This is a genomic window from Meridianimaribacter flavus, assembly GCF_004366715.1.
In the GTDB taxonomy this organism is placed as follows: Bacteria; Bacteroidota; Bacteroidia; order Flavobacteriales; family Flavobacteriaceae; genus Gaetbulibacter_B; species Gaetbulibacter_B jejuensis.
The window spans coordinates 178015-293357 of sequence record NZ_SOQZ01000003.1 but is presented as its reverse complement, the minus strand read 5'-3'; the positions used below and the strand labels follow the sequence as shown (position 1 = coordinate 293357).

93 protein-coding genes (2 of these 93 only partly in view) are annotated in these 115343 nt (G+C 34.2%); 44 read left to right on the top strand and 49 right to left on the bottom strand.

Annotation, left to right across the window (positions count from 1 at the left end):
• The 6 genes from A8975_RS08375 to A8975_RS08350 all read right to left on the bottom strand — a co-directional run.
• Positions 1 to 658: the 5' portion of a YHYH protein gene (locus A8975_RS08375; protein ID WP_134199757.1), read on the bottom strand. The gene continues 86 nt to the left of window position 1, outside the view; the window shows 658 of its 744 coding nt (coding positions 1-658); it begins with the start codon at positions 656 to 658; the stop codon falls past the left edge of the window.
• A gap of 22 nt (positions 659 to 680) precedes the next feature.
• Positions 681 to 1004: an EF-hand domain-containing protein gene (locus A8975_RS08370; protein ID WP_131508406.1), complete on the bottom strand. Its 324-nt coding sequence runs from the start codon at positions 1002 to 1004 to the stop codon at positions 681 to 683.
• Between the two features lie 145 nt (positions 1005 to 1149).
• Positions 1150 to 1647 (bottom strand): EF-hand domain-containing protein, encoded by a 498-nt coding sequence (locus A8975_RS08365; protein ID WP_134199755.1) that lies wholly within the window; start codon positions 1645 to 1647, stop codon positions 1150 to 1152.
• Positions 1648 to 1764: 117 nt separating this feature from the next.
• The gene (locus A8975_RS08360; protein ID WP_134199753.1) at positions 1765 to 2271 is read right to left on the bottom strand and encodes a hypothetical protein; all 507 of its coding nucleotides are present in this window, start codon (positions 2269 to 2271) and stop codon (positions 1765 to 1767) included.
• 2 nt (positions 2272 to 2273) lie between these two features.
• A complete protein-coding gene (locus A8975_RS08355; RefSeq protein ID WP_131508400.1) occupies positions 2274 to 2570 on the bottom strand; it encodes a hypothetical protein in 297 nt (98 codons plus the stop codon).
• Positions 2571 to 2624: 54 nt separating this feature from the next.
• The gene (locus tag A8975_RS08350; protein ID WP_131508398.1) at positions 2625 to 3203 is read right to left on the bottom strand and encodes an RNA polymerase sigma factor; all 579 of its coding nucleotides are present in this window, start codon (positions 3201 to 3203) and stop codon (positions 2625 to 2627) included.
• 75 nt (positions 3204 to 3278) lie between these two features.
• Between A8975_RS08350 and A8975_RS08345 the strand changes: the two genes are divergently transcribed.
• The 16 genes from A8975_RS08345 (at position 3279) to A8975_RS08270 (ending at position 30525) form a co-directional block, all read left to right on the top strand.
• The gene (locus A8975_RS08345; protein WP_129761291.1) at positions 3279 to 4493 is read left to right on the top strand and encodes an RsmB/NOP family class I SAM-dependent RNA methyltransferase; all 1215 of its coding nucleotides are present in this window, start codon (positions 3279 to 3281) and stop codon (positions 4491 to 4493) included.
• 10 nt (positions 4494 to 4503) lie between these two features.
• The gene (locus A8975_RS08340; protein ID WP_134199751.1) at positions 4504 to 6333 is read left to right on the top strand and encodes an endonuclease; all 1830 of its coding nucleotides are present in this window, start codon (positions 4504 to 4506) and stop codon (positions 6331 to 6333) included.
• Between the two features lie 144 nt (positions 6334 to 6477).
• Positions 6478 to 10140 carry a phosphoribosylformylglycinamidine synthase gene (purL, locus tag A8975_RS08335; protein WP_134199749.1) on the top strand — a complete coding sequence of 1221 codons (3663 nt, stop codon included), beginning with the start codon at positions 6478 to 6480 and terminating at the stop codon, positions 10138 to 10140.
• A 39-nt stretch (positions 10141 to 10179) separates the two neighbouring features.
• The gene (locus A8975_RS08330) at positions 10180 to 12204 is read left to right on the top strand and encodes an ATP-binding protein (RefSeq protein ID WP_134199746.1); all 2025 of its coding nucleotides are present in this window, start codon (positions 10180 to 10182) and stop codon (positions 12202 to 12204) included.
• Positions 12205 to 12207: 3 nt separating this feature from the next.
• Positions 12208 to 12840: a response regulator transcription factor gene (locus tag A8975_RS08325; protein ID WP_134199744.1), complete on the top strand. Its 633-nt coding sequence runs from the start codon at positions 12208 to 12210 to the stop codon at positions 12838 to 12840.
• 124 nt (positions 12841 to 12964) lie between these two features.
• On the top strand, positions 12965 to 13402 hold the full coding sequence (locus A8975_RS08320; RefSeq protein WP_134199741.1) for a hypothetical protein: 438 nt from the start codon (positions 12965 to 12967) through the stop codon (positions 13400 to 13402).
• 54 nt (positions 13403 to 13456) lie between these two features.
• Positions 13457 to 13927 (top strand): T9SS type A sorting domain-containing protein, encoded by a 471-nt coding sequence (locus A8975_RS08315; RefSeq protein ID WP_134199739.1) that lies wholly within the window; start codon positions 13457 to 13459, stop codon positions 13925 to 13927.
• Positions 13928 to 13931: 4 nt separating this feature from the next.
• Complete coding sequence (locus A8975_RS08310; protein WP_134199736.1) at positions 13932 to 14813, top strand: hypothetical protein; 882 nt, start codon at positions 13932 to 13934, stop codon at positions 14811 to 14813.
• A gap of 152 nt (positions 14814 to 14965) precedes the next feature.
• Entirely contained in the window at positions 14966 to 20146 is a 5181-nt protein-coding gene (locus A8975_RS08305) for a T9SS type A sorting domain-containing protein (protein WP_134199734.1), read from the top strand.
• Positions 20147 to 20290: 144 nt separating this feature from the next.
• Entirely contained in the window at positions 20291 to 21088 is a 798-nt protein-coding gene (locus A8975_RS08300; RefSeq protein ID WP_131508378.1) for a helix-turn-helix domain-containing protein, read from the top strand.
• 283 nt (positions 21089 to 21371) lie between these two features.
• Complete coding sequence (locus A8975_RS08295) at positions 21372 to 23141, top strand: AMP-dependent synthetase/ligase (protein ID WP_134199732.1); 1770 nt, start codon at positions 21372 to 21374, stop codon at positions 23139 to 23141.
• Positions 23142 to 23256: 115 nt separating this feature from the next.
• Complete coding sequence (locus A8975_RS08290) at positions 23257 to 23700, top strand: MarR family winged helix-turn-helix transcriptional regulator (RefSeq protein WP_129761284.1); 444 nt, start codon at positions 23257 to 23259, stop codon at positions 23698 to 23700.
• Between the two features lie 12 nt (positions 23701 to 23712).
• On the top strand, positions 23713 to 26121 hold the full coding sequence (locus A8975_RS08285; RefSeq protein WP_134199729.1) for a 3-hydroxyacyl-CoA dehydrogenase/enoyl-CoA hydratase family protein: 2409 nt from the start codon (positions 23713 to 23715) through the stop codon (positions 26119 to 26121).
• Between the two features lie 6 nt (positions 26122 to 26127).
• Positions 26128 to 27318, top strand: coding sequence for an acetyl-CoA C-acyltransferase (locus tag A8975_RS08280; protein ID WP_129761281.1), 1191 nt, complete (start codon positions 26128 to 26130; stop codon positions 27316 to 27318).
• A 22-nt stretch (positions 27319 to 27340) separates the two neighbouring features.
• A complete protein-coding gene (locus A8975_RS08275) occupies positions 27341 to 29143 on the top strand; it encodes an acyl-CoA dehydrogenase family protein (RefSeq protein WP_131508370.1) in 1803 nt (600 codons plus the stop codon).
• An 83-nt stretch (positions 29144 to 29226) separates the two neighbouring features.
• Complete coding sequence (locus tag A8975_RS08270; RefSeq protein ID WP_134199726.1) at positions 29227 to 30525, top strand: DUF6265 family protein; 1299 nt, start codon at positions 29227 to 29229, stop codon at positions 30523 to 30525.
• A 2-nt stretch (positions 30526 to 30527) separates the two neighbouring features.
• Here A8975_RS08270 and A8975_RS08265 read toward each other — a convergent pair whose 3' ends face one another.
• Positions 30528 to 32330, bottom strand: a complete 1803-nt coding sequence (locus tag A8975_RS08265; RefSeq protein ID WP_134199723.1) for a glycoside hydrolase family 15 protein — start codon at positions 32328 to 32330, stop codon at positions 30528 to 30530.
• An 86-nt stretch (positions 32331 to 32416) separates the two neighbouring features.
• Between A8975_RS08265 and A8975_RS08260 the strand changes: the two genes are divergently transcribed.
• The 6 genes from A8975_RS08260 (at position 32417) to A8975_RS08235 (ending at position 41715) form a co-directional block, all read left to right on the top strand.
• A complete protein-coding gene (locus A8975_RS08260) occupies positions 32417 to 34630 on the top strand; it encodes a bifunctional alpha,alpha-trehalose-phosphate synthase (UDP-forming)/trehalose-phosphatase (protein ID WP_134199720.1) in 2214 nt (737 codons plus the stop codon).
• A 21-nt stretch (positions 34631 to 34651) separates the two neighbouring features.
• Positions 34652 to 35227, top strand: a complete 576-nt coding sequence (locus A8975_RS08255) for a YdeI/OmpD-associated family protein (RefSeq protein ID WP_134199716.1) — start codon at positions 34652 to 34654, stop codon at positions 35225 to 35227.
• Positions 35228 to 35267: 40 nt separating this feature from the next.
• Entirely contained in the window at positions 35268 to 35867 is a 600-nt protein-coding gene (locus tag A8975_RS08250; RefSeq protein ID WP_134199714.1) for a hypothetical protein, read from the top strand.
• An 83-nt stretch (positions 35868 to 35950) separates the two neighbouring features.
• A complete protein-coding gene (locus A8975_RS08245; protein ID WP_131508361.1) occupies positions 35951 to 36499 on the top strand; it encodes a PepSY domain-containing protein in 549 nt (182 codons plus the stop codon).
• 57 nt (positions 36500 to 36556) lie between these two features.
• The gene (locus A8975_RS08240) at positions 36557 to 39763 is read left to right on the top strand and encodes a VPS10 domain-containing protein (RefSeq protein WP_134199711.1); all 3207 of its coding nucleotides are present in this window, start codon (positions 36557 to 36559) and stop codon (positions 39761 to 39763) included.
• Between the two features lie 2 nt (positions 39764 to 39765).
• Positions 39766 to 41715: a S9 family peptidase gene (locus A8975_RS08235; protein ID WP_131508357.1), complete on the top strand. Its 1950-nt coding sequence runs from the start codon at positions 39766 to 39768 to the stop codon at positions 41713 to 41715.
• Positions 41716 to 41752: 37 nt separating this feature from the next.
• Here the strand turns inward: A8975_RS08235 and A8975_RS08230 are convergent, their stop codons facing one another.
• Entirely contained in the window at positions 41753 to 42430 is a 678-nt protein-coding gene (locus tag A8975_RS08230) for a Crp/Fnr family transcriptional regulator (RefSeq protein WP_134199708.1), read from the bottom strand.
• A gap of 106 nt (positions 42431 to 42536) precedes the next feature.
• On the opposite strand from A8975_RS08230, the gene A8975_RS08225 reads away from it, so the two are divergent.
• The 9 genes from A8975_RS08225 (at position 42537) to A8975_RS08185 (ending at position 52001) form a co-directional block, all read left to right on the top strand.
• Positions 42537 to 44909: a heavy metal translocating P-type ATPase gene (locus A8975_RS08225; RefSeq protein ID WP_134199705.1), complete on the top strand. Its 2373-nt coding sequence runs from the start codon at positions 42537 to 42539 to the stop codon at positions 44907 to 44909.
• 79 nt (positions 44910 to 44988) lie between these two features.
• Positions 44989 to 45177, top strand: a complete 189-nt coding sequence (ccoS, locus tag A8975_RS08220) for a cbb3-type cytochrome oxidase assembly protein CcoS (RefSeq protein ID WP_129761269.1) — start codon at positions 44989 to 44991, stop codon at positions 45175 to 45177.
• Positions 45178 to 45182: 5 nt separating this feature from the next.
• Complete coding sequence (gene ccoN / locus A8975_RS08215; protein WP_134199701.1) at positions 45183 to 47378, top strand: cytochrome-c oxidase, cbb3-type subunit I; 2196 nt, start codon at positions 45183 to 45185, stop codon at positions 47376 to 47378.
• A 3-nt stretch (positions 47379 to 47381) separates the two neighbouring features.
• Complete coding sequence (locus A8975_RS08210) at positions 47382 to 47558, top strand: CcoQ/FixQ family Cbb3-type cytochrome c oxidase assembly chaperone (protein WP_129761267.1); 177 nt, start codon at positions 47382 to 47384, stop codon at positions 47556 to 47558.
• A 4-nt stretch (positions 47559 to 47562) separates the two neighbouring features.
• Positions 47563 to 48516, top strand: coding sequence for a cbb3-type cytochrome c oxidase N-terminal domain-containing protein (locus A8975_RS08205; RefSeq protein WP_134199699.1), 954 nt, complete (start codon positions 47563 to 47565; stop codon positions 48514 to 48516).
• A gap of 10 nt (positions 48517 to 48526) precedes the next feature.
• Entirely contained in the window at positions 48527 to 49957 is a 1431-nt protein-coding gene (gene ccoG / locus A8975_RS08200; protein ID WP_134199696.1) for a cytochrome c oxidase accessory protein CcoG, read from the top strand.
• An 11-nt stretch (positions 49958 to 49968) separates the two neighbouring features.
• The gene (locus A8975_RS08195) at positions 49969 to 50415 is read left to right on the top strand and encodes a FixH family protein (RefSeq protein ID WP_134199694.1); all 447 of its coding nucleotides are present in this window, start codon (positions 49969 to 49971) and stop codon (positions 50413 to 50415) included.
• Complete coding sequence (locus A8975_RS08190; RefSeq protein WP_134199692.1) at positions 50416 to 51117, top strand: sulfite exporter TauE/SafE family protein; 702 nt, start codon at positions 50416 to 50418, stop codon at positions 51115 to 51117.
• Between the two features lie 71 nt (positions 51118 to 51188).
• Positions 51189 to 52001 (top strand): universal stress protein, encoded by an 813-nt coding sequence (locus A8975_RS08185; RefSeq protein ID WP_134199690.1) that lies wholly within the window; start codon positions 51189 to 51191, stop codon positions 51999 to 52001.
• A gap of 23 nt (positions 52002 to 52024) precedes the next feature.
• Here the strand turns inward: A8975_RS08185 and A8975_RS08180 are convergent, their stop codons facing one another.
• Positions 52025 to 52855: a universal stress protein gene (locus tag A8975_RS08180; RefSeq protein ID WP_134199688.1), complete on the bottom strand. Its 831-nt coding sequence runs from the start codon at positions 52853 to 52855 to the stop codon at positions 52025 to 52027.
• Between the two features lie 89 nt (positions 52856 to 52944).
• On the bottom strand, positions 52945 to 54312 hold the full coding sequence (hemN, locus tag A8975_RS08175) for an oxygen-independent coproporphyrinogen III oxidase (protein WP_134199686.1): 1368 nt from the start codon (positions 54310 to 54312) through the stop codon (positions 52945 to 52947).
• A 138-nt stretch (positions 54313 to 54450) separates the two neighbouring features.
• Here hemN and A8975_RS08170 point away from each other — a divergent pair, with 138 nt between their 5' ends.
• From A8975_RS08170 to A8975_RS08160, 3 genes are all read left to right on the top strand, one after another.
• Positions 54451 to 55071: a superoxide dismutase family protein gene (locus tag A8975_RS08170; RefSeq protein WP_131508342.1), complete on the top strand. Its 621-nt coding sequence runs from the start codon at positions 54451 to 54453 to the stop codon at positions 55069 to 55071.
• Between the two features lie 95 nt (positions 55072 to 55166).
• Positions 55167 to 55697 carry an RNA polymerase sigma factor gene (locus A8975_RS08165; protein ID WP_129761258.1) on the top strand — a complete coding sequence of 177 codons (531 nt, stop codon included), beginning with the start codon at positions 55167 to 55169 and terminating at the stop codon, positions 55695 to 55697.
• On the top strand, positions 55698 to 56507 hold the full coding sequence (locus tag A8975_RS08160; RefSeq protein ID WP_134199684.1) for an anti-sigma factor domain-containing protein: 810 nt from the start codon (positions 55698 to 55700) through the stop codon (positions 56505 to 56507).
• 236 nt (positions 56508 to 56743) lie between these two features.
• Here A8975_RS08160 and A8975_RS08155 read toward each other — a convergent pair whose 3' ends face one another.
• The 4 genes from A8975_RS08155 to A8975_RS14745 all read right to left on the bottom strand — a co-directional run bounded on the left by A8975_RS08155 (position 56744) and on the right by A8975_RS14745 (position 61593).
• Positions 56744 to 58978, bottom strand: a complete 2235-nt coding sequence (locus tag A8975_RS08155) for a TonB-dependent receptor (RefSeq protein WP_134199682.1) — start codon at positions 58976 to 58978, stop codon at positions 56744 to 56746.
• A 12-nt stretch (positions 58979 to 58990) separates the two neighbouring features.
• Positions 58991 to 60280 (bottom strand): tetratricopeptide repeat protein, encoded by a 1290-nt coding sequence (locus A8975_RS08150; protein ID WP_134199680.1) that lies wholly within the window; start codon positions 60278 to 60280, stop codon positions 58991 to 58993.
• 81 nt (positions 60281 to 60361) lie between these two features.
• Positions 60362 to 60922: a DUF4331 family protein gene (locus A8975_RS14750; RefSeq protein WP_131508334.1), complete on the bottom strand. Its 561-nt coding sequence runs from the start codon at positions 60920 to 60922 to the stop codon at positions 60362 to 60364.
• Positions 60923 to 60942: 20 nt separating this feature from the next.
• Positions 60943 to 61593 (bottom strand): DUF4331 family protein, encoded by a 651-nt coding sequence (locus tag A8975_RS14745; RefSeq protein ID WP_134199677.1) that lies wholly within the window; start codon positions 61591 to 61593, stop codon positions 60943 to 60945.
• 146 nt (positions 61594 to 61739) lie between these two features.
• On the opposite strand from A8975_RS14745, the gene A8975_RS08135 reads away from it, so the two are divergent.
• A complete protein-coding gene (locus A8975_RS08135) occupies positions 61740 to 62912 on the top strand; it encodes an LETM1-related biofilm-associated protein (RefSeq protein WP_134199675.1) in 1173 nt (390 codons plus the stop codon).
• Between the two features lie 282 nt (positions 62913 to 63194).
• Entirely contained in the window at positions 63195 to 67040 is a 3846-nt protein-coding gene (locus A8975_RS08130; protein WP_134199673.1) for a beta strand repeat-containing protein, read from the top strand.
• Positions 67041 to 67230: 190 nt separating this feature from the next.
• Here A8975_RS08130 and A8975_RS08125 read toward each other — a convergent pair whose 3' ends face one another.
• The 5 genes from A8975_RS08125 to A8975_RS08105 all read right to left on the bottom strand — a co-directional run bounded on the left by A8975_RS08125 (position 67231) and on the right by A8975_RS08105 (position 72744).
• Positions 67231 to 67986 carry a LytR/AlgR family response regulator transcription factor gene (locus A8975_RS08125; RefSeq protein WP_134199671.1) on the bottom strand — a complete coding sequence of 252 codons (756 nt, stop codon included), beginning with the start codon at positions 67984 to 67986 and terminating at the stop codon, positions 67231 to 67233.
• Positions 67983 to 68336, bottom strand: a complete 354-nt coding sequence (locus A8975_RS08120) for a 2TM domain-containing protein (protein ID WP_238155816.1) — start codon at positions 68334 to 68336, stop codon at positions 67983 to 67985. Before A8975_RS08120 ends, A8975_RS08125 begins: the two co-directional genes overlap by 4 nt.
• A complete protein-coding gene (locus tag A8975_RS08115) occupies positions 68327 to 69673 on the bottom strand; it encodes a 2TM domain-containing protein (RefSeq protein ID WP_134199668.1) in 1347 nt (448 codons plus the stop codon). Before A8975_RS08115 ends, A8975_RS08120 begins: the two co-directional genes overlap by 10 nt.
• 27 nt (positions 69674 to 69700) lie before the next feature.
• Complete coding sequence (locus A8975_RS08110; RefSeq protein WP_129761249.1) at positions 69701 to 70324, bottom strand: tetratricopeptide repeat protein; 624 nt, start codon at positions 70322 to 70324, stop codon at positions 69701 to 69703.
• A gap of 269 nt (positions 70325 to 70593) precedes the next feature.
• The gene (locus tag A8975_RS08105; protein ID WP_134199666.1) at positions 70594 to 72744 is read right to left on the bottom strand and encodes a TonB-dependent receptor; all 2151 of its coding nucleotides are present in this window, start codon (positions 72742 to 72744) and stop codon (positions 70594 to 70596) included.
• A gap of 193 nt (positions 72745 to 72937) precedes the next feature.
• Here A8975_RS08105 and A8975_RS08100 point away from each other — a divergent pair, with 193 nt between their 5' ends.
• Positions 72938 to 74734 (top strand): serine hydrolase, encoded by a 1797-nt coding sequence (locus A8975_RS08100; protein ID WP_134199664.1) that lies wholly within the window; start codon positions 72938 to 72940, stop codon positions 74732 to 74734.
• Positions 74735 to 74782: 48 nt separating this feature from the next.
• Here A8975_RS08100 and A8975_RS08095 read toward each other — a convergent pair whose 3' ends face one another.
• The 4 genes from A8975_RS08095 to A8975_RS08080 form a co-directional block, all read right to left on the bottom strand.
• On the bottom strand, positions 74783 to 75211 hold the full coding sequence (locus A8975_RS08095) for a hypothetical protein (protein WP_131508316.1): 429 nt from the start codon (positions 75209 to 75211) through the stop codon (positions 74783 to 74785).
• Between the two features lie 154 nt (positions 75212 to 75365).
• Complete coding sequence (locus A8975_RS08090) at positions 75366 to 76070, bottom strand: tetratricopeptide repeat protein (protein WP_134199662.1); 705 nt, start codon at positions 76068 to 76070, stop codon at positions 75366 to 75368.
• A gap of 112 nt (positions 76071 to 76182) precedes the next feature.
• Positions 76183 to 77115 (bottom strand): peptidylprolyl isomerase, encoded by a 933-nt coding sequence (locus A8975_RS08085; RefSeq protein WP_129761244.1) that lies wholly within the window; start codon positions 77113 to 77115, stop codon positions 76183 to 76185.
• A gap of 140 nt (positions 77116 to 77255) precedes the next feature.
• Positions 77256 to 79457: an ATP-dependent DNA helicase RecQ gene (locus A8975_RS08080; RefSeq protein WP_134199659.1), complete on the bottom strand. Its 2202-nt coding sequence runs from the start codon at positions 79455 to 79457 to the stop codon at positions 77256 to 77258.
• A gap of 87 nt (positions 79458 to 79544) precedes the next feature.
• On the opposite strand from A8975_RS08080, the gene A8975_RS08075 reads away from it, so the two are divergent.
• From A8975_RS08075 to lptB, 5 genes are read left to right on the top strand one after another with little or no spacing between them, the layout of a single operon-like run.
• Entirely contained in the window at positions 79545 to 80510 is a 966-nt protein-coding gene (locus A8975_RS08075; protein ID WP_134199657.1) for an SIS domain-containing protein, read from the top strand.
• Positions 80510 to 81331 (top strand): twin-arginine translocase subunit TatC, encoded by an 822-nt coding sequence (gene tatC / locus A8975_RS08070; protein WP_129761241.1) that lies wholly within the window; start codon positions 80510 to 80512, stop codon positions 81329 to 81331. Before A8975_RS08075 ends, tatC begins: the two co-directional genes overlap by 1 nt.
• Complete coding sequence (locus A8975_RS08065; protein WP_129761240.1) at positions 81324 to 81671, top strand: carboxymuconolactone decarboxylase family protein; 348 nt, start codon at positions 81324 to 81326, stop codon at positions 81669 to 81671. Before tatC ends, A8975_RS08065 begins: the two co-directional genes overlap by 8 nt.
• 10 nt (positions 81672 to 81681) lie before the next feature.
• Complete coding sequence (locus tag A8975_RS08060) at positions 81682 to 82500, top strand: glycosyltransferase (protein ID WP_134199654.1); 819 nt, start codon at positions 81682 to 81684, stop codon at positions 82498 to 82500.
• A gap of 26 nt (positions 82501 to 82526) precedes the next feature.
• On the top strand, positions 82527 to 83267 hold the full coding sequence (gene lptB / locus A8975_RS08055; RefSeq protein ID WP_129761238.1) for an LPS export ABC transporter ATP-binding protein: 741 nt from the start codon (positions 82527 to 82529) through the stop codon (positions 83265 to 83267).
• A gap of 292 nt (positions 83268 to 83559) precedes the next feature.
• Here the strand turns inward: lptB and A8975_RS08050 are convergent, their stop codons facing one another.
• Together A8975_RS08050 and A8975_RS08045 are read right to left on the bottom strand one after the other, a co-directional pair.
• Positions 83560 to 84390, bottom strand: coding sequence for a TerC family protein (locus A8975_RS08050; protein WP_134199653.1), 831 nt, complete (start codon positions 84388 to 84390; stop codon positions 83560 to 83562).
• An 11-nt stretch (positions 84391 to 84401) separates the two neighbouring features.
• Positions 84402 to 85142, bottom strand: a complete 741-nt coding sequence (locus tag A8975_RS08045; protein WP_134199651.1) for a CDP-alcohol phosphatidyltransferase family protein — start codon at positions 85140 to 85142, stop codon at positions 84402 to 84404.
• 140 nt (positions 85143 to 85282) lie between these two features.
• Here A8975_RS08045 and A8975_RS08040 point away from each other — a divergent pair, with 140 nt between their 5' ends.
• Both A8975_RS08040 and A8975_RS08035 read left to right on the top strand, forming a co-directional pair.
• Complete coding sequence (locus A8975_RS08040; protein WP_165353710.1) at positions 85283 to 86353, top strand: PorV/PorQ family protein; 1071 nt, start codon at positions 85283 to 85285, stop codon at positions 86351 to 86353.
• A gap of 13 nt (positions 86354 to 86366) precedes the next feature.
• Entirely contained in the window at positions 86367 to 87542 is a 1176-nt protein-coding gene (locus A8975_RS08035; protein ID WP_134199649.1) for a DUF4105 domain-containing protein, read from the top strand.
• Between the two features lie 72 nt (positions 87543 to 87614).
• Here the strand turns inward: A8975_RS08035 and A8975_RS08030 are convergent, their stop codons facing one another.
• The 24 genes from A8975_RS08030 to A8975_RS07910 form a co-directional block, all read right to left on the bottom strand.
• On the bottom strand, positions 87615 to 89012 hold the full coding sequence (locus tag A8975_RS08030) for a sugar transferase (RefSeq protein WP_134199647.1): 1398 nt from the start codon (positions 89010 to 89012) through the stop codon (positions 87615 to 87617).
• Positions 89013 to 89108: 96 nt separating this feature from the next.
• Positions 89109 to 89858: a hypothetical protein gene (locus tag A8975_RS08025; RefSeq protein WP_134199645.1), complete on the bottom strand. Its 750-nt coding sequence runs from the start codon at positions 89856 to 89858 to the stop codon at positions 89109 to 89111.
• A 1166-nt stretch (positions 89859 to 91024) separates the two neighbouring features.
• Positions 91025 to 92035, bottom strand: a complete 1011-nt coding sequence (locus tag A8975_RS08015; RefSeq protein ID WP_134199642.1) for a glycosyltransferase family 4 protein — start codon at positions 92033 to 92035, stop codon at positions 91025 to 91027.
• The gene (locus A8975_RS08010) at positions 91986 to 93371 is read right to left on the bottom strand and encodes an O-antigen ligase family protein (protein WP_134199640.1); all 1386 of its coding nucleotides are present in this window, start codon (positions 93369 to 93371) and stop codon (positions 91986 to 91988) included. The genes A8975_RS08015 and A8975_RS08010 overlap by 50 nt, the downstream gene beginning before the upstream one ends.
• A gap of 7 nt (positions 93372 to 93378) precedes the next feature.
• Positions 93379 to 94467: a glycosyltransferase gene (locus tag A8975_RS08005; protein WP_134199638.1), complete on the bottom strand. Its 1089-nt coding sequence runs from the start codon at positions 94465 to 94467 to the stop codon at positions 93379 to 93381.
• Between the two features lie 104 nt (positions 94468 to 94571).
• Entirely contained in the window at positions 94572 to 95615 is a 1044-nt protein-coding gene (locus A8975_RS08000) for a glycosyltransferase family 4 protein (protein WP_243832962.1), read from the bottom strand.
• 152 nt (positions 95616 to 95767) lie between these two features.
• Positions 95768 to 96763 (bottom strand): glycosyltransferase family 2 protein, encoded by a 996-nt coding sequence (locus tag A8975_RS07995; protein WP_134199634.1) that lies wholly within the window; start codon positions 96761 to 96763, stop codon positions 95768 to 95770.
• Positions 96764 to 96768: 5 nt separating this feature from the next.
• Positions 96769 to 98316, bottom strand: coding sequence for a glycosyltransferase family 2 protein (locus A8975_RS07990; RefSeq protein ID WP_134199631.1), 1548 nt, complete (start codon positions 98314 to 98316; stop codon positions 96769 to 96771).
• Positions 98313 to 99464, bottom strand: coding sequence for a glycosyltransferase family 4 protein (locus A8975_RS07985; protein ID WP_134199629.1), 1152 nt, complete (start codon positions 99462 to 99464; stop codon positions 98313 to 98315). Before A8975_RS07985 ends, A8975_RS07990 begins: the two co-directional genes overlap by 4 nt.
• Positions 99455 to 100540, bottom strand: a complete 1086-nt coding sequence (locus A8975_RS07980) for a glycosyltransferase family 4 protein (protein ID WP_134199627.1) — start codon at positions 100538 to 100540, stop codon at positions 99455 to 99457. Before A8975_RS07980 ends, A8975_RS07985 begins: the two co-directional genes overlap by 10 nt.
• The gene (locus tag A8975_RS07975; protein WP_134199625.1) at positions 100528 to 101922 is read right to left on the bottom strand and encodes a hypothetical protein; all 1395 of its coding nucleotides are present in this window, start codon (positions 101920 to 101922) and stop codon (positions 100528 to 100530) included. The genes A8975_RS07980 and A8975_RS07975 overlap by 13 nt, the downstream gene beginning before the upstream one ends.
• 58 nt (positions 101923 to 101980) lie before the next feature.
• Positions 101981 to 103687, bottom strand: a complete 1707-nt coding sequence (gene asnB / locus A8975_RS07970) for an asparagine synthase (glutamine-hydrolyzing) (RefSeq protein ID WP_134199623.1) — start codon at positions 103685 to 103687, stop codon at positions 101981 to 101983.
• 1 nt (position 103688) lies between these two features.
• The gene (locus A8975_RS07965; protein WP_134199620.1) at positions 103689 to 104387 is read right to left on the bottom strand and encodes a cytidylyltransferase domain-containing protein; all 699 of its coding nucleotides are present in this window, start codon (positions 104385 to 104387) and stop codon (positions 103689 to 103691) included.
• The gene (gene neuC, locus A8975_RS07960) at positions 104387 to 105550 is read right to left on the bottom strand and encodes a UDP-N-acetylglucosamine 2-epimerase (RefSeq protein WP_134199618.1); all 1164 of its coding nucleotides are present in this window, start codon (positions 105548 to 105550) and stop codon (positions 104387 to 104389) included. The genes A8975_RS07965 and neuC overlap by 1 nt, the downstream gene beginning before the upstream one ends.
• Positions 105547 to 106548 carry an N-acetylneuraminate synthase family protein gene (locus tag A8975_RS07955; protein WP_134199616.1) on the bottom strand — a complete coding sequence of 334 codons (1002 nt, stop codon included), beginning with the start codon at positions 106546 to 106548 and terminating at the stop codon, positions 105547 to 105549. Before A8975_RS07955 ends, neuC begins: the two co-directional genes overlap by 4 nt.
• Positions 106549 to 106550: 2 nt before the next feature.
• On the bottom strand, positions 106551 to 107198 hold the full coding sequence (locus A8975_RS07950; RefSeq protein WP_134199614.1) for a class I SAM-dependent methyltransferase: 648 nt from the start codon (positions 107196 to 107198) through the stop codon (positions 106551 to 106553).
• On the bottom strand, positions 107191 to 108096 hold the full coding sequence (locus tag A8975_RS07945; RefSeq protein ID WP_166667460.1) for a glycosyltransferase family 2 protein: 906 nt from the start codon (positions 108094 to 108096) through the stop codon (positions 107191 to 107193). The genes A8975_RS07950 and A8975_RS07945 overlap by 8 nt, the downstream gene beginning before the upstream one ends.
• Positions 108086 to 109342, bottom strand: coding sequence for a UDP-glycosyltransferase (locus A8975_RS07940; RefSeq protein ID WP_134199609.1), 1257 nt, complete (start codon positions 109340 to 109342; stop codon positions 108086 to 108088). The genes A8975_RS07945 and A8975_RS07940 overlap by 11 nt, the downstream gene beginning before the upstream one ends.
• A 1-nt stretch (position 109343) precedes the next feature.
• The gene (locus tag A8975_RS07935; RefSeq protein ID WP_134199607.1) at positions 109344 to 110264 is read right to left on the bottom strand and encodes a glycosyltransferase family 2 protein; all 921 of its coding nucleotides are present in this window, start codon (positions 110262 to 110264) and stop codon (positions 109344 to 109346) included.
• Complete coding sequence (locus A8975_RS07930) at positions 110265 to 111263, bottom strand: glycosyltransferase family 2 protein (RefSeq protein ID WP_134199605.1); 999 nt, start codon at positions 111261 to 111263, stop codon at positions 110265 to 110267.
• An 84-nt stretch (positions 111264 to 111347) separates the two neighbouring features.
• On the bottom strand, positions 111348 to 112460 hold the full coding sequence (locus A8975_RS07925) for a glycosyltransferase (RefSeq protein ID WP_134199603.1): 1113 nt from the start codon (positions 112458 to 112460) through the stop codon (positions 111348 to 111350).
• Between the two features lies 1 nt (position 112461).
• Complete coding sequence (locus A8975_RS07920) at positions 112462 to 113454, bottom strand: hypothetical protein (RefSeq protein ID WP_134199601.1); 993 nt, start codon at positions 113452 to 113454, stop codon at positions 112462 to 112464.
• Positions 113451 to 114368: a glycosyltransferase family 2 protein gene (locus tag A8975_RS07915; RefSeq protein ID WP_134199599.1), complete on the bottom strand. Its 918-nt coding sequence runs from the start codon at positions 114366 to 114368 to the stop codon at positions 113451 to 113453. The genes A8975_RS07920 and A8975_RS07915 overlap by 4 nt, the downstream gene beginning before the upstream one ends.
• 7 nt (positions 114369 to 114375) lie before the next feature.
• Positions 114376 to 115343: the 3' portion of a glycoside hydrolase family 99-like domain-containing protein gene (locus A8975_RS07910; RefSeq protein ID WP_134199597.1), read on the bottom strand. 112 nt of this gene lie beyond the right edge of the window; 968 of the gene's 1080 nt are visible here — the last part of the coding sequence; its start codon lies beyond the right edge, outside the window; its stop codon occupies positions 114376 to 114378.

Below are 115343 nucleotides of genomic sequence, written 5' to 3'. Positions count from 1 at the left end.
CATCTGGATTATGTGGTGTAGGCCCAAAATGACCTCCTGATTCATCTAAATCTGTTGGGTATTCATTTGAAGGGTAATCTCTACGTCCATAAAGAAAAACGCCATCTAATAAAATACCTACTAAATTATCATCATCATTACTAAAAGCCTTTGGTTCTAAATGATAGTGGTATACTCCTGGACCAATATGAGCTCCTGTCCAGTCTAAACTAGCTGCTGCAGCATCAAGAGGTCCTCCTCCTTCTTGATCATTAAATATTGATGCTCCACTAACCGCTATACCTATAGTATCAAAAGTTGTGGCGACAGTATTTCCTGTTAAATTAGGTGTTGCATCTACTACAATTGTTGTTGCATTATTATTACTATTCATAATGCTTGGTGTTAACGCAACATCTGGTTCTTCCATATAAAGCTCGTGACCAACTCCCCAATATACTGTTTCATGGTTTGGCAAACCTGTAGTTTCAATAACCACATTAGAACCCTCTAAAAAAATTGTTACTGCATCACTATTAAATTCTGAAAAAGCTGGGTGAAGTTCAGAAATAACTTCTTCTTCATTTGATGCTGTTGAATCGTCTCCACTAGAACAAGCAATAAAAGATACAACGACTAATCCTAAAATAATTAATATGTTATAATATCTTATTTTCATAATTTAAATCTTGATTTATTATTTAGTTTCTTCCTCTTTGAGGTCTACCTCCTCGTTCATCTCTACTAGGTTTAGGAGCATTCTTTAACTCTTCTAGACTTAAAAATCCATCTTCATTAGTATCTATTTTAGAAAAATCTTCAGCTAATGGTCCTTTTACTTCTTCTTTAGATAACTTACCATCTCCATTAGCATCCATTTCTTTAATCAACTCGGTTACATTTGGTGCTCCACCTGATTCTCTTTGCTCATTACTCTTTGTTTCTGCTGTGTTTTCAGAAGATTTGCAACTCATAAAACATAAAACTCCTATTACAGCTACTACATGATAAAATTGTCTTTTCATTTATAATTTGTTTTTTGGTTATATTTATTTAGATGCTACTTTCAATTAAAACTTGTGTTTTTTTATACCTTTATTAGCTTAGGCTATAACCAAAACAACAATTTAAAACCAAATTCTTTTAGCATCATCATACTTAATTTACTTTCTATCGCTTCTCCTTTTTCATGCTTGAGTAAAATGTTTTTAATTCTTCAAGATTAAGTTGACCATCCTCATCGGTATCAATAATTTTAAAATTATTGATGAGCTCTCTTCTATCTTTTGCGGCTACTTCTAGCTCATTTAACAATCCATCTTCATTATCGTCTACCTCTTTTAAAACCTTTTCTGCAGAAATTTCTCTAGGTTTATCCATAGATTCTAATGATGCTTCTAGCTCATCTAAATCTATCACTCCATCTTCATTGGTATCTATTTCAGCAAAATCTTCAGATATCTTGCCTCGTCTATCATTAGAGGCTTCGTCTTTATCTATAACTTTATCATTATTAACATCTAACATTTCTAAAATTTTAGATGCACTAGGTTTCTCACCTCTTTGTTGATTTCCATTACCTCTTCCTCCTCTACCTCCTGGTCCTTGAGCAAAAAGATTTATACTTGTTAAGATAAAAATGGCAGTAATTAATGTTTTTGTTTTCATATTTTTTATTGTTGTTAGATATTTTTAGATGTGGTTTTCATTTTATACTTGTGCTTAATGGTGTTAAAAAAATCACAAAAAAAAGACTCCTTTATTGGAGTCTTTTTTTTGTGATTTTTAATTTCTTGGTGGCCTAATACGATTATTCTCTTCCCTTAGAGGAGGCGGAATTCTATTAGCACCTCTATCGTTTCGTCTTAAAGCATCCATAATTATCATTTTAAATTTTTCTTTCTGCTTATCGTTGGATAATTCTTGAATCATTTTAAAATGACGAAAAACCTCTTGTTCCTTAGATTTTTCTTTTTCACCTATCAATGAAGTAATAGAGTCAATAACACTATCATTAACTATATCGTCAGATAATTTATCAAACAATTCATCCTTAAGGATTTTTATTTCATCATTTAGACGTCTCATAGCTTCGTGATGACTGATACTTTTTTTTCTAAATTCGGCTTTTTGTTCTTCGCTAAACCCTAGCTCACTAACTATAAAATCTTTATTATTCTGCTGACGTCGCTCATTTATATTAGTAGGTTTAAACATATAATTATACAAGAAAAACATGTTCATGATTACTAAAAAAACAAGTAACGAATATATAATTGTGTTTTTTTTCATGCTTAATTTAATATTGAAGATTCATTATTTTCTAACAAACCATATGATTCTGCAAAGCTATTTACATTTTCATTGTAAGTAATCTCTTTAAGTTTAGTATATGCTACAATATTCAAAACAATAACACAAGTCAAGGTTACTAGTTGCAATTTAGGCGTAAACCAAGACCACAACACCAATTCTTTTTCATTTGATACATTGTGAATTTGACGCATGACACCTTCTTTAAAAAAAGGAGATGCTTTTACGCTTCCTATTGATTCAGCAGAATCTAATACCTCTTGCACTTTTTTATTCATATTAATATTTTTAGTCTCTTTATATTTAGATGCAAATACTCAAAAAAACTTGTACTAGTATTCATTCTTATAGTAATTTTCTAGTATACTCTTTAAATTCTTCTTCGCTCTAAACATTGTTGATTCAACTGAAGATAAACTCTTATTAGTTATTTCAGCTATTTCATCATAACTCTTTCCGTCAATTTTGTGTAATGTAAACACAACACTTTGACTTTCCGGAAGTGAATTTATAGCTTTAAACAAAGTTTCATTTAATTCTTTATTTTCTAGTTGTATTCCTGGATGGTTTATTTCAGTAAAATAAGTTGTTTTGTCCAGAGGTAAAACATTTCCAGTTATTGACTGCAAAAAAGCAAATCGTTTTTTAGTATTTCTTTTTCTAATAAATTCTAAACATTTATTAGTGGTTATTCTATAAATCCATGTAGTAAGTTTTGATTTACCTTTAAACTTATCTATTGAATTGAACACCTCTAAAAACACCTCTTGAGCAATATCTTCAGCATCTTCTTTATTTGGCACAAATGACATACAGGTCCCAAAAACCTTGTCTTGAAAATCATCAATTAACTTACTATAAGCTAAAGAATCTCTACTCTTTAATGCTTGTATAAACTCCTTTTCTTCCAAATATTATATTTTCGGTAGTAAATTAAGGAAAAATCTTAGGAATTAACCGTAAATTTGCATGCTGAATTTTTTACAATGCGATTACATAGAAATTTATGTTTTGCCGTTATTGACGGCTTACACAAGATATTTAACGAAGGAGAATATGCCGACAAGGTAATTCAATCTCTTTTAAAGCGTGATAAACGTTGGGGAAGTAGAGACAGATCGTTTGTTGCCGAAACCACTTACGATATTGTACGTTGGAAACGTTTATATGCTGAAATAGCTGAAGTTAAAGCGCCTTACGACAGAGACAACCTTTGGAGAATGTTTGCTGTTTGGGCAACCTTAAAAGGTATTCGTTTACCTGATTGGAAGTATTTTGTAAATACGCCAACACGTAAAATTAAAGGTCGTTTTGATGAATTATCAAAAATTAGAAAATTTCGCGAATCTATTCCTGATTGGATTGATGAAGTTGGAATTGCAGAATTAGGTGAAGATACATGGACTAAGGAAATTGCTATGCAAAATGAGCAAGCCGAAGTTATCTTACGTGTAAACACTTTAAAAACCAACAAAAAAGACTTACAGTTAAAACTTCAGTCTGAAGATATTGAAACCGAGTTTTTAAACAACTATCCTTACGCTCTAAAATTAAAAGAACGCGCTAATGTATTTAAAACCGAAGCTTTTAAAGATGGTTGGTTCGAAGTACAAGATGCATCGTCTCAATTAGTAGCCGACTTTTTAGATGTGCAACCAGGAATGAAAGTTGTAGACACTTGTGCTGGAGCTGGTGGTAAAACATTACACATCGCTGCTTTGATGCAAAACAAAGGTCAGGTGATTGCAATGGATATTTATGAAAGTAAGTTAAAAAAGCTGAAAACCAGAGCCAAGCGTAATGGTGTTCATAATTTTGACATGCGTGTTATTGACTCTACAAAACCTATCAAAAAACTTTATGACAAAGCCGATAGAGTTTTAATTGACGCTCCTTGTTCTGGATTAGGTGTTTTACGTAGAAATCCTGATGCAAAATGGAAATTAGAACCTGAATTTCTAGACAGCATAAGAGTAACACAACAAGAGGTATTACAACAATACTCTAAAATGGTAAAACCTGGTGGCAAACTAGTGTATGCTACATGTTCGGTTTTACCTTCTGAAAACCAAAAACAAGTTGACAAATTTTTAACATCGGAATCTGGAAAAGACTTTACCTTTGTAAAAGACAAAAAGATTTTAGCCCATAAATCAGGTTTTGATGGGTTTTACATGGCATTACTTGAAAAGAAAAAATAAACCTAAATAGATGAAACAATTCTACACATTAATAGCTACTTTAATTTTTTCAACTGCAGCTTTTGCACAAATACCTGCAGGTTATTATGATAGCGCAACAGGAACTGGCTACACTTTAAAAACGCAACTACACAACATTATAGACAACCATAACGATCAAGGTTATAATGCTATGGATGGTTTTATTGCTTCTTATGATTTAGATAATTATTATGAAACAGGAAGTAACACCATTTTAGATCCTTATTCAGAAAATCCAACAGGATCAGACCCTTACACCTTCTCTCCTGTTAGTGACGAGTGTGGAAATTACAGTGGAGAAGGCGATTGCTATAACAAAGAACACGTTATTCCACAATCTGTTTTCAGCCAAAATACTCCAATGAGAAGCGATGCGCACCATCTCCTACCTACAGATGGTAGAGTTAACGGTTTTAGAAACAATTATCCATTTGGAGTAGTTGATAACAGTCAATTAGTAAGTCAAGAAGGTATTTCTAATCCAACGCAAAATGGCTCTAAACTTGGAGGCAACCTCAATAGTGGTTACTCTGCTGGTTATACCAATACAGTTTTTGAACCTATTGATGAATTTAAAGGAGACATTGCTCGTATCTACTTCTATTTTGTAACACGATACGAAGATCAAATCAGTAGTTGGGGAAGCTATGCTATGTTTGACGGAAGTTCAGACAAAGTATTAGACGATCCTTTTTTAAGTATACTTCTAACATGGCACCAAATGGACCCTGTTTCTCAAAAAGAAATAGATCGAAATAACAATATCTATTACAACCATCAGAGTAACAGAAACCCTTTTGTTGACCATCCTGAGTACGTTGAAATGATTTGGAACATAACTCCTGACACCGAAGCTCCTTCTACTCCAACCAATCTTATGGTTACTAACGAAGGTTCAACTACAATTTCTTTAGATTGGACTGCTTCAACTGACAACATAGGTGTTACTGCTTATGATGTTTATGTAGATGGTGTATATAATATGACGGTTACTACAAATTCAGCAACTGTAGTTAATTTAACTCCAGAAACCACATATTCGTTTTATGTAATTGCAAAAGATGCTGCAGGAAACGAATCTTCTCAAAGTAACTCAGTAAATGGCACCACAACTGAAGCTGGAGCTAATGGTGATGAGTGTGCCTCAGAAGATTTTGAAGACATGCCAGCAAACAGTTCGCAATATACTGATAGAACCTGGACAGGAGATAGTGGTACTTGGAACGCCACCGAAGCTAGAACAGACCAAACCATAGAAGGCAGTAGAGCTATATTAATCGATTATAGAGGCACTACTGATGGCGCATCTTTAACCTCACCTACTCTTAGTGGTGGTATTGGAAGTTTTACGATTACTACTCAACGTATCTTTTCTGGTTCTGATGGAACCTTAAATGTAATGGTAAATGGAAATCTTGCAGGCACAATCCCTTATAGCGATACTGTACAAACTACAACTATTACTGATATTAATGTTGATGGAAATGTAACTGTGGTAATTGAGGACAATAACTCAGGTGATGCCAGAGTAGGAATGGATAATTTATCTTGGACATGCTATTCAAGTTTAAGTTTACCTGAAAATAGTATAGAAGCTATTTCAATTTATCCAAACCCAGTAAAAAACAGCTTAAACATTAAACTTAACAGTCAAATCGAAACTCAAATCGACATGTTTAATGTTTTAGGTAAGCATGTTTTATCAAAAGTAATTACCAATTCTAGTACAATAAATACAGAACAACTTTCAACAGGAGTTTATATTTTAAGAATTAAACAAGGTAATTCTACCTTAAGCAAAAAGCTCATAAAAAACTAAACTTAAAAAAGCGACTCTTACAAGTCGCTTTTTTTTGTTCAAAACCTCGTGAATAAATCCTACAATCAATAATTGAAATAATCATCATTACACGAAAAAAAGTGTATTTTTGCACTTTCAAAACACAACTATAACATACGCATAATGATTCATTTCTTCGGAAACCAAAACAGCAAAGTATTTGCTGTTCAAGCCACAAAAGAATTATCAACAGAAACCATTTCTAAATTAGTATGGTTATTTGGCGACCAGCCAAAAATAGAACAAGCATCTCTCGATGCTTTTTTTGTTGGTCCAAGAGCTGCTATGATAACGCCTTGGAGTACAAATGCTGTAGAAATTACTCAAAACATGGGAATTTCTGGCATCATTAGAATTGAAGAATTCATTTCTACATCTGAAGATTTTAAAGGGTACGACCCAATGATTTCTGAAAAGTTTTCAAGCTTAAATCAAGACATCTTCACCATAAACATTCAACCTGAAGCGATTCAGAATATTGAAGATATTTCGGCATATAACCAACAAGAAGGTTTAGCGCTTAGCGACGATGAAATTGAATATCTTGAAGGTGTTTCAAAAAAGATTGGTCGTCCATTAACAGACTCTGAAGTATTCGGGTTCTCACAAGTGAACTCAGAACACTGTCGTCATAAAATTTTCAATGGAACATTCGTTATTGATGGTGAAGAAAAACCGACATCGTTATTCAAAATGATTAAAGAAACATCAAAACAAAATCCAAATGATATTGTTTCTGCATACAAGGATAACGTAGCGTTTATAAAAGGGCCTGTTGTAGAACAGTTTGCTCCAAAACGTGCAGATGTTCCTGAATATTATCAAACTAAAGATTATGAATCTGTAATTTCATTAAAAGCTGAAACACACAATTTCCCAACAACTGTAGAGCCTTTTAATGGAGCTGCTACAGGTTCTGGTGGAGAGATTAGAGATAGACTTGCTGGTGGTAAAGGTTCTATTCCGTTAGCTGGAACAGCTGTTTACATGACATCGTATTCGCGTTTAGAAGAAGAGCGTCCTTGGGAAAAGGCGTTTCCTGAGCGTAAATGGTTATACCAAACTCCAATGGATATTCTAATTAAAGCATCTAACGGAGCTTCAGATTTTGGAAACAAATTCGGGCAACCTCTTATTTGTGGTTCTGTATTAACCTTTGAACATCAAGAAGGTACTGATAAAATCGGTTACGACAAAGTGATAATGCAAGCTGGTGGTATTGGTTACGGAAAAGCAGATCAAGCCATAAAAGACACACCTAAAGAAGGTGACAAAATCGTAATTTTAGGTGGTGATAATTACCGTATTGGTATGGGAGGTGCTGCTGTATCGTCTGCTGACACAGGTGAATTTGACAGTGGTATTGAATTAAATGCCGTACAACGTTCTAACCCAGAAATGCAAAAACGTGCTGCCAATGCGGTTCGTGGTATGGTAGAAAGTGATGAAAATTCAATTGTTTCTATTCACGATCATGGTGCTGGTGGACATCTTAACTGTTTATCAGAATTGGTTGAAGACACAGGTGGGCACATTGATTTAGATAAATTACCAGTGGGTGATCCTACCCTTTCTGCCAAAGAAATTATTGGTAACGAGTCTCAAGAACGTATGGGATTAGTCATTTCAGAAAAACACTTAGACACTTTACATAAAATTGCAGACAGAGAACGTTCACCAATCTACGATGTTGGTGAGGTTACTGGCAAGCATCGTTTTACTTTTGAATCTAAAACCAATGGTGATAAACCAATGGATTTGGCTTTAGAAGACATGTTTGGTAGCTCTCCAAAAACTATAATGACTGATCATACGGTTGACAAAAACTACAGTGATCTATCCTATAATTCAGATAACTTTTACGATTACTTAGACCAACTATTACAACTCGAAGCTGTAGCTTGTAAAGATTGGTTAACTAACAAAGTAGACCGTTGCGTTGGTGGTAAAGTAGCTAAACAGCAGTGTGCTGGTCCATTACAACTTCCATTAAATAATGTAGGTGTAATGGCTTTAGATTATAAAGGAAAAGAAGGTATTGCAACAAGTATTGGCCACTCACCTATTTCAGGATTAATAAACCCTGTAGCTGGTAGTCGCAATTCTATTACCGAAGCCTTAACAAATATTATTTGGGCTCCATTAAAAGATGGTTTGCAAAGTGTTTCGCTTTCTGCAAACTGGATGTGGCCTTGTAAAAATGAAGGTGAAGATGCACGACTATATGAAGCTGTAAAAGCGGTTTCTGAATTTGCAATAGATTTAGGTATCAATGTTCCAACAGGAAAGGATTCATTGTCTATGAAACAAAAATATCCTGATGGTGATGTAATTTCTCCTGGTACAGTTATCATTTCTGCTGCTGCCAATTGTAATGATATTTCCAAGGTGGTAGAGCCTGTTTTCAAGAAGGATAAAGGCGATATTTATTATATCAATATATCTCAAGACGACTTTAAACTTGGTGGTAGCTCGTTTGCACAAATCAATAATAAAGTAGGAAACAGCACACCAAATGTAAAAAGTGCAGCTTATACCAAAACTGTGTTTAACACGATTCAGCAATTAATAAAAGATAATAAAATTGTTGCTGGTCATGATGTGGCTTCAGGTGGATTAATTACAACTTTACTAGAATTGTGTTTTGCAGATAACAATCTTGGTGCAGAATTAGATATTACTGAATTGGCTGAAAAAGATTCATTCAAAGTTTTATTTGCTGAAAACGCTGGTATCGTTATTCAATCTACAGATAACAGTATTGAAAACACATTGTCTGAAGCTGGGATTACCTTCCATAACATTGGAAAAGTAACTGATGCTGATGTATTAAGCATCATCAATGGAAGCGACGTATTTACCATGACGGTTTCAAGATTACGAGATATGTGGTACAAAACCTCTTTCCTACTCGACCAGAAACAAACTGCTAATGGTTTAGCGGAAGCACGTTACAACAACTACAAGCAACAACCACTTCAATATACATTCCCAAGTCATTTTACAGGTAAATTACCTAGTATTGACAGTAGCAAACCGAGACCGAAAGCTGCTATCTTACGTGAAAAAGGAAGTAACTCTGAACGTGAAATGGCAAATGCTATGTACTTAGCAGGTTTTGATGTTAAAGATGTACACATGACCGATTTAATTTCTGGGCGTGAGACATTAGAAGACATTCAGTTCCTTGGTGCGGTTGGTGGTTTCTCTAACTCTGATGTTTTAGGCTCTGCTAAAGGTTGGGCTGGTGCTATTAAATACAATGACAAAGCTAACGAAGTCATTAAAAATTTCTTTGAAAGAGAAGACACGCTTTCTGTTGGTATTTGTAACGGTTGCCAGTTAATGATGGAACTAGATCTTATTAATCCAGAGCATGAGCAGCATGGTAAAATGGTGCATAATGATTCTCATAAACACGAGAGCTCATTTACCTCTGTAAAAATTCAAGAGAACAACTCTATTATGCTTTCAACCTTAGCAGGTAGCACATTAGGTGTTTGGATTTCGCATGGAGAAGGTAAATTTAGCCTTCCATACTCTGAAGACAAATACCATATTGTAGCAAAATATGGTTATGCTGAATATCCTCATAACCCAAATGGTTCAGATTTTAATACAGCTATGATGACTGATAAAACTGGAAGACATTTGGTGACTATGCCTCACATTGAGCGTTCTACATTTCAATGGAACTGGGCTAACTATCCTGATGGACGACAAGATGAAGTGTCGCCTTGGTTAGAAGCCTTTGTAAATGCCAGAAAGTGGATTGAGAACAACTAATTATTTTTTTTAATTAATTTAGTAGAGAAATTACCCCAAATGAAACAACTTTCACTCGTATTTTCTCTACTATTTTTTTTATCTGTAAATGCTCAAGATTCAGATTTAAAACCACTCGTAGATCAACTAAAAACTGAAATACAATCTGAAAAGGACGATGCCAAAAAGTTATTTCTTTTAGATAGCCTAACATCGGTTGTTAGAGATAAATCTAATTTTCCTTACGACTCTATTGCACGTTCTACTATAGATCTCGCTATAAAGCTAGACTCTTTTAATATTGCGGCTTACAATACTACAAACCTTATTAATTATCACAATAATTTTTTAGGCAAACCTAAAACTGGTATTGCTATTTTCAATACCTATTTTAAAACCTTAAAAAATAATATTAGTGCTAGAAATTTAGCTAGTTTGTATATAGACTCTGGCGATAGTTATTACTTTACCAAGCAAGTAGACTCTGCAATGTCTCACTACGACAAAGCTATTACTTATGCCGAAAAAGCTAATGATAATCGGGTTAAAGGATTTGCTATTCTGTATAAAGGTTATGCCTATTCTGATGAAGGAAAATTTGCGTTGGCTTCGCAAACTCTAAAACAAGCTTCAGAAATTTTTATTCAAGAAAAAGACACTTTCAATATCATAGCTGCTAAAAACACCTTAGCCATATTGTATAGTGTTAATGGTTTTATAGAAGAAGCCCAAAATGAGCGCATAGAAGCTATAAAATTAGCCACCAAAATTAAAGGTTACGGACAGCTTATTTCACTGTATGTTAACGAAGCAAACGATTTAAAAAAACTAGGTTTAGAAACCCAACGTATTGAGAATCTTCACAAAGCTATGGTGGTTTGTAAAAAATCGAATCATTTCAATTACTTCAACCCTATTTTATTGAATGCGCTCACTATTGCTTATGCCGAAAATGATAGTTTAGAAAAGGCAAAATTCTATTTAAAAGAAGTTGAAAAAGACCAACAAAATACAGAAGGCATCCATAAAGCCAGATATTATAAAGCCATAAAAAAACTAGCTTTTGCTGAAAAAGACTACGAAAAGGCAAAGACACTTGGTATAGAGCACTTAAACATTGTCTCTACAAGTAACGACATTAAAGGAAAAAGAAAGGCTCAGAAATTCTTATCTGAAGTCTACGAAAAATTAAACAGACCTGATGAAGCACTTTCGTTTTATAAAGCTTCAAAAAAAATTGAAGACTCGATACAGTCTGTACAAAAAACCAAAGCACTAGCCTATTACCAAACGCTTTATGAAACTGCAAAACGAGACAAAAAGATAGAAGAACAAAATAGTGAAATTGCACTTCTAGATGAACAAAACAAACGCAAAAAACAAACCTTATGGTTTAGCATTTTAGCATTAATAGCACTGTTTAGTATTATCGTTTTATGGCGTTCTCGAAGATTTTCACAAAAAAAAGCACAACTACAAAAAACCTTTGCACAAGATTTAATTAGAAATGTAGAAACCGAACGCAAACGCATTTCTAGCGAACTTCACGATAGTGTGGGCCAAAGTCTGTTGCTTATAAAAAATAAAGTTTTGCTCAACGATAAGCAAAACCAAGACACCAAAATTATAGACGACACTATTGATGAAGTGAGACATATATCTCAAAGTCTTCATCCTTTTCAGTTTGAAAAATTAGGTTTATTAGCTTCAATTAAAAATACGGTTGAGAATTTTCAGAAAAACTCTGACATCTTCTATTCTGAAGTTATTGAAATCGAAAAGTTAGAAATTTCTAAAGACAAAGAAATTTTTGTTTTTAGAATGCTGCAAGAATGCTTAAACAATGTTGAAAAACACTCTAAAGCAAAAGCTTGTAACATCATGGTTGAAAACCTAAACGATTCTGTATTATTTCAAATAAAAGATAATGGTATTGGGTTTGATGTGTCTGAAAACAGTCAAATTATAGATAGCCTTGGATTAAAAACTCTAAAAGAGCGTGCCCAAATAATCGGTGCTCAGTTAAGTATTGATTCTGTTAAAGGAAAAGGCACAACGATACAAATAAAAGTTCCTAAAAGTTAAACAATGCCAACAACTATCATTCTTGCAGATGACCACCCATTACTACTTAATGGAACAAAGGAATTTTTAGAAAAAAAGTGGTTTAAAGTTATTGATACTGCAACCGACGGTAATACTGCGTACAACAAAATTTCAAAACAAATTCCTGATATTGCTATACTGGATTTTGACATGCCTAAACTAAATGGGCTCGAAGTCGCACAAGAAATACAACGCAATAAGATAAATACTAAAGTTATTATTTTAACACTTCATAAGCAAGAATCGTTACTAAACGAAGTGGGAAAAACTATACATGGATACATTACAAAAGATAGTGCTTTAGAAGAGTTAGAGCTATGCTTAGATAGTATTAATAATAACAACACGTACATAGGAAAGAAACTAAAAAGCACAGTTCATTTTGATAGCGGCACTAATACATCTATTGAAACTTTAACTGCTACCGAATTAAAAATATTAAAATACTTAGAAAAAAACCTCAACAGCACACAGATTGCCGAAGAGCTATTTATCTCTAAACGTACTGTTGAAAAACACCGAAGTAACATTATAAAAAAGCTAGAGATAGATACCACCAACCAAAATGCACTTTTTGTCTGGTTAAAACAAAACCCAGACCTTTTTAATACGTAAGCCTACGTATTTTACTACCAAACAACATGTTATAATTTTGAAACTTATAAAATTGTAACATACTATTATCACTAAGCACAAATATTATTTACCTATTAATTATTGGGTTGTAGATATCTTTTATGTGAGTATAAGCAATAAAGACTATGATCTATTACAACCCGATGGATATAGTTACATTTTATATTCTGAAGAAAATAACACAACCTATCATAAGCCACTTGCAAACCCTTTACAATTAAAACATTCTCAATTTGTAGTTAAATGCAGACCAACATATGTAGATCATCTTACTCAGAATAATATAACTATACAGGCTACCAATTCTGATGAATTTTTAGCACAACTAAATACACCTAAACTTAAAGATCTTACACCTTCAATATTAGATAGTATTATTTTTCACCTACACTTTTTAAACGAAAACACATCACTAAAACAACTTTCTAAACGCTATCAATGCGATACCAAAAACATTGAAAACCTGTTTAAACGTAGCGTTGGACTTTCTTTTATTCAGTATCAAAATATTCTAATTACACTACGTAGACCTACGTATTGAATAGAGCTCTACACTAGTATAATTTAGCATATAGAATCAATAACCTATATAGTTATGAAAAAACTTATTTTAATAGTTATAGTCTTGCTTTTTAATACAAAAATAGTTGCACAAACTGCTACAGTAAGCAATGGTAACACAGCAAATAGCTCTCAAGGTAGTGTAAGTTATACTATAGGACAGATTGCCTACACCAATAGCACGTCTTCAAGTGGAAGTATTGAGCAAGGTGTACAACAGTCGTATTCAATTTCAGAAACATTAGGAACACAAGAAAGTGCTATATCATTAAAAATAGTTGCTTTTCCAAATCCTACAACCAATACATTACAACTTAAGTTAGAAAACGATAATCCTGATTTATCTTATAGACTTGTCAACCTCTTAGGTGAAACAATTAGCATAGAGAAAATAGTCTCTAATAGCACAATTATTAATATGAAGCAGAAACCTTCGGCCACCTACTTTTTAAACATATATCATCAATCTAATCTTATAAAAACATTCAAAATCATTAAAAACTAATATTATGAGAAAACTATACCTTATCGCATGTGTGTTTTGCTATTTTTTGTCATATGCTCAAAGCCCTGAAAAAATGAGCTATCAAGCAGTTATAAGAAATGCATCTAACGAACTTGTTAGCAATGCTAGCGTTGGTATGCAAATAAGCATTTTGCAAGGAAACTCTACAGGTACAGCGGTTTATACAGAAACACATGCACCAGTAACAAACCAAAACGGATTGATAAGCATAGAAATAGGTAGTGGATCAGTAGTATCTGGAGACTTAAGTACTATTGATTGGTCATCTAACACTTATTTTATTAAAACCGAAACAGATCCCGATGGAGGCACAAACTATACTATTATTGCTACAAGTCAGTTATTAAGTGTACCATATGCGCTACATGCTAAGACAGCATCTACAGTAACCAATCCTGTCCTAATGGAACCTTATATTTTAGGTAGAAGCTACCCATCTGATGATGGAAAGTTTAGTTACAATGGTAAAACTGGTTGGCAAGCAGCAAATGAAATGTGCAAGGATAGCTATCCTGAAGAACCGTATGCAAGAGCATTTACTGCCGAACAAATAACACAAGCTATTGTTATTGGTAATTATTCATCTAATTCAAATTATGACAACGTCCCTTTTTGGGTTATCACCTCTTCTGTTACTAAAGGAGATTCTTTTAATGATTCTGGTTTTAATAATTCACAAAACTTTTCAGAAAACGCTGCAGATGAATCTAGAGGAGTTAGAGGTACCATTACTTTTAACTACACAAGTATAGGAAACGGTGGAGGTTTAACAATACCTCGATTCTTTAATGTAGAACAAGAAGTTATAAATGGGCTAAACTACCCTTGCCTTTGTGGTACTTATAAGCCTGCAGAACAAAATTAAACTAAGCTATTAATCAATCCTTTGAGAGGTCAAAATTTAAAAACGTTTGGCCTCTTTCTTTTTTAATTCAAATTACACTACGTAGACCTACGTATTGAATAGAGTTCTACACTCGTATAATTTAGCATATCGAATCAACAACCTATATAGTTATGAAAAAACTACTACAATTACTATTTCTACTATTTTCATTAACACCTATAGCTCAAAACACTATTTATGTTAATGTTAATGTTTCTGGTGGAAACAACGATGGCACATCTTGGGCAAATGCATATCAACACTTAACAGACGCTTTAAATGCAGCCAGTAGTTATGATGAAATACATGTTGCTCAAGGGAATTACTATCCGGATTTAGGTGCTTCCCAAACCGACAACGATCGTTCTAGTTATTTTTTGTTGAACAAAAACTACATTACTCTTTTAGGTGGTTATAACGCAAGTAATAACTCTAGAAACCTAGAACTCTACCCAACAATTCTAAATGGTGATATACAACAAAACAATAATGACCAAAACTTTGTCTATACCATTTTTAGAACATCTGGCGACTACAATGTTATAGACGGTTTTACAATTACAAATAGCAATGCAGATAATTCAGGTGGTTATGGAAGTAATGAGGGCGGAGGCATGTTTGCACGAGGTGCAAACGCTACCGTTATTTCAAATTGCAAGTTCATAAATAATAAAGCAATAAACACTACTTCTTACAACGCCAAAGGTGGCGCTATATATATTGTAGAAATTGAACCAGGAAGCTTAATAATAAGAGACTGTACTTTTGAAACAAACATGGCAAACGAAGGTGGTGCTATTTATAACAACACCTTAAACTGGGACTATGGAGGTCCTATTATTGATAATTGTACGTTTTCATCAAATACAGCAAGTAGAGGAGGCGCCTTTTATATGGGGACAACAGAAGGCACAGTTATTAAAAATTCAATTTTTGATGGTAACTCTTCAGGTTCAGGTGGTGGAGCTATTTATACTAGTGGAAGCAGTAGTTTACCACCTGTTATAGAAAATTGCTCTTTTACTAACAATTCACATACAGCAAATAATGGTATAAGTGGTTCTGCTATTTATTTCAATGGTACAGACGCAACAATATCAAAAAGTACTTTTTCTGGTAATTCATCTGTACACAGTTTAGGTTCTGTAATTAATCCATATGGTAACATCCTTATTGACAAGTGTCAATTCTCTAACAATAGCATACCTTATATTATAAATTTAAACGATAATAAAACACTAACAATAACAAACACTCTTTTTAACGACAATGCTTCTATTGCTTTAAGTAATGGAAATGGAATAATTAATATTTCCAATTCTTCATTTTCAAACAATAGCACTGCCTTACGCTTAAATGCTACCAATGGAAATACTTTATACAATTCTATTATTTGGAATAACACAACCAATATTCAAAGCTTTAATGGTATTGCAGACACAAATATTATACAAGGTGGTTATAGTAACGGAACAAATATTTTAGATTCTAATCCGCTTTTTGAGGATGTTCCTAATCAAGATTACAGATTACAAAATACATCTCCCGCAATTGGAGCAGGAAATAACTCTTACAATAACAGTTTAAGGGATTTAGACAATAATTTAAGATTAAATGGTAGTAACATAGATTTAGGACCGTATGAAAATGGCTCGTCTGAATGTCCAACATTCAACAATAATGTAATATATGTCAACGCAAACAATACAAGCACTTATCAAGATGGCAGCTCTTGGGCTTATGCATTTTCGTCATTACAAAACGCTTTGGATATGTACAACTCAAGTTGTGGAATTACATTACAAGAAGTTTGGGTAGCTCAAGGAACCTATTATCCAGATGATGGCAACAACCAAATAGCAGGTAATCGCGATGAATCATTTCATCTTCCTGAAGACATAATAATACTTGGCGGCTTTAGCGGTACTGAAACCAACTCTAATCAAAGAGATTGGGAAAATAACATAACTGTTTTAAGTGGCGACATTAACACTCCAAATCAAATTAATGACAACAGTTATAATATCATTAAAACAACTAACGTAGGCAACAATATGCTATTAGATGGGTTTACCATTGAAAAAGGAAATGCTGTAAAAATAGAAACATATGGACAAAGAGGTGGTGCTTGGTTAAACAGAACAACATCAGGTAGTGACACCTCTACTCCAACTGTAAAAAACTGTATATTTAAAAACAACCAATCTTTAACCTCTGCTGGAGCATTGTTTTTAGATGGTGTAACAGGAAGCACTGTAGGTATAAACCTTGAATACTGCACATTTAAAGACAACATCTCAACAGGCACTTCTAGTGGCAATAATGGTAGTGGCGGAGCGATAACTATAAATACATTCTCTGGTGAAGCCACTTTAAATGTAAATATTAAAAACTGCATCTTTAATGACAACTCAGCAAATCTAAATGGAGGTGCTATTTGGTCAAGACAAAACGCTAATGATGATGGTGTTGTAAACATCACAAATAGTTTATTTTATGGTAATATAGGAACAGGTGGCGGAATAAGCATATTAGATAATGGTGTAACAACCTATAATATTGTTAACTGCACATTAACAGAAAATGATGGCGATTCTGAAGCTGGAGCTGGCATTAGAGTATGGAACGGAACAACCGCAACAGTAAACATTCACAATTCAATTCTTTGGGACAACACAAGGTCTAATGACCCAGACAATACGCAATTAAACACGCAAATTTACGCATCCAACTCAAACACAACACATTGCATTATAAAAAACATTTACAGCAACACAAACTCAAATTCATCTAACGACCCTTTGTTTATTGATGCTTTAAATAAAAATTTTAGAGTTTCGGAAACCTCAAGTGCAATAGATTCAGGGCTTTCAACACATAACAATTCAACATTTGATTTAGATGGTAATGAGCGTATCATTGGCTCTAATATTGACAGAGGAGCTTATGAGTTTGATTCTTGTATTGGCTCACCTAATGTTCTTTATGTAAATGCTAATGCAACTGGCGCAAATGATGGAAGCAATTGGAGCAACGCATTCACTAGCCTACAAGATGCTATCAACAATGCTATATGCGCTAATGAAATATGGGTAGCATCTGGCACATACAAACCAGGTTTACTTGAAACCGACAGTTTTATCATTCCTAATAATATAACCGTTCTTGGAGGCTTTAATGGCACCGAAATTACAGCAAGTGAACGTAACTGGTCAGAAAATTTAACTATTCTTTCAGGAGATTTAAACAATGACAACACGTCAAATTCTGGAGATTCACATACTATTATAACCTTAAACGAAAACAATGTTACATTAGATGGATTTATTATTGAAAATGGTTATGCTGATGATGATTCTGATAACTCGCAAGTAGCCATTGGTCGTGCTGGAGCTGGTATTTATATTAGAAATGCTGAAAACATAAACATAAACAACTGCATCTTTAAAAACAATACCGCCTACGGAAACGGAATTAATAATGGTGTTGGTGGTGCTATAATAAACTTTGGTAACAGTTCAACTACAACTACTATTTCCAATAGCTTGTTCTTTGACAACATTGCAACTGCTGGTGGTGGCGCAATTTCAGCCGAAAGTGGAAGTCTTGTAACAATAAATTGTACTATAGCAAACAATATTGCCACTCACGGTGGAGGTATTCATATATTTGCTGGTAACGTTACGGCTACAAATAGTATATTCACTAATAACAGTGGTAGCAACGGAAATATAAATAATGGAGGAGCGAACTCTCCTATTGTATCACATTGTTTATTCTTTAATATTACTTCTGGAAACAATGGTAGCATTCCTCCAAATGTAAATGATGGTGGAAATAACATTGAAAACGCAGACCCTATATATGTTGATGGTTACAAATTAACCGATAGCTCTCCTGCCATAGATGCTGGCGACAACAATTTCATAGACTTAACTGAAGATTTAGATGGAAACCCAAGAATATACAATTCAACTGTAGATTTAGGAGCTTATGAATTTTTCATAGCTTGCGAAAATTCTATTATGGTTACATCTACGGCAGATAGTGGTCTAGGGTCTTTACGTCATGTTATTGAAAATGCTTGCGATGGCACAACAATCTCTTTTGATCCAGCACTTAATGGAAGTAGCATTATTTTAACTTCAGGTGAAATATTTATAGACAAACCACTTACATTCTTTGGAAACGGTATAGAAAACACAATAATTAGTAGCAATAATAATTCTAGAATCTTCAATATTCAAAGTTTAGGTACTATTATAGATGGCATTCATTTTCAAAACGGAAATGTTCCAACAACTGGTGGTCTTGAACAAACATCTGGTGGTGCTATATATGCTTCTGAAGCAAACATGATTATTTCTAATTGTAAATTTACTAGTAACACAGCTAGCATTGGAGGAGCTATTGCATTCCACGGAGTACAACCTCAATCAGGCGAAGTACTAGCAGATATCACAATGAGTGAATTAGTAATTTTTAACACAACGTTTCAAAACAATTCTGCTGCAACAGGTGGTGCTCTTGAAACTCGCTATGCAAACACAACCATAGAAAACGCTCTATTCTCTGGTAACAAAGCAATAAGTCAAGGTGGTGGCATGTATTTATTTACATCAACTACTACTGTTACAAACATTACTGTTTCAGGAAATTATGCAGACAATTACAATGGTGGAGTATTTGCTTACGTGCCTACTAGTGGAAATATAGGAGAGTCCTTTACTATGACAAATTCAGTAGTAAGTGGAAATGATGCTGGGTTTGCTTTTCCTAATATGGGACAATGTACAAGCTGCGATATAAGTTACTCATTAAACGGAGACTTTAACAATACTGGAGTTGGAAACTTGATGATGACTACAAATCCAGCATTTGTTAATCCTATACTAGCCAACACAGCTCCTAATTTAAACGGTGATTACGCATTAACAACATCTTCTCCTCTAGTCAACGCAGGAACAAATGCCACTATACCAGATATTAATCTAGATTTAGCAGGTAATCCAAGGCTATTTGACGGCACTATAGATATTGGCGCTTATGAACTTCAATCGACTTTAACTATTAGTGATGTTTCAACTATAGATTTTAAAATCTATCCTAACCCAGTAAGTAATATACTAAACATAAAAACAGAGAATCAGCAGTTTGACTATAGTATATACAATGTACAAGGACAAGAAGTTCTAAAATCAAATAGCGTTAAAACATCAATTATAGATGTAACATCATTACCAACAGGAATATACATACTAAAGCTAGCAAGCAATAATAAAACTGAAAGCTTTAAAATTATTAAGCAGTAAAAATTAAACGATGCTATTAATCAACTTAAAAAAGGTCAAGACTATAAATTGTTTTGGCCTTTTTTAAATCTTTTAATTTTAATACATTTACTATATCATCAAGCACCAGTGTATTAATTACATACATTAAAAACTGCATCAACTTTGCCTAAATTATCTCTATCCAAAGAAATTAAAAACCATCCTTTGTTTTCAAATATGGTTAAACTTGAATACGAGCAAGACTTTGAAACCATTATTACCTCAACAGGCTATAGTTATTTAGTATTGGTTTATGGTGATATTTCAATTAACAACAAAAAAGAAAACTATACTCTTCCTAAGGTTTTTATAAATTCAATAATGCCTAATTTCAATATTGTTGCGAAAAAAAACAGCTGGTTTGTTGTTATTAGGATGAATACTGATCGATTCTATCAAATCTCTAAAACCAACGTAAATACTCAAGGTGCTATTTCTAAAATAAGTCATATCGTTTCTCAAAAAGTAGTTGATGACTTACATCGTGAAATTGAAACAGCAGCGCACAACGATTACATTTTAATAATTGACAAGCATTTAAAACCTTTTTATGCTGAGTGGGTTAAAAAAAGTAAAATTTCAGATATTATCGACTACATCTTCATCAATAATGGTTTGCTTAATGTAACTAATATAATTGATGAATTTCATATTTCACACTCATCGTTAAATCGTTATTTTAAAACCGCAACAGGTGTGACTGCCAATAAATTTTTAAGACTAATTAGGTTCAATTACATTGTTAGACATTTAGAAGCAAATAATATAGATATGCTTAGCGCTATTGAAGAATTTAAATATTATGATTACTCCCATTTCTCAAGAGATGTAAAGCAGTTTAGCGGCAAAACACCTAAACAACTTTTTGGCACTAAACACCCAATACTCAGGGACATGCTCTACAAGAAGATAAGATATTAAACTTTCATTTTGACGATTTTTTACATAAAACCTTAGCTCTAAACAAGTAATTTTGAAGTTTAAAGTTAATTATTTAGGGAATAATATAGCTATTAATCATGCATTAGGTCAAGTTTTTAAACTTGGCCTTTTTTCTTTTTCTAAACTAGCACTCTTAATATATCCTTAATTTATAAGACTATAAAACATCAAAATCTTAAAATAACACCCTTTTTTTTAACAACATATTTGAAAATCATTTGTAATTTCATAATTTGCGAGTCTTCAATAGTACTGAAACCCAATGACAGAAATTACTAGACTCTTCGACTTTCCATACTATCAATTGGAAAACAATAGCCTTGAAAAAGCTTTGGTGACAAAATATGATGGTGAATGGATTGCAACATCTACTCAAGAATATATTGACAAAGCCAATGCACTAAGTAGAGCACTTTTAAAACTTGGTATACAAAAAAACGATAAAATAGCTGTAATATCTTCAACCAACCGAACGGAATGGAACATTGTTGATATTGGAGTGCTACAATTAGGTGCTCAAAATATTCCTATTTACCCAACAATTTCTGCTGAGGATTATGAATATGTATTAAACCATAGCGAATCAATTTATTGTTTTGTATCAGACGAAGAAGTTCTAGAAAAAGTAAATAAAGTAATAGGAAACACTAAGCTAAAAGACGTATATTCTTTTAATCACATTAAAGGTTGCAAGCATTATTCTGAATTATTAGAGCTAGGTAAAGACACAAGTAATCAAGAAGAAGTTGAAGCCAGAAAAAACTCAGTAAAACCTGAAGACTTAGCAACTATTATATACACCTCTGGTACTACAGGAAGACCTAAAGGAGTTATGCTGTCTCATTGGAATATTACTAGTAATGCATTAGACTCCTCTAAAAGATTACCCATCATAAAAGGAGAAACTAGAATTTTAAGTTTCCTACCTATTTGCCATATTTTTGAGCGCGTACTCATATACATTTATCAATATGCAGGAACCTCCATTTACTTTGCCGAAGGTTTAGATAAAATTGGTGATAATGCTAAAGAAATAAAACCACACCTTATGAGTGTTGTTCCGCGTTTACTTGAAAAAGTATACGATAAAATTATGGCTAAAGCCGAAGATCTTTCAGGTATCAAGCAAAAACTATTTTATTGGGCTGTTGAACTTGGTGAGCAATGGAAACCATATAAACAAAATGGCTTTTGGTATGAATTCAAATTAAGTATTGCTCGCAAATTAATTTTCAGCAAATGGCAAGAAGCTCTTGGCGGAACTTTAAGCACAATGGTGTCTGGTAGTGCTCCACTTCAACCTAGGTTAACAAGAATTTTTTGCGCTGCAGGAATGCAAGTCATGGAAGGTTACGGACTTACTGAAACTTCGCCAGTTGTGTCGGTTGGTAAATACGCAGACAACATGTTTAAAGTTGGTAGTGTAGGTATACCAATAGACAACGTTGAAGTTAAAATTGCTGATGATGGAGAAGTTTTAATAAAAGGACCCAACGTTATGATGGGTTACTATAAAGATCCAGAAAAAACAGCTAGTGTAATGACTAACGACTATTTTCATACTGGAGACAAAGGTGAAATAGACCCTGAAGGCTTCCTTAAAATTACTGGTCGCAAAAAAGAAATGTTTAAAACCTCAGGTGGTAAATATATTATTCCACCACTTTTAGAAGGGTACTTAAAACAATCCCGTTTTATTGAACAAGCAATGGTTATAGGTGAAGGCGAAAAAATGCCAGCTGCATTTATTCAACCTAACTTTGAGTTTGTTTCTGAATGGATAGAACGTAAAAAGAAAAATATAGAAAATTCCCCTGAAGCTATTTGTTCTTCAGAAGAAGTTATAAATAGAATTCAAAAAGAAGTTGACAATTGCAACAAGCATTTTGGTAAATGGGAACAGATAAAACGTTTTGAATTAACACCAGTTATTTGGTCAATTGATAGTGGTCATCTCACTCCTACTATGAAAATGAAACGAGATGTCATCAAAAACATTCATAAGGAACTTTACGATAAAATCTACAATTAATAAGCCTTAAAATTACAAACACCTTAATACAAGGTGTTTTTTTATGTTAAATTATTATTATTTATTATGCATGCATAATAAATTTTATTATATTTGAAAAGTTTAAAATTTTTGAATGAAAGACAAAACCATCGATTACGTATTGCGAACCACATGGTTAGCAGTAAACAAAATGTATAACGAAGAAGCCTCTAAGTTTGAAAGCACAATGGCTACAGGTTTTACCCTATTAAGCATTGACCCTGAAAAAGGAACACCTTCAACCTCATTAGGTCCAAAAATGGGAATGGAAGCTACTTCATTATCCAGAATATTAAAAACTATGGAAACTCGTGGTTTAATTGAGCGCAAACCAAACCCAGAAGATGGTCGTGGTGTATTAATTCACCTCACAGAGTTTGGTAGAGAAAAAAGAGCCTACTCTCGCGAAAAGGTACTAACCTTTAACGAAGCTATTAGAGAAAATATCACACAAGAAAAAATCAATCACTTTTATGAAGTTGCTGAGTTGATTAACGATATGATTTCAAACAAAAAAATATACAAACAAGACAAATAACAATATATAATAATGAGTAAACGAATTATTAATAAAGTAGCAGTTATCGGATCCGGAATAATGGGTAGTGGTATTGCTTGCCACTTTGCCAATATTGGCGTGGAAGTACTACTATTAGACATCGTTCCTAGAGAACTTACCGATGCCGAAAAAGCTAAAAGTTTAACACTAGAAGACAAAGTGGTTAGAAACCGTTTGGTAAACACCTCGTTACAAACCGCTTTAAAATCAAAACCCTCTCCTATTTATCATCAAAATTTTGCAAGCAGGATTACTACTGGTAATTTAGAAGATGATATTGCAAAAGTTGCTGATGTAGATTGGATTATTGAGGTGGTTGTAGAGCGCTTAGATATTAAAAAGAAAGTGTTTGAAACGCTTGACAAACATCGTAAACCAGGAACTTTGATTACTTCCAACACGTCTGGTATTCCTATTAAGTTTATGAGTGAAGGCAGAAGCGATGATTTTCAAGCACATTTCTGCGGAACGCACTTTTTTAATCCAGCACGTTACTTAAAATTATTCGAAATTATTCCAGGACCAAAAACATCGCAAGATGTTCTTGATTTCTTAAATGGTTATGGCGAACAATACTTAGGTAAAACTTCAGTAGTAGCGAAAGACACACCTGCTTTTATTGGAAATCGTATCGGTATTTTTGGTATACAATCGTTATTCCATCAAGTAAAAGATTTGGGTTTAACTATTGAAGAAGTTGATAAATTAACTGGTCCTGTTATTGGAAGACCAAAATCGGCTACTTTCCGTACTGTTGATGTGGTTGGATTAGATACTTTGGTACATGTTGCCAACGGTATTTATGACAATTGTCCTAATGATGAAGCCCATGAACTGTTCAAATTACCAGATTTCATCAGCACCATGATGGAAAACAAATGGCTAGGAAGCAAAACAGGTCAAGGATTTTATAAAAAAGTAAAAGGTGATAATGGTAAAAGCGAAATTTTATCACTAGATCTTGATACACTTGAATACAGATCGAAAAAATCGGCAAAATTTGCCACTTTAGAACTTACCAAAACAGTAGATAAAGTTATAGATCGTTTTCCAATTCTAGTTGGCGGGAAAGATAAAGCAGGCGATTTTTATCGTAAAAATTTCGCTGCTATGTTTGCCTACGTTTCTAATAGAATTCCTGAAATCACCGATGAACTCTACAAGATTGATGATGCTATGAAAGCTGGTTTTGGTTGGGAACATGGTCCATTTCAAATTTGGGATGCTATTGGTGTAGAAAAAGGTTTGGAAATTATGAAAGCTGAAGGTTTAGAACCAGCTTCATGGGTAAACGACATGTTAGCTTCTGGTAGTAAATCGTTCTATACAGTAAAAGATGGTGCTTCTTATTTCTATGATATTCCTTCAAAAACACAAATCAAAATACCTGGTCAAGATGCATTTATCATTTTAGATAACATCAGAAAATCCAAAGAAGTATTCAAAAATACTGGTGTTGTTATTGAAGATTTAGGAGATGGTATATTAAACTGCGAATTCCAAAGTAAGATGAACACCATTGGTGGTGACGTACTTGCAGGATTGAACAAAGCAGTTGATTTAGCTGAAAAAGATTTCCAAGGATTAGTTATTGGTAATCAAGCTGCGAATTTCTCAGTTGGTGCCAATATTGGTATGATTTTCATGATGGCTGTAGAACAAGAATATGACGAATTGAACATGGCTATCAAATACTTCCAAGACACGATGATGCGTATGCGCTACTCGGCTATTCCAACAGTTGCTGCACCACATGGTATGACACTAGGTGGTGGTTGCGAATTATCGCTTCATGCTGATAAAGTTGTGGCTGCGGCCGAAACTTACATCGGACTTGTAGAGTTTGGTGTAGGTGTAATTCCTGGTGGTGGAGGTTCTAAAGAAATGGCTTTACGTGCTTCAGATTTATTCCACAAAGGCGATGTAAAACTTAACGTACTTCAAGAATATTTCTTAACCATAGGTATGGCAAAAGTATCAACTTCTGCTTACGAAGCTTTTGATTTAGGCATACTTCAAAAAGGAAAAGATGTTGTTGTAGTGAATAAAGACCGCCAAATAGCAACTGCAAAAGCCTATGCTAAATTAATGGCAGAACAAGGTTACACGCAACCAATAAAACGTAAAGACGTTAAGGTGTTAGGTAAACAAGCGCTAGGTATGTTCTTAGTAGGTACTGACTCTATGGAGGCAAGTAACTACATAAGTGAACACGACCAAAAAATCGCCAATAAATTGGCTTACGTAATGGCTGGTGGTGATTTAAGCGAACCTACAGCTGTAAGCGAACAGTATTTATTAGACCTAGAACGTGAAGCATTTTTAAGTCTTTGTACCGAACGTAAAACACTTGAGCGTATTCAGCACATGCTAAAAACAGGGAAACCTTTAAGAAACTAAGAAAACATGAAAACAGCATATATAGTAAAAGCATATAGAACAGCAGTTGGTAAAGCACCAAAAGGATTGTTCCGCTTTAAAAGAACTGATGAACTGGCAGCAGAAACCATCAAATACATGATGAAAGAACTGCCCAACCTTGACCCAAAACGTATTGACGATGTTATTGTTGGCAACGCAATGCCTGAAGGCGCACAAGGACTAAACATGGCACGTTTGATTTCATTAATGGGATTAGATATTGTAGATGTTCCTGGTGTTACCGTAAACCGTTTTTGTTCTTCAGGAATAGAAACCATTGGTATGGCTACTGCCAAAATACAAGCAGGAATGGCCGATTGTATTATTGCAGGTGGAGCTGAAAGTATGAGTGCAGTACCTATGACAGGTTTTAAACCAGAATTAAATTACGACACAGTAAAAGCTGGTCATGAAGATTATTATTGGGGAATGGGAAATACTGCAGAGGCTGTTGCAAACCAGTTTAAAGTCTCTCGTGAAGATCAAGATGAGTTTGCATACAATTCTCACATGAAAGCCTTAAAAGCGCAAGCTGAAGACCGTTTTCAAGATCAAATTGTTCCTATTAATGTAGAGCAAACATACATTGACGAAAACGGTAAAAAAGCAACCAAAACTTATACAGTAAATAAAGATGAAGGCCCAAGAAAAGGTACAAACCTAGAGGCTTTAGCTAAACTTCGTCCTGTTTTCGCTCAAGGCGGAAGCGTAACCGCAGGAAATTCATCACAAATGAGTGATGGTGCTGCTTTTGTAATGGTAATGAGCGAAGACATGGTTAACGAATTAGGTTTAAAGCCTATTGCACGATTAGTAAGTTATGCTGCTGCTGGTGTTGAACCTCGTATTATGGGAATTGGTCCAGTAAAAGCTATTCCAAAGGCATTAGCTCAAGCAAATTTGAAACAAAACGATTTAGAACTTATTGAGCTTAACGAAGCTTTCGCATCGCAATCTATTGCTGTAATTCGTGAACTTGGGTTAAACCCAGACCTTGTTAATGTTAATGGTGGTGCTATTGCACTCGGTCATCCATTAGGTTGTACTGGAACTAAACTTTCAGTTCAACTGTTTGATGAAATGCGCAAACGCAATATGGCAGGTAAATATGGAGCTGTAACCATGTGTGTTGGTACAGGACAAGGTGCTTGCGGAATTTTTGAATTTTTAAACTAAACTTATTTAACAATATACTGCAATGGAAGCAACAGAAAAAGATATTTTACGAGGTGGTCAATTCTTAGTTAAAGAAACTAGCTGCGAAGACATTTTTACTCCTGAAGATTTTTCAGAAGAACAACAAATGATGAAGGAATCGGTAATTGAATTTAACGACCGAGAAATTATCCCTAACAAAGCTCGATTTGAAGCAAAAGACTATGCTTTAACTGAAGAATGTATGAGAAAAGCTGGTGAAATGGGATTTTTAAGCGTTGCTGTTCCTGAAGAATATGGCGGAATGGGAATGGGATTTGTTTCTACTATGCTAGTATGCGATTACATTTCTAGTGGTACAGGATCTTTTAGTACTGCTTTTGGTGCGCATACTGGAATTGGAACCATGCCTATTACACTTTATGGAACTGAAGAACAAAAACAAAAATATGTGCCAAAGTTGGCTTCTGGTGAATGGTTCGGAGCATACTGCTTAACCGAACCAGGTGCCGGAAGTGATGCTAACTCTGGTAAAACTACCGCTAAATTGTCCGATGATGGTAAACATTATATCATCAATGGTCAAAAAATGTGGATTTCAAATGCTGGATTCTGTAACCTTTTCATTGTGTTTGCTCGTATTGAAGACGATAAATACATTACAGGATTTATTGTTGAAAACAATCCTGAAAATGGTATCACTCTAGGTGAAGAAGAACACAAGCTTGGTATTCGCGCAAGTTCTACACGTCAAGTATTTTTTAACGACACAAAAGTACCAGTAGAAAACATGTTGTCAGAGCGTGGTAACGGTTTTAAAATTGCTATGAATGCCTTAAACGTAGGTCGTATTAAATTAGCTGCTGCTTGTTTAGATTCACAACGACGTATTACTACAACTGGTGTACAATATGCAACTGAACGCAAGCAATTTAAAACACCTATTGCTGAATTTGGAGCTATAAAATCTAAATTAGCTGAAATGGCTACTAATGCCTATGCTGGTGAATCTGCGTGTTACAGAGCTGCAAAAAATATTGAAGACCGTATAGCTATAAGAATGGCTCAAGGCAATAGTCATCAAGAAGCAGAACTTAAAGGTGTTGAGGAATATGCTATTGAGTGTTCTATCTTAAAAGTTGCTGTTTCTGAAGACGTACAAAGTTGTGCAGATGAAGGTATCCAAATTTTTGGTGGTATGGGATTCTCTGAAGAAACGCCTATGGAAGCTGCTTGGAGAGATGCTCGTATTGCTCGTATTTACGAAGGCACAAACGAAATTAACCGTATGCTTTCAGTAGGAATGTTAGTTAAAAAAGCTATGAAAGGTCATGTTGACTTATTAGGTCCTGCAATGGCTGTAAAAGATGAATTAATGGGTATTCCTTCTTTTGATATGCCAGATTATTCTGTGTTATTTTCAGAAGAAAAAGAAATGATCGCTAAACTTAAAAAGGTATTCTTAATGGTTGCTGGTGCTGCAGTTCAAAAATATGGACCAGACTTAGAAAAGCATCAGCAATTAATGATGGCTGCTTCTAATATTTTAATTGAAATATATATGGCAGAATCAACAATTTTAAGAACTGAGAAAAACGTTAAACGTTTTGGTGAAGACAAGCAAAAAGAACAAATAGCAATGGCTAAATTGTATTTGTTCAATGCTGTTGAACTTGTTAAGAAAAATGGCTTAGAAGGTATTGTGTCCTTTGCTGACGGTGACGAACAAAAAGCAATGCTTATGGGCTTAAAACGTTTTACAAAATACGCAAACTACCCTAATGTAGTTGAGCTAAGAAATACAATTGCTGAAAAAGTAAAAGCAGAAAATAAATATTGTTTTTAAAACTATAGGCTAGTTCAAATGTTGAAAAGTCGGCTAATTATAGCCGACTTTTTTATTACCTTTAAAAATCAATTACTGAATCTATGAAAAAAATCGTCTTATTAAGTGTTACTTTTTTGCTATCTGCTTTTGCTTTTTCTCAACAAGACACCGAAATATTTTTATTCAACATTGAATCTCCAAGTTCTAATATTAGTGTAACATCAGGAAAAAACATTTCTAATAATGAAGGTTATGACAACCAACCTTCTTTTATGAACAAAGACTATATTTTATTTTCTTCAAACAGAAATGGTCAAACAGACATTATAAAATATCATACAAACTATGGTTCAAAAACATGGTTAAACTTTACAGAAGGTGGAGAATACACACCTTTAAAAATTCCGAATAAAGATGCAGTTTCGGCAGTAAGATTAGATCCTGATGGTAAACAGCGTTTATATGCGTACAACTTAAAAACTTCGGAATCTACTGAAATAATCAAAGACCTTGTAGTTGCTTATTACACATGGTACGATGAAAACACAATTGTATCTGCCGTTATTGAAGACACCGAATTAAACCTTTATATCACTGACGTTAATAAAGGTATTTCAAAAAAATACGCAACAAATGTTGGTCGTTCGTTTCATAAAATTCCAAATTCAAACTTAGTAAGCTTTATTTCAAAAGAGGATGAAACCCAATGGAAAATTAAGTCTTTAAACCCAAAAACAGGAGCTATAAAAACCATTGCAAACACCATTGAAGGTGTTGAGGACATTTGTTGGCTTAATCATATAACTATTCTTTCTGGTAAAGGAAGTAGTTTACAAAAATTCACATTAAACAAAGACAACAATTGGAAGACCGTAACTGATTTATCTTCCTACGGAATTACAACTATTACAAGATTAACAACCAATCCTGAAGCTACCAAATTATTAATTGCTGCTGAAACTACTCAAGCAGAAATTCCTGTAAACACTGAAACCAAGCTCGAACCAAAATTAGAAAATTGTGCTTGGATAGCTGGCAATTGGAAAGGTGAAGCATTTGGTGGAATTACAGAAGAAAACTGGAGCAAACCATCAGGCGGCTCAATGATGGCGACGTTTAAATTAATTAACGACAACAAAGTTTCGTTTTACGAAATTGAAATTATTAGAGAGGTTGAAAACAGCTTAATCCTTCAGCTTAAACATTTTGATAGCCAATTACGAGGTTGGGAAACCAAGGATGAAACTGTAGATTTCCCTCTAAAAGAGATCACACCAAACAAAGTGATTTTTGAAGGCATGACCTTTGAACGCATCTCTGACAATGAAATGAATGTTTATGTTGACATTCACCAAAAAGATGGTTCAATAGAAGTCGTAAAATTCAACTATAAAAAGTAATTTTATTTAAGTATTGTATCCATAACACGTTCCTGCTCTGTGATGTTAGATAGGTTAATTGCTGTTTCAATTAACGCTAAATGCGAATACGCTTGTGGAAAATTACCTAAAAGTCGTTTGGTTTTAAAGTCTATATCTTCGCTAAACAACCCTAGATGATTACTATAAGACAATAGTTTATCAAATAGTTTTTTGGCTTTTTGCACCTCTCCTATTTTGTATAAACTATTTATAAACCAAAACGTACATATTGTAAATGACGACGATGGCAACCCAAAATCGTCTTTGTTTTTATATCGATATAATAAACCATCATTACTCAACTCTCTTTCAATAGCATTTACTGTACTTACATATTTAGGATCTCTAGCATCAATAAATCCATAAGGTTCCATTAGCAATACAGATGCATCCAAATCTGACGAACCATAAGATTGCGTAAAGGCTTTTACATCGTTATTCCAAGCGTTTTGCATTATATCCTCTCGTATTTCAGATTCTATAAGCTTCCACTTCATAATTTTATTAGTCTTGTTAAGTAACTCAGCAACTTTAATTGCTTTATCAACTGCTACCCAACACAGTACTTTTGAAAATGTGAAATGTCTATCTTCTGCTCTAAATTCCCAAATACCTTTATCAGCTTCTCGCCAGTGCTTGTTAACAACCCAAACAATACCTTTAGTAATTGTCCATAACTCTTCGGTATTTTCAATATCCATTGAAAAGTTTACAAACTGTTGGTGAATTACGTCCATCAAAATACCATAAATGTCATTCTGCTTTTGTTTATAAGCTGCATTACCTACCCTTACAGGACTTGAGTTTTTATAACCGCTTAAATGGTCTAATGAAAATTCGGTAAGTTTTTTCTCTTTATTAATACCATACATAATCTGAAGTTTTTCATCTTTATCAGGTATTAAATCGATAATGAATTTTAAGTAGCGTTTAGCTATATTTTTATGTCCTAATTTTGAAACCACTTTAATTACCATTGATGCATCTCGAATCCAGCAAAAACGGTAATCCCAATTTCTAACTTCTCCAATAGTTTCAGGCAATGAGGTTGTAGCTGCAGCTAAAACTGCTCCAGTTTTATCATATGTAAGCAACTTTAAGGTCATAGCGCTTCTAGCTATTTGCTTTTGGTATAGCTTGTAGGTTGGTGTTCTATCCATCCAGTTTAACCAATACACCTTAGTACGTTGGTGCTCCAAAAAGATACTATCCACAGTAGTCTCAAACACTTTTTCGTTATAACCTAAGAGAAAATATCCATCAGCAGTTAATTCAATTTCATTACCATTAACCACTTTTTGTTTGTCAAAATTGGTATATAAAAATAAAGTATCAAACTTTTCACCATAGGTTAGGCTTACTATAAAATGGTCTTTCACATACATTTCAGTATTTCCTTTAGCATACTCTAGTTTAGGGTTGTAATTAACCTTAAATGTTGGTTTCCCTGAAATATGCTTAAAATACCTAATAATTTCTGGTGGAGATTGGTAATCACCATTAGGCTTGTAGTATCGAGGCATAAAATCGTGCATCTCAAAAGTGTCAATTCCGTTACTGAATTTAGTAACTAAAATAGTAGTGTTTTCAATATAATCCTGAGTTATAGAGAAACTCTCATCTACTAAAATATCAAAGCTTCCTCCTATTTTTTCATCCAGAATTTTTGCAAAAACCGAAGACGAATCAAACTCTGGCAAACAACACCATTCTATAGCTCCTGTTTTTGAAATTAATGCTGCACTTCTACAATTTCCAATAATACCGTAATCTAAATTATCCATTAAATACTGCTTTAGGTATGGTTAACACTTAATTTTTCATTAAATTAACAAAATACACTTTAAAACCTATTATCTTAACCATAATTATGAGTAAAACAATCATTGTTTCCAATAGATTACCACTTCAAATTAAACTTGAAAACGACAATTCTTTAAAAATCACACCTAGTGTTGGCGGATTAGCCACAGGAATGAAATCGGTACATGCTGAAGGTAACGGAATTTGGGTTGGCTGGTCTGGACTCACTGAAGAAGAGACAGATAGCTTCACTAAAAAAAAGGTTAACGAAGCTGTAAAAAAAGAAAAATGCGTCGCTGTTTCATTAAACGAACAAGATGTAGAAAACTTCTATTTTGGGTTTAGTAACAAAACACTTTGGCCTTTGTTTCATTATTTTATGGAATACACCGAATTTGAAAAAGACCAATGGGAATCTTACCAAGAAGTGAATCAAAAATTTGCTGACGTAGTTTTAGAGCATATTGAAGATGGTGACAATGTTTGGGTGCATGATTATCAACTTTTACTATTACCAAAACTTATTAAAGACAAAAAACCCAATACTACTATAGGTTTCTTTTTACACATACCTTACCCATCGTATGAAATTTTTAGAACCTTCCCTTGGAGAGAACAATTGCTTGAAGGTATGTTAGGTGCGGATTTGCTTGGATTCCATACTTATGACTATGAACGTCATTTTTTAAGTTCGGTAAAACGTATATTAAGGCTAGATGTAAAGTTCAATAAAATAAATTATCATGACAGAGTTGTAACAGTAGATTCGTTTCCTATGGGAATTGATTACAACAAATTTCATGATGCTGCATTAACACATACCAATCAAAATCCTAAAGAAAAATCGGAATTACAACGAAGACTAGACAACCACATTCAGTCTACTTCTAATGCTAAAATGGTACTCTCAATTGATAGGTTGGATTACACCAAAGGCATCCCTAACAGGCTAAGAGCTTTTGAGTACTTTTTAAACAAATACCCTCAATTTAAAGAAAAAGTACGCCTTATTATGCTTGCAGTTCCTTCGCGTTCCAATGTTCCTCAATACCAAAAACTAAAACGCGATACTGATGAACTTGTTGGTAGAATTAATGGTGAGTTTGCCACAGTAAGCTGGACTCCTATTTGGTATTTTTACCGCTCAATGCCTTTTGAAAACCTTATAGATCTTTACACCTCTTCGGATATTGCATTAATAACACCTGTAAGAGATGGGATGAATTTAGTAGCTAAAGAGTATGTTGCTACAAGAACCAATGAAGATGGTGTGCTTATTTTAAGTGAAATGGCTGGAGCTTCAAAAGAAATGAATGAGGCATTACTTATCAATCCTAATAATTTTGAAGAAATAGCTGACACTTTAAAGCAAGCTATTGAAATGCCTACCGAAGAACAAAGTAAGCGTATGAAAATTCTACAAAAGCGTTTAAAACGTTATACGGTTGAAAAATGGGCAGATGAGTTTATGAAATCATTAAACGCTACAAAAATTAAAGACACAGTAATGGTTTCTACACGACTAGACGATACACTTCAAAAGAAAATGTTATCTGATTACAATTCGGCTTCTAGCAAACTACTACTCTTAGATTACGATGGTACATTAGCTGGTTTTAAAAACGACCCAAAAGATGCTAGACCTGATGCTGAGCTTTTTGAACTCTTAGATACCATCGATCAACAAGAAAACACTGATGTAGTAATTATTAGTGGTAGAGATCAAGATACTTTTAACGAATGGTTCAGCAAAAAAAGTTATACGTTAATTACCGACCATGGTGTTTGGTTAAAAAAACAACATACCAATTGGGAAGCGCTCGAGCATTTAAAGAATGATTGGATGGCAAATATTCAACCTATTTTAGAAACTTTTGTCGATAGAACTCCAGGTACATTTATTGAAAAGAAAAAATACTCTCTTGCATGGCATTATCGTAAAGCAGATCCTGAATTAGCTCAAATAAGAACTATAGAGTTAAATACTGTGTTAACCAGTTTAATTTCCAACGATAACTTAACAGTTCTTAAGGGCAATAAGGTTATTGAAATAAAAAGCAGTAACGTTAACAAAGGTAGAGCAGCACTAAGATTGCTTAACGAGAAGTCTTATGATTTTATATTTTCAATAGGTGATGACTGGACAGACGAATACATGTTTGAAGAACTTCCAGAATCAGCATATACTGTAAAAGTAGGTTTCAAAAAAACCAAAGCCAGATATTATGTTAAAGATACTGATGAAGTAAGAACTTTGTTGCGTAAATTCACAAAATTATAACAACACTTAAATTTAAAAACAATTAAAGAAATAGAAGAACATTATTTCAAAACCGATAGCGAATGGAGAACATGGCTTCATAAAAACCATTCACTATCCAAAGGCATATATCTTATTTTCTACAAAGTAGAACACGAAAATGAAAGTATGCGATGGGAAGAAGCTGTAAAAGTAGCCCTTTGTTATGGTTGGATAGATTCTACAGTTAAAAGTCTCGGTAACGGAAAACGCAGACAATATTTTTCACCTCGTAACCCTAAAAGTGTTTGGAGCGCTTTAAACAAGCGTTATATAGTTGATCTAATTACTGAAAATTTAATGCATGATGCAGGTCATAAAACTATTGAAATAGCAAAAGAAAACGGAAGTTGGTCTGTACTCGACGATGTTGAAAATGGTATTATTCCTGAGGATTTACAAATTGCTTTCAATGCAAACAAAACAGCATTTACCAACTACCAAAACTTTGCTCCATCATACAAAAAAGGATATTTGTATTGGCTCAATCAAGCTAAACGAGAAGCTACAAGAATAAAACGAATTTCTGAAATTATTGAATTGTGTAGTAAAAACATAAAATCAAGAAGTAGTAGGTAATATTTTAGTAACTTTAACTCTAGCTATTTATCAATTAACCATGTCTGAAGAAACTACCCAACCCAAAAAAAGGAAATGGAAGGTTAACTGGACCAGTGAAAAAGTAATGAGTTCCTCTGCTCTTTTTATCAGTGTCATTTCTTTAATTGCATTAATTTATCAATCTTATTTAGCGAGAGAAGACAATAAACTTACTCAAAAACAGCAAAGTGCAAGTGTCTTACCATATCTAAACCAATGGCAGAGTAATTACAATAATCACTTCCAGCTTATACTTGGTAATAAGGGTGTTGGTCCTGCTTTTATTAAAAAAGTAAAACTAACTTTAAACAACTCTAAAACATTCAATAACTCTGACGATTTATTTAATGAAATCTTCAATTCCTCTAAAGAGATTGACACAATACCAAAAGTAACTAGCGCATTGGTGAATGGTTTTGTACTACCAGCAAATGAATATATTAGCTTAATTGAAATTAATGGTAAAAGAAATATTGAAATGTTTTTAAAGGTTTTAGAAACAAAAAATATTTCTTATGAAATTACCTATGAAGATGTTTATGGAACGCAGTGGATTATAAACAATAATGATGAAGATAAAAACAAAGCAAGTGTTCCAACTTTAATCTTAAAAGAGTAAACTCGCATTAACAAGAGTTTAAGATATTTTTAAGGAATATTATATATTTTTAGTGTTTCTTAACTTTTTTGTAAATCTTAAGCTTGAAACAAAAACGAAAACAACTCGCTAAAACCTCTAGAACATACAGAAAACTTCATCGTTATGTTGCAATTCCCTTAGTGTTTTTTATGTTTCTTTTAGGAGCTACAGGCTTACTTCTAACTTGGAAAGAACAATTTCAATTTAAACCCAAAACACACGCTTCGTCCTCAAACACATTATCTCTAATATCATTAGATATAATTAGAGACAATGCTATAAAACATATAGAATCTTTAAGCCTTTCACCTGAAATCAACCGAATAGATTACAGACCAAATAAAGGTGTTGCTAAAGTGAGGTTTGAAAACCACTTTACCGAAATTCAAATAGACTGTTATACTGGTGAAGTCCTATCAGTAAAACAAAGAACTGCTGATATTATTGAAATGATTCATGATGGCTCAATAATGGACTTTCTATTTAAAAATCAATCCACACCATTTAAGCTTTTCTATTCAACTATCACATCCTTAGGATTGATGTTGTTATCGTTTAGCGGATTTTGGTTATGGCTTAAACCCAAACAAATCAAACGTTTAAAAGACTAGAATATAAACGCTTGATTGTTTTTTTACGTAAATTTAAAACTCAATAATAATAAACACATGAAAAACGTCTTCTCAATCATTCTCTTCTTAAGTGCCTCATTACTTTTTGCCCAAGAGTTTTCAATAGATTTAGTAAAAAACATGAAACCACGAAATATAGGTCCTGGTGGAATGTCTGGTCGTGTTACAGCCATTGATGTAGTTACAAACAATCCTGATATTATGTACGTTGGTACAGCATCTGGTGGTTTATGGAAGTCAACCTCTGGAGGTATAAAATGGGAACCTATTTTTGACAACGAAGCTACTGCTTCAATAGGAGCTGTTGCTATACAACAATCAAACCCAAGTGTAATATGGGTTGGTACAGGAGAAGGAAACCCTAGAAACAGTCTTAATGGTGGTTATGGCATATACAAATCGCTTGATGGAGGTAAATCGTGGATGCTCATGGGACTTGAAAATACAAGACACATTCATAGAGTAATTATTGACCCAACTAATCCTAACGTAGTTTATGTTGCTGCAATTGGCTCTCCTTGGGGAGAACATCCTGAAAGAGGTATTTTTAAAACCACAGACGGAGGAGAAACATGGGAAAAAATCTTGTTTGCCAATAATAAAACTGGTGCTGCAGAATTAATCATGGATCCAACAAATCCAAACAAATTAATTGCCGCTCTATGGGAACACAAACGCGACCCTTGGTTTTTCAAATCTGGTGGTGAAGGTTCTGGTTTACACATTACACATGATGGCGGAAAAACATGGAAAAAAATAACTGATGAAGACGGATTGCCAAAAGGAGAATTAGGAAGAATTGGTCTTGCAATAGCACCAAACAAACCTAATATTGTATATGCATTAATTGAAGCTAAGAAAAATGGTTTTTACAAAAGTGAAGATGGAGGTTTTACTTGGAAAAAAGTAAATGACAACTTAAATGAGATAGGAAACAGACCCTTTTACTATGCCGAAATATATGTAGCTCCTGATAATGAAAATCGTGTGTATACCATTTTCACTTACGTAAACGTATCTGAAGATGGCGGAAAAAGCTTTGACCAACTAATGCCTGCTTATGGTGTAGATAATGGTGTGCATCCAGACCATCACGCATGGTGGATTCATCCTAACAATGGTAATTTTATGATAGATGGTAACGATGGTGGATTAAATATCACTAAAGATGGTGGAAAAACATGGCGATTTATTGGCAATATTCCTGTAGCTCAATTTTATCACATCAATGTCGATAACGACTACCCTTACAATGTATATGGAGGCATGCAAGACAATGGTTCTTGGAGAGGTCCTGCTTACGTTTGGAAAACACAAGGTATTCGTAATAGCTACTGGCAAGAAATAAGTTTTGGTGATGGTTTTGATGTCGTTCCTGATAAAGATGACTCTCGTTTTGGCTGGTCAATGAGTCAACAAGGTTATGTAAGCAGATACGATTGGGAAACAGGTAATAACCTTTTAGTAAGACCAACACATCCTGACCCAAATGTAGAGTTACGTTTTAACTGGAATTCTGCAATTAATATTGATCCTTTTAACAATAGCACACTGTATTTTGGAAGTCAGTTTGTTCATAAATCAACTGATAAAGGTGAAACTTGGACAGTCATTTCAGAGGATTTAACCACTAACGACCCAGAAAAACTAAAACAATCAGAAAGTGGCGGATTAACAATGGATGCTACAGGTGCTGAAAACCACTGTACTATTTTGGTTATTGAACCTTCACCTGTTGAAAAAAACATGTTGTGGATAGGAACTGATGATGGTCGTGTTCACGTTACTCAAAATGGTGGACAAACCTATACTGATGTGACCAAAAACATAAAAGGATTACCTAAAGGCAGTTGGATTCCTCAAATAAAAGCATCAAACAAAAACAAAGGAGAAGCATTGCTCATAGCTAATGATTACAGACGTTTTAATTACACACCTTATGCATACAGAACCAAAGACTATGGTAAAACATGGACACGTATTGTAGATGAAAATGATGTAAAAAGCTACACACTCTCAATTGTTGAAGATATTGAAGAACCAAACCTGTTATTTTTAGGAACTGACGACGGTTTATACATTTCCTTAAACGCAGGAGAAAGTTGGACTAAATGGACAGAAGGCTTCCCTACTACATCTGTAAAAGATTTAGTAATTCATCCAAGAGAGCACGATTTAGTAATAGGCACTTTTGGTAGAGCTGCTTGGGTTTTAGATGACATAAGACCTTTACGCGCTCTGGCTAAAAACAAACAAGTATTACAACAAAAAGTAGAGTTATTTCAACCTCCTACAGCTATTCAAGCTGCATACCAACAACCAACAGGAAGTCGATTTGGAGCTGATGCTTTATACAATGGAGAAAACAGAAGCTATGGTGCTCAATTGTCATATTACGTAAATATTGATACCCAAAAAGAAGATGCAAAAGAGGAAGCTTCAAATGAAGACGAAGAAACTTCTGCTGAAAAAACCAATGAAGTAAAATGGGATTCTTTAACATTAAAAATATATGATGGAGAGCGTTTGATAAGAACATTAAAGCAAAAAGCGCCTGAAGAAACAGGTATTCACAAATGGACATGGTATATGGATGAAGCTGGTGTTGAAAGAGCTTCTAGACGAAATAGAACCAGAAATAGTGAACCAGGAGGTATTACTGTTAAACCAGGCACTTACAAAGCTGTTTTAAGTTTTGGAGACCAATCTTCAGAAAAACAAATTACAGTAATGTATGATCCAAGATTAAATATTTCTACAGCAAATATCAATGAAGTTTACAACACTTTAAAAGATTTAGAAAGCGCTCAAGAAACTATGGCTAATGCTGTAAAACAACTTGTTGAAAGCAAAGAAATAGCTGAGAAATTTCAGTCTGAACTTAAAAAACTAGATAAAGAAAAATATAAAGACGATATAAGATCATCTAAAGACATCGTCAAAAAAATAGATGAAATTATTGATATTTATTTAGGAAAAGTTGACGAAAGACAAGGTATTACTAGAAACCCTGAAGTTACCATCAACACAAGACTTAGTCTTGCAAGAGGTTATGTTCAAGATAGTCAAAACGGTATCACAACTACCGAAACTACGTTAATTAAAAACTTTAAAGACGCTTTAAATAGTGCGCTTGAAAAAACCAACACCTTCTTTAATGAAGACTGGAAATCGTATCAAACAAAAATGGAACAGTTACAAACTAATCCGTTTAAAGACATATCAACCTTTAAACTCAATTAATTATGAAAAACATTTTAATATTAGTGTTTTTTGCTACTATGCTGTCTTGTAAAAAAGACACTGAGAGCAAGAATGAAGCCCAAGCTAAAAGTATTGAACAATACAGCATTGAACAGTTCATGAACAACGAAGCTGTAAGTGGAGGAAGTTTTTCTCCTGACAACTCCAAGCTTTTAATCTCAAGTAATCGCTCTGGTATTTTCAATGCGTACACAGTACCTACAACAGGTGGTGAATACACACAAATTACAGCATCAGATAGCATTTCATACTTTGCTGTTTCTTACTTCCCTAATGATGAGCGTATGCTACTTTCTGCCGATGGAAATGGTGACGAAATAGACCATATTTATATGAGAGACACAAATGGTGAGATTAAAGATTTAACCCCTGAACAAGGAGCAAAATCTTCATTTTACGGTTGGTCTGCTGATAAAAACAGTTTTTATTTTGGGTCAAACAAAAGAGACGCTCGCTATTTTGATGTGTACAAAATGAGTATCGCTGATTTTTCTTCTGAATTAATTTACCAAAATAATGATGGTCTAAATTTCAGTGGAATTTCTAATGACGAAAATTATATTGCTTTAGTTGAATCTGTCAACACTAACGATAGCAACTTGTATTTATTCGACAGAAGTTCTAACGAAAAAACAAAAATCAATGACAACCTAAGTGCAAATGCATCTGAAGATTTTGCAGTTGATAGTAGTGCATTTTATTACACTACTGATGATGGCGAAGAGTTTTCATACTTAATGAAATATGATTTAGCGTCTAAAACTAAAACTAAAATTGTACAAAAATCTTGGGATGTTAGTGGAGCTGGTTTTACTGATAAAGGGACTTACTTAGTAGTTTATGTAAACGAAGATGGTAAAAATGCTATTGAAGTTTTAGATAGCAACACATTACAACCAATAACACTTCCTAATTTTGATAATAAAAGTATTACCAGTGTAAGTTTTTCAAAGGATGAAACATGGATGCGCCTGTATGTTGGTGGTTCCAATTCGCCTTCTGATTTATACACTTACAACTTGGAAACCAAAGAACAGCACAAACTCACCAATGTTTTAAACAAAGAGATTAATCCTGACGATTTAGTTACTGCTAAAGTTGTTCGTTTTAAGTCTTTTGATGGTACAACAATTCCTGCCATATATTATTTACCACATCAAGCATCTGCAGATAATAAAGTGCCTGCAATGGTTTGGGTTCATGGTGGTCCTGGAGGTCAAACACGTCAAAATTTCAGCTCTTTAATTCAGTATATGGTTAATCATGGATATGCTGTTTTAGCTGTGAATAATCGTGGAAGCAGTGGTTATGGTAAAACGTTTTTTAAGATGGATGATAAAAACCATGGCGAAAAAGATTTACAAGACTGTGTTGAAGGAAAAAATTGGTTAGCTGAACAGGCTGAAATTAATTCTGAAAAAATAGGAATCATTGGTGGCTCTTATGGTGGATATATGACTATGGCAGCATTAACTTACACTCCAGAAGAGTTTGATGTTGGTGTTAATATATATGGTGTTACCAACTGGATGCGTACATTAAAAAGCATTCCGCCTTATTGGGAATCGTTTAGAGAATCATTATACTTAGAATTAGGCGATCCTTATTCTGCTGATTCAACACGTTTAAAACGAATTTCTCCTCTTTTCCATACTGATAAGGTAACCAAACCTTTAATTGTTTTACAAGGAGCTAAAGACCCTAGAGTATTACAGGTTGAGTCTGATGAAATTGTTGCTGGAGTAAGAAAAAATGGCGTTCCTGTTGAATATGTTTTATTTGAAGACGAAGGTCATGGATTTATAAAAAAAGAAAACCAAATTGAAGCTTACAGCAGAATTTTAAAATTCTTAGACGAGCATCTTAAAAAAGAAAATGCACCTTTAGATGGTGAAACTCCCAAAACGGAAATAGATCCAAAAACGGAATAAACAAAACAAAAACGGCTAAACTTAGTTTAGCCGTTTTTTATTCAATAAGCTTTAATGCTTTACTATTTTCTATCTTTATTTGTTTGCCTTCTGTAGAAATTAACCCTTCTTTTTTAAATTGAGACAATATTCGTATTGCAGATTCTGTAGCAGTACCAACAATATTAGCATAGTCATCTCTAGTAAGTACTATATTTAAAAATCCATTATCATCTTCTCCAAAATTGGTTTGCAAATACAAAAGTGTTTCAGCTAAACGTTGCTTCACCGATTTTTGGGCCATATCAACAATAACCTTATCAGCAAGTTTTAGTTCCTCAGCCATATCCTTTAGCATATCCACCGAAAAATTGATGTTATGTGTTAAGTCGTGTATTATTTCGTGCTTTGGAATAAAACACACTTGCATATCATTTATAGCTACAGCACTTAGGTTAGCAGCCTCATCAGAAATTAAAGAACGTTGCCCTAACAAATCTCCTCTAACAACTAATTTTACAATTTGGTCTTTTCCGTTTGCGCTTAACTTAGATAATTTACAAACACCATCCTTTATACAGTAAACACCATTAACATTATCACCTTCTTCAAAAATAATCTCTCCTTTTTTGATAGTGTGTGTTGTTTTACATCCAGAAAGCCGTATAAGGTCATCCTTTTGTAACGCTCTTAAAGCATTAAACTGCCTGATAATACATTGTTCGCACTTGCTCATACCTTATTTTGAAGTGTTCTGTAAAAATAACTAAAAACTGATAAATATCATATTTTTTTTAGCCTTTGCTTTCGACCTTTGCACTAGGTATAAATGAGCAAATATTATGAAACAAGCTACATGTTTTCATTGTGGTGATAATTGTACAGTTGAACATATTGTTTACAACGAAAAAGACTTTTGTTGTAATGGTTGTAAAACTGTTTACGAAATTTTTTCTGAAAACGATTTAACCTGTTATTACGATTTACAACAAGCTCCTGGAGCTACACCTAAAGAAATTCAAGGTAAATATGATTTCCTGTCGGATGACACTATAATTGAAAAGCTCACCGAATTTAATGATGATAAACACCAAATTGCAACCTTAACCATTCCGCATATTCATTGTAGTTCTTGCATCTGGATTTTAGAAAACCTCAACAAACTCAATGCAAACATTACTGCTTCTCAAGTAAATTTTGGAAAAAAGACTGTAAGAATAACTTATAAAACTGAAGCTTTTTCATTAAAAGAAGCTGTACTTCTATTAAGTAAAATTGGTTACGAACCTTACATTTCTCTTGAAGATTTCAATACAGGAAAAAACAAAGTAAACCGCAGTTTAATTTACAAACTTGGTGTTGCTGGTTTTGCTTTTGGTAATGTGATGTTTTTATCGTTTCCAGAGTATTTTGAAGTCAATGAGTTCTGGTTAGAGCAGTACAAACCTGTGTTTCGTTGGCTCATGTTTACATTTTCGCTGCCAGTAGTTTTTTATGCGGCTCAAGATTATTTTGTTTCGGCTTACAAAGGTTTAAAATCAAAACTTTTAAATATCGACATTCCTATTGCGCTTGGTATTTTAGTGTTGTTTATACGAAGTACAGCTGAAATTATTCTAGACCTAGGCACAGGTTTTTTCGATAGCTTAACAGGTTTGGTGTTCTTCTTATTACTTGGGAAATATTTTCAGCAACGCACCTACAATTTCTTATCGTTTGAGCGCGACTACAAATCGTACTTACCTATTGCTGTGACTAAAATTTTAAACGGAATTGAAACACCAATTCAGGTTTATGACATTAAAAAAGGCGACCGATTATTAATTAGAAACGAAGAATTAATTCCTGTTGATGGCATCTTAATTAACGGAAACGCTAATATAGATTACAGTTTTGTTACGGGAGAATCTGAAGCCGTAAAAAAATCTTCTGGTGATAAACTTTTTGCAGGTGGCAAACAAACCTCTGGCAGTATTGAAATGGAAGCTTTAAATGCAGTTGAACAAAGTTACCTTACGCAACTTTGGAGCAACGATGTGTTTAATAAAAACAAAGAAGATAGCTTTACAACACTAACCAATACTATAAGCAAACGCTTTACTATTGCTGTGTTGAGCATTGCTTTTTTAGCTACAACATACTGGCTGTTTGCCGACTCAAGTAAAGCACTTAACGTATTTACTGCTGTGTTAATTATTGCTTGCCCTTGTGCTATTGCACTATCTGCTCCATTCACTTTAGGGAATTTGTTACGCATTTTTGGAAAGTTGAAATTCTATTTAAAAAATGCTTCGGTAATTGAGCAGTTGGCAAAAATAGACACCATTATTTTTGACAAAACAGGTACCATTACTTCTAACAAAAAAAGTAAAACAGCCTATAAAGGTGAAACGCTTACGGAAGAGGAAACAGTTATTTTAAGTAGTACACTTAGACATTCTAACCATCCATTGAGTCGATCGTTATACAACTTGCTTAAGCAAAACAACATTATAACCTTAAGCCATTTTGAAGAACATTTAGGTGAAGGCATTTATGGCGAAATCAATAATCAATCGGTTAAAATAGGTTCTGCAAAATACGTTGGACAACTTCAACTAGAAACCGAATTAAGTACAGCAGTTCATATTAGTACCAATAACACATACAAAGGAAAGTTTACCTTTTACAATGCATACCGAAAAGGCATTTCAAAACTGTTTAACAAACTAAAAAAAGACTACGATTTAGCGATACTTTCGGGTGACAATGCAAGTGAATTAAATAACCTAAAAAAATTACTCCCAAGCAAAACCAAACTTATTTTCAATCAAAAACCAAACGATAAGCTAGAATACATTAAGCATCATCAAAACAATGGCGCTCAAGTACTCATGGTTGGTGATGGTTTAAACGATGCAGGTGCTTTAGCACAGAGTAATGTTGGTATTGCTATTTCAGAAAATATTAATGTGTTCTCGCCTGCTTGCGATGCCATTTTAGATGCTTCAAAATTCAATCAATTATACAACTATATAAAAGCTTCAAAAGCAGCTATTAAAATCATAAAATGGAGTTTTGTGTTCTCCTTTTTCTACAATGCTATTGGTTTATACTTTGCCATTACTGGTCAGCTTATGCCTGTGATTGCAGCTATTTTAATGCCTTTAAGCTCCATAAGTATTGTTGTATTTACCACAATTGCAACAAACCTTTTAGGTCGAAAATTAAAATGAAAAAATTAATGAAACATGACAAATATCATCTTTTAAAAAGAGATGCCAACGTAATTTTGAACTATAACTTCAAGTAGGTATGAGTGTTATTTATGTATTACTAGCTATCAGCATTATCATTGCTATTGTCTTTTTTATAGGATTTATAAAAGCCGTAAAATCAGGACAGTACGATGATGACTATACACCATCTGTACGCATGCTGTTTGAAGACGAACTGGTTAAAAACAAAACCAATAAATCCATTAAAAATCAAAAGTCTAACTAATTATTATGGAAGTACAACAATTTTATTACGACAACAAGATTGTTAAAAAATTCTTACTCGCTACCATGCTTTGGGGTGTTGTGGGTATGCTTGTAGGTTTACTACTAGCCTTTATGTTCTTGTTCCCTAACCTAACCGACGGTATTTCGTGGTTAAGCTTTGGTCGATTGAGACCTTTACACACAAATGCTGTTATTTTTGCCTTTGTAGGTAACGCCATTTTTGCAGGTGTGTATTACTCTTCTCAACGTTTACTAAAAGCAAGAATGTTTAGTGACGCTTTGAGTAATATCAACTTTTGGGGTTGGCAACTTATAATTGTTGGAGCAGCAATTACACTTCCCTTAGGTTATACAACTAGTAAAGAATATGCCGAATTAGAATGGCCTTTTGATATAGCTATTGCTATTGTATGGGTTGTATTTGGTTGGAACTTAATAGGAACTATTTTAAAACGTCGTCAACGTCACATGTATGTTGCCATTTGGTTTTATTTAGGCACATTTGTTACTGTTGCTGTTCTTCATATTTTTAACAGTTTAGAATTACCAATCAGCGGATTAAAAAGTTATTCAGTTTATGCAGGTGTTCAAGATGCCTTAGTACAATGGTGGTATGGACACAATGCAGTAGCATTCTTCTTAACAACTCCATTCTTAGGGTTAATGTACTATTTTGTTCCAAAAGCAGCAGATAGACCTATTTACTCATATAGATTATCTATAGTACACTTTTGGTCATTAATATTTATTTATATCTGGGCAGGACCACATCACTTATTATATACTGCTTTACCAGAGTGGGCTCAAAATTTAGGTGTAGCATTTTCGGTAATGTTATTAATGCCTTCTTGGGGAGGAATGATAAATGGTCTATTAACATTAAGAGGCGCTTGGGATAAAGTACGTGTTGACCCTGTGTTAAAGTTTATGGTTGTTGCAATTACTGGTTATGGTATGGCAACCTTTGAAGGCCCAATGCTTTCACTTAAAAACGTAAATGCTATTGCCCACTTTACCGATTGGGTTATTGCTCACGTACATGTTGGTGCTTTAGCTTGGAATGGCTTCTTAGCTTTTGGTATGATTTATTGGTTGATTCCAAGATTATTCAACACCAAGCTACACTCAACAAAATTGGCAAACTTCCACTTTTGGATTGGAACTTTAGGAATTATTATATATGCATTACCTATGTATGTTGCTGGATTTACTCAAGCAAGTATGTGGAAACAATTCAATCCTGACGGAACTTTAGTCTACGGTAACTTTTTAGAAACTGTTTCTGAAATCATCCCAATGTACTGGATGCGTGCTATTGGAGGATCGTTATACATTATTGGAATGTTTGTCTTAGCTTACAACATAATTGTTACTATTAAAAAAGGCAGCAAGGTAAGCGATGAACTTGCTGAGGCTCCTGCTCTACAACGTGTTTCAAAAAGACGAATTGCTGGAGAAACCTTCCATACTTGGTTAGAGCGTAAACCAGTACAACTAACTATACTAGCTACTATTACTATTTTAATTGGTGGTATTATTCAAATTATACCAACAATAATGGTAGAGTCTAATATCCCAACTATTTCAAGTGTTAAACCATACACACCTTTAGAACTTGAAGGTAGAGACATTTATATACGTGAAGGTTGTGTAAGCTGTCACTCACAAATGGTACGTCCTTTTAGAAGTGAAGTAGAACGCTATGGAGAATACAGTAAAGCTGGAGAATTTGTATACGACCATCCATTCCTTTGGGGAAGTAAACGTACAGGACCAGATTTGCATCGTGTAGGTGGAAAATATTCTGACAACTGGCACCTTAACCATATGTACGATCCACAAAGTACATCATCAGGTTCTATTATGCCTGCTTATCAATGGTTGATTCGTGATGAACTTGATAAGTCTATGACTGAAGCTAAAATGAAAGCTATGGTAAAATTAGGAGTTCCTTATACCGAAGAGGATATTGCAAATGCACAACAAAGCATGACAGAACAAGGTATTCAAATTGAGAAAAACCTTTATACAGATCCTGATTTTGCTGAAAGCTACGAAGCTGATAAAAAAGCAGCTGGAAGCGAATTTATTGAAATGAGAAATAGAGAAATTACAGCTTTAATCGCTTATTTACAACGTCTTGGAACTGACATAAAAGTTCAAGAATTAGAAGCACAATTAACAACACAAAACCAATAAGTCATGTTGAAATTTGTAAAAAACCACATGGAAAGTATTACTGGTATAGAGATATATCCTTTAATATCCTTAATGATATTCTTCCTCTTTTTTGTTGCACTGTTTTGGTGGGTTATAACAGCTAAAAAAGAGTACATAACTACTGTGAGTAATTTGCCATTAGACAAAAAAAACAATTAAAATTATGAGACAATTTATTCCATCATGGCTTAGAGTTCCAATCGTATTTTTCGCTATTGCTTTTTTTGCTGAATATATGATTGACTCAGGTGATAAACCAGCATTTATTGAGTATCCATTGCTATCACTGTTTTTGGTATTAGTACTACTTATTCTTATTGCTACTGAAGGTATAGTAAGTTCTATGGATAATGTACTTTATCAAAGTTTAGATGAAGAAGCAAAAGCGAGATACGACGCACAACGTACAAGAACACCAAAATTCATTAAGTGGATTCAAAACACTTATAAAAAACTATTAGGCGCAAAACCTATCGAAGAAGAGCACGAAATTATTTTAGACCATAATTATGATGGTATTAAAGAGTTAGACAACTCTCTTCCGCCTTGGTGGATTTATAGTTTTTACATCTCAATTGCTTTTGCTGCTGTGTACTTATTAAAATATCATGTATTTAATGGTTATAGTCAATATGATGAATTAGCACAAGAATATGCCGAAGCAAAAATAGCTATAGAAGAATACAAAAAAACAGCTAAAGACTTGGTTGATTTTAATACTGTTGAATTACTTACTGAAGCTTCAGACTTAAGCAACGGAAAGAAAATTTTTGACACCAACTGCGTTGCATGCCACAAAATTGATGGTGGTGGTGGTATTGGCCCTAACCTAACCGATGAATATTGGGTTTTAGGTGGAGGAATTAAAAATGTATTTAAAACAGTATCAGAAGGAGGTCGTGATGGTAAAGGTATGATTGCTTGGAAACAAAACTTAAAACCTTCTGAAATTGCACAAGTAGCAAGTTATGTACTCACATTTCAAGGTACAACACCTGCTGAACCAAAAGACCCTGAAGGCGAACTTTGGATACCTGAAGGTTCTAAAACTGAAAATACAGAAACCAGCTTAACAGAAGAAATTTCTACTGAAACTGATTCAACAACTGTGAATTAAACGTTGCTTAATGAGCCAACAAACACAAAATAACGAAAACTTTAGAGACTCTATTGGTACTATTACCGATGAAGGCAAGCGCGCTTGGATTTATCCAAAAAAACCAAGCGGTAAATTTTATGAAAGACGTAAAATAGTTAGCTACTTTTTGCTTGCCTTTTTGTTCTCTGCTCCATTTATTAAAGTAAATGGCAATCAGTTTTTAATGTTTAATGTGTTAGAAAGACGCTTTAACATTTTTGGGTTTCCTTTTTGGCCTCAAGACTTTCACCTATTTGTTATTTCAATGATTATTGGTGTCGTTTTCGTTACACTTTTTACGGTTGGTTTTGGACGTATATTTTGTGGATGGATTTGCCCTCAAACCATTTTTATGGAAATGGTTTTTAGACGTATTGAGTATTGGATTGATGGCGACAGAAACAAACAACGTAAACTAGACAAACAAAAGTGGGATGCCGAAAAAATAAGAAAACGTCTTTTAAAGTGGTTTGTCTTTTTGATCATCTCGTTTTTAATAGCTAATATCTTTCTTGCGTACCTTATTGGTAGCGATAAACTTTTAAGATATATTATCGATGGTCCTCAAGAGCATTTAGGAACATTATTTCCATTACTCATTTTTACAGCTGTATTCTACTTTGTTTTTGCATGGTTTAGAGAGCAAGTGTGCATTATTGCTTGCCCTTACGGAAGACTACAAGGTGTATTATTAGACAACAAATCGGTAGTTGTTGCTTACGACCATAAGCGAGGTGAAGGTGAAAATGGTCGTAAAAAATTCAGAAAAAATGAAGATAGGACTGTTTTAGGACATGGAGATTGTATTGATTGCTTACAATGTGTGCATGTTTGCCCTACAGGAATTGACATTAGAAATGGCACACAACTAGAGTGTGTAAACTGTACTGCTTGTATTGACGAATGCGACCATATCATGGAAAGCATTAATTTGCCAAAAGGCTTAATTCGTTATGCTAGTGAAGATGAAATTGAGAAAAAAGAAACCTTTAAGCTTACTAGCCGAATGAAAGGCTATATAGCTGTCCTAACTATTTTAACAGGAGTTTTAATAGGTATGCTCTTATTAAGAAATGATGTTGAAGCTAGAATTCTTAGACTACCAGGACAACTTTACGAGAAAAAAGACAACAACATTATAAGCAATGTGTTTACTTATAAAATCATAAACAAAACCACTCAAAAAATTGATAATGTAAGTTTTAAACTTAGAAATTTTGAGGGCGAGATAAAGCTTGTTTCAACAACTAAAGATTTTATGGTTCCTGAGCAAGGTTTAGCAGAAGGCACATTATTTATTGAAATAAATAAAAGCCATTTAAAAGGTGATAAAAACAAGCTTATAATAGATGTGTATAGTCACGACAAATTTATAGAAACTACAACAGTTAACTTTTTGGGACCAAGAAGTTATCATTAAAAAATAGTGTTATGAAATTTAATTGGGGAACTGGAATTGTACTTGCATTTATTGGCTTCATTGGTTTTATCATGTACTTTGTTGTTACCATGAGTACAAATGATAAGTATGATCATGATTTAGTTACTGAAGATTATTATAAACAAGAATTAGAACTTCAAAAAAATATAAACAAAGAAAAAAACGCTGCTCAGCTAAAACATAATATTACCTACAAAAAAACTGATACAGGTTTATTAATAAGCTTTCCGGAAGATCTTGATGCATCAAAAATAACCGGAAAAGTGTTCCTATATAGACCATCTAACAAGCAATTTGATTTTGAAACACCAATTTCTTTATCAAACCACAATTTGCTCGTACCTGACAACCGTTTGTTAGGTGGTCGTTGGAACATTACTATTGATTGGGAATATAACGAAATTCCTTATCGTTTTAAAAAAGAAATTGTTTACTAAATGCTTTGGTCTGCATTCATATTAGGTCTATTAGGTAGCTTTCACTGTGTTGGTATGTGTGGTCCTATTGCCTTTATGTTACCTGTTGACAGAAGTAATTCCGTAAAAAAAATAAGCCAAATTACAACCTACCACATTGGAAGACTGTTAGCATATAGCACAATAGGGCTAATTTTTGGGCTTATTGGTAAAAACCTCTACATCTTTGGTTTACAGCAACAACTTTCAATATGCATTGGTGTATTAATGATTGTTGTGGTTTTATTACCCTACAAAACGTTTAGCAAATACAACTTATCAAAACCGTTACACAAAGTAATTTCAAAAGTAAAAAGTGAACTAGGTAGTGCCTTAAAAAAGAAAACTGCAGACACTTTTTTAACTATTGGATTTTTAAATGGGTTTTTACCTTGCGGATTAGTTTATATGGCTGTTTTTGGGAGTTTAGTAAGTAGCACCATTACACAAGGTGCTATGTATATGGCTCTTTTTGGTTTAGGGACTGTTCCTTTAATGACAAGTGCTATTTATTTAGGAAAATTTTTAAACACAACTATTAAACAACGAATACAAAAAGCGATTCCTGTTTTTGTAGTTATTATTGGTGTGTTATTTATTTTAAGAGGTTTAGGATTAGGAATTCCTTACATATCTCCTACTCTTGTTGTAGAAATGGTTTCAGGAAACATTAACTGCCATTAAGACAATTAAAGCACTCACAATAAGCACATTGAGTTATAAAACTGTATCTTTGTTAAACGAGGTAGTATACTATGAAAAACATTCTTCTTCTTACCGATTTTTCTAAAAGTGCAAATAATGCTATTAGCTATGCGTTGTCTCACTTTAACTCCAGCCCTTGTCACTTTTTCTTAATGTATGTGTATAAGTCTGGAAATTTTATAATGGACGATTTAATGACAAGCAGCAGCGATACTGTTTTTGATGCTATTATAAAAGACGAAAAACAAGAGTTAGAACATTATAAATCTAAACTTACAGATGAATACAAGCAGCATCAATTTTCAACCATTATAGATTATGACGATTTACTAAGTGCCATATCTCAATCTATCGAATTGAATACTATTGATTTAATAGTTGCTGGTTATGATGGAGCTACAAGCTTAATGGAAACTGTTTTTGGTTCTAATACGCTTAAAATTATCAGAAATATTGAACACCCTAATTTAATTGTTCCTGAGGAGTTTCACTATCAAAATATTAAAAATGTTTTAATTCCATTAGATGAGTCAGATAAGTTAAATACTAGCGAGTTTGACAGATTACTAAAGTTTATAGATTTAAAACACACAAATATTCATGTGCTAAGAATTGACAATGATGATACTTTAGCCGAAAGTGATAAACTCCATCTTGAAGAAAAGGCAGTAAACTACACTTATAACATTATTAAAAATGTTGCTCTACCTGATGCTGTAATGACATACCAGCAGTTAAATGAAATTGATTTAGTTGGACTAATAATTGAAAAAGAAAGCTTCTTAAAGCGTTTAATCTCTGAGTCTTCAACAACAAAAATCAGTAAGAGCTTAAACTTGCCCTTACTGATTGTTCATAATTAATACCAAAGTAAGATATAAGTATATTAGATTTTAAATGTCATTACTGGTAGTATTGCGTGGTTTGCAATATCTTCAGAAATACTGCCTTCAAAGAAATGTGTAATCCCTTTTCTACCATGTGTTGCTACAGCAATTAAATCGGCATTAATAGCATTAGCATGATTTAAAATACCAGATTCAACTGTATAATCTGATACAAAAGTTGTTTGCGACATTGCATCTGTATTGCCTGTTGCAGCTGTTAAAAAACCGGATACTTTTTGCCTCATTTCGGTAGAATTCAAAAACTTGCCAGGAGTATTTACATAAACCAAATGCACTTTTGCTCCCATACCTTCAAATTTATTAATTGCTGTTTTGTAAACATCTATAGATTCTTTAGAGAAATCTGTTGCAAACAATACATTTTTAAAAGCAGTAGATTCTAACTTGTTTTTTAAAACCAAAACAGGAATTTCAGAATGTCTTACCACCTTCTCAGTATTTGAACCTACAAATATTTCGGATAAGCCGCTAGTACCATGCGATCCCATTACTATTAAATCTGCACTATGGTCTTGTGCTACTTGACTCACTTCACTAAACACCTTAAAGTGTTTAACAATTGGAGTTACAGTTACACCTTTTAGATAGTCTTTATCTAAAAATTCTTCAAATCGTTTTTCAGCTAGTTTTAAATAAAAAATAGCTTCTTCTCCTTGTTCTAGACTTCCTTTGGTTAAAACTGCATCAGAAAGCTCCAACATGTGTAACGCCAAAACCTCTCCATGATTTTGTTTTGCCATTACAGCAGCAGCTTCTAAAGCATATTCAGAGTGTTCAGAAAAGTCTATTGGAACTATTATTTTTTTCATTTTTAGGGTGTTTTTAAAGGTTAAATTTTGTGTTTTTTGTAAGTATTAATTTACAACTTTTTTATGTGTTTCACAAGTTTTTAAGGTTATTAAATTGTCATAGAAAACAATTGTTTTTCAGGTTGTTTTCGTCGCAACAACACATCAAATGCCATACAGATATTGCGCACAAAAGGCTTTCCCTTTTTAGTAACCTTTAAACCTTCATTTTCTAGTATTAGTAACTCGTCTTTTATCATTTCAGATAATTTAGCTTTAATTGATTCTAAATCATTAAGCTTTAACGACTCACATTTCCATGAGGTTTTATAGTGACACATTAAATTAAGAATATGTTGTCTAATAACTAAATCTTCTTCATTTAATATATGTCCTTTAAATACAGGAATAATCCCTTCTTCAATTAAATGATAATACTCTTCAATACCTTTTACATTTTGAGCAAAACCATACCAACTGTCGCTAATTGACGACACACCTAGTCCTATCATCATTTGAGTTTTTGAAGCTGTATAACCCATAAAATTTCTATGTAGTTTTTGTGTTGTCATAGCTTCATATAAGGTGTCTGTTGGCAATGCAAAGTGATCCATTCCTATTTCAGAATATCCTGCTACATTAAGCATATCTTTACCTATTTCATATTGCAATCGCTTGTCTTCGGCTTTTGGCAAATCGGCATCATTAAAACCTCTTTGACCATTACCTTTTATCCATGGCGTATGCGCATAGCTATAAAATGCTATTCGATCTGGCATTAGCTGTTTTGTTTTTTCAATGGTTTCTTTAATATGCTCAACTGTTTGAAACGGAAGCCCAAAAATAATATCGTGTCCTATGCTTGTATATCCTATTTCTCTTGCGGTTTCAGTCACATATTTTACATTTTCGAATGGCTGAATTCTATGTATTGCTTTTTGAACTGTTTCATTATAATCCTGAACTCCAAAACTCACTCGTCTAAATCCTAGGTTAAAAAGTGTTTGTAAATGCTCTCTTGTAGTATTGTTTGGATGTCCTTCAAAACTAAACTCATAATGGTCTGCCAAAACTGCTTTTCGGGTAATTCCTTCAATTAACCGCTCTAAGTTTTGAGACGAAAAAAAAGTTGGTGTGCCTCCACCTAAATGCAATTCTTTAATTACAGGTTTACTCTCAAACAAATTACAGTACAATTGCCATTCTTTTAAAAGTGCAGTTATATAAGGAGATTCTACTTCATGACGCTTGGTGACTCGTTTATTGCAACCACAAAATGTGCATAAACTTTCACAAAAAGGCAAATGAATATAAAGACTAATCCCTTCGCTGTTATTACTCTCAACAAACGATTGCTGTGTTGAGGCTTTCCATTGCTTGAGAGAAAATGTATCCATATCCCAAAATGGTACAGTTGGATAGCTTGTATATCTTGGTCCTGGTATGTTGTACTTGCGTATTAATTCGTTATGATTCATTTATGTAATTTTATACTTCAAAGGTAGACGCACAACAACAGTTATACTATGACATTTATCATATAAAAGTTAGCTATTGTTTTAATTTATTTGAAATAATGCTTACCTTCACTATTCATTTAAAAACCTAAATTCAAAATGAAAAAAACACTTCTTATTATAGTTGCATTAGTATTAAGTTTCAATATTTCTTGTAAAAGCGATAAAAAAGAAACTGAAACAGCAACAGACAATGTAGAAACCGAAACTCCTACAGCTACCGAAACCAAAAAAACAACCTCAGAGCCTTACGTTCCAACTGATGTAGTAAAAAAAGTAACTGTAAAACTTGAAGCTAAAAGCGAAAGTAATGTTACTGGTAATGCTCTTTTTAAAGAGGAAAAAGGTGTTGTTACTATGATTGCTGTTTTTGATGGTTTAACTGAAGGTTCTCACGCTATTCACCTTCATGAAAAAGCCGATTGTTCATCAGCAGATGGAACCTCAACAGGTGGTCACTGGAACCCAACTGCTCAACCTCATGGAAAATGGGGAGACGACAAAGGGTACCATAAAGGAGACATAGGAAACTTTAGTGCTAACGCAAACGGAAAAGGAACCGTTACTTTTAGTACTGACCAATGGTGTATTGGCTGTGGCGATGACACTAAAGACATTTTAGGAAAAGCTGTTATTGTTCACCAAGGAACAGACGACTTTACCTCTCAACCATCTGGAGCTGCAGGCAGTAGAGTAAGCTGTGGAGGAATTATCGAATAACAAAATTTAAATACTCAATAAAGATTTAAAGCTACCTCGTGTAGCTTTTTTCTTTGGTTTAAATTCACTATTTTCGGTATTCTTAAAACCAAACAATGCAACTAGAAACTCTTATATCTCAGTTTCAACAAAAAGACGAAAAAGCATTTGAATCGTTATACAATATGTATAGCGAAAGCATGCATGGAGTTATCTACAACATTGTTAGAGACAACGATATAGCTGAAGAAATTATGCAAGATGTTTTTATAAAAGTATGGCATAATTCTAGCAGCTACTCACCTGAAAAAGGACGTTTTTTTACTTGGATTTTAAACATTGCAAGAAACGCAGCCATAGATAAAACAAGGTCAAAAGCATTTAAAAACTCAAAGAAAAACCTTGATGCGGAATTTTTCGTAGATATCTTGGAAAACAATGAAAACCTTAATGACAAAACTGATGCTATTGGTATTTCAAAATATGTAAAGAAACTTGCCAAAAAGTGTATTAAAGTTATTGAGCTACTTTATTTTAAAGGTTACACTCAAAAAGAAGCTTCTGAAACACTTGAAATGCCTATAGGTACTATAAAAACAAGAAACAGAAATTGCATTAAGGAATTAAGAGAAATGTTAATAAAGTAAATGGATATTAAAGCATACATAGAATCTGGAATTTTGGAACTTTACGTTGCAGGATCACTTTCTGAAAAAGAAAGTAAAGAAGTGTATGAACTTATGCTAAAGCATCCTGAAATTTTACAGGAAGTATTAGAAATTGAAGCTTCTGTTATAAAGCTTACAAGTGCTGTATCGCCAAAATCTAGCTCTCATATTTTCAATATAATTAAAGAAAAACTAAACCTTGGTGATAACGAGGTTAAGGTTGTTTCAATAACTAAACCTAAGTATAATTGGTTTACTTATACTGGTTGGGCAGCTGCTCTTATTGTAGGAGCTGGTTTACTGTGGACACTAAACCAAAACAAGCAATTAGAAGCTGATATTACTACAGCTGATATTGAAAATGCCTTTTTAGAAGAGCAAATTGAAGCTGCTAAAAATGATCTTGCAGCAACAAAAAACCTTTTAAACGTACTACGTGATAAAGACATCATTGCTGTACCACTTGGTGGACAAGGTGAGTTTGAAAATGCTTATGCTAAAGTATACTGGAATAAAGCAGACAACAGCATTTACTTAGATGCTCAAGGATTACCTAATGCACCTGAAGGCAAAGTTTGGCAAGTATGGTCGTTAACCTTAAACCCATTAACACCAAAAAGTTTAGGTACTATTGATGATTTTAATACTGATGACAACAAGATATTTACTATAGCAAATACTTTTGAAAGTCAAGCTTTTGGTATCACACTAGAACCTGAAGGTGGAAGCGAATCTCCAACAATGGAACAACTTTATACACTTGGTGTTGTTACGCCATCTGCTCCTTAAAAAATCTCTTTTAGAATATAACAAAAAGCATTAAACAATAGTTTAATGCTTTTTTAATTTAAAAAAGAAAATGCCTGCTTACACAAGATAAACAGACACTTTCCACTAACAAAAAAACTCTAAAAACAACCATAACTAGTATGGTTTACCACTAATTCAACCTATATCAATTTATTTTTGCTAGTTGTTGTCAACCATTATTTCCCTCAAATTAATAGTCAAATTGCATCTTCTATTTAAAACCTGTATGCAATAGTTCCTTTAATAAAAAAAGGTGTTCCAGGTGTAAAATGTATTTCTTCAACAGACTGTGCTTCGTTTTGCAAACGAGACTCTGTAGCAAACTGTGTTTCATTCCATTCGGTATCAAAAAGGTTTTCTATTACAAACCCTAAAGTGATATTATCAAAACTATAGTTAGCATTAAAATCGGTTACAAAATAGCCTTCAGCTACAATACTATTGTCTTCATTTGCTGGTCTATCATCAATATATCTATACCTAATTCCTCCAGAAAATCCATTCAAATCATTAATCGATAATCCTCCAGCCAATGTAAAATCAGGAGCTAACGGAATATAGTTTTGTCCATCAGGATCTTCTGTACTTCTAGCATGCGTAATTGTTGCATCAGTATCAAAAAACAACCAATCATTAAATTGATACCTTAAGCCTAAATCAAGTCCATAACGTTCAGTTTTTCCGCTAGGTTCTACAATTCCAGCATCTCCTACATACACAAACTCTTGTTCTAAAAACAAATACCACAATGCCGAATTAAGCACTAGTTTTGGAAATGGCTTCCATACTTTACCAAAATCCAATCCATAAGCTCTTGGTAAAACATCTTCTCCTTGATTACTTACAACAACTCTTGTATCATTAGAGTGAAAACCAATTCCTGATTTTAAAAACAGTTGAAGGTTACTAGCTGCATCGTAATAAAAATTAAGTTTCGGACTTAAAATTGTTTTAGTTTCAGACTGCGTAATGTAATTAGCTTGTAACTTATCGTTGTATAAAAACTTAAAATAGTCTAAGCGCAATGCAGGAGCTACTTTAAGCTTTCCAAACTCAAATTCTGCATTTACAAAAGCATCTACATTTATTTGATTTAAATCACCCAATTGTATTTGCTCTAAAGTGGTTTTTCTGTTAAGTGTATGCGACAGTTCAATATCATTTACAATATCATGTCTAAGACCTAAACCAGAACTAATAGTTACAGGAGTTGACCCTAAACTAGTTTCTTTAACAACACTTGCATTAGCACCAAAAATATGTCTATCCTCTTGCTGTTTAATTTGATCTCCATTAACTGGATCTTCTAAGAAAAATGTGAAGTTAGAATACAATTCAAAAGCATAATGCGAATAAAACGCATTGGTTTTTAAGCGTGTGTTATCTGTGATATACTTATTGAATTCAACGTTAAAATTTGTGCGTTGGGTTTCTCCTCCTTCAGTATCATCAATAGCTCCAAAACGTGTAATATTTCCATTATCAACTTCACGTTGCGGAATTTGACCAGAAGCATCCCATCTGCTTGTAAAGTGAGAAGCAGTTAATGACAATTTTGAATTATCTGATGAAAAAGTAACATACTTTCCAAATACATTAATTCGATTAAAATTTTGAGGCGACTCAAAAGGTCCATCGGTTGCTAAATATTCAGTAGCTATACATGCATTTTGATGTTTTGACTTTTCTAGAAGATTAAACATCCCAAGAGTTCTTAAGGTATTAAAATCTCCCATTGAAAATGTTATCGCACTTTCTTTTAGATAATCTTTTGTAGAAAAATCTACAAAACCTGCTGTAGTAAAATCGCCTTTATCTCCATAATAAGGACCTTTACCAAAATCTATTTTATTAACCGTTTCTGGTATTAAAAAATGTAAGTCGCTATAACCTTGCCCATGCGCATGAGACACCATGTTTACTGGCATACCATCTACATTTATTGATACATCAGTACCATGATCTATATCAAAACCTCTAAGAAAAATTTGTTCTGCTTTTCCTCCTCCAGCATGCTGTCCAATAATTAATCCAGGGACTTTACGCAGTGCTTCTTGCGATGAATTCAACGGATTGGTATTCATATCCAACCTAGTTATAGTACTTGCTGTATTTAATTCTTCAGTAATTATCATTTCATCTAATTGAAACGCCTTTTCCTGAAGCGTAATAAGTAGTGTTGCTTCAAAACTTGAAGAGCTTACAACAACAAACTTTGTTTCATATCCCAACAATCCTATCTTTAGACTGTCTCCTACACTTGTATTATCAATAGTGAACAGACCATTTTCAGATGAATGCGCATGACTTTTGGTAGTAACGTTAAATACATAAGCAGATTCCAAAGGTTGACTAAAAGTGTTTAAAACCTTACCTTTTAAATGCTGTGAAAAAGCAGTAGAACTCACCATTAACATTAGTAATACCAATATTGTATGTTTAATTTTCATAATGTTGAGTGATTAAAGTTGTTCTATCTTTTCTTTCATGGTTGGTCCCAGTTCATACAGACTTCCTAAGAGTTCTTCTTTTAAAGGTTTCACTTTTTCATACTTACCAAAAGCCTTGTAAATTTCAGCTATATGGTACAGTGTTTCAGGTTCAAAAGTTTTATCAGCTATGTGGTTTTCAACAATATTTAAGGCTCCATTTAGATTTCCGTTTTTAAATTCAGCCCAAGCCAACAAATCATAAGATTGTGGTGTTGGTCTGTTATCTACTTCAGTTTTAGCAATCATTATAGCTTCATCCCTATTTTCTTTTTCACAGGCATACAACAACACATTGTATTTGTTATACATATCACCATAAGAAGTATCTTTTACAGCTTCTTTATACAGTTTTAGCTGCTCGTTTTTTAAAGCTATGTCTTGTTTATATTCGGCAATTTCAGCTTTAAGTAGGTAATAATCTGGAGCAAAAAAAGTGGTAGTAACAGTGTTTAAAATTCGTAAAGCTTCATCAGGATTGTTCTCATGAGAATAAACGATCCAAGCTATTCCTTTTTTAGCATAAGCATCGTTTGGATTTAATTCTAATGCTTTTAAATAATGATTGTATGAAGCTTCAATTTCTCCTGCATGACCATGAAAATCGGCAAGATTGGTGTAAGACCATTGTTTAATTCCGTTAAGATTAGAAGATTCAGCAATAGATTTTGCTTTTTCCATGTATTTAATAGCAGCATCCAGATTTCCTTTATGATCGCTCCATTTTGATAAACGAATGAGATAATCAAAATCACTAAAATCTTTAAACATCTCCAGATAGCCTTGTGCTAACTTATAGTTACCCAATTCTAAATGAGCATCAAAAAGCATTTTTTGAGTTGCCTCAAGGTTTTCTCCTATTAACTCAGCCTTGGTAAGCTGTTGTAAAGCCTCTTTAAATCTGTGTTGAGAAATATAGTTTGAAGCTAATGCTCTTAAGTAACCTGCATCTTTTTGCTCGGTTGCCTTATTGGCTTGTACCAAGTAGTTTTCAGCTTGTTTTAGGTATGAAATTTTGCCTGTAATTTCAAATAAATTAGAATATGACGTTGCAAGTTTTCCTAAATATGGAAACTGATTAGGTGTAGTTTCTAACTTTTGTTTCCAAAATTCATTATCGTTCTTAGCAGCTTGCAACGCCTTATTCTGGGCTAATTCAAGGTAAATATTATAATCATTAGTATCAGTAATTTTTTTTGGTGGTGTTGTGCAACTAGATACAATAATTGCACAGCACAACACTATTTTATATAGAGAGTTCATGAGTATTGAGAGTTTTTTGTTAGTTGTTAAATAACCTTGAAATACGACTAACTAAATATTTCAAGGTTATTTAAAATTGTATTACCATGGCGAAGCCAAGTATGGAAATGAGGTAAGGAATTCCTTATCATTTGCGTCAACGTTATCATTGCTTAAAGTTGGGTTTTCAGAAAAATCTTCACCTCCAAAAATCAATAGCAGTTCTACTGTAATAACATCATCAGCTAGTGCTCTACCAGTAAGCACATTGGTACCATCATAAAATGTAGTTGTTCCATCTAATGATACATTCAACACATCAGTAGCTAAAAGACCTGTAAATGTTGCAGAGTCTAAACCTAGTGCATTAGTATCTCCTGGATTTGCATAAGCAGGACTTAAGGCTTCCAAGTTAGTTTGAAACATACTTTGAAATGCTGCTCCTTGATTTGAAGGTATTGTAGTATTAAAATCATCTTTACTAGATGAAGACACAAACACTGTGTTTACAGCTGGTCTACCCATTTGATCTTCTTGTATATATGTACCTGAAAAATCAGGTCCAATTGGTTCGGTATTACTATCATCGTCATTATTACAGTTATATGCTGTTAAGGCTATAAGTGCTGCAATAGCATAAAGTTTTATAGTATTTAGTTTCATAATATTAATGTGTTTAAAGTTTATTGTTTTCTTTTAGTTTCAACCCAAGTATTTATTGTTCCTGTTCCTCCAATCATTGATTTTGGAACTTCAACAACAACAGACATTACATTGGTTCCTGCAAATGTGTCGTCACCTGGATTGTTAAATGCTGTAGCTGTTCCGCCAACAATTGCGCTATACTGAGCAAAGTCCATAAAGAAAGGGTCGTCACGTGGTCCTGCAAAAAAGCGCATTCCTCCATTTGTTGAAATAGTAGCAGAAGAACCATAGCTTGTAATGTCTACAACTCCCTGTTGTGAAGCTGTTAAAATAGAACTGCTTAATCCTGTTGAGCTAGGTGCTGCTGGTCCAAAAAAGTACATTTTTCCATCTCTTGCAGTAGCTTGAATTACCAAGTCTTCAACATTATCACCTGTAGTGTCAATGTTAAACTCTATAAGAGTATTTTCATCAAACGAAGCACTTCCAGTGGCTGAAGGACTCAAAAGACCTTGTGTATTTGCTACAAATACCAGGTTGTTTGTGTCTTCTCCCTGAAAAGCATAAAAGTCAGTAATATCGTTCGTACCACCTTGAACCGCTGGCGCATCAATGTGGTCTGCTGCAATGGCAATGAAACCTGCAACTGCAACAATTGCGATCCCTAAAAAGATTTTTGATTTTTTCATAATAATGAGATTTTTGTTAATTAATTGTTTTGTCTCTGCTCTACCTACGGAAAAATCTAAAGTGCGGTTTTGTTAAATTTTTGTTAACAAAAAAATTATAGCGCTTTTAAAATTTAAAACTATCTTTACTCTATAATCTTAAGCCCATGAATCCTTCTGCCAATGGCTGGATAAAAAAATTACTCAAGGAGCTCAGTGCCAACACCTCTTTTTGTCAACTAAAATTGGACGACTTTTATGTAGCCTTAAAGCAAAGTGGATTTATCTACGGAAGTAATATTTCTATTGTAGATAATTGCATTGAAAACAGAGAGTTTCTTCATGAAGAGTTGACCAAAGTAAACCTTTTAGCCTCTTTTTATTACATCCACAACAAGGAAGGTGACAAAGCAGATTTTATTGAAAGTGTTATTAACTTTTACAACACTATTGATGTTTACAAATCTTCTTTTTTTGAAGAGCTTTTAGGCGAAAAAAAATCTTCTGAGCTTTTGGAAGCTATGGTGAATAAACGTGTGCATATTGATGACAATATCCTCACAAAAAACTTTAATTACTTTATCACCAACGCACTGCTTTTTATTGATGTTATTGCGTATCAAAAGTACCTTAGAACAGATGTAGTTTCTGAGACCTACTTAAAAAATCTTGAAGCAGCTATTGAAACCATTATTATTGAGGTTTTTGAAAACAAATCGGAAAAAACCAAATACGACAAAAGCCTTATTAAACTCATTGAAGCATCATTGAGATACCAGGACAATAGAACACATAGCTATAACGAAGTGATTACTTTTATAAACGGACGACTCAGCAAATACTACATTACTGATATTGTATGTATGGCGTTTTGGAGTGATAAAACCATTGACCTTGAAGAGAAACAGTTTTTACAAAAACTAGGCAAAGACCTTGATGTAAAACAAGATATTATTGAGGCTTCCATTGAACATATTAATGTGTTTTATGAAACCAATAAAGATAAAATTGCATTACTGAACTCTAAAAACATGGTTCAGAGTTTTTATGACAACTCCAGTAAAATGGTACGAAAACTCATAAAACGTAATAGCAAACGCTTACTCAAAGAGCTTAAAGAAAGTAAAGAGCTCATGATATTGCTTACCAAGTCAACCACAAGACCACTTAGTGACGACGAACAAAAAAAAGTACAAGACCAATTACTAGATATTTTTAAATCTATACCTAGTTTAGCCATTTTTATGTTACCAGGTGGTATGCTTTTGCTGCCTATTTTTATAAAATTTATTCCTAAATTGTTACCATCGGCTTTTGATGACAATCGTATTGATGACTAGACTTCCTTCGTATAAAAAAAAGTAAAGATTACAAAAACAAACTGTAAAAGCGCATTTTTTTGCGACTTATCTTTTAACATAAAAAGAGTTATTATAAAAAATAGATAGACTTAATTTGAGATGTTTAAACGGAAAATTGGTTCAACATTAACAGAGAGTTTATTTCTGATTGCTTCTTAATATCTTCTTAAAATTTTTCAGAATATTTTTAAGCTATACGTAACTATAGAGAAGGCTACCTAAAATTAATTATATACATTTGTTTTGACCAAACTAAAAACTATGAAACCACTTTTTGTTCTCATGATTTTGATATTTTCTTTTCAAAATCTGAATGCCACTACTTATTATGTAGATTTAAACCAACCAACTTCTGGCTCAGGAACCATTTCAAGCCCTTTTAATAATTTATCAGACGCTTTATTAGTTGCCACTACTAATGGGGACGAAATTTTGATTACCGAAGGTACTATTAATTTTGGTTCAACAATAACAATTAACAATTTAAATTTAATTATAAAAGGCGGTTATAATTCTACATTTAACGCCCAAATTGGTTACACCACTTTAGATGGAGAAAATACATACCGAGTTTTAAGCACACAAAGTTTAACATCAGTTACATTGTTTGACCACCTGGTTATTAGTAACGGATATACAACTGAAAATGGAGGCGGCATGTACAATGATGCATCGAGCCCTACACTTACTAATATAATCTTCATTAATAATTATGCTAATTCTGGTGGCGGGATTTTTAATGATAGTGATTCAAACCCTGTGTTTACTAACGCAATAATTAGCTATAATATTGCAGCCACTTATGCTGGTGGCATGTATAACAATCAAAATACTGAAATTACAGTTGTTAATGCCACGATTACTAATAACTCCGCTAGTAGTGCTGCTGGCATATATAATTATAATTCCGACTTTACGATTAAAAACACCGTATTATTTAATAATATCTCAACAGGTTATTCCAGCTCTATTTCAAACTTAACAGGAGATATAAACGGTTTATCTTCTAATAATGCCTCTAATGGTTTGGGCGGAAACATAAGCAATTCAACCAATTTCATAGCTTTAACAGAAACTCCTTTTATTAATGATAATGATCCCGATGGCGCTGATAACACTTTTGGTACTGCCGATGATGGTTTGATTCTAGGTTTGGGAAGTCCATTGTTAGACGTTGGTAACAACAGCTTCATTTCAGAAGTTATTGATATAGCAGGTCAACCAAGAATTTATGATACTACTATTGATATTGGAGCTTACGAAGTACAATCCAATCCCTGTTCTAGCAGTATTGTGTACGTAAGCACTACCGCAACCGGTAATAACGATGGCTCCGATTGGGATAATGCTTTTACCGACTTGCAAACTGCCATTTATAATGCATGTATAGGTGCCGAAATTAGAATTGCAGCACAAACATTTAATGTGACAACTACAATTCATGTAACCTCAGATAGAATTATAAAAGGAGGATATGATACCGCAACTAATACCCAAACAGGTTACACCATTTTAGATGGAGGTAACCCAAGCGGTGGAACTACTGGTGTTCAAGTATTATCTACATCAAACTTAACAACAGCAAGTGAATTAAACCACCTAGTTATTCAAAATGGATACTCAGTAGAAGGCGGTGGTATGTACAATTACTTTTCAAATGCATTACTAACCAATATATTTATTTACAACAATACAGCAGGTGAAATTTGTGGTGGTATATTCAACAATTACTCCAACCCAACTTTAACCAATGTAACTATTTGCAACAATACGGCAACTTATCATGCTGGTGGGATGTTGAATTTCACTTCAAGTCCTACTTTAATCAATGTCACATTCAGTCATAATACCTCTTTGTTTGCTAGTGGTGGAGGAATGAACAATTCAGGTTTATCTACCCCTATTCTACACAATACTGTTTTTTATGGTAATACAGCTAGTTATGGCAATGATGCTGCTGGTGATGCTGTTGATGCATCATCATCTAACATTGCTTCAGATGCTTCCTTTTTAAGTGGTATTTTTTCAAATTCAGACTACTACACTTATGTAGAGTTATTTGAAGATCCTTTTTTTAATAGTAGTGACCCAGATGGTGAAGACAATATTTTTGGAACTTCAGACGATGGTTTAATTCCTGCTATAAGAAAACAGATATTAGACGTGGGCAATAACAGTTATAATGCTCAGACTTACGATCCTACTGGTAGAGAGCGTGTTTTTAACGGCACTATAGACATTGGCGCTTATGAATATAGTTATGTATGTTTAAATGATACTATTTATGTTGATAATGCCTTAGCTACAGGTAATAATGATGGTTCTAACTGGGATAATGCTTTTACCGATTTACAAACTGCAATTGATTTGGCTTGTGAAGGTGCTGAAATTAGAATTGCCACACAAACTATTAATTTAACCGAAACAATTTATGTTGAAGACAAAAACGTTCTTATTAAAGGAGGCTATGATACCAATACCAACACCCAAACAAGTTACACAACCTTAGATGGCGGCAACCCAAGTGGCGGCACTACAGGCGTGCAAATATTGTCTACAAAAGATTTAACACCAGATGCATTATTTGATCATTTAATTATACAAAACGGGTATAGCAATAGTGGAGGCGGCATGTATAATCATAGTACTTTATACCCTATAGACTTTTCATCAAGCCCTACATTAAACTATGTTACCTTTAGTAACAATTCTGCAAGTTATGGTGGTGGAATGTATAGTTATGGTAATAATGATAATCCTACATTAAACCATGTGACTTTTGATAACAATTCCGCAGATATTGGTGGTGGATTATACTCCTCAAACGTAACACTAACCGATATCACCTTTACCAACAACACCGCTTTTAATGGTGGTGGATTATATTTATATTCTTCAAATGCAACACTAACTAATGTCACCTTTACTAACAACACCGCCGTCAGTTATGGTGGTGGCATGTATCTAAGTTATGGTTCATCCTCAACATTAACAAACGTAACTATTAGTAACAATACCGCTGGCGAAGGTGGCGGAATTTACAATGATAATTCAAGTCCAGTTCTTAATCAAACAATCATTAGCAACAATACCGCAACCAATAACGGTGGTGGAATGTGTAATTACAACAACTCAAGTCCTACTCTTAATCAAGTGACTATCAGCAGCAATACTGCCACCAATAATGGTGGTGGGGTTTATAACACAGGGAAATCTGACCCAACATTAACCAATGTCAGCATCAGTAACAATACAGCCACCAACAATGGCGGTGGGGTTTATAACAATGATAATTCGAACCCAATATTAACGAATGTAATAATTAGTAACAATATGGCTTATAATGGAGGTGGCTTGTGTAATGATGGCGACAATTCATCTTTAAATGTTTTAATCACACTTACCAATGTAACTATTTTTAATAATACAGCCACCAACGAAGGTGGTGGTGTATACAGCAATTATTTTCCTGCTCCTATACTATACAATACTGTATTTTATAGTAATGTTAGGAGTAGCGACAACTCTATTTCAGACTACGAAGGAGATTACAATATTTATGATTCTTCATCAAACAATGCTTCAGATGGTACAGGTGGCGGTATTAGTACTACAAACGCGTCAACATTTGTTGCTTTAACTTCAGACCCGTTTGTAAATAGCAGTGATCCTTATGGTGAAGATGATATTTTTGGCACTACTGATGATGGTTTAGTGCCAGCAATAGGTAGTTTATTAATTAATGCTGGAGATCAGACTGAGAACAGTTCTTCTCTGGATATTTCTGGACTAGCTCGAGTATTAGGTGGTGAAATAGAAATAGGTGCATATGAGTTTGACGATTCAACTTTAAGCGTTGAGCCTATTACCCTCACTGAAAACAGTTTAATTGTTTACCCTAACCCAACAGAATCTTTGGTGTATGTAGTAACCGATGAAACTTTAGAGGCTGTAATTTACAACCAAATTGGTAAAAAAATCAGCAATAAAACAATTAGCTCAACCAATAATTTCATAAGCTTAAGTAAGTTTCCTTCTGGTGTTTACATGATTAAATTCATGAAAAAAGGAGAAGTTATCAGTATTAAAAAAGTGGTTAAACAATAATATATTATAATTAAGCTGGTGAAACCAGAATTTAAAAACTTGAGAGTTAGTGACACAACACTCTGACGGAGTTATATATTTTTTAGTCACCTATTATTAGATGAAAAAACTAGAGGTTTATTTAACTTTTTAGTGCTTGAATCTCAAATAATATATGTACACCACAATCCCGTTAAATAAACTTAAAAATCTACTCCAACCACAGTTTAAAATCTTTAACACGCTCTCTAGCTACAATAACATCTTGTTCATTGTAGTTTTTTAACTTTACCTGAAGTCTGGAGTTAGTATAGCTAATCATGTCTTTTATAGCATTAATATTAACAAAGAACTTTCGGCTTATTCTAAAAAAGGTTTGTGGTTCAAGTTCGTCTTCCAACTGTTCTAAGGTTAAATCTAACAAGTAGTTTCTACCTTCGACAGTATAGGCATAAGTGCCTTTGTTTTCGCTGTAAAAACATTCAATCTCATCAATATTAATAAGCTTAAGGTGTTGACCAACTTTTACCGAAAATCGTTTTTTATACTCTCGCTCTATTGGGTTTACCAACAGTTTTTTAATATCGTTAAAGTCTAACGTTACGGCTTGTTGCTGTGGCAAACGCTCTTTGTATTTGCTTACTGCTTTAGCAAGATCGTCTTCGTCAATAGGCTTTAATAAATAGTCAATACTATTTAATTTAAAGGCTTGTAACGCATACTCATCGTAAGCTGTTGTAAAGATGACAGCAGACTTTATATCAATGTGTTCAAAAATTTCAAACGATAAACCATCGCTTAATTGTATGTCTAAAAAAATTAAATCAGGATGTTGGTTATTTTGAAACCAATCCAAGGCTTCTTCAACCGAGTGTAACATGGTTTCTACAGTAAGATCTAACCTTTCAATCATTCTATGTAACCTACGTGCTGATGGTTTTTCGTCTTCAATAATGATAATTCTCATTGCCAATCTTGTTTATCTTTATCCATAAATTCTTTTATTTTTTTGGCTTCCCATTGCTTTCCAAATAAAAAGTCTGGTCCAAAAACGCCTAATCCGTGAAAAAGCAGTCCTATTCCCCAAAAAAAGGCTGTTGAATACGTAGCAAAGCTTTTTAAACTACCACCACTATACACTATAATAAAAATAACAACAATGTTTATAATAATGTATGATGCCAAATGCCAGTAGAAGCCTACTATTTTTTCTACTTTTTTCTTAGCTCTTAAATACGCTTCTTCATGACGTATTTTATCTTCGAGTTGATTATTCTCGGGATTGTAATTAAACTGTTCCATAGCCTTTAGTTCCATTTTTTCTGTTCTTCTTCTTTCATAAATTGCTCAATCTTACGCTTTTCCCAGGTTCTTCCTAAAACGCCATCGTTAACAAATACTTTGTAAGCATGGAAACCTATTCCCATTCCCCAACCTAACATTGGAAACCAAAACCATTGAAATCCCCAATACGTTTTGTAATTGATGAAAATTAAAAAAGGAATGACTAAGCAGTACGAAATTAAACCGTAGTAAAACTCTTTTAGATTATCTACATGCTTTCTTGCACGTATGTAACTGTCGTCAAATTGCGATGGTAATTCAGACTTTCTCATGATTGATATTTGTTTTGTAAGCATTGGTATTGCAACTGCAAAACGGTTTGCTTGTTGATTGATGTATACTTTTTTAGTAGTAAGGAGCTGATAACGTTGTTTAATGTTTTCGAGACCTACTCCACTACTCTTTTTTACTATTTGTTTAGGTTGCAGATTATTTTCAACAACCAGGTTTTCGTTTGCATCTTCATATATTTTAATATGCAAAGGCTTGGTAGATGTTACCATATTATGCTTTACAGCATTTTCTAACAGTAACTGTAACGATAATGGTACCACTTTACTTTCAGGGTTTGATGCCTTTTCAGGAATATCAAACGTTAAGCTATCTTCAAACCTCATCTTTAATAGCAGCATATAGGTTCGAGCAAAATCCAATTCTTCGTCAACGGTTACTAAGTCTTTATTTTTTTGCTCAAGTACATATCTATATACTTTTGAAAGTGATGTTGTAAACCGTTGTGCACTGTCTGGGTTTTCTTCAATTAAACTGGTTAACACATTTAAACTGTTGAACAAAAAATGTGGGTCTAATTGATTTTTTAACGCGTCAAACCTTGCTGTTGCTGTTCCTGCTATTACTTTTTGCTCTTTTACTTTATTTTGCTGATAGCGATTATAGAAATAGACTAGGTGAAAAATAACAACAATGGTCATTGTAATCCACAATCCAAAACTATATTGGTTCCAGCTTTGTAAGGCTATAAAATCTTCCCATGACACACCTCGATAAACGATGTATTGAAAAGCATTCATAATAAACAAGCCTAACATGGTAATAGCAACCGAACCAACAAGACCTATAAGTATTCTTTGAAAACGTTGCTTTTTGGTCCAGTTGAATTTTTCAAGGAACGCAAAATAGTAGTAGTTAGAATACCCAAGCAAGAAACTATACATTTGATAGAAGCAAAAGCTTATCAAAAAGTCGTTGAAGTTATTAAAATCAAACCCATCATAAAATAAGTTACCTACTATAAAAACTGCACAGCCAATAAAGAACGTAAGCGCTGCATTTTTGAAGGATTTGATCATGATACTTTAGTTTTTTGTTTAATATAATTATTCTTTACAAGCTGCAACTGTTTGCTCAACTCGCTCTTTTCCCCAATTAGGGTGAAATGGTGATTCTGGTTTAAAGTTAGCAAAAAGTTCTAATGCTCTTTCTAGATCTTTACAAAATGGTGCTGTATCTTGTCCAAAATATTTAGCACTTCCCATATCCCATTCAGCTTTTCCTGATACTACTCTTGGATTATCTGGAGCAATTTTTAAGGCTTTACTGTACAATTCACTAATTTTCCCTGAGTATTTCATTCCGTAGGTCATCCCATCAAAAGCAACCCAGTTTGTTAATACATGTGCTTGCATTACCAATAATTCAGGATTGTCTTTACTAATTGACATAGCAGTGTTTAAGTGTTCCTGAGCTTTGTCTAACTGTGCTTTAAGAACGTTAGCGTCTTTTTCGCTCCAGCTTTTTAAGCTATTCATTTGAGCAATGTAGTAATGTGGTAACCATTGGTCTGACTCAGCGTTTGCAATGCGTTCAAACATATTTTCGGCTTCGTCCCATTTGTTAGCTTCCCAAAGGCTAAATGCTTTTTGCATTCCTTTTTCAAAATTGGTTTGCGAATGTATAATTCCTGAAACCATTAGTGTTGCGATGATAATTAAATGTTTCATTTTGTATTGATTTAGTGTTTGTGTTTTTAATTTGATTCAAATATCTTAAGTATGGTAACCGTTTGAAAATCTATAGTACCGAACTGTAAATTTTGGTTACTGAATTGTGATTTTTATTGTTTGTAATTTATCATTACTTACGTCACCTCGAGCGCAGTCGAGAGGTCAATAAAACTCAATAAGTTGTTTAATAAGGTCTCGACTGCGCTCGACCTGACAACGAAAATTTATTATTGGTAATTACTATTCATTGTAATCTATTATGGTTTTTATAAATTATCTAACTGATTATCCTTTCCATCGTCGCTAATCGTCCAGAAAAATCCAACAAAGAAGAATTGATCTGCTGCTGGTAAAATGGCTTGTCTGTTAAAATTTCCGTTAGCATTTGCCGTATTAGAATATTGAAACCCATTAATGTTATTAAATCCTAAGACGTTATTCACTGAAAAATAAAGTATCTTTTGTTGGCTTAATAAATAGGCCCAGTTAAAACTTAAACTGTTATAGCTTTTAGTGGTTTCATTTAAAAAACCATTTCTGTTTGGGTTAGTATATGGTCGTCCTGAAGCGTAGCTGTAACTTAACCCAAGTTGACTTTTCCAATCATCTACCCAATACTTTACTACTGCTGAAAAATTATGTGTATTCGCAAAACTTGGTTGCGCTTTTTCTGGGTAATTAAGGTATTGTCTTTCGGTATCTAAATAAGAATAACTTAACCAGTAATCTATGTTTTTTAAACTCTTATTATCTCTCCAAAAAACATCTAATCCTTGAGCATATCCAGAGCCTTCATTAGTATAGTCGCTATCAAAACTCGCCATATCAGTATCAAACAACACCAAGTTGTCATACGCTTTTCTATAGGCTTCAGCTCTAAACAATCTGCCATCACTTACATGCTGATAGTTTAAAATATAATGCTGTGTGTTTTGTGTTTTAAGGTCATTATCAAACTTTAAATAATCTCCTGAAACAGTTTGAAAAAAGTTACCATAAGCTAATGATACCTGACCGTTTTTTGAAGTCTTGTAAGCAAAAGATGCTCTAGGTGCAACATCAAAACGCTTAGTAGTGTTGTAATAATCACCTCGTAAACCAGCTTTTAATGCTAGTTTTTTACTGAATACAATATCAGTTTCAGCAAAAACTGCAGATATATTGTCATTAAAGCCATAGCTAGCACTAATGCTCTCGTCAGTATACGTTTCATTAAAATCGGTTAAAAATTGTTCTGCTCCAAAGCTTAATTTAAAACGACTACTGAATCGTTTTTTAAGTTTTAATTTAAAATGAGCAGAATGTTCTTTATTATCAATATCGCTATCAATAATACCTACATCAGTATTGGCAACTGTATAACTTAAACCTGTTTTTATAGACCAGTTATTGTTTAACACACCACTGTAGCTAGCGTTTGTGTAGAAATTGTTGTTTTTTAATTTAAAATCAATTCCCTCTTCATAATTAATATCTTCTTGATTCAATTCTAAATTAGAAGTATCAAAAGCAGCATAAAACTTTAATAAACCTGAATCGAATTTTTGTCTAAAAACAGCTTCTCCTTGAGCACCTCTATATGGCTTTTCCCAATCATTTCTATCTGGAAACAAAGCAATGTAAGGTGCTAAATTTATATAAGACGCATTAACACTCAATGAGGAATTGTTCCATTTTTCGGTGTGACCTAATCCTCCTCCAACAGTCATTATACTAATATCTGTCTTTTCTTGGTCTGGTTCGTCAATAGTGTTCAACAGCAACACACTAGAAAGTGCTTGTCCGTATTCTGCTGAATATCCACCTGTTGAAAATGTAATTCCGTCAAATAAAAATGGAGAGTATCGACCTCTTGTTGGCATATTGTTAGGTGTTGGGCTATAAGGTGTAAATACTCTAATACCATCAATAAAAATTTGAGTTTCGGCAGCATCACCACCTCTTACAAAAAGTCTTCCATCTTCAGCAACTGTTGATGTTCCTGGTAATGTTTGTAAAGCACCAACAAAGTCACCTAAAGCACTTGCAGTAGTTACCACATCTAAAGGTTTAAGTACCGAAACTTTACTGTTATCATTAGCTTCAAAAGTTCCTGCTGAAATAACAACTGCATCCAATACACTAACGTCTTCTCTTAACTTAATTTGAACATCAGTAAATGTTGTTACCTCATTGGTAATTGATTTTGTTTCATAAGATAAAAAGGACACTATTAAAGTTTGTTGCCCTGTTTCTTCTGTAGTAAAGCTAAAATTACCTTGTTCATCAGTCGTAGCTCCATCGTAAGTACCATCTAGATACACATTTGCTCCAAAAACTGGCTCACCAGAAGTATTGGTTACCTTACCATTAACTGTTGTTTGAGCTATAGCAACTGTTGTAAAAAGCAATACTAAATACGTAATAAATTGTTTCATTGTAATAGTTGATTTAAACTGTTCGTTTTTTGATTGGTGCCACAAAACTGCAACAGACCTATTAATACTGAAATTCAATGTCACCGAATTGTATGTTTTTTATGACGAATTGTAAAAAATTGAGAAAATGAGTAACTAAAAGCCTACATTTACTACTAATGAAGTAGCTATTACTTATCTAAAAACCAACACAATGAAAAAGTCAGTTTTATTCCTGTTTAGTATTTTATTTTCAATAACCTTTAATGCCCAAGACAAACGACTTAGAGGTATAGAAAAGGAGCTCAATAAAATACTCGAAGTTACTAATGCACCTGGTTTTGCAGTTGCTGTTGTTGAAGGCGAAAAAGTAGTTTATGCCAAAGGATTTGGATACAGAGACTACGAAAACAAAACACCTGTAGACATCAACACACTATTCGCTATTGGGTCTTCCTCAAAAGCATTTACTTCTGCTATTTTAGGAGTTTTAAGAGCTGACGAAAAACTCTCTTTTGACGATAATCCTAGACTTCACATACCTGAATTAGAGTTTTATAATAATGACATGAACAACAATATCATTATAAAAGACCTTATGAGACACAGCACAGGTCTTCCAAGGCACGATGGTTCATGGTATTTTTTCCCAACACATGACAAAGACAGCTTATTGGCAAGAGTAAAATATCAAGAACCTTTTACAGGTATAAGACAACAATGGTATTACAATAATTTTGGCTTTTTAGCTCAAGGTGTTATTGCTGAAAAAATTACAGGTAAAACTTGGGAAGACAATATTAAAGAGTTGTTTTTTGAACCTCTTGGTATGAATCGTTCCAATGCATCTATTTCTGAAATGAAATCAGCCTCAAATGCTGCTTATGGCTATTTGTTAAAAGACGACAACACCATTAGTAAAATGAAATACTATGATATTGCTGGTATGTCTCCTGCAGGAGCTATAAATAGCAGTGTGTATGATATGACCAAATGGCTGATTACATGGATAAACAATGGAAAGTTTAATGATAAAGAGATTATACCTGAAAGCTACATCACTGAAGCTATAGGGTCTCAAATGGTTATTAGCAGTAATATTCCTGACAAAGAATTTCCTGATATTTATTTAAACAACTATGGTTACGGCTGGTTCTTACAGTCTTATAAAGGGCATTATAGAGTGGAACATGGTGGTAATATTGATGGGTTTTCGGCTAACGTAGCGTTTTTCCCTACCGATAAAATTGGAATTGTTGTACTTACCAACCAAAATGGTTCAGCGGTTCCATCTTTGGTTAGAAATACAATTGCTGATAGAATGATTGGTGCAGAACAAACTGATTGGGCAGAACGCCATAAAGAAAATCTTGAAAAAAGCAAACAAGCACAAGCCGAAGCAAAAGAAGAGTCTTCAATTTCAAACGTAAAAAACACAAAACCTTCGCATATTACTCTTGACTATACAGGAACTTACTCCAACAAAGGTTATGGCGATTTTAAAATTTATGTAGAAAACGACTCATTATTTTCTGAAGCTAATGGAGAAAAAATTTATTTTAATCATTTTCATTATGATGTTTTTGAAATGGTTGATGTTACTGACAATAAAGTTGACACCACGCAGTATGGTAAAGCGCTTAAGATAAACTTTCAAACTAATGATGCTGGAGACATTTCCGGAGCAAAACTAAAGTTAGATCCAATGGTTAATGCTATTGAATTTAAACGTACTCCAAGTACTATTGACATAGACCTAAAAACGCTTGAGCAATATTCTGGTGAATATGAATTAGCAGGCACCACTTTAAAGGTGTATGTTAAAGAAGAAACACTGTATCTTTTTGTTCCTGGTCAACCAGAATATGAACTCATGGCTACTGATAAGCATAAGTTCTCTTTTAAAACTCTTGAAGGTTTTAAAGTAGAATTTGTTGAAACAGAAGATGGTAAAATAATTGAACTAAAAGCAATACAACCTAATGGAACCTTTGTAGCAAAACGAAAGTAACTTCTTAATTATAGAGTATTAAAAGCACTTTTACCAAAGTGCTTTTTTTTATGAGTCTGCGTTAGTCAATATATCATGAGTAGCCCATTGTACTGCAGCATCTAAATCGTTAAAACGTCTTATTTTTTGTGTGAAGAATAAGCTTTCAATTAAGGTATTAAGAAAGCTTTTGCTAGAATAGCCAACTACTCCATAACCTTTTAGCGCATAATTTCCTTTAAAGAATTTCACCCAACCATTAGGTTTTACAGAATAAGAATGTATTCGGTGAGATAGATATACAATATCTGCACCATTGCCTCCAATGAATTTTGAAACATCTTCTACAATTCGGTTACCATGATCTTCCCAAGTGAAATTAATACCTTCAGAAATTTCAGAAATCAAATACCCTTTAAACACAAAAACATCTCCAAATTCATAATTGAATTCTTTCAATACTTGTTCGTATAAAGGCGTATGTTTTACACTTATCATAGATTGAAATTAGTAATAAAACTAATACTAAAACAAGCATATGTTAGTTTTTCGATGTAATGAATTAAAAACAGGGTAATCGATTGTTTTTGAAACACATAAGACTAAAACAAAGCTTATAAAACCTTGATAAAAAGCAGTTTTAGTCCTTAGTTTACAAAGAATCTTGATACTTAATAAGTGTTTCGGCAATGTTTTGTGCTCTCGTATTACGAGGATTCATTTCAAACGCAATTTTGTAGTTTTTATAGGCTTGCGCACTATCACCTGCACTTAAATATGCTTCACCTAAACTATCATACACATTTGAACTTTCAGGAAACATAACCACATTCATTTTTAAAACTTCTATAGCATCGTCGTATTTTTTATCGTTAATTAAGCGATAACCAAGTTGATTAATTTCACCTTCATTAACCACATCTTTAGTGGAATCTTTTTTCTTCATTGCAAGAAAACCTTCAACCGCTTGTTTGTATTCTTTATCTTTTAAGTGCATACGTGGTGTTTTGTAGTCATCTGCAACTTTTATAAAATCATAAGTAATTAAATCTTCATTGTCCTTTGAAATTTCAGATAGGTAAAACACCTCGGTTTCTGGGTGTTTTACAAACCTCAACTTAGCATACAAATCACTTACAAAAAACTCATTGCTATCCATTACGACAGGCTTTATAACACCTTCACGCCAATTAAAATATATGGCATTGTCTTTATAGAAGACGTCAATTACATCATTATCATGATACAAATAACGTCCTGTAGTTTGCGCTTTAAATTCTGGAGAAAATTTGACGTTTTTAGAACACGCACTTAGAAGAATTACTGTAAGTAAAAGAAATAGTGTATTACGTTTCATAATAGTTGGTTGGATTGGTTATTAGTTGAGACCAGAGCAAAAAAAAGTCTCATTTATAAATGAGACGATTTTTTTAATGTATTGTTACGTGTTTACTGTAAAAAGTGGCAATCTACTTTACGTCCATCAATTCTACATCAAACACTAAAGTAGCGTTTGGAGGTATAACTCCACCTGCTCCTCTACTACCATAACCAAGATCGCTAGGTATTACTAAACGTGCTTTATCACCAACGTTTAATAAGCAAATACCTTCATCCCAACCAGGAATAACTTGTCCTACTCCTACTTGAAAATCTAACGGTTGGTTACGCTTGTATGAAGAATCAAACACAGTACCATCGGCTAACTGACCTTTATAATGTACTGATACCATTTTACCAGCTTCAGCAGCTTTTCCGTTTCCTTTTTGAATGATTTGATATCTTAAACCGCTTTTAGTTTCATCAAAACCAGCAGCTAATTTATCTAGCTCAGCTTTTGCAGCTTCACGTTCAGCAGCTAAACGTTTTTCTCTTGCACCTTCAAATGTTCTAAACGCTTCAACAGCATTAAAGTTTTCAGCATCAGCTCCAACTCTTACAATCTCTAAAGTATTAATTTCGTCACCTTGTGCAATAGCATCTACTACATCTTGTCCTTCTACCACTTTACCAAACACAGTGTGATTGTTATCTAACCAAGGTGTTTCAACATGAGTGATAAAAAACTGACTTCCGTTTGTTCCTGGTCCTGCGTTTGCCATAGACAATACTCCTGGTCCATCGTGCTTTAAATCTGGGTGAAACTCGTCGTCAAACTGGTATCCAGGATTCCCTGAACCTGTACCTTGTGGGCAACCACCTTGAATCATAAAATCTGGAATCACTCTATGAAATTTTAATCCGTTATAATAAGGTGTTCCTTGTGGTTTTACTGAGTTTTCTAAGTTTCCTTCAGCTAATGCTACAAAATTACCAACTGTTCCTGGTGTTTTTTGATATTCTAATGCGACTACTATCTCGCCTTTTGAGGTATTAAATTTTGCGTATAAACCGTCTTGCATGCTATTTTATTTTAAATGAGGTGCAAAGATAAAAAAGTATGTGCGAAGTACGAAGCAAGAAGTGAGAAGATTAAAGCAAATGTTAATCTATTCTAAAACAAAGAATTAATTGCTACAGACAAAAAACTAGTAACTAAAAACTAATTAGCCACTTCGCTAATAAACTTAATTCTATAGAGACGTAATTCTTCATCATCATAATCACCATCAAACTCTTCAATAGCATCAGAAATTTTATCGGTTTCAGACTCCATAAAGTACTCATGGATTTCTTCTTGCTGGTCTTCATCTAAAATTTCATCAATCCAATAATTGATATTCAATTTTGTCCCTGAATACACAATAGCTTCCATTTCCTTTATAAAATCTGGCATATCCATCCCTTTTGCTGAAGCAATATCATCTAAAGGTAATTTTCTGTCCACGTTTTGAATGATATAAAGTTTTATAGCAGAGTTTGTACCTGTACTTTTAACCACCATATCATCTGGTCTTATGATATCGTGTTCTTCAACATAGTTTGAGATTAATTCTATAAAATCCTTTCCGTATTTTTTAGCTTTACCATCTCCAACACCATGCACATTACTCAATTCGTCTAAGGTAATAGGATATTTTAAAGCCATGTCTTCTAACGAAGGGTCTTGAAAAATCACAAAAGGCGGTACTCCAAGTTTTTTTGCGTTGCGTTTTCTTAAATCCTTAAGTAAACCCATTAGCTGTTCATCGGCTACTGCTCCTCCTCCTTTTGAGGCTGTAATAATATTATCATCGGTAGTTTCATCAAATACATGGTCTTCAGTCATCATAAAAGACACAGGAGAATTTATAAAGTCCTTACCTTCATTTGACAATCTTAAAACACCATAGGTTTCAATATCTTTTTTAAGATAACCAGCCACCAAAACTTGACGTATCAATGCCATCCAATAGCGCTTATCATGATGACTTCCAACACCAAAAAAGTCTTGCGCATCAGTTTTATGCGAAGCAATTAATGCGTTGGATTTTCCTGTTAGTACATGTACCAAATCCTTAGACTTGTACTTCTCGTTAGTTTTAGCAACAGTCTCTAAAAGCACTGCAACATCTTCTTTGGCTTCGTGCTGCTTTTTAGGATTACGCACATTATCATCCATATCGCCTCCTTCACCAGTTTCGTTGTCAAACTCTTCACCAAAATAATGCAGTATAAATTTTCGTCGAGATACCGAGCTTTCTGCAAAAGCAACCACTTCTTGCAATAAGGCTTGTCCAATTTCTTGTTCAGCAACAGGTTTACCTGACATGAATTTTTCGAGTTTCTCAATATCCTTATAAGCATAAAATGCCAAACAATGTCCTTCACCACCATCACGACCAGCTCTACCAGTTTCTTGATAATAACTCTCAATACTTTTTGGCATATCATGGTGAATAACAAAACGCACATCAGGTTTGTCAATTCCCATACCAAAAGCAATAGTAGCTACAACCACATCAGCATCTTCCATCAAAAACATATCCTGATGTTTAACTCTGGTTTTTGGGTCTAATCCTGCATGATAAGGCACAGCGTTTATGCCATTAACCTGAAGCACTTGTGCTAATTCTTCAACTCGCTTTCTACTTAAACAATATACAATACCCGATTTTCCTTCGTTTTGCTTTATAAATCGAATAATATCGGCATCGACGCTTTTAGTTTTAGGACGTACTTCGTAAAAAAGATTTGGTCTATTAAAGGATGCTTTAAAGGTATTGGCTTTGGTGATATCTAAACTCTTTAAGATGTCTTCTTGTACCTTAGGTGTAGCTGTTGCTGTTAAACCAATAATAGGTATGTTATCACCAATTCGTTTTATAATGTGTCTTAAATTTCGGTATTCTGGTCTAAAATCGTGTCCCCATTCACTAATACAATGGGCTTCATCAACAGCCATAAATGATATTTGTACAGACCTTAAAAACTCAACATGTTCTTCTTTAGTTAAAGATTCGGGCGCTACATAAAGCAATTTTGTAACTCCATTTACAATATCTTCTTTTACTTTTCTAACTTCTGTTTTATTGAGAGAAGAATTTAAAACATGTGCAATTCCTTCTTCGTTCGACACACCTCTTATGGCATCTACTTGGTTTTTCATTAAGGCAATTAAAGGCGAAACAATAATTGCTGTTCCGTCTTTAATAAGTGCTGGCAACTGATAACACAGTGATTTTCCGCCACCTGTAGGCATAATCACAAAAGTATCGTTGTCTTGAACTATACTTTTTATTACAGGCTCTTGAAGCCCTTTAAATTTTGAAAAACCAAAGTATTGTTTGAGTGCTGAATGTAAGTCAATTTCTTTTATACTCATTAATCCCTATTAGTATTTTATATACATTTGCATAACAATAAAGATAACAATTTCTTTAGACGCATCAAACCCAAAAATTAATAAATTTTGAACATTAAAGATTCTATCCTTAATACTGCAAAAAAAACAATCGCTATTGAGCAAAATGCTATCGCTAATTTAAGTAATTTACTTGACGATGACTTTGCAAATGCAGTTGAACTTATATATAACTCCAAAGGACGTATAATTATTACAGGTATTGGTAAAAGTGCCATTATCGCTAATAAAATTGTAGCCACTTTAAACTCTACAGGAACTCCTGCAGTTTTTATGCATGCTGCCGATGCTATTCATGGTGATTTAGGTTTAATTCTTGAAGACGATGTGGTGATTTGTATTTCTAAAAGTGGAAACACACCAGAAATTAAGGTGTTGGTACCACTTATTAAGAATGCAAAAAATAAAATGATTGCCATTACTGGTAATAACACCTCATTTTTAGCACAACAAGCCGATTATATTTTAAATGCTTATGTAGAGCAGGAAGCTTGTCCAAATAACCTAGCACCTACAACCAGTACCACTGCGCAATTAGTTATTGGTGATGCTTTAGCGATTTGCCTATTAGAATTACGAGGATTCTCAAGTAAAGATTTTGCAAAATACCATCCTGGAGGAGCTCTTGGTAAACGACTCTACTTAAGAGTAAGCGATTTGTCTTCGGTTAACCAAAAACCTCAGGTAACACTCAATACTAATGTAAAAGAAGTTATTGTTGAAATTTCTGAAAAAATGCTTGGTGTAACTGCTGTGGTAGAAGACCACAAAATTGTAGGTATTATTACTGATGGTGACTTAAGACGTATGCTTACCAAAACCGATTCGTTTTCTGGATTAACCGCAAAAGATATTATGAGCAGCAATCCAAAACGTATTGATGAAAACGCAATGGCTGTTGATGCTATGGAAGTTATGGAAGAATACGGTATTTCTCAACTTTTAGTAGAACATAAAGGTAAATATGCTGGAGTTGTACATCTACACGACCTCATCAAAGAAGGAATTATCTAATGGCAAAAAAGAACATCAATGAAATGTCATTTCTTGATCATCTTGAAGATTTAAGATGGCATATAATTAGAGCTATAGTAGCAATATTAATTGCTGGTGTGGTGGCTTTTATTTTTAAAGGATTCATTTTTGAAACCATCATTTTTGGTCCTAAACAAATGAGCTTTCCTACCTATAGAATACTTTGTGACATTTCAACCTTTGTAGGTGTTGACACCACGTTTTGTGCTGATGAGTTTCCGTTTATTATTCAAAACAGAACCATGGGCGGACAATTCTCTGCTCACATTTGGACATCTATTTATGCTGGTTTGGTTATTGCATTTCCGTTTGTAATCTATCAATTCTGGAAATTTATAAGTCCTGGACTTCATGAAAACGAACGCAAACATTCTAGAGGGTTTATAATTATTGCCTCCTTACTATTCTTTATTGGTGTCCTTTTTGGATATTATATTGTAACACCTTTATCTATTAACTTTTTAGGAACCTATACAGTAAGTCAGCAAATTTCAAACGAGATAGATATTAGTTCTTATATCTCTTTGGTACGCTCATCATCTTTGGCGTCTGGTTTTATTTTTGAATTACCTATTCTTATTTATTTCCTAACAAAAATAGGGTTGGTTACACCTGAGTTCCTTAAAAAATACCGCAAGTTTGCCTTAGTTATTGTATTAATCCTTTCGGCAATCATAACACCTCCTGATATTACAAGTCAGGTAATTGTGGCTATTCCTATATTAATACTGTACCAAGTAAGTATATACATTTCAAAATTTGTGGTAAGAAAACAAAATAAAAAAGCAAAACATGTCTGATATAATTAAAGAATTTAATGACTATCGTTCTAGAATGAACGATGCCATACTTGCTGACAACAACAAAATCATAAAACGTATTTTTAACCTAGATACCAATGCCTTTTCTGAAGGTGCTTTGGATGTAAAAACCAAAGAGCTTTTGGGCTTGGTAGCCTCTACTGTATTACGTTGTGACGATTGCATCAAATACCATTTACAATCCTGTCACGAAGCTGGTTTAAGCAAAGCTGAAGTAGTTGAAGCTTTAAGCATTTCTACGCTGGTTGGTGGCACTATTGTTATTCCTCATTTGCGAAGAGCATATGAATTTTGGGATGCTTTAGAAGCACAAAACTAATTAGCGACCAATGTTTAAGCACTTTATCATCACACGTTTTAATTTAAGGCTTAAAGAATGGTCTGTAACAAAACATGGTGATGATGTGCTTTCTGAAACTTGGTTAGCTAATCGATTTCAGCTTTTTGAAACCTATTGCTTACCTTCTGTACAACAGCAAACCAATCAAAACTTTGTTTGGTTACTGTGTTTTGATACAAAAACACCTGAAGTTTATAAGCAAAAGATTGAGGCTATTGCTAATACATATAGTAATATTCAGCTGCTCTACATTGATGGTCAAGAACAATTTTCTGAAACTATTTCTAACACTATAAATCAGTCGTTACTTGAAACGGACACACACCTTATCACAACACGTTTAGATAATGATGATGCGATCCATAACACCTTTGTAGATACTATTCAATTACATTTTAAACCTCAAAAACAGTTAACTATCGACTGCACTGAAGGTTATCAACTTATCTTAAAGCAAAATAAAAAACCTACCCTTCGAAAGATGCATTATGTAGGTAATGCTTTTATAAGTTTAATTGAAGCTAAAGCCAATTTTAAAACGGTATTAAGCAGGCGTCATAATTTGTGGAGTGAGGTACCATCTATTCAAATCAACACTAAGCGCCTTTGGATTCAACTGGTGCATCAAGAAAACATTTCAAATGCTGAAAAACTACAGTATCCTGAAACCAATACATTTACATCTTCTGATTTTGCAATAGACCCTAAAATTGAGTTAAAATCAAACCTTCAAATACGTTTTGGTAACTTTTGGAGTTTAGTACAACGTGTACTAATCAAATTAAAAATCGTAAGTTTGCCGTCATAGTAAACAGTGTTCAAAATGTTAAGCCTGTGAAATTAAGAGCCGAAAATTTAATGAAGTCCTATAATGGACGTCGCGTGGTAAAAGATGTGTCCCTTGAAGTTAATCAAGGTGAAATCGTAGGTCTTTTAGGACCTAATGGAGCTGGTAAAACCACATCCTTTTATATGATTGTTGGGTTGATAAAACCTAATGGTGGAACTATTTATTTAGAAAACACTGACATCACCAAATACCCAATGTACAAAAGGGCTCAAAACGGAATTGGGTATCTAGCACAAGAAGCTTCAGTATTTAGAAAATTGAGTATTGAAGATAATATTTTAAGTGTGTTACAACTCACCAAGCTTAGCAAAAAAGAGCAACATCTTAAAATGGAATCCTTAATTGAAGAGTTTGGTTTAGGACATATTAGAAAAAACCGAGGCGACTTACTCTCTGGTGGTGAGCGTCGTAGAACCGAAATTGCAAGAGCTTTAGCAACCGACCCAAATTTCATTTTATTAGATGAACCTTTTGCAGGTGTTGACCCTGTTGCGGTTGAGGACATACAACGTATTGTAGCCCAATTAACCAAAAAAAATATTGGTATCCTTATTACCGACCATAACGTACAAGAAACTTTAGCGATTACTGACAGAACCTATTTAATGTTTGAAGGTAGTATTCTTAAAGCTGGTATCCCTGAAGACTTAGCTGCAGACGAAATGGTACGTAAAGTGTATCTAGGGCAAAACTTTGAGCTTCGTAAAAAACGATTGGAGTTTTAATTATTTCCCTTTCTTAAACACTGTCTTTAATAACACATACAAAAGCGTAGTTTGTAATAGTAGGTTGATAAACACTAGCAATAAAACTTTCCATGTACTTCCCATAGCATAAAACGGATAGCTCCTATCCATCAAGCGCAATGGCAAACTCGTTAGTGTAACAAGATAACCCAAGAGAGTTTCTATAAAACTTCCTGCTAGAGCACTACTATTAGATGTTAATAAGTGAAGGACTTGTATAACAACCACTGTTAAAACTACAATTAAAAACAGCTTAACAAAGTACTTAATGTTAATGCGACCCTTCACCTTGTTTCATTTTAGCATGCTGGCTTTCAGCTAATAACTTCTTTTGATAACGACCTTGAACCACATCTACAATAACCAAAACAGCCAATACAAAATAGAAAGTTGTTTTACTCATTGGTACTATTTCGTTTCCAAACAATTTAATGTGTGCCAAATGACCGCCTTCGGTAACTAGCATGATACCAACTATAAATAGTATGAACAATCCAAGTACTTCGTACATTCTGTTTTTTGCCAAAAACGCCGAAATCTTATCCGCTAAAATAAGCATTAGCAATCCACTTATCACAATAGCAATAGCCATGATAATAAAGGCTGTAGTAGGATTTTCAATATCACTGGTTAAACCAATAGCAGCTAAAATAGAATCAAAAGAAAACACTAAGTTCATTAACACAATACTCACTATGGCAGCATTGGCAGATTTACTACGATTGGAATTAGCAGCATCAACATCTTGTGTTAAATCGTGCTTAGAAATCATATGCCATATTTCTTTAATAGCAGTATAGATGATAAACCCACCTCCTATTAAGACAATTAAACTATGACCATTAAATGCAAACTCAGCAACATCTTTAAAGTCTCCTGTTAAAAACGAAAATGGTTCTTGAAAATAATCAATAAGCGACACCAACAAAAACAACAGCACAATACGTAACCCTATAGCTATTAAAATCCCTACTTTTCTTACGCGCTTTCTATCTTGTTCTGGTGCTTTTTTAGACTCTAACGAAATGTATAAAAGATTATCAAATCCAAGTACAGCTTGCAACATCACAAGCATTAAAAGGGTAAAAATATTTTCAAGCATAGTAAATGAGGTTATTTAGTGAATAGAGAAACTAAAATATATAAAGCTATAATCAGTGGTATTGCTGCAAACTGCAAAACAATTAACAACACAGCGCTTAAAATAATAAAGACATAGCGTACACTATTATTTTTAAAACTCCAATCCTTAAATTTTAGCGCAAAGAGTTTTAGGTTACATACAAGCAAGTAGCTACTTACAACTGTCAGCACCAATAAAAACCAAGGATTAAGAATCACAGCGTTTAAAAACGAATGATTTTGAAACTCCATAATCAATGGCAGTGAAACAATCAATAAGGCATTGGCAGGTGTTGGTAAACCTTTAAAATAGGTTTGCTGGTCTTCATCCACATTAAATTTCGCCAAGCGATACCCTGAAGCCAAAGTAATCAACAACCCAAAAAACGCAAAAGGCGACACGTTTAAGTCATACCAATGCATTGCAGAAGTCCAATCTCTTGTAGGCTCATAAAAACCAGAACCGCTCATACTTAAAGCCAATAGTTTAAACATGATAATTCCAGGTACCAATCCGCTAGTTACCATATCAGCCAAAGAGTCTAGCTGAAGTCCTATTTCACTTTGCACATTGAGTTTTCGGGCTAAAAGCCCATCAAAAAAGTCAAAGAAAATTCCTAAGAAAACAAATACTGCAGCAGTTACAAAATTGTTATGCACTGCAAAAATCACAGCAACAGCGCCACAAAATAAATTCAGAAGCGTAACAAGGTTAGGAATGTGTCGTTTCAAAAGTTGTCAATTAGTTTTGTGTAAAAATAGAAAACTATTTTGAAAATAGTGAGGCAACTTGCACTTCCTATACAATATCTCCTCTAATTTCTAGTTTAATAGATGAAAAATATTGTGCATATTTGTAAAAATTTTTGCTATTGAAAAAGTACATACTCCTTACGCTTACCTTAGTTTCATTGTTAAGTAACGCGCAAACCACCCGAAAGTACTCTAACGAATTTATGAATATTGGTGTGGATGCTGCTGCATTAGGGATGAGCAATGCAGTAGTGTCGCACACAAGCGATGTCAATTCAGGTTACTGGAATCCTGCTGGTTTAATAGCTCTCGAAGACAACCAATTGGCATTAATGCACTCTAGTTATTTTGCTAATATTGCCAACTACAACTATGCTGCTTTTGCAATGCCTTTAGACGACAGAAGTGCAGTAGGTATCTCGTTAATACGTTTTGGAGTCGATGATATTTTAGACACCACTCAGCTTATTGACGACCAAGGAAACATTAATTACGACAGAGTTAAACTCTTTTCAACTGCCGATTATGGCCTTACCTTTTCCTATGCTAGAGACCTACCTGTTCCTGGACTAAGTTATGGTGTTAATGCTAAAGTTATCAGAAGAATTATTGGTGATTTTGCCTCTTCTTGGGGATTTGGTTTAGACCTAGGTGTACAATTTCAATCGGAAAACGACTGGAAGTTTGGTATTATGGCAAGAGATATTACCACAACGTTTAATGCGTGGTCTATAGACGAAGAAAAATTTGAACAAATAAGTGGTGCGGTTGAAGGACAAAACCAGGAACTCCCTGAGAGTTCAGAAATCACGATCCCTAAGCTACAAATAGGTATGTCTAAGCAATGGATATTTCACTATGACTATTCACTCTTAGCAGCTTTAGACCTTAATGTGCGTTTTGAACAAAACAACGACATCATCTCTACCTCTTTTGCTAGTGTCAATCCTGCGCTTGGTTTTGAGTTTGGGTATACCGACTTGGTGTTTTTACGTTTAGGCGCTGGGAATTTCCAAAACGAATTACAGTTTGATGATTCTGAAGACTTAACCTTTCAGCCTAATTTTGGTGTAGGCTTCAAATACAAAGGCATTCAACTAGACTATGCGTTTACCGACATAGGAGACCAAAGCGCTGCCTTATATTCTAACGTGTTTTCCCTAAAACTCGATTTTAGTATCTTTAGATAAATAATAGCTACTTATGAGATGTCTTTTTAGCCTTATTGTTTTATTATTAGTAATAAACACAGCAAGCGCACAACAGGTACTATCACCTAATGCCGAAATAAGTGTCCTCACAATAGGACCAGGAGCGTCTTTAAACGATGCTTTTGGACATAGCGGATTTAGAATCAAAGATAGAACACAAGGCTTAGATGTTGTCTACGGCTACGGACAATACGATTTTGATGCGCCTAATTTTTATTTAAAATTCGCACAAGGAAAACTCAACTACCTTATTAGCAAACATAATTTTGAAGACTTTTACAGAGCCTATGTGTATTACAACAGAACCGTAAAAGAACAGGTTTTAAATATCACTAAAGAAGAACAACAAGTACTTTTCAATTATTTACAGAACAATTACAAACCTGAAAACAGAGCCTACCTTTACGATTTCTTTTATGACAATTGCGCGACTAGAATAAGAGATGTAGCCAACACTGCTTTAGACCAAAATATTACTTACAACACACCTGAAGATTACCAAGAGCAAACCTTTAGAACGCTCATTCAAAACAACCTCAACAAAAACAGTTGGGGAAGTTTAGGAATTGATATTGCCTTAGGATCTGTTATAGATAAAACAGCAACACCTAACGAACAACTTTTTCTTCCTGAAAACATCTATAGGTTTTTTAGTACTGCTACACTACAAAACGGACAACCTCTAGTCAAACAATCTCAAGTACTTTATACAAAAAAAGAACAACTAGGGTCTTCTAGCTTTCTGTTAAGTCCTTTATTTATACTTAGTATTTTAGCATTACTTATTATACTAATCACCTATAAAGATTATAAGAAAAAGAAACGCAGCAAGTTGCTAGACGGTATTATCTTTTCTGTTACAGGCTGCATTGGAATAGTACTTTTGCTCCTTTGGTTTGCTACCGACCATAGTGCCACAGCAAACAACTATAATCTGTTATGGGCATTTGCACTTAACGTATTTGTAATGCAACAAGTACTAAAGCAAACACCTTCTAAATGGTTTTTAAGATACCTCTTTTTTTTAATAACCATGCTTTGTCTATTAGTATTTCATTGGCTAACAGGAGTGCAAGTATTCGCCATCACCTTAACACCTTTACTAATCGCCTTAGCGATAAGGTATATATTCTTGTTACGTTACTTTAAAAACAGCACAACAAACTAAACCCACTGCCAACTGAAAACTGAAAACTGCCTACTGAAGACTACTTACTGCCTACTGAAGACTGAAAACTGCCTACTGTCCTCTATAATACAACACAGCACTCAAGGTTTTCACTAGGATATTAACGTCCATAAAAAAGCTACAATGTTTAATGTAGTAAAGGTCGTATTGCAACTTCGTTAAACTATCATCAACCGAACTCCCATACCTCGACTTTATTTGTGCCCAACCTGTTAGTCCAGGCTTTATCACGTGACGCATTTCATAAAAAGGAATAATCTGAGACAGCTCGTTAACAAAATAAGGACGCTCTGGTCGAGGTCCTATCACACTCATTTCGCCTTTAAGCACATTAACAAACTGCGGAATTTCATCAATTCTCGAACGTCTTAAAAAACGTCCAAACGGAGTCACTCTACTGTCATTTTTTTGAGCCCATTTGGCCTCTCCCGACGATTCTGCATTAACAATCATACTTCTAAGCTTCACAATGTTAAAAACAGCTCCGTTTTTTCCAACACGTTCTTGAACATAAAACAAAGGGCCTCTGTTCGCGATAAGATTCCCTATAAGAATGATAGGCAGCATAGCTACTCCAAAAAGCAATCCTACAGTAGAAAAAATAAGATCAAATGAACGATGAAAAAGTTGATAGAGTTTATTTTGATGACTTCTACTAAACGGGAAGTATTTATAAAAATCCTTACCTACAAATTGAATTGGCACTCTATGGGTAATCTCTTCATAAACTTGAGTGTATTCACGAATGGTAAAACCGCTTTCTAAAAGCATCATAAGGTTACCATATATCTCATTAGTAATAGTCTCAGAGTTATAAGCTGCCACTAGAATCTCCGAAATATTCTGCTCATTAATAACTGACAATAACTCGTGAGGCTGAAACTCTTTAAGCCCTCTAAACTTAATAGGTGCTTCGTGCTCTTGTTCACAGTTAATAAATCCAACTATTTTGTAATTAGGATCGGCTTGTTTTAAAGGTTTAATAATGCTTTCAATATTTGAAATCTCGCCTACCAGCAGTACTTTTTTATAAAACCTAGGCTTAGTAATAAACGTCACATATACCACACGCCACAAAAACACCATAACAATAATTGACGAATAGAAGTATACTATTTCAATACGCTTATCAGGTAAAAAAGGTGTAAAGAAAGGGGTTAACATGTATATCAATACAACTGTTGAGGCAGTAAGCACTACATTCCTAAACGTAACATCTAGGGTACTGGACTTTTGTAAATCATAAATTTCAAAAACGGTCCCTAAAATAGTAAGATAAAAGGCTAAAACCACTAAAGCGACTCCATGTTCTTGATGAAGTGTAAGGTAATTAAAATCAAAAAACTGTTCAAGAAGATACAGTCCTAAAAACACCATTACAATATCCAGTATACGCAGCAACACCTTTCGTTCGGAAATCTCAAAATGGATGTCTTTATTCTTTGCCATATAGTTACATTCGCTTTGTAAATATAGAAAGTCTGTTATATATGTACTAAAAAAAAGAGGAAGTTTTTCACCTCCTCTTTTAGTCAATACTATGATTTACAACACTTCCACTATTTGAAGTGCGTTAAACGCACCATTATTTAAAGGATATTGTACACCATTTACTTCTTGAAAAAACGCAATTTTCAAGAGGTAGAAATCCACCCCAGTGCCTACAGGCATTGATGGTGGGGTTAGTGTCAACACTGTAGTAGTCGTGTCGATAGGAAGATTTACAACAGGGCTTATTTGTAAATCCTTCTCATCAGTATTAAAATTGATATTTAAAACCCCTGACGCCACACTTACATGTGTTGCCCCTTCAGGAGGGTTTAAATCATTTACAGGTACGAAATCTGCACATTGCACTTCACCTGTTGTTGTGTCTAAAGTATAATCAGCTTTCAAAATATTGCTCAATAATGCCCTATCATTGAATTCAAAACCTTTGATTGCTAATTTTCCTTCAGGAGTAACGAGTCCAATCCCAACCTTACGCTCACCTCTAGGAGAGGTTGCATCTAAATTTTTGATACGACTCATTACTTGCGTTAATCTTGAAGTTACACGATTGTCCTTTGCATCGACCATAAAGTCTGCAATAGCTCTACGTAATAACTTACCGCTTTTTGTACAGTGTCCAAATTCGGCACCATTTTCGCGTGTTCTTACAAAAGCAGGGTCATTTTTTATTCGTTTAGAAGAAACGCCTCCCTTTGTTTTTACTAAATACCCCTCTTTGCCCTTATAAAAGGTAAGACCGTCCAGGGTTCCTTCGATCTTAATTATGCTCTTTAATTTAGCCATGTTTATATGGTTTTAAGAATTAAAAAAAATACAGTTTTTTATTGATGCATCTATTCAACTGTTTTTCAAATGTATGTCAGCCTTTAATTTGTTCTTGTTTTTTATTCGTGTATAGACACTTGTGTTTATATTTTGTGCCCTTTAGACCTCCTTGGCGTTAAAGGTATTTGCATTCGTTTTTTGCGTATTTATACTCTTTTTGTGGTATTCTGCATCTATAGTTACAGCATACTCTATGCATACTCTATGTATACATTAGGTATACACTAAGTATGAAGTACGAAGAATAGTGACAGTCTGTTTTGAACTATTGGGAGTTAAAGATGAAGATGAAGGTTGAAAGTGAGAAGGAGCTTTGATGCTTCGATGCTTCGACAAGCTCAGCACAAGCGGAGCTCAGTAGAGGCTTGCTCAGAGTGACAATATAAAACCCTTCGACAGGCTCAGGGTGACAATAGGAAAGTGAAGGAGCTTTGATGCTTCGATACTTCGACAAGCTCAGCACAGGCGGAGCTCAGTAGAGGCTTGCTCAGAGTGACAATGAAAAGAAATGGCTTAACTGTTTCTACCCTTCGACAGGCTCAGGGTGACAATATAAAACCCTTCGACAGGCTCAGGGTGACAATAGGAAAGTGAAGGAGCTTTGATACTTCGATACTTCGGCTACGCTCAATACAGGTGCTTGCTCAGGGTGACAAATATTTAAATTAAAAAAAATTTACATGTTAATATATTGTTGATAATTAGACCATTAAAACCACACGTGGTAAATCTTGTTTTTTTAAATTTAAAATGCTTTTATGAAGAAAAAAAAAATCAACTAACAAATATGAATGTTATGATGTACAAAAATTTTTATTTTAATTATGAAACGAATTTGCATCTATCCAAAAGATGTGCAAATTATAACTGGGCGGAGCCTACGTTATTGTCAAGGACTAGTAAAACATATTAAATGCGTGCTCAATAAAAAAAAGCACCAAACGATAACCATAAAGGAATTTTGCGATTATATGGATTTTCCTTTTGAAGACGTTAACAATATGATACAATAATTACGATTGCAAGTAAAACGTAAGTTAAAAAAGCCCCTCAATTTGCCAAGCTTACTACGACCTGAATTACCGTAGCAGGCTTATACTTTCTATTTTTAAGCTGCTATTTTTTTATTCAAACACCTCTTTCCATAGTTGTTTCACACGATTCCAGTCAAAAGACTCAGCAACTGCTCTAGCATTAGCTATCATGTGTTCGCGTTCAGTAGCGTGTTCAAACAGATAAAGGATAGCCTCTACCATAGCTTCTACCGATTCAGGAGCTACAAGCAACCCTTCTTGTTGATGTTGTATTAAATAAGGCATTCCACCCACATTGGTAGACACTATAGGCAAACCTAAAGCCATAGCCTCAATCACACTTACAGGCGTGTTGTCAAAATTAGTGGTGTTAATAAAACAATTATAGTCTTGAGACAGTTGAGTCCATGCCGCTTTACTCAACTTTCCAGTAAAGGTCACTTCAACCCCTAAGGTAGAAGCCAAGGCTTTTACATTGACTAAAGTACCATCACTATCAGGTCCCACCATACAAAGGGATGCTTTATAACCTTTATCCAATAGTGTTTTTAAGACCCTAACTGCTAGTTCTGGGTTATAAAGGACCGAAAATGAACGTACCCATAATAATTTTATAGTGGTATAAGAGCGTTCTTTAAACGGATAATTGTCAATCGAAATAACATTAGGTATAAACGTCAGGTTAGCCATTCCATGAACTTTAAAACGTTCATAGAGATAATGCGATGGAGACACATTTTGTTTAGCATGATTAAAAATCATATCGCTTAGCTTGGGTGTTCTATGGAGTCTTTTGGGTAAATTCCCACCATGCAATATAGGCACGTAGTCTAATTTAAGCAGTCTACACAACTGGCTTACCGCAAAAGCATAATAAAAGTTTAGCGTACTATAGGTATCAATCAACACACAATCAGTCCTTTTTCTATGCTTAATAACAGCGTAAAGCATTTCTAAAAGCCGCAGTACAGTGTTAGCTTTTGAAGACGCATACCGAACACTATATCCTTCACGTTCTAGCAGAGGCCCAAATACCGTAATATATGAAGGATTACGATGGTTTCCTCTTAAGTTGTTGCCTATGTACAGGACGTTTTTCATGTGTTATATGTAATAAAGCTAAGGCATATATAAATCCGGGTGCTGCAATACGCATTGCCGAGTGATTAATAGTAGCAAACCAAAAAGCCAAAAAAGCATAGAAGAGTACATTTCCCTTATGCTGAGAACGAAACACCAAGGGCCTAAAAATCAATAGTAATAAAATAAAGACACCAAAAATGCCATGTTCAGAAAGCAACCTACTAATTTCATTATGAGAAGCTACAACCTGTCCATCTTCCTTCAAGCGCTCCTGTTTCATTCCACTAGCACCTACCCCTAAAAAGGGATGCTCAAGAAACCCTTGTATTTCATGTACGAACAACTCTAAGCGCCCTGTTGAAATATCTTTTTTTTCTCTTCCTCTAGCATCTTTATTAGCATATCGATTATCTATTAAGCCTTCTGTTTGACTGGAGCTAATACCCCAAGTTAAAATACCACCTAAAACCAAAAGCACAAACATGCCTATAATCTGCTGCTTTCTTTTATAGCCTGATTGCCAATACAACAACCATAAAAAAGCGCCAACCACAATAATAGCAGCAAAAACGCCTCCTCTGCTAAAGGTAACTAAGGCTCTAAAACTAACTGCACACAATAGGCCCAAATTAAAAAGTTTTAAAAACAAAGATGGGGATTTTAAAAAAACACGCACTACCAAAGCAACCATCCCCAGACCGAGTAATGTAGACACCTGATTAGGTCCAAAACCACCGGAAGTTGCAAAACTGGAACCTGTTCCGGTTAAAACCTCTTTTACGCTAGGATTATAAAGGTACAAATGTGTAGTCATTGTAATGATTGGAAAGCTCATACAAGCAACGACTTGCAACAATTGTTGATTGGTAATTCGCTTTTTATAACAATACAATGCCGAGATACCTAAACACACCGGACCACTGAGTACAAAAGCAACACTAGTTCTAAAATTCAAATCATACCCCAAGTTAATGGACGCTACCAATACCGCAGGCACCATTAAAATTAAATACATAAAATAAGGATAAGCGCCTCCTGAAATACCATTATAAAACATCCCCATCAATGTCAAGAGAATGACAAAATATTTAGAAAACTCATAAAAAAGCCCACCTCCAGTCATACGAAACAAGGACTCTGCTGCTGCTATATAAGCACAACCAAAAAGCACCCACATGGTTTTGTCTTTAGGTAAGGCGATAATGATGTTAATTATAAAAAAAGCACAAACTAGTGCAAAGTAAAGTTTTGAAAACCCTGGTATTTGGTTAATAAATACTCCCAAAATAATGTGAACAACTACCAAAAACACATAAAGGTCATTGGTAAAACGGTATTTTTTTTTGGTTCTCATTCTTGTCCTACTCATAAGCCACCACTCCTTTCTGATAATCTTCACATACTCGCTCTATAACAACTGATTTAGAATAGTGTTGCTTTACAAAAGCATGTAATACTTTAGCGCAATCAGTCCTATACTCAAAGTCATTGATAAATACTTGTATAGCTTTTGATAAAGCCTCAGCATCCTCTGCCTGAACCAACTGTCCATGTTGCGCATCTACAATCACTTTTTTACAATCTCCCACATTAGTAGCTACTACAGCCAATGCTCCCAAACCGTATTCCAGTAAAGCAAGAGGCAACCCTTCAGAGCGCGAAGACAAAACGCCTATTGTACACTGTTTTAAAATATAACCTACACCCTTACAGCTCCCATATAAAAACACCTGTTCAATCAAGCCTTCTGCTACAATAAACGTACGCAAGTTTTGTGCATAATCATCATCAAAATCTTTACCTACCAAATGTAAGCTCCAATCTGGATGCATGTGTTTAATCTGCTTAAAAGCTCTTAACAAGGTAATGTGGTCTTTTTGAGGCCTTAAATTTGCTAAACACACTATACGTTTACCATCTTGTCCTTTTAATCGTGTCTCTTCATCCTTCACACCTAAAACATCTACAAAGTTTGTCAGATAAAATACCTGCTTACATTTTAAATGGGTTTTAACCCAAGTCTGTAAATTTTCATTCACGCAATATACCCAGTCAAAATAACCTGAACACCATTGCAGTACTTTATATGGGCGTTTCGCAAGCATTTCACTATTACCATAGTGATCATGCCATACCAGTGTCAACTTAGGGGAAACTAGTTTTGCTAAAGTGCCTAAAAAAAAGGAGGTTGAATGGGCATGCACAATATCTATCTGTTCGGTTTTAATAAACTTAATAAATCTCCTGTAAGCTTTTATATCGTATGTAGAATGTTTATTTAAAAACAAGTAACCCACAGTAGGAACAATAGTATCCTTAAGTAATCCTTCAGCGCGTGTTGTGCATAAATAGGAACGATCAATATGTTCAGAAAGCGCATTGGCAAAGTTCACAGCCATCCGTTCAGCTCCTCCAGCTTCCAAACTATCTATTAACTGTAACACCCGCATATCCTTTTTTTGCTAAAATAAAAAAACTATAGCACACACTCTCGTTTTAAAACAGGAACAATACCTAATAGTTATAAACAACTAAATATAAAATAAACAACCTGTTAAAAAGCTCCCTCCAAAACAGCTTTAATATCTGCTTCCAAACGATCAAAAGTATACTGCTGCGACCAATCCATTGCTGCTTTAGCCATGGCATCTAAATTGCTATGAGTTAAGGTGTTCATAATTTTCGAAACTGCCTGCTCTAAATCTGGTTCAATTAAGATACCTCGAGCACCTTCACCCAGCATCCAGCTTACACAAGAGACGGCAGTGGCTACAGGAATACATCCAAAAAACATACCTTCAGCTACCGCTTTAGGCCACCCTTCACTCTTTGAAGGTAAAATATTAAAATGAGACTGTATCAATTGTTTTTTGACTTCTTCCTTATCCCGGTTACCATACAGTACAACCTGCCTCTCTAGTCTACGCTCACTCACATAGGCTTTTAACTCAGGCATTAAAGGGCCATCTCCAAACATATGCAGTTTAGAGACAATTCCCTTTGCGTTTAATGCTTCAATAATTTGAATCGTAAGTAAGGGACGCTTACCCACCACTAAAGCACCAGCAAAGACAAACTCTAAAGTGTTAGTATAATCACGTTTTACAAAAGGCATCTTTTCAGCCTCGGTATATGTAGCCGAAATAAAAGGATAAATATTTCGCGTTTCATTGGGCCATTCACCATAAACCAACACTTTCATATGACGTGTTAAAAAAGTATTTCGTAAAATGGCTTGCTGCAAACGGTAGCTCCAAGGTTGCTTACTATTAGGGTCCCAATTACCTGCATATTTTGTAGATTTTGATTTAAAAGGAAACAACAACTGCGCAAAACAGGCTATTAAACTAATGTTCCCTGGGCAACGTAAATGAATATGATCTGCCTTAGACATCACATAGCAGCATCTAATAAAAATGAAAGGCACTACAAATACAGCTTTAAGGACTTGCCAAAGAGTTAAAATATTAAAATTGGGCACACCAAAAAAACGCACAGCATCATGCTGATAAAAGGTATCTATAGCATCTATAGCGTTGTTAGTCTGTCTTGGCCCTAACACCAATAATTCATCAGCATACTTACCCCAAAGGTTCATCTCGCGTACATAAGGCGCATACCCATAATACTTATCATTGTGATAACTATGCCGAACAATAGTAATTATTGCTAATTTCATCTCTTATTCATTTTTACTGTTGCAAATGGTTAAAAATAACCCAATCATTTAGCGCCTTATAGTGTTAAACGTCATAACTGTTCGCTTGGTGGATAAAACAAAACTGTCCACCACCCCACAAAACGCCCTAACCCTTCACTAAGGGCTGCTTTTTTTTGTGAGGACATTACAACTCCCAACACTGTTAACTTCATAAGCAACACTGCTGTAAGATGCCATTTCAATCGTGCTTTAAGGCTTGGATTAGGGTATTTTATGCGCCAGATGTACCAACCATTTCTCAAAACCATTTTACCATATTTATAAGCGTTTGGGCGTCCTGCTGCTTCATGATGATGTTCTAGTTGTGCATTTGTATTCACATACAAAGTCCCTAGTTTAGACAACCGTAAACAAAAATCAGCATCCTCATACAACCCATAGCCTTCAAAATAAGAAGAAAAGGATAGGTTATCAAACAACTTTTTGCGATATGAGGCTACTCCTCCCATGAACTGTTCTACCTGATAGGTTTTTCCTGTTGGCGGTAAAAAACCCACCGAACGTCCGTGAGAAAATGAGGGTAATATACAAGGAGGTGTATCTGGTGCTAATCCAAAAACACGACGGACTCTAAACCGCAAAGGCTCTTTCCGTTGCCAACCATCATAATAAAAATAATGGTGCGTTCTAACACCGTTTTCGGGCTCCCATTGGACTTCATTACTAATATAACCACCTACACCCAATGCATCTGGATAGTCTTTATAAGTAACCAGTAATTGCTGAAAATAATGAGGATCTAAAATGGTATCATCATCTAAAAAACACACAACATCAGTGGTTTTAGACACCTTTGTAATACCAAAGTTACGCTGCTTGGTTAATCCTCTATTCTCTGCTGTCACCTTATAGTACACCAAATTAGCAAACTCATGCGCTTCTAGAGCCACTTGTGTTGCTGTATTCAATGAACCATCTATTATCAATATCTCATTAGGATATAACGTTTGCTGCTCTACAGAGTAAAGGAGATTCAATAACGCTTTTGGGCGCATATAGGTACAAACAACTAAAGAAAAATCCATCTGTTTTAAGAATTTCGTTGACCTAACTTAAGCAGCTTTCTGGCATAAAACAGCGACGTATTAAACTGTATCTGCTTATACAACAGCTTTACCAATTTTAGAGGGATCATTAATTTAGAGCCTCTAGAAACATATAAAAAAAAGTGCTTTATCCGCCATTCCTTTACTTGCTTAGGGGTATAATGCTTTAAAATACCATAAGTAACTGTTGGGCTCGGTACTGGTCTAATCCACTTTACAGGCGTATCTAGCTCCCAAGGTTGCGCTTTGCGCTGCTTACCTAATATCTTAGACTCTTTCCCCCAAAAACGATAACCGCCTTCAGGTGGCTTCAGGTGCAGGTTTGCCGAAAAGGGGTTATGTAACAACACCTCTCCTGACTTTAAGATACGAACACCAAAATCAGAATCCTCACCATAACCACCATCAAAATTGATATCATTACCTTGCAACTTCATCACTACATCACGTCTCACACACGAATTAGCATTACTAAATATAGGGGAAGTTCCAACGCGCCACCTTGACGAACCTAATTGATCCAAACGCAATTTCAAATCATTTAAATCCTGTTGGGTATGCTCAGCCATAACATCAAGTCCATTGCAGGCACTAGCATTATAGGTTTGTAACAATTTAACATGATGCTCTACAAAATCAGGTAACACACGCACATCATCATCAGCAAAAATAATATAATCGCCTGTACATAAGTTTATGGCTTCATTTCGAGCACGACAACTTCCTTTGGTGGTCTGCCATTTTAGTTTAATATCAAAGTTAAAATGCTCAGGACGATAATATTGAACATCACGCTCTGCTTCTGGAGTCGCGTCTACAATAACCGCTTCTTTTATAGGGTAGGTTTGCGCATTATAATCCTTCAATAACAACTCCGTAAATGCTTGTCGTTTCATAGTTGGAATCACCAAACTCACAGTTGGAGAACCTTCTATAGGTTTTAAATCTCTAACCTTTATAGGAGTATCAAAAAAGAATGTTCTGTTTTTTGTTTTTAAATAGGCACGCAATTCGTTTGGAAACTTAAACACTCCTTGCCTCAGCATCATATAAAATCGATGGCGCTTCTTAAAATGCTTAGCAAAAAAATAGTACCTATCTACTGTTGGAATTTTAATTTCTTGTGTTTGGGGCTCAAACAATCCTTTCACAAACAAAGGAATACCAAAATAAGTTCTCATCAATCCAAAACCTAAATCCAATCCTTTCATAAGCGGATTGCTATACTTAGAATCAAGCCCTTCAATCTGTTCCCAAACAGACGCTCTTATAACAAACGCTTCTACATTTACTCTCCAGTTAACTGATAGATAATCTGTCTCAAAATCGTTCAAAAACCACCAATAAACTGAAGTTTGATAAACCAATTCTGGAAAACAGTTCTTAAAACCTTGTTGCATACTACTATGCCATAAATCTCCAGGACCTGCCGCTAAGGCATCCAAAAGTTCAAAATTTGGAGCACCAACGTACAAAAGTGTCTCGTTTGATGATGTTGTATAAATTTTAAAATCCGGTTTCAAACTTATCATTCAGTTAATCTTTGATTTATTATTTTTTGATAAAAACTTATATTCTTTGGCAAAACCACAGTAGTTGAAAAAGTGTGCTTCATATGCTTTCTTCCTGCTTCACCTAATTGTCTACATAATTCTTTATCCTTCAATAAGTCAATAACTTTACTAGCATAAACAAAATGCTGTTTAGGGTCAACTATATACCCTGTTTTGCCATCTATCATCAACTCCTTAGCCCAACCAATATTAGAACTCACTAAAGGCTTTTCCATAGCCAAAGTTTCCAGCCAGGTCATTGGGAAGGCTTCTGCAAAGCTAGGCAACACTATTACTTGAGCTTGGGCAATATACGTCTTTATAGCCTGATAAGGTACTTCCTTCAAATGTGTTACGCACTGTTTAGCCTTTGGGCTTAAGGCTTCCTGAAATAAACTCCAGGTAGATTTTTGCGTAAACACATCAATATTATCCTTACCTATCAATACTAATTCGGCATTAGGCACCTGTTTAACAACCTCATTAAAAATAAAAGGCAATTCCAATACTCCTTTTTTTCTAACCAATGTTCCAAAATAAAGAATCTGTAATGGTTTTATAGGTTCATCAAGTGGCACAAAAACAGTAGTATCTATACTATTATGTATTGTTGTAATTTCTTTTTTCAAGCCAAATAATGACTTTGTCACCTGTCCTGTGAAACTACTGGCAGATACTAAGACATTAGCATTCTGTAAAGCTTTTCTTTCCAAAAAGCGGTGCTTCCACTTTTGTTGTCGTCCTTCCAAATGGCAAAAATAGCCATCACTTCCATTCATTCTAATAATTAACGGCACGGTAAATTTCATAAAGGCAGACAGTCCCGTCCAATCTGGCGCTTCAATTAATTGAATGCCATCAGTGTCAATATGCTTTTGAATGATGTTTTGTATACGCTTACGCTCTTTATACCAACTAAAAAGGCGATGTTGCTTTTTAGCAATACATACTAACCTAACACCGTTTTCAAAAAAAACCCTGTCTTGGGTTTGCCCTGTTACAAAAACAGTCACTTCCACACTCTGTTTTACCAGCGCTACAGCCAAGTTTTTAATGCTTGTCCCCAAACCACCTGATCTACTAAAATCTGGATGCGGGTATTCTGGTGTTAAAAACCCTATATGCATTCTACTAAATTAAAATGTTCATCAACCATTTTATCTAAACTAAACTGATCATGCACCAGAAGAAACACGTCTTTGGCTATCTTCTGCTCTTTCTTTAAGATAGACTCCAGCACCTGCTTTAGTGCACTAACATCGCCCGCTTGAAACACAAATCCATTATCACCATCTGTAATCAACTCTAAATTACCACCTACTTGTGTAGTAATTACTGGTACATTGGCCGACAAACTCTCCAATAATGACAAGCTAAAGCATTCCATATAAGTTGGCTGTATCATATAATCATAATTCCTGAACAATTTAGGTAAGTTTGCTGAACTTCCTTTAAAACTCACAATATTTTGCAACTTATACTGTTGTGATAAGGCTTTAAGTTCATTTTCCATAGGGCCTTCTCCATAAATATCAATACTTACTCCTTCTAAATCTGCACTATTTATTTGGTCTAAAGCAGCCAACAAATCTTGAATACCTTTAGATTGTCGTAAGTGAGAAGCAACAATAAATTGTTTTGCTTGTCTTAATTCTTGTTGTTTATAAATTGAAACATCAATGCCATTATATATAACTTTTACCTTTTTACGTAAGAAATAGCCGTAATCGTTCAATATATGATGTTTGGTATATTTAGACACTGCAATAAACTGATCAGTAAACTTAGAATACAGAACACCTTTTACTTTTAACTTAATTCGCTTTTTCAAAGGGAATCCGTCCAGTGGTCTTGGATTATGGTCCACAGCAATGCAATAAGCTTTAGTATACTGCTTCACCTTTTTATAAAATGAAGTACACAATTCCGTAAAATGGGTGACCACACAATTATAAACTGTAGTATTTTGCTTTAAATGGTTTAAAAACGTAGCCTCTACTGATGTGTCCTGTACTAATACAATATCTAAGTCCTTATAAAAATCAAACACCGCTTGTCCTTTAAAAAACCATTTTACATCACATCCCAACAACTTTGCTTTGGTATCATAAGCCACAAAAAACCGATCCATACCTCCTATTCGGTCTGGTCTTAATTGATAATTACAAATGACCGCTATGGTTTTTGATTTTAATTCAAGCATAATTGTATTGAGTTTACAATTCGCTGTGAGGTATGCTTCAACGCACAACTTACCTGCATTTCTAAGAGCTTTTTTTGGAACTGCAAACGTTGTTCTGGATTTTTTAAACTATTGTTTATTTCTTTAATTAAAGCTTCTTTTGTTTTAACCACAGCAACTGCACCACTTTCAACCACGCGTTTGTAATGTGCAAATTTTAAAAATCGTTGATCGTTATACCATCCATTTTCTGCATTTCCAAACACAGGGTTAATCACAGGCTTATCAAAACACATGGCATCCAAACTCATGGTGGAACACATATTTATAAACACATCACAATATTGTAAAATTCCTCTTAGGTCTTTAACGTCTACTCTATCAGGAACGCGTTGCGACCAAGTTTCTTGGTGGTCTTGTCTTACCAAATCCCACTTAGGGTAGTTCCATATTATGAAGGGATAGCGTTCTTTAAGAAAATGAAAGCGTTCAGGAGATTCAGCTGGCGAAGTGCGTACTATAAAGTTAACAGCTCCCAACACTCCATTTTGTATAGCCTCAGCAATAACCTCTATATATAAAGGGTCATTTTTACTGGTTGACACATCTCCACAACTAAAACAAATGGTTTGATGCTCTGCATTTAGCCTAAACTTCTCGAAAAACTCCTGTTTAGAAGTTTTATAGCGTTCTAATACATAAGGCTCAAATTGCGGTGTCCCTACGACATGTACTTGGGATGAGTGTATTTTCTTATAAAAATGCAATAGCTCTGTAGCCATTAAATGACTCCATACAAAATAGTGGTTAAAATCGCCTGCCATTCTACCCTTAGAGGCTAAATTATCCCAACTAAAAATAAAAGTACCATTTTTAATGTTCAATTGTTCCGAAGCATAAATTAATGGTGCTATATAGGGTGGACGTTGATGCGTAAAAAACAAAAAGTCCACCTCGTGTATTTTTAACATGTTGATATAGGCCTTAGTAATGTGATGGCTTTTAAACGTGCGTTGTTGTAGCCTATTAAAACGCTTAATCCAACTCTCAGAATTACAAACAGAGGTTATTAAAAACACAAGACGTTTAGCATAGCCTCTTATAGACCTACTTTTTGTTTTATTAGTACGAATGACATCTTTGATTCCAAAATTACCCTGCTTGTGCAATTGCAAGTGTGCCATTTCTTTTAATTTCAAAAAAAACCAAGTAAAAAAGTTATCATTAATGACAGGTAACTCCACTACTTTGGCATTCATTTCAAAATCCTCGTAAACTTTTTCCGGTAAGTAGGAATATATCACAACCTTATCGAAGGTAGTCTCTGCTTCGCGTAAAAAATCACTTAACATAAAATTTCTAAAACCAACACCATCAGTTATTACTATTCCCAAATTCTTCATCTAAAACGTTTAGCTCAATTATCGCAGTACAAGATAATTTTTTTTAATAATATCTTAATTAATTCAGTAACAAAGAAAAATTCACCAATTGCCAAATATGAAAACTGGAGTCATTATCCCCTTTTAAATATAAACTCCATGTATTATCAATTTCGTTTAAATTAAACCAGTGAGCATAATTACTATATTTTATTTTATCTATCTGTTCCTCTACAAATTGTTTTAGTTCCTTCTCAAGCCATTCACGTTGTGGTGTTTGCAGTGGTCGCTTTGGAGCATAGGATATGGATTGGGGTATATATTTAGTCATTACCTCTCGTAAAATACGTTTGTTTTGTTGGTCTTTTATTTTGAATTCGATTGGAAGTGAACATCCAAACTCCACTAATCGGTAATCCAAAAATGGTTCCCTCAATTCTGTAGAGTACGCCATAGATACCCTATCGTTAAAGCGTAAGGCTCTAGGAATTTTGGTATATATCAAGTCTCTGTATTGTAAATTTAGTAAAGAGTCTTCAAAAGGGCTTGGATATTGGTCTTTACCCATTCCATCACTAGTATCTTCGCTCAATATTTTAGGGTTAAAAGGCGATTTAGTAACCCCTTGAATTGTTGATTTTGTATTAGTAGTATAATAATCGTATCCTGCTAATTGTTCATCCATACCTTGACCATCCAATAACACCTTAACACCCTTATTTCTTGCTGTTTTAAATACCTTGGAATAGGCTAATGTTGGAATCCCCCCAAAAGGCTCGTCTTGAAAACTACTTATTAATTTAGATAGTTCTGGTACTTCAATAGCTTTTAAAAGTACTTTATGTAAGGGATTACTGTAATGACTTATCATTTGTTCTACCCAAGACAACTCATCATAGCGTTTATCATTAGTATAAAAGGTAAAGGCTTCAATTTTAGTTGAATTAACTTGTGATTGATTCACCAATGCCAACAATGTCGAACTATCCAAGCCGCCACTTACATTAAACCCAACAGGCACATCAGCTCTAAACCGTAATTTTACGCTATCAAAAAGCAAATCATGGTATTGTTCTTTAGCTTCAGTATAATTTTTTACTAGAGGTTGTTTTATCACTTGACTCGCAAAATCATACCATTGTGTAATGTTTAAGTTACCTTCATTAAGTTCTAAAAAATGTCCCGCAGGAAGTTGACAAACCCCTTCCCAAAATGTTTCATTTGGCAAACCGTAACTTCCAAAAGCAAAATATCGTCTCCATAGGTCTTGATTAGGTGTCTTTTTTATCCCACTTTTATGAATCGCCTTTATTTCACTTGAAAACACAAATCTATTTTGACTTTTACTATAATAAAATGGCTTTACCCCAAAACGGTCTCTAGCTGCAAATAATTTTTTTTTCTTTGTATCCCATATGGCAAACGAAAACATGCCATTCAACTTACCCAAACAAGACACCCCATACTTTATATATAGGGCCAAAAGCACTTCTGTGTCAGACTGAGTTATAAAATTATAATCATGCCTTAAACTTGCTTTTAATTCGAGATAATTATAAATTTCTCCATTAAAAACAATGTAATAACGTTTTGAATGATCAGTAAAAGGTTGGTTGGATTTAGGAGACAAATCAATTATTGATAAGCGATTATGCCCTAAAGCCGCAAAATTTTTATCATAAAAAACTCCTTCAGCATCAGGTCCTCGATGTGCTTGTGATTCCACCATAGCACACAGTAGTAACTCAAAATCTTCATGACCTATCAGTCCTGAAATACCACACATTTTATTGTTTTTTTGATTTTAAATAGCTTTCTGCTTTTTCCCAATCCTCTATAGTATCAATATTAATTTGTGCTCCTGCAGGAGACTCAATATATCCTAGAGTATTGCCGTACAGCGAATTCTGCTCTATTATCACACTCGTTTTAGTAATATAAATCAATCCATCCCTGTGATACGCTATAGGAAGCTCTTGACGCCTTGGTATAATATCAATTTCTCCAGTAGCAATCTTTAAGAACCCTTTTCTGTTTTCTTCAAATGTCCAATGCGGATTGTATTCCGTTGGCACCTTTTGAACCGAAACCAAGGCATCACATTCCGTATTACTGAATTTTCTTATAGCTTCATCTATAAAACCCCCTGATTTAAATGGGCTTGTCACTTGTAGCAAACAAACCGCATCAAACTGTATGTTTTGAGACTGGAAAAAATGAAGCGCATGTTGAATAACCGGTAATGTAGGCGAAATATCCTCAGCGAGATGAGAAGGTCTTTTAAATGGCACCTCTAAATTTAGTGTTTTTGCAACTGAAATAATATCATCATCATCAGAACTCAAAACCACACGAGACAATAGTTTAGACTCATTGGCAGCTTCAACAGTATATTGCAAAAGCGGTTTACCATCTAACTTCTTAATATTTTTTTTTGGAATCGACTTTGACCCTCCTCTTGCTGGTATAATTCCTAAAACACGCATTAGTATTGTATTGTTTTATGAAATTTAAATTTAACTTTGGCTAAAATTTCCGCTATTTTTTGACCACTATCTCCTTTACCATAAATAGTGCTTCTCGTGTTTTTAGGAGTTTTCAATTGTTGTTCAATTGCCGTTTGTATTTCGGCTTCATTATACATCACGTCAATTACATTTGTTCCTCTTTGCCTTCTATGTTGTCGCGTACCAATATTAACCACTGGCACCCCTAAAAACGAGCACTCCCTAATCCCTACACTGCTGTTACCAATCAGACACTGGCTATGCTTAAGTAGTTTTAAAAAATCTACCGAATCCATATTTTTAAAAAAGCGTATGTGCTTTGGGTTATGTTGCTCTCTAAATGAACGTATCCCATTGGAAGTTCCATCAGCACCTGCATCTACATTAGGCCAAAACCAAAATGTTGGTATTTTAAGCCTATTAATAACCTGCAATGTTTTTGTTATGTCTGCTTTTGCTTGTAAGTATTCATTAGTTACTGGGTGTTGGAGCACCACTAGATAATTTTTAGGCATTGTGTGTAATCCTCCAACTCCTCCATACTTTTCAATAGGGTTAAAATCCAAACCCTTAATCTGTAACAGGTCATTAGCAATGTCTATTGAAGGGCAACCTGTATTAAAGACACATTCTTCATCCTCGCCCAATTTTACCACCCGAGCTTTGGCATCTTCTGAAGCCACTAAATGAATATCGGCTAATTTGGTGTTTGCATGACGTACTTTTTCATCAATATTTCCAGTAACCTCACCTCCTTGTATATGTACTAGAGGTATATTTTGATAAGCTGCAGCAATAGATGTGGCTATCGTTTCAAAACGATCAGCAATGGTTATAACAGCATCTGGTTGAAGGTTGTAAAACACATTGGACAGTTCCATAACTCCCAAGCCTGTAGTTTTTGCCATAGCTGTAGGGTTCTCACCCTCCAAAACCATAAACACTTTTTCTGTAATTGTAAACCCGTCTTTAATGATATAGTCCGCTGCGTTGCCATAACGATCCAACAAGGCTGAACCAGCAACTACTAATTGTAATTCGAGCTTTGGGTGTTCGTTAATGGCTTTTAGTACTGTTTTTATTCTGCTATACGATGGTCTTGCTGTGACTACCACACAAATCTTTCGTTTCCCTTGCTTCATACTAAATCTTTATCGTTTAAAAACTCCCATGCGCTCATTTCTTTTACTAATTGCCTACCTATAACCTTTTCAAAATCAAAAGCATCAATACCATATCCTTTCGGTTTTTTGGCTTCCAAATCAGAGAAGGTGATTCGATGTCCTTTAGGTAAAGCTTTATTAACGGCTAATGACTTTTCAAAAATAGCTTTTAAATCCTTAAATGCAGAATTATCTCTTTTGTTTATTGGGTTCTCAAGCGCTTTTTCAATGTTTCTAACAGCACTTACCAACGTACGTATTTCGTCAATAGTTAAGGATGAGGTTACATCAGGCCCTGTTTCCTGTTTGTCAAAAACTGCGTGAAACTCTAAAATTTCTGCGCCCATTATTACTGCAGCAATACTCGTTTCAGGTTTTGCTGAATGGTCTGAAAAGCCCACTGGAACACTATAACTTTGTTTTAACTCTTCAATTACATTTAGGCCATATTGTTCTGGTTGTGTTGGGTATGAGGTAGTACACTGTAAAATAGAATAGTTTACACCTTTTGTTTTTAAGAAATCTATCGTTTTATCAAGCTCATTATATGCACTCATACCTGATGATAGAATTACAGGTTTTTTGGTTTGTGCAATTTTTTCCAACAACAAGAAATTATTCACCTCTCCAGATCCTATTTTATAACGTTTAACACCAACTTCCTCCAATACATCAACAGCAGCATTACTAAAGGGTGAACTCATAAACTCTAAACCAACCGCATCACAATGCCCTTTTAAGGCTTTCCATTCTTCCACAGTAAACTCCATAGCTTTCCAGTAGTCAAAACGTGTCGCATAGTCGTTACTAAATTTAATCCTAAAAGGTTCATAAATGCTGCTTTCAGCCTGTGCTATATGTGTTTGAAATTTTATTGCGTTTACTCCTGTTGTGGCTAAAGCCTCTATATAATCATGGGCTTTTTGTAAACTCCCATGGTGCGCTTGAGCGATTTCGGCTATGATAAAAACATTCATATTTAATCAATTTTTCTAGCAACTATACCGTAGCTCATACCTTGAGCTTTAGGATAACGCTTTTCTATAAGTTTCTCCAATTGTAGCTTTAAAAACTCTTTTATTCCTTTTGTTTTTCGTGTTTGATACTTTGTATCAACCACTGCGTATTCCAAAATTTCAAAGCCACTTTGTTCTAAAAAAAACTTCACAATATGCTCCCAAGGCGTAAAAACATGCTGTTCCTTTAAGTGTTTTTCCTGAAATGCGTAAAGTACTCCTTTCAATAAAAGATTAATTCTGTTTTTACTCGATTGAGGGTTAGGTGTTGTTAAAATAAGTACACCATCCTTTTTTAAATGTTTACCTATATTCTGAAGCCCTAACAATGGATTAGCCAAATGTTCTAACACCTCCAAAAACAAAGCCATATCAGCAGGTTGAGATGTTTTAGGCGCAAGATTATTTAAATCCCAGATAGTGGTTTGCTTTATTTTTTTCAAATAATCAAATGGCTGCCAAATAGCTCCTAATTTTTCAACATGAGCTTGCATAAAACCATAACCTGCTCCTATATCACTAATTACACTAAGGTCTGGGTTTGCATATTTTTCTAACATAGTTTTAGCAAACACCTCTCTATCTTCAAATGTATTTAATAAATTACTCATGCGGTTTCCAATATATAGGCACTTTCGGCAAGTTAGTAAATTCTCTATATTGACTATTACTTAAACGATATCTATTTGTAAGAAACTTAGGAACATGTATTAATATATCATAAAATGCTAACATTAAAGCCCTAGTAGCTTGCATGTTCCCTTTAAAAGTTTTTCGTCTCAGTTGACTCCAAATACTAGATAAAAACAATCTAAAAGCAATAGCAAATGGGTAACACATAAAATACACATACCATCCAGCTCTTAAAGATCGGCGTTGTCGCTGCAAATAATCTTTTTGTGTTTTTCTAGCAAGCATATCTACTCTATGTTGGACCAACACCTCTGGCGCATAACGTATATACCATCCCTTTTTAAACAACTGTAAAGCGGCAAACTGTTCTTCTCCATAAAACTGAAACCATTCAGGGTAATCAGGAATCTCTTTCCATGCTTGCATACGCCAAACGTGTCCACAACCTACAAAACCATTAACAGCGTAAGACACATCTGAAGTCGCTGTTTTCTTTGGCGCTTCTTGCCCCCAAAAAATACGGAATGTCAAGAGTCCACAAGTTGGATTTGTTTCAAAATATTGCGAAATAGTTTCCAATACGTTTTCAGTAAGAAAATGAGCATCGTCATCCAAACTGACACTATACTTAGCAGTAGTTGTTCTGAGCATATAATTACGGTGATACAAATACCCTTTACTTTTAGACTCTAGCCATAATTGAATATCAGATTGCTGAGATTCTAAAAAAGCTTGGGTTCCATCTGAAGACCCATCGTCACAAATAAAACACTCTACATCGCCCCTCTTTAACAATGGGCTTAAAGTGACTAATGTCCTTTTTAACTCTTTTAACCTGTTTTTAGTTGTAATTAGTATGGAAAAATTATTGTTCATTCTTGAACATAGCATTTAATTGTTTCTGCAAAAACTCTGTACTCAAATACCCTTCTATATCTGGCCTATTGAGTTTTAACTTTTCAGGTGTTTCTTTCCATAAGAAGTAAAGCTCAATAAGAAATTCTGAAATAACTGTCGAATCCGAAGGCCTGCAGGCATATTTATAATCTAACCCCAACAACCTTCTTACCTCACTTTGTTCTGGAGCTAAAGACATTATTGGAGAATTAGACTTTACACAATGCGGAAACTTACCTGGTAAAAACGGACTTATATCTGCGTCTGCTTCTAAAATTACATTAACACTTGCATACTCTTGAACATAATTTGCCTCATCAAAAGACACATAATTCATACTACAATATAAGCTTGAACACTTGGTCTTTTCTTCTAACAAATATTCCTTATGTTCACTTGCATCCCCCAAAAGTAATAATAAAGAATTTTGTTTGGCTTCAGGTATTTTTTTTAAAAACAATTTATACGCTTCAACTAAACCTTGGGGCTGTCTTTGTTTTAGTAAATTTCCTGCATGCAATATGGTGAATTTATTAAAATCAAAATACTCTAACTTTAAAGGTCTTTTATTGCGGATTTCTAAATCATAACTTTGGTGAGGAATTACTGACCCTGTCTTTAAGAAATTAGGAAAGTAGTTTCCCATCCATTGCATTAAAAGCAAACTAGGAAACACAGAAAACTCTGCCTTATCCGAAACATCTTTAATAAACTGTTCTTTAACCTCATACCCTTTTTCATACCAGTTATAAGGTTTAGGATAACAATGAAAGGGATAGGGATCATGCATATATGCCACCCATTTTTTATATAACTTTGGAAACTTCAACATGGCATGATGAGATTTAAAATTACCTCCATGACTCAATGTAAAAATATAATCCTCATCGGTATAATGTTTTCGTATTGAGGCTGCAATACTATTTGAATCGTTATAATAGGTAAAAGAAAATCCAAAGACAGAATCTACCCATGAGAACAAATCAACTTTAAAATGTCTTAAAACAAGTCGTCTTGTTCTACTTAGCACATACAATAAATTATACTTTAGTTCCTTTATAGAGATACAATCTACACCTTCAATTTCAATGTTTTTTCTTGTATAATGCAATATTTTCACTCCATAACCTAGGGCAATCAAAGATTTTATTAGGGACATTCTACCCTTAGCTCCACTACTACTATTAACATCAATAGACTCTACTACAATTAATATCTTTCGCATATTAGCTAATTTTCTTTTTGAGACTCTTTAATAAGACATACAGCTTATGTCTAAACAAAAACAAAACTACATTATATTGACTCACTTTCATGGTAGCAACCACATTTCTAAAAAAAACCTTATCCTTAAAATTAAACGCACTTGACAAAAAGAACTTTTTAAACTTTGCATCTAACAGACTATAGTGCTTTAAATTATTAATAATTAATAGCGTTGCTTTCTTCTTTGACACTCTTCTTACATTATCACCACTCCAGTACTCTCCAGTATTAGACTGTGAATGCTTACGGTTGTAATACAAAACTGCCAGTAACACTACACCTTTAGGTTTTCTCAGTAATACTCTTACAAAACATTCCCATTCCTCGGCATACTGTAAATGTTCATTAAACCGTAAATGATCAAAACAACTAGATTTCCATAATACGGTACAGGAAGCCATACCAATTTGTTGAGTTACTACTTTAAACAAAAAATCATCTTTTGCAGGTTCTGTCTTAATAACATCCAACGGTTCTAATAAATCAATACTAAACGACTTTTCAAAAGATTGTTTTTGATAAAGACAAAAGTCAACATTTTTAGTCTCTAAAACTTTTAATGTGGTTTCTAGTAGGCATGGATGCACAATATCATCATCATCAAAAAAAACAATATAGTCTCCTTCAGCTAGATCTAACCCATAATTTCTACTTCCAGGTAAGCCTTTTAAATAACGTTCAGGACGTCTTAAATACTTAAACCTTGTGTCAGCTTGAAGTACTTTAGAAATAACCTCTTGGGTATTATCACTTCCTCCGTCATCAACAATTAAACACTCCCAATTTTGATAGGTTTGATTTCTTATAGAAGTTAGTGTTTCTAAAATAAAATGTGCCCTATTATAAGTGGCCATTATAATAGATACTTTAAGTTCTTGCATTTATACTTCTATTAAATTATCAAAATAACGATTTGCTTTTTGGATAAATCGATGGCTCCCTGTTCCTTTTTTAGAGCTCAAACCGGTAATCGCATAAAAAGCCATACCATAAAAATAAAAACAATCCCAGACACTAAATCCTACCACTTTAAAAATAGCAGAAATTAAATGTAATTGCGTTAATGATTTATAAGCCCTTGTAAAAATAAAATCTCTATAAATGATATAGCAATACCGTTTAAAAGCTTGTTTTTGCAATCTAGTCAAAGCCCATTCGGTAGCATTTCTAATCATCATCTCATAACTATCTACTACTTTTTGATTATAGGTTGTTATATCCAAATCTTTTTCTGCCTTACTGTGCCTGTAAAGCGTATCAGTTTTAAACTGCCGCTTAATAACTACTTTATCTTTCATTAACACACGTATATGAAAATCAACATCCTGAAAACGTTGCAAACCCTCATTAAACCATATCTCTTTTAAAACACGTTTATCCCAAAAGGCATCCATAATTGTCCAAGGAAGTCTATAACTTAAAAAAAGCAACAAATAAGCTTTATTAGTTGTAGTAAAAGGGTCAACATTTATAGCATTACTAATAGATGTGTTTGAAAATAATTTAGCCGTATTGGAAATTAAAACACTGCTTTGACCATCATTGATATTACTAACTCGATCAAACAAACAATCTATCAACAATAAATCATCAGAATCTAAAAATAATAAATACTGTCCTTTACTTAGTTGTTTACCATAATTCCTACAGGCATTAGCACCTTTAGGTCTATCCTCAGGTCGTTGGTAGTATTGAATACGCGGGTCCTTGGCACAATAAGTATCTAGTAAAGCTGCTGTACCATCAGTACTACCATCATCTACAACAATACACTCCCAATGGTTATAAGTTTGCGCCAATACACTATCAAGCGTTTCTCCTATCAAATGTGCTCGATTAAAGGTGGGAATTATTATGGATACTAATGGTTTATTACTCATTACAAATAGTTGTCAATACCATTTACTTATAAATTACTGTTTCTTCTTTTATTTTTTCTTCTTATAAATCACATCACAAATCAGTTATTTCTTTTTGTTTGAAACAACCTGTTCTAACAACTTCTGCAAAACCCCAATATGTCGCTCCAAAGTAAAAAACCTATTAACACGCTCCTGTCCAGCTCTTCCAAGCTGTTGCGCATAATCAACATCATCAAGCAATCGCAACATATTTTGGGTCATAGCCTTTACATCATGCTCATCACTTAACAAACCCGTTTCGTTATGCACAACAACATCAGGTATTCCAGCATGATAGGTAGACACCACAGGTAACCCTGCAGCACTAGCTTCCAGCACAGCTAGAGGTGTACCCTCCATATCACCACTGGCTGCAGTAATTGAATGCTGTACAAAAGCCAATGAACGACTTAGCAAACTCCTATAAACTTCAGGACGTATAATCCCTAAAAACTCCACCTGAGACTGCAACCCTAAGTACTGTGCTAAATTCTTACAAGTATTCAGCAAATCACCATCTCCTGCCATAAGCAATCGCGCATCAGGATGCTGTTCTAAAACAGCTTTAAAAGCCAATAAAGTATAATAAGGCGCCTTTTTATCGGTAAATCGACCTATAGCAATAAACTGTCGGTGTGTAAAACTAGGCTCTATTGTGGTAAATTCAGGTTGCGGCCCATACACATTATATACTAATTTAGCTTTAGGACATCCAAGTTTAAGTAGTGTAGTCTCCATAACTCTAGACACCGCAATAACCTTAGAGGCCAATTGAAACACTTCTCGATACGCATCACAACGCGCTATAACATCCTGCCTACTGGCATCATAACCATGAAAATGAACCACCACAGGCAAACTCAACGAAGCCAAAATACTCCTTAAGTTATGGGCCTGTGTGCCATACTCTACTAGTACTACATCAACTCCTTGCTGTTTAAATGATGTACGCAACATACAATCCCTCACATAACCAGAAGGCTTCTTAAACAATTTCGCAATCGCTTTAAAATACAACCGCTTCCATTGTCCTACTAAACCTCCAACACCCTCTAAGCGTATACCCTCGCCTGAACCATAATAATAACATATCTTACCACGCAAATACTGCTTATGCGCCTGGATAAACGTTTCTGAATAAGGATTCTGACTAGGAGTTAAGATGGCTATAGTCATATCAAAATAGTTTAAAAGTCTTTAGCACTTTCTTTACAGTACGTTTTAAAAGCGTTTTAAGTTTTACAATCAAAGACTTCTTTTCAAAGTCAGATTCTGTTCGCGATTGCTGATGAATCCCTTTATTAAAAAAAGCAGCTATAACATCTACCTTTGAGTAATTGAGCAAATTATCCCTATAACGCTCAATATAAGGAATCAAAAGTGCATCGTCCTTCCATAAATAAGCACCCTTAAATAAGCTATTGGTAAAATGTATAAACACAATAGGAAAAGTATTATTAATCAAAACCGTACCATCGGCTTGCGCCACACGTTGGCAGTCAACTATATTCCAATTGGCAACATTACACCCTCTATGAGTAATATGTCCCACACCTTCAAATCGAGTTGGAAGAATATCCAAATAACGCTGATCTACATAAAAACCGTCATTTCGGTTAACCTCACACTTAAACAAACACAATTCAGCCCAATAACTCATAGCTTTAATTCCCTTTTTGCTTGCTCCTACAAAACCTCCGTTATAGATACCATCAAGAAAATTATGTCTAAAATTAGTTTCGCTTATACTAGGGTCTGAACAACGCCAATGCGGAGAAAGCAACATACTCCTTGTTTCTAACTCCTTCCATAAAAAAGTATAATCAGCAAAAAAGTAAATATCACTATCCACATAAATAACATGGTCATAACTTCTATTTAAAAGCTCAATCATTACCAAAGGTTTCATTCCCCAACGGTAAGCATCATGATAAACAGTCGCATATTTCTCATGCATTTGTTGAGCTAAACGGTTATCTTTAAAATCAGCTACAGTTAATAATACAATACCTCGTGCCTCAAACTCATCTTCATAAGCTGTATCTAAAGTACCATTACTTACAAACACACAATAATCTACAGTATCATCATAATCTTTAAACGAATCATGTAAGGCTAAAGCATAATGCGCATAATTATTAGTAATAACAGTACAAATAATATTTCTCATAAACTCAGTTTTTTTCTTACAACCAGCATGCAATAAGCCAACTGCAATTCAATAGGTAATTTTAGCTTTACATTAGGAAATCGTCCCAAGGTTCTTTTTTTTAAATAACATTCCAAAACAATCCAATTATACTTGTTTAAATAAACCAACCTATCTAGAAAAGTAGAGTACTGCTGTATAATTGTATAATATTCATTAAAACGGGTTCTTTCACTTTCTAACAGTTTAAATGTGCGAGTAGTATCTTTGTGTTTCCTAAAATAGTTCATAGGCTTACTTACATAACCAATACTACCATAACTTAACAACTGTAACCACAATTGCCAATCACCACAATATTTCATACCTAATGGTAATCTCACATTCAACACTGCTTCTTTTTTAAACAATGCTCCACTTGCGTTTGGTATAATGTTTCTATATCTAAAGTAACGCTTTACTTCATCTTGTCCTGTATTAATAAAACTATTGTTCCAGCGATGCTCATCCATAGCCGAAGCCCATGTATCTAAATACATTTTACCAGAAATTTCATCTTTATGCTTAGTGGCACAATAAAGTAAAACACAACTTGTGTCAGACTCATAAAAGCTAAGTAATGTTGATAAAAAATCAAGCTCACAATAATCATCACTCTCGGCAATCCATATCCACTCGCCTTGTGCCAATGCAATACCCTTTTGCCATTGCTTAAACGGACTACCAGAGTTTACGTCATTAAAAACCATATGGTTTACTTTTGGGTGGTTGCTGTAGGCTTTCAACACCTCTTGACTCCCATCGGTTGATGCATCATCCAATACAATCACCTCAAAATCCTGAAACGTTTGACCTAACACACTATCCAACCGCTGTTGTAAATACGGTTTATGGTTGTAATTAGGGATGATTATAGAGACTTTAGGTAAATGCATAGAAGTATCAAGTTGTTAAGGCATTTTTAGTAGCTTCTAAATATTGCGTTCCATACTTTATACATGGCTCTAAATGATTCCCTTCAGCCCACTCGTTCATGGCATTAATAAATATAAAATTCTCCTCACTAGAAAAAGGATTAAACGCCTTCACTAGACTACGTAACCAGGACTCATACAACTCAGGTGAACTTCCTACTGCTATTACAGCAGCTTTTCCTTTTCGCGCTGTATTATCCCATGCAGGCGTTACGCAACGATACAGTTTATAATCTGGAAGTGAACGATGAATCAATTCATCTACTCCTTTCTTAAAGTCTCTTAAATCTAATGATGCTTTGTTTTTCTGTACAATTCTTGTCCACATTTTAGGCTGCTGCTGTAGCAGTTTATGCTTTATAACTTTATGCGGAGAAAACTCCACTGCAGCATCAAACTGTATTTGCCTTGGGTCAGTTTGCGCTCCAAAACTTTCAGCAAAACACAAATACAATCCTTTAAAACCAAATTCTTTTATTGCTATTTCCTGCCATATTGTAACAGTTTTTACAATATCAGGAAATAAATTATGCCTGTAAATCATAAATACAGGCTTATCATCTACAGTAATGTAGCGGTCATCTGAAAAGACATGCTCACACAACCATCGCATATGTGCCTCATCATCATCAATACCGTAATCTTGTTGCATAAGCACATCTTCATCTTTACCATCCCAACGACGAGTCCAGTTTTCATTAGCCCAACACAACATAAAAGGCATATTTAAATCTTTTTGTTTCAGCATACCATCAATAGGTGCTTGCAGTAAACGTTTACCATTAAACCAATAATGGTAATAACAAAACCCATAAATACCATAATCCTTGGCTATAGCAGCTTGGGCTTGTCGTGCTTCTGGTAATCGTAAGTCATAAAAACCCAAGTCAGTTGGCAACTGTGGTTGGTAGTGACCCTCATACAAAGCTTGGGCTT

Excerpts from the sequence above, each read along its gene's own strand:
- A8975_RS08370 (WP_131508406.1), bottom strand. The coding sequence starts at position 1,004 with ATGAAAAGACAATTTTATCATGTAGTAGCTGTAATAGGAGTTTTATGT.
- A8975_RS08365 (WP_134199755.1), bottom strand. The coding sequence starts at position 1,647 with ATGAAAACAAAAACATTAATTACTGCCATTTTTATCTTAACAAGTATA.
- A8975_RS08360 (WP_134199753.1), bottom strand. The coding sequence starts at position 2,271 with ATGAAAAAAAACACAATTATATATTCGTTACTTGTTTTTTTAGTAATC.
- A8975_RS08355 (WP_131508400.1), bottom strand. The coding sequence starts at position 2,570 with ATGAATAAAAAAGTGCAAGAGGTATTAGATTCTGCTGAATCAATAGGA.
- A8975_RS08345 (WP_129761291.1), top strand. The coding sequence starts at position 3,279 with ATGCGATTACATAGAAATTTATGTTTTGCCGTTATTGACGGCTTACAC.
- A8975_RS08340 (WP_134199751.1), top strand. The coding sequence starts at position 4,504 with ATGAAACAATTCTACACATTAATAGCTACTTTAATTTTTTCAACTGCA.
- purL (WP_134199749.1), top strand. The coding sequence starts at position 6,478 with ATGATTCATTTCTTCGGAAACCAAAACAGCAAAGTATTTGCTGTTCAA.
- A8975_RS08330 (WP_134199746.1), top strand. The coding sequence starts at position 10,180 with ATGAAACAACTTTCACTCGTATTTTCTCTACTATTTTTTTTATCTGTA.
- A8975_RS08325 (WP_134199744.1), top strand. The coding sequence starts at position 12,208 with ATGCCAACAACTATCATTCTTGCAGATGACCACCCATTACTACTTAAT.
- A8975_RS08315 (WP_134199739.1), top strand. The coding sequence starts at position 13,457 with ATGAAAAAACTTATTTTAATAGTTATAGTCTTGCTTTTTAATACAAAA.
- A8975_RS08310 (WP_134199736.1), top strand. The coding sequence starts at position 13,932 with ATGAGAAAACTATACCTTATCGCATGTGTGTTTTGCTATTTTTTGTCA.
- A8975_RS08305 (WP_134199734.1), top strand. The coding sequence starts at position 14,966 with ATGAAAAAACTACTACAATTACTATTTCTACTATTTTCATTAACACCT.
- A8975_RS08295 (WP_134199732.1), top strand. The coding sequence starts at position 21,372 with ATGACAGAAATTACTAGACTCTTCGACTTTCCATACTATCAATTGGAA.
- A8975_RS08290 (WP_129761284.1), top strand. The coding sequence starts at position 23,257 with ATGAAAGACAAAACCATCGATTACGTATTGCGAACCACATGGTTAGCA.
- A8975_RS08285 (WP_134199729.1), top strand. The coding sequence starts at position 23,713 with ATGAGTAAACGAATTATTAATAAAGTAGCAGTTATCGGATCCGGAATA.
- A8975_RS08280 (WP_129761281.1), top strand. The coding sequence starts at position 26,128 with ATGAAAACAGCATATATAGTAAAAGCATATAGAACAGCAGTTGGTAAA.
- A8975_RS08275 (WP_131508370.1), top strand. The coding sequence starts at position 27,341 with ATGGAAGCAACAGAAAAAGATATTTTACGAGGTGGTCAATTCTTAGTT.
- A8975_RS08270 (WP_134199726.1), top strand. The coding sequence starts at position 29,227 with ATGAAAAAAATCGTCTTATTAAGTGTTACTTTTTTGCTATCTGCTTTT.
- A8975_RS08265 (WP_134199723.1), bottom strand. The coding sequence starts at position 32,330 with ATGGATAATTTAGATTACGGTATTATTGGAAATTGTAGAAGTGCAGCA.
- A8975_RS08260 (WP_134199720.1), top strand. The coding sequence starts at position 32,417 with ATGAGTAAAACAATCATTGTTTCCAATAGATTACCACTTCAAATTAAA.
- A8975_RS08250 (WP_134199714.1), top strand. The coding sequence starts at position 35,268 with ATGTCTGAAGAAACTACCCAACCCAAAAAAAGGAAATGGAAGGTTAAC.
- A8975_RS08240 (WP_134199711.1), top strand. The coding sequence starts at position 36,557 with ATGAAAAACGTCTTCTCAATCATTCTCTTCTTAAGTGCCTCATTACTT.
- A8975_RS08235 (WP_131508357.1), top strand. The coding sequence starts at position 39,766 with ATGAAAAACATTTTAATATTAGTGTTTTTTGCTACTATGCTGTCTTGT.
- A8975_RS08230 (WP_134199708.1), bottom strand. The coding sequence starts at position 42,430 with ATGAGCAAGTGCGAACAATGTATTATCAGGCAGTTTAATGCTTTAAGA.
- A8975_RS08225 (WP_134199705.1), top strand. The coding sequence starts at position 42,537 with ATGAAACAAGCTACATGTTTTCATTGTGGTGATAATTGTACAGTTGAA.
- ccoS (WP_129761269.1), top strand. The coding sequence starts at position 44,989 with ATGAGTGTTATTTATGTATTACTAGCTATCAGCATTATCATTGCTATT.
- ccoN (WP_134199701.1), top strand. The coding sequence starts at position 45,183 with ATGGAAGTACAACAATTTTATTACGACAACAAGATTGTTAAAAAATTC.
- A8975_RS08210 (WP_129761267.1), top strand. The coding sequence starts at position 47,382 with ATGTTGAAATTTGTAAAAAACCACATGGAAAGTATTACTGGTATAGAG.
- A8975_RS08205 (WP_134199699.1), top strand. The coding sequence starts at position 47,563 with ATGAGACAATTTATTCCATCATGGCTTAGAGTTCCAATCGTATTTTTC.
- ccoG (WP_134199696.1), top strand. The coding sequence starts at position 48,527 with ATGAGCCAACAAACACAAAATAACGAAAACTTTAGAGACTCTATTGGT.
- A8975_RS08195 (WP_134199694.1), top strand. The coding sequence starts at position 49,969 with ATGAAATTTAATTGGGGAACTGGAATTGTACTTGCATTTATTGGCTTC.
- A8975_RS08190 (WP_134199692.1), top strand. The coding sequence starts at position 50,416 with ATGCTTTGGTCTGCATTCATATTAGGTCTATTAGGTAGCTTTCACTGT.
- A8975_RS08185 (WP_134199690.1), top strand. The coding sequence starts at position 51,189 with ATGAAAAACATTCTTCTTCTTACCGATTTTTCTAAAAGTGCAAATAAT.
- A8975_RS08180 (WP_134199688.1), bottom strand. The coding sequence starts at position 52,855 with ATGAAAAAAATAATAGTTCCAATAGACTTTTCTGAACACTCTGAATAT.
- hemN (WP_134199686.1), bottom strand. The coding sequence starts at position 54,312 with ATGAATCATAACGAATTAATACGCAAGTACAACATACCAGGACCAAGA.
- A8975_RS08170 (WP_131508342.1), top strand. The coding sequence starts at position 54,451 with ATGAAAAAAACACTTCTTATTATAGTTGCATTAGTATTAAGTTTCAAT.
- A8975_RS08165 (WP_129761258.1), top strand. The coding sequence starts at position 55,167 with ATGCAACTAGAAACTCTTATATCTCAGTTTCAACAAAAAGACGAAAAA.
- A8975_RS08160 (WP_134199684.1), top strand. The coding sequence starts at position 55,698 with ATGGATATTAAAGCATACATAGAATCTGGAATTTTGGAACTTTACGTT.
- A8975_RS08155 (WP_134199682.1), bottom strand. The coding sequence starts at position 58,978 with ATGAAAATTAAACATACAATATTGGTATTACTAATGTTAATGGTGAGT.
- A8975_RS08150 (WP_134199680.1), bottom strand. The coding sequence starts at position 60,280 with ATGAACTCTCTATATAAAATAGTGTTGTGCTGTGCAATTATTGTATCT.
- A8975_RS14750 (WP_131508334.1), bottom strand. The coding sequence starts at position 60,922 with ATGAAACTAAATACTATAAAACTTTATGCTATTGCAGCACTTATAGCC.
- A8975_RS14745 (WP_134199677.1), bottom strand. The coding sequence starts at position 61,593 with ATGAAAAAATCAAAAATCTTTTTAGGGATCGCAATTGTTGCAGTTGCA.
- A8975_RS08135 (WP_134199675.1), top strand. The coding sequence starts at position 61,740 with ATGAATCCTTCTGCCAATGGCTGGATAAAAAAATTACTCAAGGAGCTC.
- A8975_RS08130 (WP_134199673.1), top strand. The coding sequence starts at position 63,195 with ATGAAACCACTTTTTGTTCTCATGATTTTGATATTTTCTTTTCAAAAT.
- A8975_RS08125 (WP_134199671.1), bottom strand. The coding sequence starts at position 67,986 with ATGAGAATTATCATTATTGAAGACGAAAAACCATCAGCACGTAGGTTA.
- A8975_RS08120 (WP_238155816.1), bottom strand. The coding sequence starts at position 68,336 with ATGGAACTAAAGGCTATGGAACAGTTTAATTACAATCCCGAGAATAAT.
- A8975_RS08115 (WP_134199668.1), bottom strand. The coding sequence starts at position 69,673 with ATGATCAAATCCTTCAAAAATGCAGCGCTTACGTTCTTTATTGGCTGT.
- A8975_RS08110 (WP_129761249.1), bottom strand. The coding sequence starts at position 70,324 with ATGAAACATTTAATTATCATCGCAACACTAATGGTTTCAGGAATTATA.
- A8975_RS08105 (WP_134199666.1), bottom strand. The coding sequence starts at position 72,744 with ATGAAACAATTTATTACGTATTTAGTATTGCTTTTTACAACAGTTGCT.
- A8975_RS08100 (WP_134199664.1), top strand. The coding sequence starts at position 72,938 with ATGAAAAAGTCAGTTTTATTCCTGTTTAGTATTTTATTTTCAATAACC.
- A8975_RS08095 (WP_131508316.1), bottom strand. The coding sequence starts at position 75,211 with ATGATAAGTGTAAAACATACGCCTTTATACGAACAAGTATTGAAAGAA.
- A8975_RS08090 (WP_134199662.1), bottom strand. The coding sequence starts at position 76,070 with ATGAAACGTAATACACTATTTCTTTTACTTACAGTAATTCTTCTAAGT.
- A8975_RS08085 (WP_129761244.1), bottom strand. The coding sequence starts at position 77,115 with ATGCAAGACGGTTTATACGCAAAATTTAATACCTCAAAAGGCGAGATA.
- A8975_RS08080 (WP_134199659.1), bottom strand. The coding sequence starts at position 79,457 with ATGAGTATAAAAGAAATTGACTTACATTCAGCACTCAAACAATACTTT.
- tatC (WP_129761241.1), top strand. The coding sequence starts at position 80,510 with ATGGCAAAAAAGAACATCAATGAAATGTCATTTCTTGATCATCTTGAA.
- A8975_RS08065 (WP_129761240.1), top strand. The coding sequence starts at position 81,324 with ATGTCTGATATAATTAAAGAATTTAATGACTATCGTTCTAGAATGAAC.
- A8975_RS08060 (WP_134199654.1), top strand. The coding sequence starts at position 81,682 with ATGTTTAAGCACTTTATCATCACACGTTTTAATTTAAGGCTTAAAGAA.
- A8975_RS08050 (WP_134199653.1), bottom strand. The coding sequence starts at position 84,390 with ATGCTTGAAAATATTTTTACCCTTTTAATGCTTGTGATGTTGCAAGCT.
- A8975_RS08035 (WP_134199649.1), top strand. The coding sequence starts at position 86,367 with ATGAGATGTCTTTTTAGCCTTATTGTTTTATTATTAGTAATAAACACA.
- A8975_RS08030 (WP_134199647.1), bottom strand. The coding sequence starts at position 89,012 with ATGGCAAAGAATAAAGACATCCATTTTGAGATTTCCGAACGAAAGGTG.
- A8975_RS08025 (WP_134199645.1), bottom strand. The coding sequence starts at position 89,858 with ATGGCTAAATTAAAGAGCATAATTAAGATCGAAGGAACCCTGGACGGT.
- A8975_RS08015 (WP_134199642.1), bottom strand. The coding sequence starts at position 92,035 with ATGAAAAACGTCCTGTACATAGGCAACAACTTAAGAGGAAACCATCGT.
- A8975_RS08010 (WP_134199640.1), bottom strand. The coding sequence starts at position 93,371 with ATGAGAACCAAAAAAAAATACCGTTTTACCAATGACCTTTATGTGTTT.
- A8975_RS08005 (WP_134199638.1), bottom strand. The coding sequence starts at position 94,467 with ATGCGGGTGTTACAGTTAATAGATAGTTTGGAAGCTGGAGGAGCTGAA.
- A8975_RS08000 (WP_243832962.1), bottom strand. The coding sequence starts at position 95,615 with ATGAACCTTTGGGGTAAGTATGCTGATGAATTATTGGTGTTAGGGCCA.
- A8975_RS07995 (WP_134199634.1), bottom strand. The coding sequence starts at position 96,763 with ATGGATTTTTCTTTAGTTGTTTGTACCTATATGCGCCCAAAAGCGTTA.
- A8975_RS07990 (WP_134199631.1), bottom strand. The coding sequence starts at position 98,316 with ATGATAAGTTTGAAACCGGATTTTAAAATTTATACAACATCATCAAAC.
- A8975_RS07985 (WP_134199629.1), bottom strand. The coding sequence starts at position 99,464 with ATGCATATAGGGTTTTTAACACCAGAATACCCGCATCCAGATTTTAGT.
- A8975_RS07980 (WP_134199627.1), bottom strand. The coding sequence starts at position 100,540 with ATGCTTGAATTAAAATCAAAAACCATAGCGGTCATTTGTAATTATCAA.
- A8975_RS07975 (WP_134199625.1), bottom strand. The coding sequence starts at position 101,922 with ATGAAGAATTTGGGAATAGTAATAACTGATGGTGTTGGTTTTAGAAAT.
- asnB (WP_134199623.1), bottom strand. The coding sequence starts at position 103,687 with ATGTGTGGTATTTCAGGACTGATAGGTCATGAAGATTTTGAGTTACTA.
- A8975_RS07965 (WP_134199620.1), bottom strand. The coding sequence starts at position 104,387 with ATGCGTGTTTTAGGAATTATACCAGCAAGAGGAGGGTCAAAGTCGATT.
- neuC (WP_134199618.1), bottom strand. The coding sequence starts at position 105,550 with ATGAAGCAAGGGAAACGAAAGATTTGTGTGGTAGTCACAGCAAGACCA.
- A8975_RS07955 (WP_134199616.1), bottom strand. The coding sequence starts at position 106,548 with ATGAATGTTTTTATCATAGCCGAAATCGCTCAAGCGCACCATGGGAGT.
- A8975_RS07950 (WP_134199614.1), bottom strand. The coding sequence starts at position 107,198 with ATGAGTAATTTATTAAATACATTTGAAGATAGAGAGGTGTTTGCTAAA.
- A8975_RS07945 (WP_166667460.1), bottom strand. The coding sequence starts at position 108,096 with ATGAACAATAATTTTTCCATACTAATTACAACTAAAAACAGGTTAAAA.
- A8975_RS07940 (WP_134199609.1), bottom strand. The coding sequence starts at position 109,342 with ATGCGAAAGATATTAATTGTAGTAGAGTCTATTGATGTTAATAGTAGT.
- A8975_RS07935 (WP_134199607.1), bottom strand. The coding sequence starts at position 110,264 with ATGCAAGAACTTAAAGTATCTATTATAATGGCCACTTATAATAGGGCA.
- A8975_RS07930 (WP_134199605.1), bottom strand. The coding sequence starts at position 111,263 with ATGAGTAATAAACCATTAGTATCCATAATAATTCCCACCTTTAATCGA.
- A8975_RS07925 (WP_134199603.1), bottom strand. The coding sequence starts at position 112,460 with ATGACTATAGCCATCTTAACTCCTAGTCAGAATCCTTATTCAGAAACG.
- A8975_RS07920 (WP_134199601.1), bottom strand. The coding sequence starts at position 113,454 with ATGAGAAATATTATTTGTACTGTTATTACTAATAATTATGCGCATTAT.
- A8975_RS07915 (WP_134199599.1), bottom strand. The coding sequence starts at position 114,368 with ATGCATTTACCTAAAGTCTCTATAATCATCCCTAATTACAACCATAAA.